We start from the raw sequence: 115,343 nt of genomic DNA, 5'->3' as shown, positions 1-115,343 counted from the left end.
TGCCAAATATGGAAATCCAACTATAAAAAGGATTTATGGTGACTGGACAAAACCACAGTTGAGCAAATGGAAGAATGTTTTATTGGAAAATGCCATCAATCCTATTCAGCAATATGGCTATACGACTGGAAAAAATGCTACAGACTCTGCCATGATTATTGATGCAATGGATATATTATATTCTGAAAAAGTCAATGGATTTTGTCTTGTATCTAGTGATAGTGATTTTACAAAATTGGCAACTAGGCTTCGTGAAGCAGGTATGACAGTGATTGGGTTAGGGGAGAAAAAGACACCAGAACCTTTTATTGTTGCCTGTGATAAATTCATCTATTTGGAAATTTTGCGCAAGGAGCCAGATAATCAAGAAGAACAAAGAGGGGAGAAGCACAATAGACCTCAAGTTGATAAGATCAATCCAAAATTAATCAATTTAATTGCCGCTACAGTCGGAGATTTGGCCGACGATGAAGGATGGGCATTTATGGGAGATGTTGGTAATTTGCTCCAAAAGAAGCAACCAAATTTTGATTCAAGAAACTATGGATATCAAAAGTTGACACCATTGATCTCAGCTATCGAAAGATTCGAAGTAGAGCAAAGAGAAAACCAAAAGGGTAGATTTAAGTTAATCTATGTGAGAGATAAGGTTGGATGAAAGAGATATAATAAGAGTAGATAATAAATATTTAAAGCATAAGAATTACTAATTATTTATTAAAAAAAAGAGGCGGTATCGCACCGCTACGACCGCCTACCCTTGCTTCCTTCCGGACCTGGGGGATTCAGCAGGAGCTGGTCGTACCGCCGACACAAAGGTAAGTCAAAAATTCTCTACTCCAAGCGCTTCTTTGTGATTTAATCATAGAAAAAGCTAATTTCCTTATTCTCAGAATGAAAGTTTATGGCAGTGTATTTGCTCCTAATTAATTATTAATTAAACATATTCATTATGAAAAAGTCATTTGTTTTTATCTTAACCGTTTTATTATTAGGTTCATGTACTGTTTTTGGACCGAGAGCCGAATTTTCAAAAGGAATGTCTGAAAAACAGTTTTTAAGACAAAATAGAGATGCCGTAATCAGCAATATAGAAGGTGATTTTACTACTTATAGAGTCAATAGAGGAGAAACTTTCTACGTTTTGGCGACATTTGAAAATGAAAAGCTTATTAAACTGGAAGAACGAGAACTGGTTCCAGCTTGGATGCCAGTCCAGCCTGAAAATAGTGATGGCAATGAAGAATAATAAATCATTCATTATTCAAAAAAAGGACTAATAGCCTGGAGCTATTAGTCCTTTTTTATTTTTTATTGATATAATAAATTTATTCTTACAGATTTCTAGAAGAAGTTACTTCACACCTTTGAGATAAAGATTAAATTCCATAGCACCAGTTTCTTCAAACTCATCTACTGCAAGGTCTTCCAAAACTTCATCATCAAACTCCATCTCAGTTTTTTCAATTTTCCCATCAGGATGAACGATTAACTCTGTACCTGTCCAATCAGCAGGATTTACTTTTACCAAGACTTTGTAATCTTCAAAAGTTCTTTTGAAATATTTGGGTAGGGTAGGCATAAGCGTGTTTTGACTTAAAAACTTTATTTTTTCACGAAGGTAAATATTATTTTTCTAAATGAATTTCCTTGGCTGGAAAAATGGAAGTGCCAAATAATATAATTTCTTCTTACCCTTAAGCATTAAAATACACCTTTCTAAAAAAAATATTGGTAATTTTTATTGATATATTTTTTGTTCCAAAAGATGCTTATCTATATTTGTTCAATTAAAAATTATGAAAAACATTCAGGCAAAATATTGGTGGTGGCATTTGACTTCTATTCAAGGGGAAGAACCAAACGCTATTGTCTAAAATATAACGCTTGTAAAAGATATTTAGGCTTGCTGGTTTCCCCAGTAAGCCTTTTTTTGTGCTAAAAATAACCACAATAACATTGAAAATGAATAAAATTAGACTCGTTACAAAATATAAGAAGTTGCTGGCAGATACCATTACTCCTGTGAGTATATATCTTCAAATTAGGGATAGGTTTGCCAATCCTATTCTTTTAGAAAGCTCAGATTATCATGGACAGGAAAATAGCTATTCCTACATTTGTTTCAATCCCCTGGCTTCTTTTTCATTTGACGGAAATGTTGTAAAAGAAGAACTTCCTTTAGGCAAAAGTAAAAGCTACTCATTAGGTAAAGAAAATAAATTAATAGACGCTTTGAGATTTTTTTCTTCTCAATTTGAAGAAAAGTCATTGGATCTAAAGTTTATCACTAATGGCCTTTTTGGATACATGCAGTATGATACGGTTTCTCGATTTGAAGATATTAAGTTAAAAAACACTGAAGAATCTAAAATCCCAATGATGCACTACGCAGTGTATCAAAATGTGATAGTTGTGGATCATTTCAAAAATGAAATGCACCTACTCGAACATCAAGTAGAAGGAGATGAAAAGCCCGAAAACATCTCTCAATTGGAGTCCCTTCTTAATAATAAAAATATTCCATCCTATTCATTCCAACTTGTGGGTGAAGAAGCGTCAAATTATACCGATGAAGCTTTTCTTGATATCTTGAAAAAAGGACAAGAACATTGCTTCAGAGGGGATGTTTTTCAAATTGTTATTTCGAGAAATTTCACCACAAAATTCAAAGGTGACGAATTCAATGTATATCGTGCCTTGCGATCTGTAAATCCATCACCATATTTATTTTATTTTGATTATGGATCCTACAAGGTGTTCGGCTCATCACCCGAAGCCCAGATTGTTGTCAAAAATAATGTAGCCACCATTTTCCCTATAGCAGGAACATTTAAGCGAACAGGAAATGATCAGGCTGATGCCGATTTGGCATTGAAACTCTATGATGATCCCAAGGAAAATTCTGAGCATGTGATGTTGGTAGATTTGGCGAGAAATGATCTCAGCAGGTCTTCTGAAAAAGTAAATGTAGATGTGTTCAAAGAAATTCAATATTACTCTCACGTCATTCACCTTGTTTCAAAAGTGACTGGTCAATTGCCAAAAGATGCAAATCCATTACAACTAGTAGCAGATACTTTCCCAGCAGGAACGCTTTCTGGAGCTCCAAAGTATAGAGCAATGGAATTGATTGATGAGTTGGAAAATACTTCGCGAAAATTCTACGGAGGAGCGATTGGCTTCCTAGGTTTTAATGGTGATTTCAATCATGCTATTCTTATTCGATCCTTTGTATCAGAAAACAACCAACTCCGATTCCAAGCTGGAGCAGGTGTAGTAGCTAAATCATCGATAGCATCCGAACTTCAAGAGGTTTCCAACAAATTAGAAGCCCTCCGAGTCGCCCTAAAAGCTGCTGAGGCTATCTAAAAATCTTCCAACCTATTTTATTTATGAAAATTCTTGTCCTTGATAATTACGATTCATTTACTTACAACTTGGTTTATATCATCAGACAGTTGGGTTATGAAATGGATATATATCGAAATGATAAAATCAATTTGTATGATATTGATGTTTATGATAAGATCTTACTTTCTCCTGGTCCAGGGATTCCATCAGAAGCAGGTATAATGCCTGAACTTCTTAAGAATTATGGAGCTAAAAAAGATATATTGGGAATTTGCCTAGGTCACCAAGCTATCGGCGAAGCCTTTGGTGGAGATTTGATAAATTTGTCTGAGGTAGTGCATGGTTTGGCTTCAGAAGTATCTGTAGAGGAGGATGGTTTATTTCAGAAACTTCCTAAGCAATTCAAAATCGGTAGATATCATTCTTGGGTTATCAATGAACAAACACTTAGTCCTGATTTGGAAGTTATTGCCCGTACGCCTGATGGTCAGATTATGGGAGTAAGACACAAGGAGTTTAAAGTCAAAGGGCTTCAATTTCACCCCGAATCAGTCCTTACCGAACATGGAGTTCAGATGATGAAAAACTGGCTAGGCGGATGAATGAGACACAAGAGGTAAGATACAAGATTAAAGATTTGAAGTAAAGTGTAAATAATCAAAATATCTAATAATCAGTCAGTAAACCATCAAGCTGGTACTACGGACACAATTTTAAAATTTTATAAACTTCCAATTCGTATGAAAGAAATACTAAATCACCTGATTGAACACCGGTCGCTGAGCAAGGAGCAGGCTAAGGAAGTATTACTCAAAATCACATCAGGTGAATACAATCAAAGTCAGATTGCGGCTTTTTTGACTGTATATATGATGCGTTCGGTGACTGTAGATGAACTTGGTGGTTTTAGAGAAGCGATGTTGGAACAATGTGTTCCAGTGGATATTGCAGAGTATGATGCTATGGATCTTTGTGGTACAGGTGGAGATGGGAAAGACACTTTCAATATTTCAACTTTAGCCTCTTTTATCGTGGCTGGAGCTGGTCAAAATGTTGCCAAACATGGAAACACAGGTGTATCATCTATCTGTGGTTCATCAAATTTGCTTCAAAGTTTCGGATATGAATTCACCAACGATGTAGATAAGATCAAGAAAAGTCTTGATGAAGCAGGAATATGCTTTCTTCATGCACCGCTTTTTCACCCTGCGATGAAGCATGTAGGCCCCATAAGAAAAGATCTCGGAGTAAAGACTTTTTTTAATATGCTTGGCCCAATGGTAAACCCAAGTTTTCCTAAAAAGCAGTTGGTTGGTGTATTCAGCTTAGAATTGGCAAGGCTTTACGCATATTTGTATCAATATCAGGAAGGCAGTTTTAGTATTCTTCATGCCCTAGATGGTTATGATGAAATATCGCTTACTGGTGACTTCAAGATGATATCTCAAGATGGGGAAAAATTGTATGGTCCAGAAGATATCAATCTTCCTATTCTTGAAGCTTCTAGCATTCAAGGTGGAGAAACGATCGCTGAGTCTGCTGCTATATTTGACAATATCCTAAAAGGAAAAGGAACAGAAGCGCAGAATTCAGTTGTGATTGCAAATGCTGCTGCTGCGCTGCATACAGCCGATAGTTCACTTTCTTTCAATGCTGCTGTCGATAAGGCAAAAGAGGCCTTGCTTTCTGGTAAAGCACTGAAAAAATTCAATGCTTTGGTCAACCCAAAGAAATCTATTTCACTAGCATAAAAGTATAATACATGAATATTTTAGATAAAATTATAGCTTTCAAAAAAACAGAAGTGGCGGAGAAAAGTAGCCTCGTTCCAATAAAATTATTAGAAAAGAGTATTTACTTTGAATCTGACATTGTATCTATGAAGGATTACATTTCTGATCAGGAGAAAACAGGAATCATAGCAGAATTCAAAAGAAAGTCTCCATCAAAAGGTGATATCAATCCAAGTGCTTCAGTAGAGGCAACAAGTATCGGCTACATGCAAGCAGGTGCATCTGCTTTATCTATTTTAACTGATCAGGAGTTCTTTGGAGGGAAAAATGACGATTTGATTTCTGCTAGGAAATTCAATTTCTGTCCGATCTTGAGAAAGGACTTCATCATCAAGGAATATCAAATTATTGAAGCAAAATCGATTGGAGCAGATTGCATCTTATTGATAGCAGCAGCTTTGGAACCAAAGAGGCTGAAGGAATTAGCCAAATTCGCCAAATCGCTTGGTTTGGAAGTTTTGATGGAGGTTCATGATGGAGAAGAATTAGCCTCTTCAGTCAATGAATTCCTTGACCTTGTTGGCGTTAACAATAGAAGTCTCAAAACCTTTGATGTATCTCTACAAACGTCTTATGACTTGGTAGAAAAAATCCCGAATGAATTTGTGAAAATTTCCGAAAGTGGTATTTCAAGACCAGATACTTTGGTGAGCTTAAAACAAGCCGGCTTCGAAGGTTTCTTGATAGGTGAAAATTTTATGAAATCCAGTAGACCACATCAGGCAGCTTACAATTTCATGAATGAATACAGAGAATTATTGGCAGCTGCTGCCGGGTTAACAGTAGAAAAATGAAGCTGAAAGTTTGTGGAATGCGATCTGAGGAGAATATCAAGGGCTTGATTTCTCAAATCAATCCTGATTGGATGGGTTTGATCTTTTATGCCAAATCCCCAAGGTTCGTGTCAAAAGATTTTGCTGATTCTATAAAAGATTTGGATATCTCCAAAGTAGGTGTTTTTGTAAATACCAACCTTGAAGAAATAAAGAAGGCAATTTCTAGGTTCGACCTTCACACTATCCAACTTCATGGAGAAGAATCGGTGGATTTTACAAGATCAGTGAAGCAAGAAACAGGATTAGAAATTTTCAAAGTATTTTCTGTCAAGGAAAATGTGGATTGGAAGGAATTAGAAAGTTATCTGCCTTATGTTGATTATTTCCTTTTCGATACTTTCACAAAAGAATATGGAGGAAGTGGAAAGACCTTCGATTGGCAAATTCTCAAATCTTATCCTTTTGAAAAACCATTCTTGTTAAGTGGAGGCTTGAGTTTAGAAAACATTCAGGATATACAAAAGCTTCAATCTGAAATTCCTCAATTAATAGGAGTAGATATCAATTCAAAATTTGAAGTTGAACCAGGATTCAAAGACATTGATAAGATAGGAGAGTTTTGGGAGAAGGTGAGAGACTAGAAGTTAGACAGAAGTGCCAAAAAAAATAGAGATAAAGATTAAAATGCCTGAGGCATGACCGATATAATAGCTCTGCAATTCATTGCTGGGATATAATATTAGCCAAGTGGATTCAATCTTAGAAAATTAGAAATAGATCATAAATAACATAGAAATGATTAAAGTTGACGAAAAAGGGTTTTATGGAAAATTTGGAGGAGCATATATCCCAGAGATGCTGCATCCAAATATAGAGGAGTTGAGAGATAACTACGAGCAGATTGTGGCTACCGCTGAGTTTCAAGAGGAGTTTCAATCTCTTTTGAGAGATTTTGTGGGAAGACCTACGCCTTTGTATTTCGCGAAGCGGATGTCAGAGAAATATGGAGCTAAGATCTATTTCAAAAGAGAAGATTTGTGTCATACAGGTGCGCACAAAGTCAACAATACAGTTGGACAGATTATACTGGCCAAAAAACTAGGAAAGAAAAGAATTATCGCTGAAACTGGTGCTGGACAACATGGAGTTGCTACGGCCACTGTTTGTGCTTTGATGGGGATGGAATGCACGATTTATATGGGGGCTTTAGATATCCAAAGACAGCGACCTAATGTAGAACGTATGAGGATTCTAGGAGCTAAGGTAGTCCCAGCAACATCAGGAAGCCAAACGCTCAAAGATGCCACAAATGAAGCCATGCGTCAATGGATCAATAATCCTGTGGATACACATTATATTATTGGTTCAGTAGTAGGTCCACATCCTTATCCAGAGATGGTGGCGAGATTTCAGTCAGTTATATCTGAAGAAATCAAAAAGCAGCTTTTGGAAAAAGAAGGCACAGAAAATCCAGATATTTTGATAGCTTGTGTAGGTGGTGGAAGTAATGCGGCAGGTACTTTTTTTCATTATTACAATGTGCCAGAAGTAAGACTGGTAGCAGCAGAAGCGGCAGGTCTGGGGATCAGTTCTGGCAAATCAGCAGCTACAACTGCACTTGGAACCCCTGGGATTCTACATGGAAGTAAAACCCTGCTGATGCAAACAGAAGATGGACAAGTTGTAGAGCCTCATTCTATTTCGGCTGGTTTGGATTATCCAGGAATTGGACCAGTGCATGCGCATTTGTTTGATATTGGAAGAGCGGAATTTGTTGCTGTAGAAGATGAAGATGCGATGAAAGCGGGTATTGAATTGAGCAGAATGGAAGGGATAATCCCTGCTATTGAGACAGCTCATGCTGTTCATGCTTTGAATATGATAGCGTACAAAAAAGATGATATTATTGTGATCAACCTTTCTGGTAGAGGGGATAAAGACCTAGATACATATATCAAGTGGGGAGGGTATTAAAGGATGAAGGTAGAGGGATGAAGGATGAATGAGATAAAGGATCAAGTGTGAATCCCTTTCTTAATTCATTATTCAGAGTTCTAAATTTGAAATTAAAAAATGTCAAATGCTGAATTTAAGCTTAAACTTTAAACCTATTTTCAATTGTTTCAATCTAAAATCTGCTATCTAAAATTTACAATCTAAAATTCCGATGAACCGAATTCATACACTATTTCAAAATAAAAAAGAGCGAGTATTGTCTATCTATTTCACAGCTGGATTTCCTACATTGGAAGATACTTTGCCAACGATGCGAGCGATAGAAGAAGCAGGAGCAGATATCATCGAAATTGGTGTGCCTTATTCTGACCCTATTGCTGATGGACCAACAATTCAAGATAGCAATCAGATTGCATTAGAAAACGGTATGAGCTTAAAAAAGCTCTTCGATCAAATCAAAGATATGCGTCAATCGGTCAATATTCCGGTGGTGCTAATGGGTTATTTGAATCCCATTATTCAATATGGAATGGAGCCATTTTTAAAAAAATGTAAGGAAGTGGGCGTAGATGGATTGATCTTGCCTGATCTACCCATGCAGCAATATTTGGATGAGTTCAAAAGTATATTTGATCAATATGGTTTGAGCAATACGTTTTTGATTTCTCCACAAACTAGTGAAGCTAGAATCCGAGAAATCGATGAAAATTCCAATGGATTTATCTACATGGTTTCTTCTCACAGTATCACGGGAGCAAAATCTGGGATCTCAGGAGAGCAAGTAGAATACTTCAAACGTGTTCAAGCAATGAATCTCAAAAACCCAAGATTGATTGGTTTTGGGATTTCCGATTCAGAAACTTTCACAAAAGCTTCTCTTTACGGAAACGGCGCGATTATCGGAAGTGCATTCATCAAAGTAGTAAAAGACAGTAAAAACTTATCTGCTGATATTAAATCTTATATTCAGTCAGTAATTCAATAATTATGATCATACAATTAAAACAAGATATCACGGACGCGCAAAAAGAAGCTTTAATTGCGGAAGTCAATCAAATAGGATACAAAATCACGGAGGTGAAAACCCAACTTGGAGACTATTTAGTAGGGATAGGAAAAAAGGATTTTGATATCAGACGAATAGGTAAAAAAGAAGGGATAGAAGATATTCACATTGTATCGGATGAATACAAATTGGTTTCCAAAAAATGGAAAGCTAAACCTACTTCTATTGATTTGGGAAATGGCATTTTCATCAAAGACGGTGACATGGCGATTATTGCAGGGCCATGTTCGATAGAATCAGAAGATCAGATTAGAAAGGTAATTACGCATTTGAAGGAAAATAACATCAAAATGATGCGTGGAGGTGTATTTAAACCACGTTCTAGCCCTTATGCATTCAGAGGATTGGGAATTGATGGTTTGAAACTATGGTATGATTTGGCTCAAGAGGCTAATATCAAGATCGTTACCGAAGTAATGCAGGTTTCTCAAATTGAAGAAATGTATCCTTACGTGGATATCTACCAAGTTGGAGCGCGAAATACTCAAAATTTCAATTTACTTGACGAACTTGGTAAAGTTGATAAAGCAGTAATGATCAAAAGAGGAATTTCAGGGACTATTGAAGAGTTGTTGCAATCTGCTGAGTATGTTTTTTCTGGTGGAAATGAAAAACTAATTCTTTGTGAAAGAGGAATCAGAACATACGAGAAAGCGAGTAGAAACACTTTGGACTTGAATGCCGTACCTATTCTCAAAGCAAAATCACACTTGCCTGTCATAGTTGATCCTTCACATGGAATTGGAATTAGGGCTTACGTTCCTCAAATGGCTCTATCAGGAGTAATGTCTGGAGCGGATGGAATTATTTATGAAACACATGAAATTCCAGAAAAAGCGTATTCTGATGGACAACAAACTTTAGATTTTGCACAAAGTGCGCTTTTGACAGATCAAATTAGGAAGACTTTTGCATTGAGAAAAACCTTTGCATTGTTATAATTATCAGCTAGTTATCAGTTGACTGTTGACCGTTGACAAACAATGCTTAGATTTGTAGAATTATTGGAGAAATGAAAGTTACGCGCTGTGAGCTTATAAATATCGAAAAAATATAACCCAAATATAATGACTAACAAACCCAAAGATTGGGTCTTTACCGACCCTAGACTTCAACAGATGAAACAAGATTATGCAGCGTATACAGCTGAGGATTTCAAAGTTTGGAAAATCTTGTTTGAAAGACAAATAGTTAACCTTCCAAAAGCCGCTTCTATCGCCTACCTTGATGGAATTAAAGAGGTGAATTTCACCGCAGATAAAATTGCAGATTTTGAAGATGTAAATAAGAGACTAGCTGAAAGTACAGGTTGGGCAATTCAAGTAGTTCCTGGATTGATCGATGATGATCTTTTCTTTGGACTGATGAACAATAGAAGGTTTTGCTCTTCAACATGGCTTCGCAAAATGGAGCAACTTGATTATTTGGAAGAACCTGATATGTTTCATGATGCATTTGCACACATGCCGATGTTGACCAATCAACCTTATGTTGATTTTTTGGAAAATCTAAGTGGGTTGGCGCTGAAGCACATTGAGAATAAGTGGGCGATTGAAGTGCTTTCTAGAATTTATTGGTTTACTATAGAGTTTGGATTGATTCGCGAAAATGGAGAACTTAGAATCTATGGTGCAGGAATCCTTAGCTCGGCTGGAGAGACAAAGTACAGCCTTTCTGACGAACCAACACATTATGAATATGATGTTCGAAAAATTATGAACACACCCTATTGGAAAGATAAATTTCAGGACAAATACTTCATCATCGAAAGCTACGAACAACTCTATCAATCTCTTCCAGAAATTGAGGCTGTCTTAGAAGAAATGGTTGCAGAAGAAGCGAAGTAAATTGTTAAGACATAAGATACAAGAAACTAGACACAAGACTTAGAAACTTGATTTCTTAATGCAATATTTAAACCGTCCAGAAATTTGATTTTGGGCGGTTTTGCACAAAATCGAATTCTTTTTTGATTGTGAAGTGGAATTTCAAGGGGAAATGTTCAGTCTAATCATTGAAGATTTGGAGCAAGACTATAAACAAAACAACAAACTAACCCTTTTTCCAAGAAGAGTAAATTCACAATGTGAGGTAAATTGTGCTTATATTTTTAAGAGAATAGAGTAAAATATAATTTTTGACAAAGTTCATGGAACATTAAAGTAATGGGTATAGTTGGCTAGTTAGATTATATTTGAAGCAACTTAAGGGATCGATATTTTGAGTCTGATCTGTTAATATTACAAGACTCAATAATCTATCATCAAACCAACACAAATCATTAAACCATGAAAAAAATGCGCATACTTTTCACAGGAGGATCAGGAAAGGCAGGGAAACATGCCATTGCTTACTTGTTAGATCAAGGTCATCGCGTAATGAATGTGGACTTGACTCCTTTGGATCATCCTGGCGTGGATAATCTCATTGCAGATATCACCGATTCTGGGCAGATGTTCAATGCCATGAGCTCTTATGCGGGTTTAGATGAATTAGAAGGTGGAAATGGTATTCCAAAATTTGATGCAGTTGTTCATTTTGCTGCAGTTCCCAGAATTTTGATCAATCCAGATAATGAGACTTTCCGAGTCAATACTATCGGTACTTATAATGTGATAGAAGCAGCGGTCAAACTTGGGATAAAAAAAATCATTATAGCTTCCTCTGAAACCACCTATGGAATTTGTTTTTCGGATGGTCAGACAAATCCGAAATCTTTGCCTTTAGAAGAAGATTATGATGTAGATCCTATGGATTCTTATGGCCTGTCAAAAGTAGTAAATGAACAAACAGCACGAAGTTTTCAACGTCGATCGGGAATTGATATATATGCTCTTCGGATCGGAAATGTGATAGAGCCTCACGAGTATGCTGAACTTTTTCCAAATTACTTTAAAAATCCAGAAGTGAGACGTAGAAATGCTTTTTGTTATATAGACGCAAGAGATTTAGGTCAAATTGTAGATTTATGTTTGCAGAAAGATGGATTAGGTTTCCAAATTTTCAATGCAGGAAATGATCACAACGGCGCCATAATTCCAAGCCTGGAACTAACTGAAAGGTTTTTCCCAGGTGTTCCCATCACACGTGAATTGGATGAACATGAAGCTTTATTTTCCAATCGAAAAATCCGCGAAATGCTTGGTTTCAAAGAGAAGCACAACTGGAGGAAATATGTAAAGTTTGAAGAATAAAAAAATAGCTTTAAACTAGTTTTTTTGAATAAGAAATCAATTTTAGAGTGAAACAGCAGAGATAATTTCTAAATTTGCATTCTGAAATTGAACGATATCAAAGACGAGTTCTGAGGTTTCGAAGTGTCTTATCCTTTCTTAATTCTAATACTCCATTTAAAATTCATCAATGCAAGTAGCAGTAATTAAATATAATGCAGGCAATGTGCAGTCAGTTCTCTATGCACTTGAGAGATTGGGTGTCGAGGCGGTTTTGACTGATGACTTGGAGGTTATTTCTAAAGCTGATCGGGTGATTTTCCCAGGACAAGGAGAAGCAAGTACTGCGATGCGTTATTTGAAAGAAAAGCAATTGGATCAATTGATCCCCAATCTCAAACAACCTTTCTTCGGTGTTTGCCTCGGACAACAGTTACTTTGCGAGCATTCAGAAGAAAATGATAATGCTTGTTTGGGCGTTTTTCCAGTGAAAGTCAAAAAATTCATTCCCGAAAATATTTCTGATTTTAAGGTTCCACACGTGGGGTGGAATAATTTAACAGAGCTTAAAACCCCATTACTAAAGGGGCTCACAGATGAATCTTTTGTGTATTATGTTCACAGCTTTTACTGTGAATTAAGTGATTATACCATAGCTAAGACAAATTATATCTTAGATTTTGCTGGCTTGATGCACAAGGATAATTTCTACGCAATGCAAGCTCATCCAGAAAAAAGTGGTTTGGTAGGAGAGCGAATTTTGAAGAATTTTCTGAGTTTATAAACTGTACCATGTACCAAGTACAATGTACAAAGAGGTAAGAAACGAAGCTTGGTCTTTTGAGAAATTCGAAGAGAAGAAACAAGAGTCAATAAACAAGAAAGAAGACATAAGACATAAGGAGGTTCAATATAGACAACCCCGAAGGGGTTAAACCTTGAGTAGCCCCGTATGAAATGCGGGGAATTTGGAAGGAGTATCCTTCATGGTTTTAACAACCCCGAAGGGGTTGAACTTCTTCAATTTAAAAAGAAAAAGAGTCTAGTGAAATCAGAATGTGACAAGATATAAGACAAAAGACACAAGATATAAGATACAAGACATGAGACACAAGACAGGGAGGTTTTCCAACCTTAAAGCATCTAACTTTCCAACAATCTTATAATCCGCCACGGCAAGTTCTTAAAGTCTTCCATCTTGATAGCGATCGAGACCAATCCACCAATCTAAAATCATCAATCTAAAATCAATGTCGTTTAGTTTAGGGTAACTTTTCCAAAGTTCAGATTTGTAAATAATGTTTGTATTTACTTTTAACCCAACTTTGGAAAAGTATATATTCAACTTATAGTCTTATCTAAACGATATTGAATCTAAAATCTACAATCTAAAATCAAAATGTATATCATCCCTGCAATAGACATCATCGATGGAAAATGTGTTCGGCTTACTCAAGGAGACTATGGTCAGAAAAAAGAATACCACGACAGTCCATTGGAAATGGCCAAGAGATTCGAAGGTGCTGGCATCAAAAGATTGCATTTAGTGGATCTTGATGGTGCAAAAGCCAAGAAAATCATCAACAGTGAAGTGTTGAAATCAGTTGCGTTTGGAACATCCCTACAAGTTGATTTTGGTGGTGGAGTACAGTCGGATGAGGATATTGCTTTGGCTTTCGAATTAGGTGCCCATCAATTAACAGGAGGAAGTATTGCAGTAAAAAATCCTACTCTATTTGAATCTTGGATTGCCAAGTATGGAGGAGAGAAAATCATCCTAGGCGCTGATGCGAAAGATAGAAAAATTGCTATTTCGGGATGGGAAGAAACAACCGAAATGGATTTGATAGATTTTATCAAGGATTATCATTCCAAAGGAATCAGCTATGTAATCTGCACAGATGTTGCCAAAGATGGTTTACTTCAAGGCCCATCAGTTGATTTGTATAAAGAAATTATGCAGGAAATTCCAAACATCAAATTGATTGCCAGTGGTGGTGTTTCTAGTGTTAAAGATCTCGAAGAACTCCAAAAGACAGGTGTTTATGGAGCCATTGTAGGAAAAGCATACTACGAAGGTAGGATTAGTCTTGAAGAGTTAGCGGCTTTTTGAGAAAATAGATACGAGACGACTTGTCCGCGGCGGCAGATGAGATATGAGACGTGAGACTGCTCTAATCTAATTATTGATTCATTATTAGGAGTTAAAAATTCTAAATTAAAAAAATGTCGAATTTCGAAAATCAAACAGCGAATTATTAAATGATTAAGATTAGTTATTCCAGTCTTCTTTTAATTAAAAATCTTCTACTAACGCGCAAGCCAATCCGCCACGGCGGACAAGCTTTTATAACATTAAAACCTTCCAACTTTCAAATAATCTTTTAATTAAAAAATCTTCCAATTCCCCAATCCAAAATGCTAACTAAAAGAATCATCCCTTGTCTAGATATCAAAGATGGCAGAACTGTCAAAGGTGTCAATTTTGTACAGTTGCGTGACGCTGGTGATCCGGTGGAATTGGCTAAGATCTATTCAGATGAAGGAGCAGACGAGCTTGTATTTCTAGATATTACAGCCACAGTGGACAAACGCAAGACACTGGCAGAATTGGTAACCAAAGTAGCCAAAGCGATCAATATTCCTTTTACCGTAGGTGGAGGCATATCGACTGTAGAAGATGTGAAGGTGCTATTAAATGCAGGTGCTGATAAGATTTCTATCAACTCAGCGGCTGTCAAGAATCCTGATGTGATTAATGAAATGGCTTTGGAGTTTGGGAGTCAATGTATTGTTGTTGCCATTGATACACGAAATGTAGATGGGATTGATTTTGTGCATACACATGGAGGAAGGAAACCAACTTTACTCAAAACCCAAGCGTGGGCAAAGGAAGTTTGTGAGCGTGGAGCAGGGGAAATCCTCCTTACCTCCATGGATCACGACGGAACAAAAGCAGGCTTTGCCAATGAAATCACTGCGGAGATTTCATCCATGCTTTCTATTCCTGTGATTGCATCTGGTGGAGCAGGAAATATGGAACATTTCAAAGATGTGTTTACCTTTGGGAAAGCAGATGCTGCTTTGGCTGCAAGCATTTTCCATTTCAAAGAAATTCCAATTCCGGATTTGAAAAGCTATCTTGGTCGGGAAGATATAGCGATTAGAAAGTGATGGGAGAATCGAGAAGCAAGAACAAAGAGACTGTACGAAGTACAAAGCAGTATGTGGTTATATAAAATTTTAGAGACATACAATTGAATTACTGACATTTAGTTGACAGGTTCGAATATATAAGATATGAACAAACTGAACATAGATTTTAAGAAGGTTAATGACTTAGTACCGGCCATCATTCAAGATCCAGATTCCAATGTGGTATTAATGCTAGGCTATATGAATCAGGAAGCCTTGGATATAACTTTGGAGACGAAGAGAGTAACATTCTTCTCTAGAACCAAAAACAGACTTTGGACCAAAGGAGAAACTTCTGGGAATTTTCTCAATGTGGTTTCCTTGACCGTTGACTGTGATAATGATACCATCTTAATAAAAGCGAAGCCTGTTGGACCAGTTTGTCATACAGGTGATGATACTTGTTTTGCTGAAGAGAATAAAAGCAAGACCTTCTTCATCGATGAACTTAGAGCTATCATCAAAGACCGCAAAAACAATCCTACCGACAAATCATATACAGCATCTCTTTTTGCCAAAGGCATCAATAAAGTAGCTCAAAAAGTAGGGGAGGAAGCAGTAGAGATAGTCATCGAAGCAAAGGATGACAATAAAGATCTTTTCATGGGGGAAGCAGCTGATTTACTCTATCACTACTTAGTGCTCTTGGAAGCAAAAGGCTACGAGCTTGATGAAGTGATGGAAGTATTGATCGATAGGCATCAGAAAAAATAGAAAGAAAATATGTTGGCTTTATTGAGGCAACCTTACCCTTGCGAAATTTCCAATTGGAGAGATAGTATTAAGCTAGCCTTTCTGATTGGTTTTTTTTGTGGCTACTTTTTTATTAGTTTTCCAGCCTTTTGCTCTGTATCGTATTCCCAATGAAGACAAGTTAGTGATCATCTCTGGTTATGGTTTGGTGACTTTTTGTTGTATGGTGGCATTTCGTTGGATAGAGATCAATTTGATTTTTCAGACTGAAGATGACCCCGCATGGACTACTGGCAAAGAGATTCTTCAAAATCTCGGAGTATTACTTTTGATTTCATTGGGGAATTTTCTTTACACAATATGGATAAGGGGGATCAATTGGTCGTGGAGTGCTTTGTTGATGTCTATTGGGGTTACTTTTGCTGTAGGTGTTTTTCCAGTGTTTGGGAGTTTTCTGCTTTCAATGGTCTGGGTGGATATCAGAGCCTCTCGAAAGCTAGAGACCATGACCAAGCAATGGTTTCTCAGCATGCACATCAGCAGGATGATGGGTGCATTTATAGCTACCTTTACAGCTTTTCTGGTATTGAACCGGCAAAACAATCCAGTATTCATCGCCTGCTGCTTCCTACTGTTGCCTTTATGCCAGTGACTATTTATTACCAAAGGAAGTTCGTCAAGCGACGAGAAAAAGTAAATGGTGCTTAGCCTGAAGTAAGGGTGGTATATATACCTGATAGAATGATTGGGATTGGATTTTAGATAAAGTGACACGAAGGATAAGATTTTTTGGGATTTTCATTAAAATACTCAAGCGTAGTTATAGAGCCTTTAACTCTAATAGGAAATAAATTAGCAATAACTCTTACCAAATAGCCCCTTAATATTCACAAATTTGGTAATAGGTTTTTTTGCCAGTAATATCAATTCATCGGCTCACTCGGTTGCTAACGGCCTATATAAATCGATATCTAAATATCTATCAATATCAAAGTTAAATTTATTCGATATTTTCTATCGCTACTTTTAAGATTTCAAATTCACATATTCCGATCTCTACATTTTCCCTTTTCCCTCCATCAATACAAGAAGCCAAAAATCCACAAGGGGATTTTGTTGCCTGATCCAATTTTGATGTCGTCTGCTACGATGTAGGCATTGGGGATGCCTTGGATTTGAGTGGCAGTTTTGCCTGCGCCACCGATTTCAAATACATAGGAGTCATCTACCATAAAATCTCCATACTTCGGTAAAGTTACTTCATGGGATTGCCGAACCTGATTGAGAAAGAATGTCTCTCTTAGGTTTCCCTGATTGGAGGCATAAGTAGATAAGGCGAAGGCCAAATTGGTGTTTTGAAGATAGATTTTCTCAGGCTTTTGCAAGAACGAAACACCGCGGGTTGACTGTCTGAGTAGGTTGAGAATCTGAGCTTGCTCGAGTAGATCGAGTGTTTTTAATATGGTGTTTCTTGAGACTTCCAATTTTTCGGCAAGCTTGCTGATATTTGGGATAAATGGGACTGATTCACTGATGATGAAGATGAGCTTTTTCATGTTTCGGATCGTCTTGTGTGTCAAATCTTCCCATGGGCTGAGGTCCATTTCTAGGACTACCTGTGTGGTTTCCAGCAATCTTGACTTATATAAGTTTTCACTTTCAAGGTAAAAGGGGTAGTAGCCAAATTCTAAATATTTTTTGAAAAGCTTTGTAATATCAGCTTGATCTGTGATCGATTCGCTCAAGGCTTGGTGATTAGCTAAAATTTCATTTAGGCTAATGGGTGGAAGGTCTATTTGATTTTCTAGCATCAAGTATTCTCTAAAAGATAGCCCAGCCAAGTGATAGACAGCAGCCCTTCTTGATAAATCTCCTTTACCTTTTTGAATTTCCAATATGGATGAACCTGAAACTATAAAATGTACATCAGGGAAATTATCATATAGGTTTTTGAGGTCTACAGACCAATGAATGTAGCGGTGTACTTCATCCAAATAAAATGACCTGTAACCTAAATCATAGAGCGCTTCAATTACTAAAACTAGCCTGTTACTTTCAAAATGAAAGTCATCCAAGGTAAGATAAATTGCCTTAGCTTGGCGCTTTTGCATTTGTTGGAGGAGTAGTGTAGTCTTGCCCACACCTCTATGTCCTAGAATCAAAATCAACCTCTGATCCCAATCTACCTGATCAATTAAGTAGCGTTTAAAACCTTGATTAAAGCCTTTAATTGTTTTTTCAGAAGTCTTAATTAATCTTTCCATTTTGTTTTTTATGAAAAACAAAAATAAAAAATGTTTTCTATAAAAAACAAAAATTACATATGTTTTTTGTGGAAAACAAAAACCCACCCTGTTTCCAAGGTGGGTTTATTCAATTCAATTAACCAATACTAAAATCTAAAATCTATCCAATATAGTCAGCCCAACCGCCTGCATAGTTCTGAATATTATCAAAACCATTGGCAGTCAAAACGGAGTAAGCGATCGCTGCTCTTGCACCACTTTGACAGTGAATGATTACAGGCTTGTTCTTGGAGATTTTGTCTAAGTTTTTGTCAAGCTTACCTACGAAGTGATTTTCGGCACCTTCGATATGCCCTTTTTTGAATTCAGCTGCTCCTCTTACGTCCACGATTTGGGTGCCACCTTTGGCTCTCGCAGCTTCTACTGCTGCTTTGTCGATGGGTTCAAAAGAAGCAAGGTTCCCCGATTCAAAAGCTTCCAGCTGAGCAGGGGTGATATAGCCAGCTAGATTGTCCAAGCCAATCCTCATCAACTTGCGCGTAAGGTCTTCGATCTGAGCTTCTTCTGCTATCAGGTAGAAGCTCTCGTCATAGTTGATGTACCAACCCATCCATGTGGAGAAAGAGTTATTATTGGTAATGCTGAGTGTTCCTTTTAGGAATCCTTTAGCGTAGTCTTGCCAAGGTCTGGTATCGATTACTTTAGCGCCTGAAGCTATGACTTGATCAAAATCTGCTTTGCTCAAATTATTTATCTGAGGCACTTCAGTCACAAGTTTTCTATCAACCTTGTTAAGCTTTTTCATCATCGCAAAATACTTTGGCGGCTCAGGTTGATCTGCCAATAGTTCTTTACTAAATGCAACTTTATCATTTAAAAGCTGTAAGGCCCAGTTTCTGATTTTTTCGTATCCTACTGTGGTACTTGGTACAGCTCCTAGGGCTTTGCCACAAGCAGAACCTGCACCGTGTCCCGGCCAAACTTGGATGAAGTCACCCAACTTAGCAAATTCATTTAAGGAGTCATACATCTGTGCAGCTCCGATATCTTGTGTGCCTTTAAGACCAGCAGCTTGCTCTAATAAATCTGGTCTACCAACATCACCTACGAACACAAAATCTCCTGTAAATAACATTACTGGCTTACTTGAAGCAGGCTTGTCAGTCAATAGGAAACTTACACTTTCAGGTGTATGACCTGGGGTGTGGATTACTTCAAAATTGAGGTTACCCAACTTCACGACATCACCGCCTTTGATCTTATTGTGAGGAAATTCATATTTCCAGTTTTCATCCCCTTCATCTGAAAGGTACATTTCTGCGCCTGTCAATGCTGCCAATTCTCTGGCACCACTCAAGAAATCTGCATGGATGTGAGTTTCGAAGATATGGGTAATCTTCATGTTGTTAGCTTTTGCGATTTGTAAATAGGTGTCCACATCTCTTTTAGGGTCGATCACAGCTGCTACACCACCTGCTTGACAACCGATTACATAACTGGCTTGCGCCAAACTTTTGTCATAAACTAATTCGAAAAACATAGTCTTTAATTTTATTCGTTGCTGTTATTTTCTATTTAAATCAAAAAGGGAAATTAAGGATCTATTACTTTTTGACAATACAATTTTAGGGAATTTAAGTCTTGGAGTTTGTGATAAAAATTACTTTCAATAATCCTTTTACTAAAACTACAAAGTCTGGACTTTTATAAGGAGTAGCCTCATAGTTCGTAGAGATATCAATAATCAAAAAAACAGCTACCAATTTTTATTTTTCATCATTATATATGCTTGAAATTTTTTTGATTATTCTATATTTGACCATGAACAAAGTTTTACAATTAATCTTCATTTTTATCTCAATCTCGCTCGTATCGTGTGAAAAAGAGCCTGTATTAGAATTAGGGATGGAATATCAAGGTGGGAGAATTTTCTATTTAGATAAAACGGGAAAACATGGGCTCATCGCTGCACCTAAAGACATCTCGGTTTTAGTAAGATGGGGCTGTGCAAATAGAGTTATACCTGGTACCAACTTTACTTTTGTAGGTGCTGGTTTAAGAAATACAGAGAGAATTGTCGAGTTTTGTGACAATGAAGCTACAGCAGCAAGTTTTTGTGCTAATCTAAAAGTCAATGGATATGAAGATTGGTTTCTACCTTCTAAGGATGAACTTCTATTGATGTATGAAAATAGAGATTTTATTGGGAATATGAGAAATGGTGTTTGGGAGCCATATTGGTCTTCATCTCAATTCGAGCCTCAGGGCTTAGCTATTGTTCACAACTTTGGAACTGGGCAAACTACATACGAAAGCAAGACTCTGGGGTATTGGGTAAGAGCGATCAGAAGTTTTTAAAAAAAATATCTTTTTAAAATCGGGGCTACTTCAAAAGATGAAACAGCCCCGATTTTTTTTAATAATCAAAATCACAACTCATATCTTCAGATCCAATAGGCGCACCATCTGGAACGCTGATTGAGCTAGGTGTGCTTATTTCTTCGGGAAGCCTTAAAAATGCAGAGATTTTTTCAGCTAAATACATTCTGTGACTTTCCGAAAGATCCTTATCTTTTTTAGATAACAGAAGCTCTTCACTGCTAATAGTTTTCAGCATAGCTCTTGCCTCACTTTTCACTAAGGAGCTTGCTCGAGGGTCTTTTGAAAGTTTGATCAAATGATCTATCATTTTGTTTTGAACCATCAAATTAATTTGATTTTGATAGCTATCTTTTGTTTTATTATCAAATATTGATGCTTTGATTTCTAATAAAATATCATTGAATGAAGGAAGTTGAGTATCAAATGCATTTTGCTGAGCAATTCGATTAGCTCTTGTAGCATCAAAAAGAAACCCAAATGTCAAGTCAACCACATTTTCAGCTGGAGCAATAGGATCGAAATTTGGACCTGTTCTAGAAGGGAAGGTTTCCCGATTTCTTCCGTATCCCATTGGTCTTGGTGGAATCAAATTGATGATGTGGTCTGGTAATGCAAGGTTTTCTGGACTGATTACATTGATCAGTGCACCAAGAGCCTCCTTTTGTGATTTTGCATCCAATCTACTTTGTTTGCGTTGATTGTCACCTTTGACTTTATAAGTATAATCTACGCCACCGACTAACTTGGCAGTAGCTTCTACTTGATACCGATGCATTAGAAACAAAGGAGCTAAAACTTCTTCCATCAATGCCTCAGGAGAATTTTCTTCTATTGCATTCAAACCAAAAGAATTGAGTTTGGCTTTTCTGATTTCCATCATTCTAATAAGTTCCTCCGGGGCAGAAGCTCCATTGTCCCATAAATGTGCAGTTGGATGACTTCCGCTGGAATTTCTTGAATCTGAATCAGAAATAAAAGTATGACCAGCGGCATAAGTATCTTCTAATAACTTATTTAAGTATAATTTTTCATTTTGTCCTTCAGGAATCACATCATATCCATAACGTATAGCCCATTTGTCCCAATCGCCGATTTTATCATCATAGGCTTTGGAGAAATCTAAATTACCATCTTTATCCATGCTGATGTAAGGATAAGGATAATCCATCACAGAGGCTCTACTTGTAGGTGAAGATGCATAAGCATGTGCCAAACCTATAGTATGTCCAATTTCATGTGCGGAAAGCTGTCTTAACCTAGCCAAAGCCATTTCTAACATCTTTGGATCCTTTGGTTTTCCGTCTTCAAATGGCTGTAATAAGCCTTGTACAATCAAATAATCTTGTCGAACTCTTAATGAACCTAAACTTACATGTCCCTTTAGGATTTCGCCTGTTCTTGGGTCTCTCACAGAAGACCCATAAGACCAGCCTCTAGTAGAGCGATGAACCCATTGGATGACATTGTACCTCACATCCATCGGATCTGCACCTTCTGGCATCAATTCGACTCTAAAGGCATCTTTGAAGCCTGCCGCCTCAAATGCTTGATTCCACCAATTTCCTCCTTCGATCAAAGCTGATCTAACTGGTTCTGGTGTTCCTCTATCTAAATAATAAACAATTGGTTCTTTGGCTTCTGAAATAGCGGCATTTGGATCTTTCTTTTCTAATCGATGTCTAGAGATGAATTTCTTTTCCATTGGCTCACCAATGGGAGCAGTGAAGTCTAGGTAGCTAATATGAAAATAGCCAGCTCTCGTGTCAAACTCTCTAGGCTGATACTGATCATCAGGAAGCTCGATAAAAGAATGTCTTTGTCTTACAGTGACTGCCTCAGGAGATGGAGTGACAGAGCGAATATAACTTCCGGAAGGCGTACCTGTAACAGTTATGGTTGCTTCTACCTCAGTGTTTTTAGGAAAATTCTTGGTCATTGGTTCATGGATTGCACTTCTAGAGTTGTCCACTTTATAAGAGCCTTGTCTCGCTGAACCTAATTTTTCAGCTACTTGGTGGGCGTCTTGCAAATAAAAGCTTGTTGCATCTACAATGATTTTATTATCTTCATTTGAGCTTATTTCAAAGCCCCATAAAATTGATTCTGCAAATGCGTCCGTTACGGATTTTACTTCAGCTGGATTATCACTAAAAGCTCTGAAATCATAGTTTTTATGTACAAGCATTAGCTTGTTTCCTGCTTTTCTGAATTCCACAACTCTCGTTCTACCTAATTGACCTCTGTCTAAGCCGATGTCATTTGACCCTACTCCAGCTGGGAGGGAGTTGACATAAAGAAATTCATGATTGAGCTTTTCGATTTCTAAGTAGATTTTTCCTTTTTCATCATCTAAATAGAAATTGATAAATCCTTCTTTCTTTTCCATTTTTGAGACATCTAGTTTTTGGGAAAAACTACTGGAAATAGAAAGTAGGAACATTAAAGTCAGTAAATATATTTTTTTCATAGCTTATGATTTTTCAAGCTTTAAGTTACAAAATGAAGTAGAGCCACACTTACCGATTATGGAAATTATCGGTTAAATTGATATCTCAATTGAAAAATAGTTTCAGTTTGTCGATTTCCTTGAATAGATTGAAGACCTGATCCAATGACTTCCCGATCGGTGTAAATTGTTCTGGAAAATCTCGCCCACAAGGTCAGTTTTTGATTTATTTGATATTGTGCCAAAGTATAATATCTAAGTCCTTGTCCCTGAAGTGCGGGAATAGAAAATGCCCAAAGTACATTTCTTTCGTAAATGTATTGTCTGTTATCATAATCATCCGTATCGAATAGCACAAATCGCATAGAAACTCTCCATTTTTGAAAGTCAGCATTTAAATCCTGACTGATCGCAAATCCTTTGGTGATTTGGTTGTTGAATTCAAAACGACTACCCATCACTCTAGATTTCAAACTCCAATATTCATTTATTTTAAAATCTAGATTCGCCACATAATTCCATTTTTTACCTTGAGAAATTTGATAGGTAGATTGGAAGTTTTCTGTCTCACTTATGTTTCTAGCTTTAGATTCTTCACGAAATTGAAAAAATAAAAGTACAGCTTTGGAAGGACGATACGTAAATCTAGTCAACCACTCATAGCCTTTTGAAGGTGAGTAAGTTCTGAATTTTATCCAAGGAAATTTGAATTGATCATAATATATTGACCAATTGTATTTAATATTTGGTCGAAAGTTTAACCCAAGATATATTCCTTCTTCGTTGATAGGGCGTGTATTTTCAGAAAATGAATTGCCATAAAAAGTATGGAAATTTCTATCGAATTTTCTCCAGAGAAGTGATAAATCTACTGATCGACTCAAACTACTCATCACTCCCAAGACACTTCCCATGCCGCCACTTTTAGATATGGCAGTTTCTCCAAAGAGAAAGTAATTCTGAATATTGTAAGAAAAGTATCCACTATGAATATGGTTTTCTTGGCCAGAGAATTCAAACTGATTATAAATCTGAGGATTTCGTACAAAGGGTTGATTGAATCTTGTATAAAGAGAATTGAGGCCTATTTGAAATTGCTTGTTTAGACTGTTGAATTGGATATTTCCTCCAAAATTACTTTCTCTTACTTGATCTTTGTAGGCGGTTTCTGTTGGTGTTCTATGCAGTCCCGAAAGTTGCAAAGAAGAGATGAAGATTTCTTCTTGTTCAAGTGTATCTAATGCAACTTGCACATTACCATCTCTAGGAGCATGCGAAGCAATCAAGCTGATGTCAATGTTTTTTTGCTGATAAGTTAACCCCAATCCACGAAAAAAACCAAATTCCATCGCTCCTGTATAGGGACGAAGTCCTATGCTGCTCCTACGGATAGTGGTGATTGTTTCAGCACCTTTTCCTACTGAAAAACCTGCACCATAGACTAATCCTTGACCAAATTGAGCTTGAAAATCTCCTGCAGTGATGGTCTTCCATTTTTTTTGATTGTAAAGCGTAAAGTGATAGGAGAAAAAATTGAACCCATACCTTTTCGTATCTGGATCCCAAATAAATTGCTCTCCAGGATCTTTGTCAATCGTAAAACCCAAACTGTAATCCTTACTATGCTGAATCCTAAATCTGCCATAAAGATTGTTTGGATCGCCCAAATATCTACTTGTAACGCGACCATTACTCAAAGTGTCTGGAGCTGTAAATCCACGTCGTGTTTCCCAAACTCTATTTTGCCTGAAAATGAAATAGGCGTCCCTTTCATTGACTACTCTTTTCCAAAAAGAGCGATTGCCATAGTCAGAGCCATCTTCTAAAGTCACAAAAGGAAGTAGCTTATAGATTGTTTGCAAGTCAAAACCTGGAATTGCCTGCAATTCATAGATGGAAATGAAATTGCCAAAAGCTGCTTTATACTCAAAAAACGAATTGATTTGATAAGGATTTAAAATATAGATTGACTTTAACTCTTCTTGAGTAGCTTTATTAAGGTGAATTGGATTTAGAAAGACCTGCAATAAGCCTTCGTACATATTTTCAAAATCCACATCATCTTGCTGCATGGCAAAAAGTTCTTCAATCAATTTTTCAATATTGATTTCATCCTTTCTGTAGGTTTGGGCAACTAAGGATGTCCAAAAAATGAAGAAAAGATATGTGCAAATCCATTTTTTCATTTCTTTTGAAATAAATAGCCAAAAGAAAAATGATGTGTGTTGCCCAGAAATTGACTTTGAGTCATAGCGTAATCAATGACAAAATTTCTAGGTCGAAAACCTATCCCAAAAAACAAGTTACTCGGATAAGTATTGATACCACTTCTTAGCCAAAGCCTATCTTTCAGATTGTATTCAATACCTAATTTGATCATTGGCGGCAGCAAAATGTCTTTTTCGGCCTCAATATTGACCATTAGTTTTTCAGTTGGTCGATATGAGATACCGGATTTGACTACTGTTGGAATTCTGTCTTCTGAGTTGCCACCGATTTTTGCGTTGGTGAGATTATAAATATGTGCCCCAAAAAATAAATTTGGCCCCAATTCAGCAACTCCACCAAATTCAATTACTGAGGCAGCAGCCCTTCCAAAACCTTCTATATTGGTTTGAAAATAGTTGATTTTTAATCCTAAACTAGCTATCCCTAGTTGATTTGCTATTCCCAATCCAATATTACTCTGATTAAAATGTTCATCTCCATAACTTGATAAACTCAATCCATATTGAAAGCTTTCAGAATGAATAACCGCAGCTGCTGAAATAGTTGTAAGTTCATTAAGGTTGAAGCGATGGTCATATCCTGCCATGATTGATGAGCTCGTCAGTCTGCCTAATGCACCAATGTTGTTAAATATTGACCAAGAATCAGAAAGAGTAAGACTTGCATTTCCGAGTCCCATGCTTCTTGCGCCACGTGGGAGTGTTTCTATACCTCCCTGTGCATATAGACCAAAAATCGGAAGAAGTATAAAAAGAGTAGGTATCCAAAATCTGCTCATTTGAAAAAAGTTAGATTGTAAAAACAATCTTTAATTTAAAATTTTCCTCAAGAAAAGTAAAGTCTGAACCTTAATTTAAACGTTTAAATTAAAAATCTGAAACTATTTTTGAGAGAGGGAGTAGCAAAAATAAAATTTTGATTAAAATGGTGCTTCGAAGTTGATGAAGAAATTCCCTTCATTTTGATTGTTTCTGGAGTATTCGAACCTAAATACTAGATCATAAAAAATAACTAGATCTAAACCTGGTCCATACCCAAAAAGGTACTTATTTGTAAGGCGAAGGTTTTCAGGGATCCTATTTCTATCATTAACATAACCATGATCAAAGTTTGCACTGAAATAGAGCTTTATAGGGAAATTTGTAAATCCACTAATGGGTGAAATATTAGAAATATCATATTCCAAATCTAGTAAGTTGTACCTCACACTATTTTTATGGACAGCAGATTGCTGCCCTTCTATCACATTTAATTCATAGCCTCTTATGAAATTTGGGTTGTATCCAACCCCTCTTACTGATGTAAATGGCTGTCTTTTGCCAGCAAAAGCATTGACATATAAGCTACTAGCAAAATGAACTTTATTATTTATAGGAAAGTACCTGCTAGCAATTCCTGTAAATTCCCAATCTTTGAAATCATCTGATCCAAATAAGCCATATTTTGTTATACCTAAATCCAATAATGCGCCATTAGTCGGGTAGGAGTTGTAGTTTCTTCTATCATGTCGAAAACTATAGCTAGCTAGAAAATAACGTAAATTGGTGTCATTGTGTAGAAAATAATTTTCATTTTGGGTAAGAACATCTTCATTTATTTGAATATTATTAAAGCCCATGGTGATAAAATGAAAATTATAAAAACTTCCTCGATAGCTATATCTTCCAAATAAAGAAAAAAGTCTTCGCAAAACATCTTCGTTCTCGTTGGTAAAGAAAACTTGCTTGTTTTCTGCGGATCGTACAGAGATAGTTTTGTTTGTGAGATAAGAAACTTGAGTTGTGAGTCCATGTTTTTGATTTCTATCAATGTAGGGAAAGCTATATCTTAAATCAAATGCTTGTGTAAAACCAAACTGAGCACTTAGTCTCATTTTTTCATTTCTTCCTCCAACATTATTGTGATAGAATCTTGCTTCATAATTCACTCTTTTTAGACTTCTATTTTGGTTGGTCCACCATTCTGAAAAATTTCTATCGGCTAATTCAAATATAATTGAAGGAATAAAATATCTTCTTTCATCTACAGTAATAAGAATTTCAATCTGTTCTTCCCCAGTTAGAAGTGGAGTAATTTCCACACTATTGAATAGCTGAAGATTAAAAATCTTTTTTTGGTCAGCTGCAAGGATCATAATCAAATCTTCCCAGTCATAGGAAATTCCAGAACTAAAGTTTAACTCTCTCAGAATGATATTCTTTCTGGTTTTTTGATTTCCTATAATAAAAATATTGTTAATCGTTACTGTTTGAGGAACATCAAGAATCGAATCCTCAAAAAATAATGAATCTGTATCTTGAGCTTTTATGGGAGTATTAAGCAATACTCCCTGTCCTAAAAATATCGACGTAATGATGATAAGGAATTGCTTTTTCAATTTACTGTTGGCTTTACTTTCAATCAGAAATATAAGCTATCAATAGGATAAAACCGTTTCATAACTTGATATTTTAAGAATTAATTAGAACTAACATCAATAATGAATTATTTTAAAGCTTATTGATGTTTAACTTTAAATTTGCAATCCAGAAATTTACTTTGAGAACATTTATTAGAAAAATAGCGATTTTCCCCGTATTGATTTATCAATACTTGATTTCACCTCTTTTTCCTGCCACTTGTAGATATACGCCTACTTGCAGTACTTATATGAAAGATGCGATTTTAAAACATGGTGTTTTCAAGGGTGGCTGGCTTGGAATCAAACGAATAGCAAGCTGCCACCCTTGGGGAGGTCATGGACATGACCCTGTTCCATAATTTTTATTCTTTTATTGGTTTCAATCCTTTTTTGGAGGCAAGATAAACTAGTATAATACCACCAATGACAAGTGGGATACTCAGTGATTGTCCCATGTTTAAAGATAAACCTTCTTCAAAATCAACTTGATTCTCTTTGAAGTATTCCCATACGAAACGCATTCCAAATAGAGATATAAGGAATAGCCCTAGTAAAAGACCGTCAGGTAATCTTGATTTGTATTTGATCCACAACATCAACAATACAATGAAAATCACTAAATAAGTTAAAGATTCATAAATTTGGGTTGGATATCTAGCCTTGCCATAAGTCTGAACGATAGCGAGGTAGTGGTCGCCTTTGTCGAGCAGTTCGTATTTTAAATCAGTATTTGGGTCTTCTGCTAAGTATTTTTGAGAACTTCTAAAATTCGTGAAAACATACTTGACATCAGTTTCTATCACTTTTTTCAAATCTTCAACTTCAAATCCTCCCTTCTCGATCTTAATGTCAAAGTTTACAGGCACGATACCATTTCCAATCAATTCGCTTGCTCTTTCATGGGGTTTGTAAGCACTTACGTCGATAATTGGAATCCGTAATGATGTTAAAGCATCTTCAGTATCTCTCGCAAACACAAAACCATTATCAGTTCCTGTTTCTTTACCTCCAATTTCAGAATTCATTAAATTTCCAAGTCTAATCAAAACTGCAGTCATAGCAACTACAATTACAATTCGATCTACTACCCAGAGATAAGATTGTCCAGGCGTCTTTTTGGAGTACATGTAAAGAACGATTAAAATTGCGATGGCAGCTCCGTGACTTGCAAGACCACCTTCCCAGACTTTTAGTATATCAATTGGATTGCTGAGATATTTTTCAGGTTCATAGAAGAGAACGTGCCCAAGTCTAGCACCAATGATTGTGGCTAGTACCATGTAGATAGTTAATTTATCCACCAATTCTTCATTTTGACCTTCTTTTCTGAAGATATAAACCATGATTTGCTGGGAGATGATAAAGCCTAGTGCAAAAAATAAACTGTACCATCTCAATCTCTCAAATCCTGAAAAAACAGCAGGATCTGGACTCCATACTACATAACTTAATAATCCTTCTATCATATTTCTATTTTTACTAATTCAAATATGTCAATATTCATTAACACTCTTGAAAAATATTTAATTAATTTCACTTGATCACCAGAATTGATGGTTTTGTTTTCGTTCTATTCTCCTTCAAGTGACTTTAATTCTTCTTCAAACCCTCCTGATAATATAGGGAATCTACACCATGATTTTGGATCAACGCTAAACTCGTCTAGATGAAAGGCGGGTGCAAGACGCTCTCTTTTCCATTGATTTCTCGCCCAAAGTCGGAAGAATTTTTTTATGTAATTTTTTAAAATATCTGAATCGATACCCAATTCCTCTTTTAATATATAGTAAATATCTAATGGAGATCTTCTATCACGAATTGCGAGCTTTTCGATTTCTACTATTACCGAATAGGGCATCAAGTCTTGTTCATCTGTTTGATGATTTTCATTTGGCCTTAACTCGGCGGTTGGCTGAAGTGCATTTACGTTTTTCAACCCATTGTACCCCAACTCTATTTCAGCCCATTTGAGCCATTGCAAAATAAAATTCTTGTCAACTGATGCTATTGGCGAAATGCTCCCGCTTGTGTCACCATCCATGGTTGTATATCCTACGTCACCTTCACTTCTATTAGAAGTGGTGAGTAGCAATGCGCTTTGGATATTAGCTAGCATCCAAATGATTGGTGACCTTGACCTGGCTTGAATATTTTGTAAAGCAAGATCATCTTTTTCCCAGGTGAGTTTTCTTCCGAGAGCCTTTTCAATTTTTTCAGTATATGACTTTACTTCATCAGAAATCTCCCAATTGTAAAATTTAGCTCCAATACTTTCTGCAAGAGATTTGGCACTTTGGAAAGTAGCGTAAGAGGAGTTATCTGAGGCTTGATATGCTGTTGTAAATATTTCTCTTAAAATTTCCTTTTCAGGATGCTCTGTTTGAGGAATGTACACTAAACCTAATTTTTTTAAAAATGGAGTAACGCCAAGTTCTTTTATGCCTCTCCTGACCATTTCTGCCACAAGAATAGCTATAGAGGAGGAGTCAGCACCACCGCTCAAAGACAGTACAAAGCCTTGGCTTCTACTTTTCCGCATATAGTCAAATAAACCTAAGGATGCCGCTTTGACAAATTCTTCATTTTTGATATGTTGACTTTGTATAACTGGATACCTACCTCGGTTTTTATCATAGTCAAACGTGCGGACTTGAAAATCAGCGAAAGATAGAATTTCATTTTTTAAAAGGAGTTCGCCATTTTTTGCGACGAGAATTTCTCCATCAAAGATCATTTTACCGGTTTCATTCCCGAGAAGATTAATGTAAAAGTATGTTGCATTGAGAAGAGTAGAAGAGTTTCTGACTAAGTCTTCTCTTTGGCTACTTTTTCCCATAGCAAAATGACTTGCACTCGGGTTGAAAATTACATCAATATTTCTTTCCTTTAATCGATATCCTGGTCTCAAGTCACCTCGCCAGGCATCTTCACAGATCTCAAATCCATAACTGACGCTATTTTTTGAAAAGACAATATCTCCAAGAGGAATAGGTTGACCAAAAAAATCAAAGTTGATTACCTCGTTTGCGTTCCATGGAGTAAACCATCTAAATTCATAATGAACACCATCAATAGCCATGAACTGCTTAGCTACAAATGCTTTCAATTCAGCATTTTCGATAATAGCCATGCAATTGTAAACCTTTTCTTGGATTCGCACAGGAAGACCCACGGCAACAGTAATTCCCTTACAAAATGGAATTAATTTCTCAAGTTGTTTGAGTGCTTTTTGTGGATACCAATAGCTTAAATATAAATCTTCACTACCATATCCAGTAATGGCCAATTCTGGGAAACAAAGTAAATCAACTTTAGGTTTCTGAGCATTTTCAATGGCATTGATGATATTTCTAAGATTTCCCGTCCAATCCAAAGGAGTTTGATTGACAGTAGCACAGGCGATTTTTAAACTTGACATAGGGTAAAATTGAATCTTAAAAACATCAAAGTCAAAGATAGTGTTCTAAATAGGGATATTTAGTTTTTCACATGCGTTTTTGGAAGCTTCTTGTTCAGCTTTTTTCTTTGTAGCTCCTTTTCCTTCTGCTATAATTTCTTCTTTGAGTTTAATTTCTACCAAAAACTCTTTGAATCTTTGACTTCCAGAAACGGACACTAAGTTAAAATCAATTTCTTTCCCTTCTTTCTGAGACCATTCTATCAATTTACTTTTAAAGTTATTCGTAGTATTGATAATGTCATCTACATCGAAATGGATGATAATTCTTTTCAGAATAAAAGTTTTAGTAAATGAATAACCTCTGTCCAAATAAACAGCACCAACTAAAGCTTCCAATGTATCTCCATAGATAGATTTGTGGGAACTTACGTTTTTTCCTCGCATTTCATCATTGATTAGCTTACTCAACCCAATTTTCATTGCGATTTGATTGAGAGCTTCCCGATTTACAATTCGAGATCGTGTTTCGGTAAGAAAACCCTCGTCTCTATAAGGGAATTTGAGGAATAAAAATTCTGCTACTATGGTGCCCAATACCGCATCTCCAAGAAATTCTAATCGTTCGTTAGAAATTTTTAATCCGTTGATATATTCGTCTGCAACGGAAACATGCTTGATTGCTAGCTTGTAGAGGGATAAATTAAAAGGCTTGCTACCGACCATATGTTTTACGGCGGCAGCAAGCCTTTTTTCATTTTTATTATAAAGAAGTGCTTGAAATCTGAGTAAACGCGATAGTCTCAATTTACTCTTCGATTTTTTTGAAAATGATAGAACAATTATGTCCACCAAATCCAAAAGTATTACTTAAAGCAGCTCTAACTTCTCTTTTTTGAGCCTTGTTGAAAGTCAAATTCAATTTGCTATCCAAGTTTTCATCATCAGTGAAATGATTGATGGTAGGAGGGACAATATTGTTTTTGACAGAAAGGATGGAAGCAATTGCTTCAATGGCACCTGCTGCTCCCAAAAGATGACCTGTCATAGATTTAGTACTGCTTATATTTAGTTTGTAAGCGTGCTCACCAAATACTTTTTGGATCGCTTTCACTTCACTCACATCCCCAAGAGGGGTAGAAGTACCATGTACATTGACATAATCAATATTTTCTGGATGCAGATTGGCATCTTCAAGAGCAAACTTCATCACGTTAGCAGCACCCTCCCCATCTGGGTGCGGAGCTGTAATATGATAAGCATCTGCTGTCATTCCACCACCTACTAACTCAGCGTAGATTTTTGCACCTCGAGCTTTCGCATGATCATATTCTTCAAGAATAATCGCTCCTGCACCTTCACCCAAGACAAATCCATCTCTATCATTGTCAAAGGGTCTTGATGCTGTTTGCGGATCATCATTTCTTTGAGAAAGTGCTTTCATGGCATTAAAGCCACCGATTCCTGCTTCAGTCACCGCTGCTTCTGAACCTCCAGATATAAATATATCCGCTTTGCCCAATCTGATGTAATTGAATGCATCAATCAGAGCGTTTGTTCCAGAAGCACAAGCTGATACTGTTACGAAGTTTGGACCTTTAAATCCATATTTAATGGAAAGAAAGCCTGCACTAATGTCAGCAATCATCTTAGGGATGAAGAAAGGATTGAATCTAGGTGTTCCATCTCCGTTGGCGAAATCGACAACTTCATCTTGGAAGGTTTTAAGCCCACCAATACCTGAACCCCATATTACACCTGCTCTGTGTAAGTTGATAGTTTCAAGATCAAGTCCTGAATCTTTCATGGCCTCATCTACCGCAATCATTGCATACTGCGTGAAAGGGTCCATTTTTCTAGCTTCTTTACGATCCAAATAGTCTTCTACGTTAAAATCTTTGATTTCACACGCAAATTGAGTTTTGAAAAGAGAAGCATCGAATCTAGTAATAGGCCCAGCACCACTCACACCATTAATCAGACCATCCCAAAATTCTGGGACAGTTTTGCCTATTGGTGTAAGGGCACCCATACCTGTTACTACAACTCTTCTTAAATTCATAAATGAATTTTAAGTGATTATTTTATTTTACGTTTGCTTCCAGATAGCTAACTGCCTGACCAACTGTACCGATTTGTTCGGCTTGGTCATCTGGAATAGAAATGTTGAATTCTTTTTCGAATTCCATGATGAGCTCTACTGTATCAAGAGAGTCAGCACCTAAATCATTTGTGAAGCTAGCCTCAGGAGTTACTTCAGATTCTTCTACGCCTAACTTATCAACGATAATGGCTTTTACTTTTTGTGCAATTTCAGACATTTTGTGATTAGTTTATATTAAAACACTTCGCAAAGAAATATATTTAAAACCTTATTGCCAAAAAAAATAGGCAACTAAATTCAAGATATTCTGTTTCGTCCTTGAGTTTGAAGGAATATTTTTAACTTTGTTTTTCAAAATTCTTCCTGAATGAAGAAATCAAAGTTACTAGTTGATAATCTTTACGAATTCGATCTTTTAGGCTTTGTGGCGCCCATTAAAGACTATAAAATGGCTTGGGTGATCAACAATTGTCTGAATATTAGGCTTGTCAAAACCAAGGATTTTGAGCTTCATTTCCTCGATGATTCTGCTTTGAAAATTTCTCAATTTATTATTGAGAAAGACCATGGTTACATACAACTTCTCAAAAACAGATCTTTTAATGAAAATGGAAATGTTCATTACTTGATACCGGAACTCAAAATCATGGATTACTTCCTGCTGATGCAGGACCTTACATTTGATCTGAATATTTATGCTTATATTGAGCAACTTTCAAAAAGTAATTTTATCCAAAACGTAGTTAGATTAGACGTAAATAAGATAAAATCTAAAGAAAACCTGTTAACCTATTAAAACGAAAATTACCCATGAGTGTACCTATCTTTAATAAAACAAAGATTTTGGCTACAGTAGGCCCAGCCTCTAACAACGAAGAAACATTGCTCAACCTTTCTAAAGCTGGGGCAAATGTATTTCGATTAAATTTTTCACACGGAAATCATGAAGGACATGCCAAGGTCATCAGTATGATCCGAAAAATCAACAAAGAAAATAAATTGTCCATTGGAATTCTTCAAGATCTTCAAGGTCCTAAAATAAGAGTGGGAGAGGTTCAAGACAATGGTGTGGAGATTATTCCAGGAGACCCGATTACTATTACCAACGAACCTGTGATCGGTACTTCCTCACTTGTAAGTACTGTTTATCAAAATCTTCCAAATGATGTTGTTCCAGGAGATAGAATTCTTATTGATGATGGGAATTTAGAACTAGTAGTGAATTCGACAGATGGAAAAAATGTAAATTGTACAGTCATTCATGGAGGAATACTAAAATCTAGAAAGGGAATTAATCTACCAAATACCAACGTTTCTGCTCCTTCGCTCACTGAAAAAGATATAGAGGATCTAGAATTTGGACTAGCTAATGAAGTAGATTGGATAGCGCTTTCTTTTGTGAGGTATGCAGAGGATATTTACGACTTAAGGCGTAGAATAGAAAAAGCTGGAAAAGTCTGTAAAATTGTTGCAAAGATTGAAAAGCCTGAAGCGCTTGAAAATATAGATGAAATTATTGCAGCCACAGATGCAATTATGGTGGCTAGAGGAGATCTCGGAGTAGAAGTCCCTATGCAGATGGTACCACTATGGCAAAAGAAAATGGTAGAGAAATGTAAGCTCGCTTGCAAGCCTGTTATCATCGCTACACAGATGTTGGAGAGCATGATTGTCAATCCAAGACCAACAAGAGCAGAAACTAATGATGTAGCAACTGCGGTGTTGGATGGTGCGGATGCTGTAATGCTTTCTGCAGAAACAGCATCAGGTAATTTTCCGGTTTTTGCAGTCAAAGCAATGACCTCCATTATAGCTCATATTGAACAAAATGCTGATGTATATCACAATTTGTATAAAATCCCTGAAGAGGATGAAACTTTCCTTTCCAATAACTTAATTCTGATGGCTTCTAGACTTTCTAGAAATGTAAAGGCTAAAGCAATTGTTGGGATTACTTCATCAGGCTTTACTGGTTTTAGGATTGCATCGCATAGACCTCTCGCAAATATTTTTGTGTTCACGAGAAATATCCCTTTACTTACTCAATTAAGTCTAGTTTGGGGTGTGAGAGCTTATTATTATGAAAGTAATGTCTCAACTGATGCTACTTTCAATGATATTCAAAGTCAGCTAAAAGCTGATGGACATGTAACTGTTGGAGATGTGATTGTCAATACAGCTAGTATGCCTTTGAAGAAAAAAGGTAAAACCAATATGCTAAAAGTGCATGTGGTTGATTAATTTCAAATCTTTTAAAAAATACGAGCCATCCAATCGGATGGCTTTTTCTATTCTCTTGGTCCTACAGGAGGCACTATTACTACACTTTCTTTGTCCACCATTACAGCACCTGCTGGAGATCCCTTTACTTTTCTGACAAACTTTACAGGCGTGTACATGACTGCTGCCAATGTTTCACTTTTGTTTTTTGAATAGTATGCAGCAAGTTCTGCAGCTCTTTCGATGACAGTTTTTGGAAAGTTTATTCCTGACTTATGCTTGATAATTACATGCGATCCAGAAACATCCTTAGCATGAAGCCATAAGTCTTCTTTCCAAGCGAAATATCTCAGCATTTCATCATTTGATTTTGCTGATTTCCCAACCAAAACCTCAAACCCTTCAACATCAAATCTTTTGAAAGGAATTTGTTCTTGCTTATCTTTTTCTTGAGCAATTAAGTTGTGTTCTTTGACAAATGCTTTTAAAGTTCTGAAGTCGGTAACACCTTTAAGTTGTTCAATTAAAGTTTCTGTTTTAGCAAGAAGATTTTCTTTATCTTCTAAATTTTGATACAATTGATCAATCTCAATCTTTCTATTTTTGGACTTTCGGTAAAGATTTTCAGCAAAAAGCTGAGGACTAACCCCTCTTTTAAGTTTGACGAGTTGATCTTGGTTGGTATAAAAATTAAAAAGTGTTACTTCTTCAGCATTTCTTTCTATCTGATGAAGATTTGCCATTATCACATCAGCTAATTGGGCAGGAGAAATATCTGATTCAAGACTTTGAAGCTTTTCAGCAGTTTTTTGAATGTAGTTACTTGATTTTTTTTTCTGATCTTCGAAAGTCTTAAACCAATGTTGTTTTTCTCTTTGAAAAGCTTGTATAACAACAATATATCTAAAAAGTGTATTGACTGCGATAATAGGATCATCAGTTTGTAAAACTGATTTTTCTTCTGGTAAAAGACTTAAATAATGATCTTTTCCTTTTTCAACAATTGAAAAAAGTGGCGAATCTAACATATCTAAAAGCTCTTCTAACAAGGTCCACTTCTCTTCGATAGTAGTTTCGATATAACCTTTTTCTTTGAGCCATTCCCTAGGTATTTTGCCTAAAGTTGGAAGGAATTTAGATGCATTTCCTTCTAAAGCCAAAAAGTTGCTTTTGCTCAAATCTAAATCTTTTGCTAGCTCTGCCTGACGAATATTCCAATCATCTCTTAGTTCATTTCTGAAAATTTTATATGGTAGTTCCTCACTACCTTTATAAAAAAGTATGTTGCTTCTTGTTCCATGAAGTTTAAATATTATCCTGTCACCACTTTCCAAATAAATGACAAATGCTCTCTCGAAAGAAATTGGTTTTACTTGACTGATCTTTTGACCGATTAAATCTGGGAAAAGGGAAACGGTATTTCTTTTTCCTCTTTTGAAATCATCTGGAAAACTCAAGCATGAGATACTTGGTAGGAGATTAGCTTGAATGTATAGATTTGTTTTATCTAGACTTAAGCCAAATATCAGCTCATCCTTGTTTTGAGAAAAGCATTCAACTATTTCTGCGCCTAGAAAGCGAGTCTCTAAGGCGGGGCAAAGAAATTTTAAGAAATGGTAATTGAAATGCATTATGCAATATCCACTTTTAAGCCATCATAAGCTAACTTAATATGGGCTGGTAAATTCGCTTCAACTTCGCCATGTGCTCCCAATTTGTGACTAATATGCGTAAAAAAAGCTTTTTCAGGTTTAAGAAAATTAACCATTTCTATTGCTTCTTCAAGAGTGAAATGCGAAATATGATGACTGGCTTGAAGTGCATTTAGGACCAGAATTTTGGTTCCTTTAATTTTCTCTAATTCCTCTTTTGCTATTGTTTTGGCATCCGTGATGTAGGTAAAATCTCCTGTTCTAAACCCTAAGACTGGTAATCTGTAATGCATTACCTCAATGGGCGTGATAGGTATGCCTTCAACTTCGAAAGGATTAGCTTTGGAAATTTCATGAGTCAATACCTTTGGGACACCAGGGTACTTTACTTCTTCAAAAATGTAAGCAAACTCTCTTTTGATTTGGCTAAGCACTTTTTTTGTAGCAAAAACAGGCATATCTTTTTTTTGCATAAAATTATATGGCCTGATATCATCCAATCCAGCAGTATGATCTTTATGTTCATGGGTAAAAATAACCGCATCCACATGGTTGATTTTTTCTCGTAGCATCTGCATTCTGAAATCTGGACCAGTATCTATAACTAGACTTTTTCCTTCAATTTCTAAATGAATGGAACTTCTAAGTCTTTTGTCTCTGAAATCTAATGAAGAACAAACTACACAATCACAACCTATCACAGGTACGCCTTGGGATGTTCCGGTTCCTAAAAATGTTACTTTCAAAGTTTTAATTCAATTTGTTGAAGTTCACCTAAGAAGTCTTGGCTTTTTTTATCTTTAAAATTTTTCGGGTTGAATTGAAGCTCTTTTATGATGTCTATCAAAGTATTAATCTTTCCTTCTAGAGTATAATATTTATTGATGATGACCACTCTATTTTCTTTCAAGATACAATATCCAGACTTAAAGCTGCCCTTTTCATATCTTAAGATATATTCGGAAGAAGCAAACAGGTTTTCTAATTTATCAAGAAAGGTTTTTGTGTACTTTAAAACCATAAATCGAAACTATTACTCAGCTCAAATGTTTTTTCACAGTTGCCAAAAGGTGATCATAATCAAGCGGTTTTTGAACATAATCGTTCAAACCTGCTTTTTTGAAATCATCAAGGGTGTAATTTTTGTAATTTCCAGTGATGGCAATAATTGGTACCTGAGATTTCTTTTCATCATCAAGCATCCTAATGGCTTTTGTGCATGCAATACCATCCATGACGGGCATGTTGATATCCATGAGTATCAAGTCGAAATCTTCATGGGTAAGCTTATCAAGGACTTGCTGTCCATTTTTTACTGCAGTAATGTGATATTTTTCAAACATCAACACATTTTTTGTTAAATTGATGATTATTGAGCTATCCTCTGCTACCAACACTTTTTTATTTTCGTTCATGAATTGAAGGCTTGAATGGTTTTTATGTGTTTTTTAAATGATGCTATTAGTTTCACCAAAGTTAAATATTCTTTTAATGTATTATCAAAAATGTTATTTTTTATGTTTTTTTCAAACTGTTTGACGGAATTAAAAATCTTCATTGCTCCAAGTGTTCCTGAATTCCCTTTTATAATATGAAGTTTATCTCCTATTCCTTTGATTTTTTCGGTATGTATCAATGGCTCTATCTCTGAAAGTAAAGATTCTGCTTCTTCGATGAATTCATCATACACCAACTTTATATTTTCAGGTGAATTGTACTTTAAAAGTTGTAGAAGTATTTTAGTATCTAATTCTAAATCTACGATTTCATCTTGTTCTTTGATTAATGGTAGTGCAGCTTTCTTTTCAATTTGATTCGAAATAGTTTCTAAAAAAGTCTTAGGTTTTATAGGTTTAGATATGAAATCATCAAATCCTGTAGAAAGAAAATATTCTCTATCATTTTGATCAGCATATGCAGAAATAGCGATTATAGGACATGATGCGATCTGATCTCTCTTGATTATTTCTAAAGCTGAGATTCCATCCATAACGGGCATTTGAATATCCATTAAAACCAGATCAAATTGATTTGATTTTAATTTTTCTATTGCCGCTTTTCCATTCTCAGCAATATCAAATATGTAAACTTGTCCAATAATGTGCTCGAAAACTCGTCTATTAAGAGCATTATCGTCCACGATTAAAACCTTTTTGCTTTTCATTGACAATTATTGGTAATTTTACTTTTGGTTAAGAATTAATTTACAAAACATATCTGTGAAGCAAAATAAATATCTAATTGTAATAGCTGGACCAACTGGTGTGGGAAAAACTGATTTATGCATAAATTTAGCTAAAATATTTAATACAGAAATAATTTCTTCAGATAGCAGACAATTTTTTAGAGAAACTGATTTAGGAACGGCAAAACCAACAAATTTACAATTGAAAAAGGCTCCTCATCATTTTATAAATTCACTTTCAATTCATGATAATTATGATGTCAAACAATTTGAAAATGATGTTTTGAATCTGCTGGAAGATCGTTTCCAAATTCATGAGCTTATAATTATGACTGGAGGTTCAGGACTTTATATTGATGCAGTTTGTAATGGTTTAGACGAAATTCCAGAAATTGATCCTGCAATTAGAGAAAAAGTCATTGAAGAATATCAACTTAAAGGACTAGGATTTTTACAAGAAGAAGTGAGTAAAATAGATCCGCTGTATTTTGAAAGCGTTGATAAGAACAATCCTCAAAGGTTGATGAGAGCACTTGAAGTTTTTCTTGGTACTGGCAAACCATTCAGCAGTTTTCGTCAGAAGAAAAGGGCGAAAAGAAATTTTCAAATTATAAAAATCGGTCTTGAGCGAGCGCGTGAGGAACTTTACAAAAGAATAGATTTGAGAATGGATTTGATGGTACAAGAGGGACTTTTTGATGAAGCGAAATCCTTGTTTACATTTCGACACCTTAATGCATTACAAACAGTAGGTTACTCTGAAATATTCAGGTATTTAGAAGGCGAATATGATCAAGAAGAAGCTGTCAGGTTGTTGAAAAGGAACTCAAGGAGGTATGCAAAACGACAACTGACTTGGTTTAAGAAGGATCCTGAATGGACATGGTTTCACCCAGAACAACTAGAAGAAATTAAATCTTTTGTTCAAAATCAAATTGCTTGAAAGCCCATTAGTTTTGCTATGAAACTATACGGCTTTTTGGCAATAAATAAATTATGCTGTGATTGTATTATTTTAGCTTGTTGAAAAGGTTTTCTAACTTCAATATCAAATTGGAGTAAGTCTTCGGTATTTAACTTTGACTTTGCTTCCAAGAATTTTTTTCTTAGCTCTTCAAAACCTTTCTTTCCATCTTTTTTTTCAAGGTTGTATTTTTCTAATCCTTTCCAAGTCAGTTGACAGAATTGAGAAAACTGTGATCTTTTGGATTTTATACCTTGACTGACGACTAAGATAAAAAGCAGGACTGAACCACCTAAAGTAATAAATATTGGAATAAAGCCCATTTTTAAATTAAATACTTAAAATTTCAATTAATTTAAGATGATCACTTTTGATTGGTTTAGTTTTACCTATACAATCTTCAAATGAAGTATAGGTTACATCACCATTTACAATTCCAGCCATGCAATTGGATTGACCATTCATCAACCCCTCTACAGCAGCCATACCGCATCGAGAAGCTAAGACGCGATCTCTTGCTGTTGGGTTTCCTCCTCTTTGAATATGACCAAGGGTTGTAACTTTAAATTCTTTATCCTCATCATTGACTTTTTTCTTTACTTGATCCATGATTACTTCAGCATTTCCTTCATCATCTCCCTCAGCTACGACGATGATGCTAGATGATTTTGATTTTCTAAGGTTTTTTAATGATTTCACAACCTTCTTAAGGTCTGTTTCAGTTTCAGGTACCATCACAAACTCTGCGCCGCCACCAATTCCGCATTCAACTGCTATGTATCCGCTATCCCTTCCCATTACTTCTACAAAGAATATTCTGTCATGAGCAGCTGCGGTATCTCTAATTTTATCTATCGCTTCTAAGGCGGTATTTACAGCAGTATCGAAACCAATAGTATAATCTGTACCAAAAATATCATTATCAATAGTCCCTGGACATCCAACAGTAGGGATGCCAAATTCTTCAAAGAATATTTTTGCACCTGTAAAAGTACCGTCTCCACCAATGGCCACAATCCCATCAATTTCTAGAGCTTTTAGTTGTTCATAGGCTTTTTTTCTTCCCTCTTTGGTCATGAATTCCTCACTTCTCGCAGATTTCAAAATAGTGCCCCCCCTTTGGATGATATTACTGACAGAATGTGATTGCATTTTTTTTATATTTCCTGAAATCATACCATCATATCCATATGTGATTCCATAAACTTCTAATCCGTGAAAAATTGCTGTGCGTACTACAGCCCTGATACAAGCATTCATGCCCGGCGCATCGCCTCCGGAAGTAAAAACTGCAATTTTTTTCATTGTTGTTAATAGGTTTTTCGAATTCCAAAAATACTCATATTTATAAGTCTTTGATATCGAAAAATGAAAAAGTTTAAAGAACTTAGAAGAATGTAGATATTTAATGATTAAAAAATCGTGGGAATGTTGAATTTTGAAATTCTACATTCCCATTTTTGATTAAGAGTTTGAAGCGACTTTTTCACCAAGAAGCAAAATTTCATCTGCGATTACCTCAGTAATATATTTTTTGTTGCCTTCCTTATCTTCATAGCTTCTGCTGCTTAATCTACCAACGATTCCGATTTCAGAACCTTTATCGGTGTACTTTTCTAGTATTGTCGCTGCACCATCCCATGCAGTTACATAATGCCAAGTAGTTTCCTCTACTTTTTCCCCTTTAGCATTTCTGTAATTTTCATTAGTGGCTAAGCGAATGTTTGCCTTTACTTTGCCACTATCAAAATGATTGATTTCTGCTTTGGCTCCTAATCTACCGATCAGCTGAACCCTGTTTTTGATTCCACTCATGTCTTTAGAATTTGGTTAGAAATTAAAAAAAACGATTCATTATGAATACAATTAATAAATCAGTACTATTTACTTAATTATTTTTTTTCTCAAGAATTATAAACGTTTATATACGACAGAGAGGATTTTTTTTAATCTTAGTACAACGTAAGTTTCATTTTATTTCGTTGGTTTAAATAATTAATAAGAATTGATAATTTTGGTGATACAATTCTCACTGTAGTATGATACTTTTGATTTTTCCTCGAAATACTATATTTGTTAGCTCATATTAGTTGTTGTTTTGGACAAAGACAATAAAAAAACTTAATCATTTCAATCAATAAAATGTCTCAAAAAAACAGAATCCTTATCATAGATGAAATGCATCCCTCTATAATTCCATTATTAGAAAAGGAAGGGTTTGAGGTGGATTATAGGCCTGAGATTAAGAGGGGTGAAATCTTGGAAATTATTGCAACTTATTCGGGTTTGATCATCCGATCCAAAACACCAATGGATAAGGAACTTTTAGAAAAAGCGAGCGACTTAAAATTTATCGGAAGGGCAGGAGCAGGCTTGGATCAGATTGATTTATCATACTTAGAAGAAAGAAACATCAAGCTTTTCAATGCTCCTGAAGGAAACAGGGATGCAGTAGGAGAGCATGCGATTGGGGGGCTGTTGGCTTTATTTAATCATATTAACAAAGCAGATCAAGAAGTCCGAAATGGTATTTGGGATAGGGAAGGAAACAGAGGAGAGGAATTGGCAGGAAAGACTGTAGGAGTCTTTGGATTTGGAAACATGGGGCAAGCTTTTGCCCGGAAACTCCTTGGATTCGATGTCAAACTCCTTGCTTATGATAAATATAAAAAGGGTTTTGGTTCTGCATTTGTAAAAGAATGTTCTTTTGAAAAAATACAGCAAGAAGCAGATATTCTTAGTATTCATGTACCACTCACTGTAGAGACTAGAAATTATTTCACCTTGGATTTGTTAAAAAGTTTTTCAAAACCCATTTACTTGATCAATACTGCTAGAGGAGAAGTGATTTCCTTTGAAACATTGAATTTGGCTCTTGATCAAGGTATTCTTCGAGGGGCTGTTTTGGATGTTTTGGAAAATGAAAAGTTCAAGAACTTCTCAGCCGTTCAAAAAGGAGAATTTGATAACTTGGCAGCTAGACCAAATGTACTTTTCAGTCCGCATATCGCTGGATGGACATTTCAATCTTACGAAAAAATCAATCAAGTTTTGGTGGAGAAAATTAGAGTAGATATTTAATTCTTAAATTGAAGATATCAGTTACTTTCTAAACTTTTAGCCAATTTAAAGGAGAGTGGATTTTAGTAATGTATTTTGTAGAAGTTTGATGTTTAATCATTTGTATTTTCAAACTAGTTATAAAAAAAAATCAACTAAAAACTTGCTTCTTTCTTTCTTTCTTTCTTGTGAAAGACTTATTTAGTGGCCACTTTTAAGTTTTTAATCAATTATTTAACATTAATTTTAGAATTATGAAAAAGTTATCATTAGTATTCTTATTTACAGTTATAAGTTTAGCTGGCTATCCTTGTAGTGGGATATGGTATTCATGTGGGGATTATGATGATTTAATTGATGATGCAATTGCTAATTGTTGCGCTGAGTCTGGCTTTACTATTATTGATTGTGATAAGGGGAGTATGTTTGTAAGTATCACAGAAGATGGACCTAATGCAAGTTGTATTGCTCCAGAATGATGAAGTTATATTATCTAAGTTATCTTTTGATATTTAATCTAGCCTGTACCAATCAAAAAAATGAAAGAGTACAGGCTGGATATACTATTGATCTAGAGGAAGGTAAAGTCAATTTTTCGAATACTTACTTATCTTCAGACGTTGGATTCATTCATGGTCAATCTATAGATAGCAAAAAACTATTGATTTTTAACCAGTTTAACTGGAAATTGGAAATGATTGACTTTGAATCACTGGTAGTTGAAGAAGTTTTACAACTGGATCAAGATGGGCCTTCAAGTGTTTTTTCTCCTACACATATTGTTGATACAGAAAAGTATTGGCTTTTTTTTGATCAATTTAACTATGCAAGAATCAATAAATTTAATCATCAAGTTGAGAAATGGAGTCTCAAAAAAAGTAAAGATAGAGATTGGGAAATTGCCTTTTCAGATTTAGAGTTTTTAAAAGAAGTATTCACTTTATCTAATAATTCAGAGCTGGATGAAAATGGAACGGAGACTGTTTGGGTATTGTCACAAGATATGCGTAGTGACAAATTGAGATTTTTACATTTTGATTTTGTCGAGGTGGAGTTTCAAGTTTTACCGAGCCCGTGGGAAAGTGATTTGATAGAAGATCATATTATTAAAGTAGACCTTGGAGGGGCTAGTTTACGAAACCAATTTTCACCAATGATACTACCTATTCAAAATAAATTTATAACTACTTACAGCTTTAAAAATCAAATTGATGTTTATGATAAAAACAGTGGAGAATTATTATTTAAAGAATTATTCCAAAGTACTTTATTTAAAAACGAAAAAGAAAGACCAATAAGTAACCTCAATGATCAGCAAAGAGGATTTGATAAAGAAAATATTTTTGATTGGAACTTAGATGTTGAGTTTAGTCAACTTTATTATTTAAAAGAAATTGATAAATATATTCGGTTAATCAGGTCTGAGACAGAGGGAAGCATCAAAAGAGGGTTTAAAGTATTTCTTTCAATTTATGATTCCGAAATGAATTTAGATTATGAACTGTCTTTAAGTGAAATAAATGAAGATTTATCTTTCGAGCATTATTTTGTTAATAATCATCTCTACATCAAAGCTTCAAATAATGAAAGTGAAGATAAATTGAAGTTTTACAAACTTAAAATAGAGCATTAAAGACTTTTAATTCTGGCTTTCTATCAAATTTCATTATTTCGGTAGTCCATATGTCACCATAATGGATGCTCGGGTTGTATTCAGAAAGGTTTTGAATTTGTCCAGAATTAATACAAAGAACTTGAAGAAATTATAGGTACTTGTCCAAAAGATGAAAAGTAGAATATAATTGCTTTGTCAATCCAATATTTATATCTTTGCATCATACATAGCGCAAATGCATAGGAGAAACGGTTTCAACAACGAGACCGTTCTTTTATTTTTCATAGCCATAGTAAAATTTAAGAAAATGGGAACTATACAGTATTACACAGAAGAAGGTCTGAAGAAATTGAAGGATGAACTTCAAGAACTTAAAACCAAAGGAAGACAGGATATAGCCAAGCAAATAGCTGAGGCTAGAGACAAAGGAGACTTAAGCGAAAATGCCGAATATGATGCTGCAAAAGATGCTCAAGGACTTTTGGAATTAAAAATAGCCAAACTTGAAGCTGTAGTAGGTAATGCTAGAGTGATGGATAGCTCAAAAATGGATGCCTCTAAAGTGGGTATTCTTAGCACCGTGAAAATCAAGAATGTTAAAAATGGCATGACTGTAACCTACACTCTAGTTTCTGAAGAAGAGGCTGACCTCAAAGCTGGAAAGATTTCCTTGGCTTCTCCTTTTGGTAAAGGTCTTAATGGAAAAGCTGTTGGAGATATTGCACAAATAAATGCTCCAGCAGGTGTTCTGGAATTCGAAATATTAGATATTTCATATTAATGTTATTTATCCCGATGGTAATCCCTCGGGATTTTTTATTTTTGGACTATGGCATCAATCTTTACAAAAATCATCAATAGAGAAATCCCGGCTGAAATCATTGCTGAGGATGAAAACTTCATAGCTTTCTTAGACATAATGCCTTTGGTCAAAGGACATGTGCTCGTAGTTCCCAAGCAGGAAGTTGATTATATTTTTAATCTCGAAGATGAGGTTTTAACTGGTCTCCATATATTCGCTAAAAAAGTAGCGAAAGCAATAGATAAAACCATCAAGTGTACCCGTGTTGGTGTAGCAGTAATTGGTCTAGAAGTTCCCCACGTTCATATCCACCTAGTTCCGCTCAGGACAATGGATGATATCAATTTTACACGCCCCAAGCTCAAATTAACTTCAGAAGAATTAAAAGAAATAGGGGATAGGATAAGGAAAGGGATACCAGTTCAATAATGATAATCAGCTTCTTTTGTTTTTCAAAAAATTTCTTGCTTGTTCTAGATCCTGAATTGTATCTATAGATATCGCTTGATGAGATGTTTGAACCATTCTGATTTTACTCCCATTTTCAAGAATACGCAACTGCTCAAGCATTTCACTTTTTTCAAGTTGTGACTTTTCCCATTTCGTAAATTGTAAAAGAAAATCTTTCTTGTAACCGTAAATGCCCATATGTTTCCAATACTTCACATTTTGCTTCTTGTCCCTATCATAAGGTATAAGTGACCGGCTAAAGTATAGGGCATTATAGTTATGGTCAAAGACAACCTTTACAGCATTTGGGTTTTTTGCCTCTTCTTCTGATATTTCAAACATTAAAGATGCTACCTGAACGTCATTACTTTTAAATGCTTCAATTAATCTTAGTAACGTTTCTTTATCTAAGAAGGGTTCATCACCTTGAATATTTATAATTAAGTCACAATCTAGATCTACTGCTGCTTCAGCAATTCTATCGGAGCCACTTTCATGATTTTGTGAACTTAAAAACACTTCTCCTCCGAGTTCTACAATTTGGGTTTGTATTGTTTTATGATCAGTTGCTATAATTATTCTATCAAAAATTCCAATTTCTTGAGCACTCAAAAATGTTGTTTGTATAACTGAGAAACCACAAAGGTCTTGAATCAATTTAGCATGTAGTCTTGTCGACGCAAAACGTGCTGGAATTAAAGCAGCAATCTTGATTTTTTTCATGTGTCTACCTTCTAAACGCTTTAAAGATTTTAGTTTTTAGAGCTTTAAGTCCCTTTCTACTTTTTTTGAAAGTTCTTTTTTTCTCTTCAAGATCTTCTCCATAATAATTATACATATACTTATTATTCTGTGAATATAAATAAGTGTTCCCATAGCCATAATTATATCCTTCATAGTAGTAACCTGAATCAGCTATTCCATTAAATACACCATAGACATTATTTACTTGCTTATTGTTGAAGAGGTCATTGATCATTACTAGATGGTCTTTGAGTGTATAATTCTGTCTGACCACATATAAATTAAGATCAAATAAACGCATCAAATCAATAGTCTCAGACACTAATCCAAGAGGAGGTGTGTCAAAAATTACAATGTCAAATTGCTCTTCCAAATATTTAATGAAATCTTTTAATTTTTGTGTTTGAAGTAATTCTGCTGGGTTTGGAGGAATAATGCCAGATGGTACAAAGTATAGATTTTCATGAATTGAAGGAACGATAATTTCGTTTTCTGATGCTTTGCCTATTAGAAAAGTAGAAAGTCCTTTTTTATCTTTGTGATTAAAGTAAGAACCTAATTTTGGTCTTCTTAAATCTGCTCCAACCACAATTGTTTTTTTACCCCCTAAAGCCATCACAGATGCTAAATTTAGTGATGTGAATGTTTTACCTTCACCGGAAACGCTAGATGTAACTAAGATTTTTTTAGATTTTTTATCAGAAGCGATATAGTTTATAGCTGATCGAAGTGATCTAAATGATTCTGAAACAGCTGACTTTGGATGTTCTAGTACAACCATATTCGTGTCTTTTTGACTATATCCAATTATTCCAAGTTGAGGAATCATGAAATTCTTTTTAAGGTCTCTTTGATCTCTTATTCTATTATCAAATACATCTCGTAAAGCAAAGAAACCAAATGGAATGAAAAAACCTAGTGCTATTGCTAAAAGGTAATTGTTTTTCTTTTTTGGAAATACTAAGTAACCAAGTTTGGCATAATCAAGTATTGCGTTGTCAGAAACATTAGACGCTTTAGCTATACCAGCTTCCGCTCTTTTTTCCAGTAAATAAGTGTATAAATTTTCTCGTAATCGATATTCCCTAAAAATACTAGCATACCGAGATTCTGATTCAGGAAGTTCAGCAAATTGATCATCATATGTGTCTATATTTCGAGCCATTAATGCTCGTTTCTTTTCAGTGTTTTCAATCAGATTAACAATATTTTCAAAAAGAGCATCCTGAATTTTAGCCATCTGAACATCTATTTTTTCAATCTCAGGATGAATTTCATTTACTGAAGCCAAGAGTTTTCTTCGATCTTGTGAAAGAGACACGAGATTTTGAATCAACCCATTTAGTAAAGGGTCTGGAATACCTACCACTGATGGTGCAATCACTTGAGTGAAATCCTTACTTTTTTGTTCCATATAAGACTTTATAGAACGATAATAAGATAATTCAAAGTCTAAAGATTGTGCTTCATCATCTAATCTATTTATTCTGCTAAGTATATCTGAAAACTCAGCAGTTACATTAATCATTTTATTTTCTACTTTAAAATTTTGGAGTTCTCGTTCTTTCTTTTTTAAAGAGTCTTCTAAAAATCCTAACTGCTCTTCGATGAATTTTAATGTATTTTCTGTGTTCCTATTTTTTTCTCTCAATTCATAATCGAGATAAGATTCCATCAATGCATTAATGTAGTCTCTTCCTTTTTCAACAACGGTAGTTGTCATTCTAATTTCTAAAACCGTAGCGGCTGAATTAACCAAACTAATTCCCACTGCCTTTGACATGCGCTCTTCAAGAGAATTTGGGCTTTTTAGATTAAATATCACAATGTCTCCAACTCTTCCAGGATTGACTAAATGCACTTTGAATTTGGATCTACTTGTTTCGATTTCTTCACCAAACTTAAAGATTGTATTAAAAAGTTGTTCATCACTCTGCGCTATTGCTGGCGTGAAATCAAAAAAACCAGGAGATTCAGGCATTATCTTAAATGAATTTTCACTTAAGATTTCCAACTGCAAGGGAGTCTCTTGTAGCTGCATATGATCCCAATCAACTTCAATCCTAATTGGGCTGCTGTTGTATAATTCAATTGATTTGATGTTGGTTTTTGCAAAATACTCAACGTCAAAATGTAATTTAGCCAATGCTTCTCTTGCTAAATTTTTTGATGAAATCATCAAAATATCATTATCAAGATTATTTTGACCTGAAAAAATCGCAGATCGATCTAGAATTCTAGTTTCAGGTTTATTATTTCCTCTAATCACAATGGTGCCAGATACAGAATATTGATCAACAGTGTATCTATGAAAAATATATGTGCCAGTTAACAATACTACTATTAATAAAAGATACCATGGCCAAAATTTAATGTACCTAGCAATGACATATTTTATCTCTAATGCTTTTTCTTCATTATCTAACTGGCTTAAATCTAATTTTTCCATTTCTTAAAAATTCCCTCTTAATAAACCAAATATTAATAATCCTGAAGCTAAAAAGGTGCCGAACAACTGAAGCCCCGAGGCTAAGTTATCACTATTTCCAAGTTGTCTGATTTTCATAGGTTCTAAATATAAAATGTCATTATTTTGTATAAAAAAATAGGGAGATGCTAATAGAGCGCGATCATGTAAATTGATTTGATGAATCTTAGTTCCACCGTCATACTGTCGAATAATAAATAGTCGATTCCTTTTAGCTAAAATATTTGACTCACCCGATGCAGCCAATGCATCAAATATTGTCGCACGGTTTCTTAGAATTACTTTGGTCCCAGAAGATCCAAACTCCCCAAGCGTGGTGTATCGAATACCAGCCACTCTCAATTTAACAAATACATCTTCTTTAAAATATTCATTTATAGCTACTTGAACCTTGTCCTTTGCCTCCTCCTCCGTAAGGCTTGCAATCTTTATTTTTCCAAGTTTTGGTAACTCTATAAAACCTTGTTCATCAATTGTGTAACCGGTAAAAAAAAACATGTCGCCTCCGCCACCAGCACCTCCCATTATTCCACCTCCTCGCATATTTCTTGATCCTTGAAACTCAAAAGCTTCTGTTAATTCAGAATCAGAACTTGCAAAATCAATATCAACAATATCGAACGCTTGAAGAATATACTTATAGTCAACATTAGCATAAGGAATAAACTCGTCTAAACCAATCTCTTCATTTCCTGGAAGATTTTGTAAATAAGTGATCCTTTTATTGCTGATACAGGAACTCAATAGAATTAATATTAGAAAGAAGTAAGCCGTACTCTTCATATTTTTTAGTAAACTTAATAACAATCAAATATAAAAAAATAAACGACAGGTTATAAAATTGCTATGTTTATCATAGACGTTTTTAAAATACGTTTTTTTTAATGCTGTTCTTGCTAAGCAATATCCGTATTTGGTTTTTGAATACTTCTTGACATGCATTTATATTTTTTTGCCAAAGGCAGTTCAAGCTAAATGCTTCATGTGACTTTTAATAGAGCTGATGCAGAGTAGGGAATTATTTATAGCAATTATTTAAGAATCTAATTATACAAAATTAAACCTGTGTGTTATTTATCACAAATAATCTTGCGGATAATTGTGAATTGTCGACAGCTAACAGATCATAGAAATTCAAATATAGCATTTTAGATTTTTTAAAGTGGCTACTAGTGTAAAAGTGGATATACATTTCAATTAATATGCTCAAACCTAAATCGCAATGGAAATAATCAATAATATCTTCCAAGGCTGACTCAATAATTTTCTGCTCCAAATAAATCTATTCAAAAATAAAAGGCTGTGGAGTAAAGCAAAGTATAAAAATGATTATAGCTATCCAACCTATGATTTTTCTTTTTCCATTAAGCTTTTTAGTCCCTTTTACTTCAGGGTGTGAAAGCCCCATGACTCTACCTAATAAAAAAGCAAAAAACAACCACTCTGAATATCCTTGAATGTTTGGAAGCAAGAAAACTAATAAATATTGAATTGAAGCAATAAGAAGGACTATCACCCATTTGTTTTGCTCTGATATTTCAGCTTTTCTAAAACAAATATATAGAAAACCTATGTAAAGTGGAATTGTCCACATAAGTGTCTCAATAGGTTCAAAAGGACTGAGTAACCCTAAGCCAGCATAAGATACGAACCCAATATAAGTGGCCAAAGATACCCATTTATGATGCCTTGGGAACAATCCAAATACTACATGACCACCGTCAAGTTGGCTAATTGGTAAAAGATTGAGAGCAGTAAAAAAAAGTGCTAAATACCCTGCAAATAAATACGGATAATGAATGATTTCTGACATATTGGGCATTTTTTCAGGATCCGCTAAGCTCTTTTCAAAGATAAAAAACAGCAAATTATAACCCATTTCTAAGTTTTGATACCCATCATCTTCGCTATGCTTAAAATTTGGGTCTAAATATTCGGGGTGTATTTCATAAATGTAATCTGCCTCTGGAAGGTTGATAAATCCATATACAAGCACAAAAATGGCGATGATAAATCCAGCTATTGGACCAGCAACTCCAATATCAAAGAACTTTTTTCTGCTATTGATATAGCTTTTCATTTGAATAATGGCACCAAAAGTTCCAATCGAAGGAGAACCAAGAAATCCTAACCAGGCTGGGATAAAGTAGGGGAGTGATGATTTTACTTTGTAATGAATAGCAGTCAATAAATGCCCCATTTCATGGAACAATAGGATTCCAATAAAAGGGATAGAGAAATGAAGTGACTTGATAAAATACTCTTTGGTTAGAAAATTATCACTTTCACCTAAGATGCTTTTACCGTAAAGCCATTCTCCTCCAGCCAAAGTAGTGGCTATTAGAGTTAAAATAAAAAGCAATGTATGTATTAGATATTCTTTTTTAGTATACATTTTCAAAAAAGTTAAGAAGTGCATTTGGGTGATCTATAATTTGAGTTTGATATCCAACTTTCTGAGCTCCTGCTATGTTCTCTTGTAAGTCATCAAAAAATAAAATTTTTTCTGGAGATGTATTGAGCCTTTTAGAGACTTCTTCATATACTTCCATATCTGGTTTTGCCATATGAAGTTCGTGGCTGAAGTAAACTTGATCAAAGAGTGGATGTAGGGATGAAATATCATGCTCAAGTTTTAGAATATCATTCAATTTTTTTATGTGAAGTTCATTGGTATTACTTAAAACAGCCAATCCAAAATCCTTTCTCAATTTTCTAATCAGTTGAATTCTTTCTCTTGGAATATCTTTCAAGAGACTATTCCAGATGTTGTCAATTTGGTCATCAGACCATCCTTCATTAAAGTGATTTCTAACAGCAGATCTAAATTCTTTTGTAGAAATATGTCCTCTTTCATATTGTTTGTGAAATTGACTTGGAAAAAAAGAATTGGGGAGCCGATTTTTTTCTTTAGGAAGGATTTTATTTAACTCATTGATTGTAAACTGGTAATCTATATTGATAATTACGTTGCCTAAATCAAACAACAAAAAATCTATATTTTTAATACTTTTCATGAAGGTCTAAGTTGTAAATTTAAGTTCAAATATGTAACATTGCATTCCCATTTGCAAGATGCTTCGATTTAAAAATAATCTTAGTTTTCTTTTGTTTTAGGAGTACTGCACTGTAGTTAGTTAGGGCTTCTATTTCCCCTGATAGCTTTAGGGACAGTAGGATTAAGGATTATAAAATTGAAATATAGTATTTAAATAGGGCCTATAGCTCAGTTGGTTAGAGCTTCTGACTCATAATCAGGAGGTCCCTGGTTCGAGCCCAGGTGGGCCCACAAAGCCGAGGAGTTTTCCTCGGTTTTTTTATTTTAAGAGTAGGAAATCGTACTTGACAAAAATTCAAAAAAAAAGGACACTATAAATTAATGTCCTTTTTTTCTTTTTTGATTAAAATGGAAGGTTTTTAATCTTCAAGTTCCCTATAAGCATTTATTCCGCCTAATACATTTCTTACTTTAGTATATCCTTTTGTTTCTAAAAATTTCTTTGCATTACCACTCCTCGCTCCAGATCTGCAATGGATAATTAGTTCTTGATTTTTATACTGATCAAGCTCCCCCAATTGATGAGGAAGCGTTCCCAATGGAATGTTAAGGGCACCAAGATTATCTTCTTCATATTCCCATTCTTCTCTTACATCTACAAAAGCAAACTTTTCTTGCTTATCAATTCTTTCTTTTAATTCTTCAACTGTTATATCTTCCATTTCTTTATTTAACTAAGATTCTATATGATTTTGGTTTTCCTTGTTTCAATACATTGATTAAATACAAGCCTCGCATTGATCCTGTAAAATTAAGAATTTTACCATTACTGACTTCTTCTATTGGAATTTTTATTGATCTTCCGAAGGGATCAATAAGACTGATCAATTCAAAATCCCCACTTATTTTTAAAATATCAACGGTTGGATTTGGATATAATAAGAGTTCGTTTTTGTCGTCTGCACTAGATTCTTCAATAGGAGGGGTTTCACTTAGGTGAGGTCTAATCATTAACGAACCAGCTACTAATTCATTTTGCTGCCAAGAACCAGCTACATTATAATAGATTTCGGTACCGTTATCTCTTGTTTTATCTAAACCTATATAGATAAATTCATTAGTGAATTGAGTAAATCCAATATAGAACTCATCACCTAAAAGTATATTTTGATCTATTTCAAAATATACAAAATCTTCTAAATTCTCCTTACTTGGTATCAAGGCTTCTTTCACATAAATAGGATTTGAATTTAGGTCGTTCCAAACCATGATATCAATACCCCTTCCGAATTGGTTGAAATTAGTAAAGTTTATACTAATTCCTTTTAGATAGGCATTTTGAGTTTTTTCATATCGAACGGCTAACATTCCAGATCTTTGGTTGATCCCTGCGGAATAATCAATGTTACCATCATCATATGCAAAAAAATCTCTCAGTGGAATTGTTGTCCTAGCAGTATCATTTTTTCTTAGATCAATTTCTGGAAAAAAGATGCTATCACCTTCTATTATTTGAAATAAAGAGCCATCGCCTGAGCTAAGGTATGTTACCAATTCCCAATCAATCTCTTCTTCAGGTAGCTGCAAATCATTAATTACAGCACTTTCAAAAGTTCTTCTTTCTAATGCCAAAGGTACAGGGTTAAAAGGAGTATTGTTATTGACTTTGAATATGATTTCTTGACTTTCTTTTTCTCTAAATTCAATGGTAAATTCCATTGCTCTGAATCTATTCTCAAGATTATTGAACTCGTTATTAGTTGATGTAAAGTATAGCTCAGGAGATGATTTTAATTCAAACAATGGGATTGCAGAATATTTTAAAAATGCTGGTGCATTTAGCCGAGTAAGTGTTCTGTCAAAGAAATTTTGACTGCCTTCAACCCTATTTTTATTTAAGTAAACATAATCTATCAACCAACTGTCAAATGGACCGGATGCTCTTCCTCTAATTTGGAATCTAAATTGAAAGGAATCATGATGAAACATTTCATCAACTTTGATATTTTCTTGTGTGAAAGAAAACTGTTCTGCTTCTAATTCACCAAACTGATTCCAAACATCAACCCAATCTCCAGTTTCATTCAAAAACTGAAGAGCTATTTGGTCATTTACATCAGGTATTTCAGCTTTTCCTCCTGCTTGCCAGTAAAAACTAAGGAATACAGTTTCTTTTTCTAAATCATTTAATGTAGATAAGTCTATTGGTTTAGATGTGAGTTGATCTGTAATTCCTTGTGCAGTTGGTGTATTTTCATAAGGCCTTCCATTAGAAGCTACTCCGTCAAAAACAATCACCCCAAGGCTAGGAGGGAAGTTGCCCATTGAGAAAGAATGAGTAATCCCATCGGGTATCCAAAGTGCTGTATCTATACCATCTTTACTAAAATCATCCCAGAATGGGAGTGACAATATTTGATCTTCTAGTATTCTTCCTTGAAAAAGTCTGTTTGAAGTTTCGCTGATAGGAGTAGGAAGCTGTTGGAATTGGGCAAAAGACTCACTGATGCACAGCAAGAACATGCTGACAAAAAGTAAACCTATTGCCCAATTATTTTTCATTAAAAATCTCTTTGTTTTGCTATTTCTGAAATCCAAAGATCTATTGGCTCTCCTGTTTTGACCTCTGCACCAGCAGGAGGCAAATGTTGTACGATTGTGCCTTGAGGTACTGTATCGGTTGTTACATAATTGATTCTCCCCATTCGAAGACCTGATCCAATAATTAGAAACTCTGCATCAATCTCATCCATTCCAATTAAATTTGGAACATCTAGAATCTGATTTCCTAATCCATCACCCACAACCAAATCAATTTGAGATCCTTTTGGGATTTCAAATCCTTCAGGAATATTTCTACCTCTATACTTTTGTTCTAAAACTACATTAATTCCGATGTCTGGAACATATTTGATTTCTCCTCTAACCAAACCTATATTAGAAAGAATTTCCTGAACGTTTTTTAAAGGACTATTAACAAGATTTGGCATTTTAAGTAAAGGAGCATTTTTGGAATTTAAAGTTAAATAGATTTTTCTCCCAGACTTTACTTTATTTCCTGGTTTTGGATTTTGCTTTAGTACTGTAAAGGGCTTCAAGTCAGAATTGAACCCACTATCTATGTTGATCTCATATTTCAAATCTCGTGTACTTAAAAAGCTCTCTACTTCTTCAAAATCAAAACCTGTTACATCCGGAACGGATACAGTCTCGCCATGATTCGTGTAAGAGGGTAAAAATATCTTAAGAAAAGTAAAAGAAAGTAGGATTATTATTCCCAAAATTATCCCAATGTGAATCCCAACTTTTTTAATTGAATCTTTTATTTGGCTCATGCAGCGACTTTTTTAATAACTAACGGATAAAGGTAAAATTATATTCAAAATTATACCAATAAATGTGCCTAATGAATAATCAACTTTCTGGTCTCTGTAATAGAGTTGCTCGTAATCTTCACAATGAAGACTCCTTTCGAAAATAGATCGGTTGAGAAACTGTATGTTTGATTCAATGTGTTTGGATAATCAATATCTTGAACCACTGCGCCTGCTGAAGAAATAATTTGAATATTTACAGATTCATAGGTAGCAAAATTGAAAGCTATATTGAAGACTTCTCTGGCAGGGTTAGGGAATATGACCGTGTTTCCTAACCCTGGATCAATAGGCTCTGGGTTAGAGGAAAGATACAGCTCAATGTCATCAATGTAAACAGGATCATTCGAGGAATCTCCATTTTCCACAACAAAAGCAATTCTGATTTTATCTTTTCCTTGTCCTGAAAATTCATTTAAATTGATAAACTCTCTTCTAAATTCAGTTCTGTTGTTTGGATTGATTACTCCTGATCCTGTAGTATTGATTTCATTACCAACCATTCTCTCTAATTCAGAATAAGTTACACCCCCATCCTCACTTGCCATAACTTTGAATATTGTGCTTTGGGATTGGTTGCTTGCAGCAATGCTGTAAAAAACACTTGCTTGTCTGCTAATAGAAAGGTCGAAAACTGGAGAACCAAGCCAATTCATTTGATTAGAATTGTTACCCTCCAAAACAACTACATTATTTTGATTTTCGCTTTGAATTGGAATTGCCGTCCAACTGTTGCTATTAGAAATTGTATTGATACTTGACCAAGGTTGTAGATTAATAGAAAGGTTGAAATTTTGTCTCCAAGGTGCTCTGATTTCATTTTCATTTTTCTCAGTAAATCGAATTAACTCTGATTCATTTCCAGGATTTTGATCAAAGTTTGGAAAAAGTAAATTGTACTGAGACCTAGATACTCCTGTGGCCACAAGTGAGTTTGGAATTTCTACAGTAGTGGATTCACCTTCGGCTAACTGTTCTCCACGAGCGACAAAGCTCTGTAAACCACCATTATTTGTTCTTCTTTGCAATACAAAACTCTCAATCGGAAGATTTCCGGTATTCGTGATTTGTACAATTTCCGTAGTTTGAGAACCATCATGAATTGGTCCTGGACTAACTAGTTCATTTAAATCAATTCGATAATTGAAAATTTCTTCAGGAAGAATTTCTATGTCTTTGATGAAAATATTATTTCCATAGCCATTTTGAGTGATGAACGCTATTCTAATATTATCAAATTCAGAAAACTGAGATAGATTCAATATTTCTCTTCGGAATTGATTATTAGAGGTTGGAATAAATTCATTCTGCTGCGGTGAAGTTGTTTGCAAAAGATTGCTATCCTTATTATATGGAGCATTGATTATGTCAAATGTATTTCCACAGTCTGTAGAGACAGCTACATATAGAAAGTCCGAAATTCCTACCGCATCATATGGACTATGAGCCATATTAAAAGTCAATTGAGCATTTGGAAAATTATTTAGGTTTATTGATGGAGAGATAAAAAAGTCCTGTTGCCCCAATGCATCATATTCATAATGTCTTATCCATAAGACGTTTTGATTCTGACCAGAAATTGGAAGTGAGATATTTTCCCATGTGAAGCTATTGTCCGGATTCCTAACTAACCAATCATTATTTGCTTCACTAAGATTTAAAGAATAAGGAAGCGAAATTTCTGGTTGTAATACCGGTCTGCTCGTCAGGGCGTTATTTTCTAAATTGTCATCTACTGTTCCATTTACTTCAAGTATTCTGGCTTCAAATAAAGTTTGTCCATTACCCGGTATATTGATTGGGTTGAATGAGAGGATTGTAGATTCTCCTAAGGATAAATTCAGGTTGAAATTTCTAGTTTCAAGAATACTACCTCCAAATATTAATTGAATCCTAGTTGTGTTTATAATTTCCGATCCCCTGTTAATTACTTCCACTTGAGGAACACTAGTATTGCTACAAATCAAATCTTGAGGATTAATAATTTCATCAATTGATAAGTCTAAATTTGGAACGACAGGATCAACAGTTGCGAAATTATTAATCAAAGAACCTCTTCTTGGGCTAAACTCTAAAACTACATTCATTCTTCCAACTTGACCTTGTGTGAATAAATTCATACACGCATCAGGTGTGAAATCCATGTAGTTTTCAGTCATATCCCTGGATTCACAACTAAATCTTGGGTTATTAATACGACAATTATTGTTTGGAGTATCTTGATTTGGAGTGTCTTGTACAAAATCATCAACAGAACATCCATCTTGAGAAGCATTAGGATCGCCCCAGATATGCCTTAAACCTAAAAAATGCCCTACTTCGTGGGTGGCTGTTCTCCCTCTTGATCCAGATACAGCACTACCTCCACTTCCAAAATACCTATAATCAATAGTCACTCCATCAAGTTCTCTTGGACTCGGGGAAAAGTTCAAGCCTGGTAAGTCAGAAACTGGAAAAGTAGCATAGCCAATAAATGGCTGATTGATTGGGACAACCCAAATATTTAAATAATCTTCTGGTGGCCATGCTGAAATAGAAGAGATTAAAGCAGCATCATTTGGACTATATGTACTTTTTGATCCTTGAACTCTTACAATACCACTAGTTGGCAGTCCATTCGGATCTACTTTAGCAAGGACGAATTCAATATTTGCATCTGCCGCTACCGTCGAAAATTCAACTGGAGTAAGGTTTTGATCAGGATTTTGCCTTCTGAAATCTTCATTCAAGGAATTAATTTGTGAGGTTATTTGAGAAAGTGGAATATTTGCACCTTCTCCAATATTGGTTCCATTGTGTATGACATGAACAACAACTGGAATTACTCTTCTTTCATTTTGAATTCGACTTTGAATAGATGGTTTTTTTGATATTTCCTCAATCTTTCCAGACATCCATGATTCAAAGTAATCTTTACTACCATAAATGCCTAATGCTTCTTCCTGCATCTGTTCTAGATGTGATGAAGCACACTTTTCATCATGAATATGCTGAAAAGGTTTCCCGAAAAAGTTTTGTGAATATATGCTCGTACTAAAAAGTAAAAGGAAAATGGATAAGAAAATTCTTATCCATGATGTTTGAAATATCCTAACCATACTGTTCAAAGCTAATTTATGCTACTGCAACATTAATAGCTTCAACCCTAATGATTTCAGGAATAGCTCTTTTAATGGCTTCTTCAACTCCCGCCTTCAAAGTCATTGTTGACATTGGGCAAGAACTACAAGCACCTGTAAGTTCCAACCTTAAGACCATTTCATCGGTCAATTCAACTACCCTCACATTGCCCCCGTCAGCTTCTAAATAAGGTCTGATATTATCTAGTGCTTGTTCAATTTTATCATTCATCTCCATCTGTATAATCTATATTTTAATGCTTGGCATAATTATTAGTTATTTCATTTTAACTTCTAGAAATTAGATTTAAGTAAATCTTATTCCCTCAAGGAAGTATCTTAACTTTCAATTTTTCAACAGTTTATAGTAATTTTTAGACTATTGAATTTAACTATTGATATGTACTACTTCAGTTTTACTTTTTTCAGCATTCCTGATAGCCACTTGTCTTGCTACAGATTCAGCAAGTTCAGAAAACGCTTTCTGAGTAAGTCCTTCTTTAAATACGGCAGGATAACCGGTATCTCCACTTTCTCTTATACTTTGTATTATAGGAACCTCACCAAGAAATGGAACATTAAATTTTTCAGCCAATTTCCGACCTCCCTCTTTTCCAAAGATGTAATATTTGTTGTCAGGTAGCTCCACAGGCGTAAAATAAGCCATATTTTCGATAACACCTAAGATCGGTACATTAATCTGAGGTTGTTTAAACATTGTCAAACCTTTTGTAGCATCTGCCAAAGCAACCTTTTGTGGCGTTGTGACAATTACGGCGCCAGTCACCGGTATGGTTTGCACCATTGTCAAATGAATATCAGAAGTTCCTGGAGGTAAGTCTATTAATAAGTAATCTAATTCACCCCATTCTACATCTCCAATGAATTGCTTCAATGCTGAACTTGCCATTGGGCCTCTCCAAACCACAGCTGAGTCAGAAGGGGTTAGAAAACCTATAGACATCAATTTTACTCCATATTGCTCAATAGGTATGATGATGTTTTTTCCATCAATTTGCTTCACAGAAGGTTGCTCGCTTTCTACATTGAACATCGTAGGGACTGAAGGTCCAGAAATATCAGCATCGATTAAGCCAACCTTTGCACCTGATTTAGCTAGCGCCACGGCTAGATTACAAGCTGTAGTTGATTTTCCTACTCCACCTTTACCCGAAGCAATTGCGATTATATTTTTTACTTGAGGCAAAAGAGGAGTATTATCCCTTGTAGTTGTTACGCTAGAAGTCATAAAAATATCTAGATCTAAATCTTTTCCTAAAGCATTTTCTAAGGCATCGATACAATTGTTTTTGATAACTTCCTTTAAAGGACAAGCAGGAGTGGTTAAAACCACTTTAAAGCTTAGTTTATTTCCTTCAATTTCTATATTTTGGATCATCCCAAGTGTTACCAGATCCTTTTTTAGATCTGGATCTTCTACGGTAGAAAGCGCTTGGAGGACTTTTTCTTTAGTAAAGCTCATGAATTAAGTAGTCTGAATTTTGGTGCAAGTTAACTTATAATTGTTCTAAATAAAACCCGAACTTTTACTCTAATCAGAATTTTATTTGTCAAAGTTTTAACTTTTCAAACCTGCAAATAGTTTCTTCAAGCCACTTTATGTTTTGCAGGAATACTTTTTATCTTTGACTCTTCGATTTTGAGTTTATGGGAATAAGTAGAGCCACCACAGAAAAAGTTAGAGAAAGGGCAGACATTGAGGATGTGGTAAATGATTATGTCCCTTTGAAAAAGAAAGGTCAGAACCTATGGGCTTGTTGTCCTTTTCACAATGAAAAATCCCCCTCCTTTTCGGTTTCTCCAGCCAAACAGATTTACAAATGTTTTGGATGTGGCAAAGCAGGGGATCCTATCCAATTTGTGATGGACATTGAAGGAATAGGTTTTGGTGAGGCTATCAAGCACCTCGCACAGAAATATGGCATTGAAATCGAAGAAGATAAGGCATCCACTCCTGAAGATATTCAGGCTTACAATGAGAGAGAAAGTCTTTACATCGCATTGAATTTTGCCAAAGATTTTTTTGTAAACAATCTCAAGTCAGAAGAGGGCCGCGCTATTGGATTAAGTTACTTTAAAGAGAGAGGTTTTAGTCAAGCGATCATTGAAAAGTTTGATTTGGGATATACTCTAGAGGGATGGGATCATTTGCTCAAAGCAGCGAAAGCTGCTGGACATTCAGAAGAAATTCTCCTCAAAGCTGGATTGATCTTACAGAAAGAAGGTGATCCTTCTAGGTTGTATGACAGATTTAGGGGGCGAGTGACGTTCACTATTCATAATCTAGGCGGAAAACCAATTGGTTTTGGTGCGAGGATTCTCACGCAAGACAAAAAGCAACCAAAATACATCAATTCACCTGAGACAGAAGTCTATCACAAAAGTGATGTGCTGTACGGCATGTTTCAGGCAAAGAAATCTATTAGAGAAAAGGACAATTGTTATTTGGTAGAAGGCTATACGGATGTGGTTTCTCTGCATTTGTCAGGTATCGAAAATGTGGTAGCATCTTCTGGGACTTCCTTGACGGAAAATCAAATCAAGCTGATCAAGAGATTTACAGATAATGTGACTGTCCTTTTTGATGGAGATGCGGCAGGGATCAAAGCCTCACTTCGTGGAATTGATATGCTACTCGAAGGGGGGTTGAATGTCAAGGCTGTGGTTTTTCCTGACGGGGATGATCCTGATAGTTATTCAAGAAAAGTAGGCTCAGAGGTATTTAATGCTTACTTGACTTCCCACGCTCAGGATTTTATCGCATTCAAAATTGGATTACATGCTGAGGAAGCTTCAAATGACCCAGTCAAAAGAGCAGATCTAATCAAGCAGGTGGTTTTGAGTTTGTCGAAAATTCCTGACCCGATCATCAGGACAGTTTACATTCGTCAATCTGCAAACCTACTTGAAATAGACGAGGAGATCATTCAAGTAGAATTGAATAAGATAATCCTTAAGGTACAAAAGGATCAATATTTTAGAGATCAGCGAGATCAAGAGACACAAGAAACACCATTTGAGGAGTTCTTGCCAACTCAGGAAGAGCATGTTTCCTACACCACACAGCTAGAAGCTCAAGAAAGAGAAATGATGCGGATGTTGGTGAACTATGGTTTTGAGATGGTGTCAGAAGAATTGAGTGTTTGTGCTTATTTATTGCAAGAAACTGAAGACTTGAAATTTGAGACTCCTGTTTTCAACAAGATTTTGAATTTGTATAAAGATGCATTGGCAAATGATATCTTACCTCAGCCTGAGTATTTCTTAAATTCTCCTGATGCAGAAGTCAAAAGGGAGATCATCAATATGATAACTAGAAAACATGAAATCTCTAAACTTTGGGAAGAGAGGCATAAAATATTTACAATAACAGAAGCCGATGATTTAGCTAAGTCTGTCTATGACAACATTCTGAGATTAAAACAGAAAGTGATAAAAAAAATGCTAGAAGAAGCTAGAATCAAAATAAAGGAAGCACAAGATTCCAAAGGTTCCAACGATTCCATGGATGATCTTTTGAAAGTGTATATGGAACTGAAAGGCTTTCAGATCGAAATAGACAAGCAACTCGGAATAGTAATCAGCAGCTAGACCAAACATTAATTGGTTTTACTCGGTTTTAATCCCATAAAACTTGTAATTTTACAAACCCTAATCAATAGCACTCAAAATAAAATTATGTCTCAAGAAAATCAACTGCATTCCATCGAGGAAGCCATAGAAGCAATTAAAAATGGAGAAGTGATCATTGTCGTAGATGATGAGGATAGAGAAAATGAAGGTGACTTTGTTTGTGCTGCAGAAAAAGTAACTCCAGAAATTATCAACTTTATGGCTACACATGGGCGTGGTTTAATTTGTGCGCCTTTGATAGAAGATAGATGCGAAAAATTAGGCCTTCAGTTAATGGTAGGTAGCAATACAGCAGCTTTTGAAACTCCATTTACTGTTTCAGTAGATTTGGTAGGTCATGGTTGTACCACGGGGATTTCCGCTAGTGATCGTGCAAAAACTATCAGAGCACTTGTTGATGATTCTATTCATCCAGATGAACTAGGTAAACCTGGACATATTTTTCCATTAAAAGCCAAAAGAGGAGGCGTACTTAGAAGAGCAGGTCATACAGAAGCAGCTATTGATTTTTCAAGGTTGGCAGGGCTTCAACCCGCTGGAGTTTTGGTAGAAATCATGAATGAAGATGGTACAATGGCCAGACTTTCCGATTTATTTGAGGTTGCCAAACGTTTTGACTTGAAGTTAGTATCTATCAAAGATTTAATTGCTTACAGATTGAAAAATGAATCTTTGATCAAAAGAGAAATTGGTGTTGAAATGCCAACAGAATTCGGTGATTTTGATCTAATTGCTTATAGGCAAACTAATACTGATGAGGTTCACATGGCTCTTATCAAAGGAGAATGGGAAGAGGATGAACCTGTGATGGTTAGAGTTCATTCTTCATGTGTAACGGGTGATATTTTTGGTTCTTGCAGATGTGATTGTGGACCGCAGTTGCACAAAGCAATGGAAATGGTCGAAAAAGAAGGAAAAGGGGTAGTACTTTATATGAATCAAGAAGGTAGGGGAATTGGGCTAATCAATAAGTTAAAAGCCTACAAACTTCAAGAGCAAGGAATGGATACTATTCAAGCGAACCTAGCTTTGGGATTCCCAATGGATAAAAGGGATTATGGTGTTGGTGCCCAAATTTTGAGAGATTTGGGTATAAGCAAAATCAGATTGATTACCAATAATCCAACAAAGCGTGTTGGCCTTCTTGGATATGGTTTGGAAATAATAGATCAGTTACCGATTGAAATTAATGCTAACCCCCATAATGAAAAATATCTTGAAACTAAAAGAGATAAAATGGGTCATAGTATAATGAAGAATAAATGATTTCTTACTGAAAGAGTTATAGGTTAATTGAGTGAATGGTTGATTAAATGTTTTATATATTGAGTTTAATATATTGATCAACAATCAACTATTCTCTAATAACTTAATCAACTATGGTATCAACCAATCTTTATTTTTATTCGTTACTATGATATCATCAAAACCAAAAGACTTAATAAATGAAAAAGATACTTATATTTCTTTTTTTCATGTCGTTCCTATTGACGCAATCGTGGGCTCAAAATAAGTTTCCATCTCAAATTTGGCATAAAGGCAAAGTGGTAGCGACTGATGGTCAGATTTATTCAGGTTTGATCATGTATGATTTAGAAAATAATATTGTACAGCTTCAAAGAGAAAGTGTTGAAACTTTTGGTGCCTCTAACGTTTCTCAGTTTGAGATTTTCGATGAAATTTATGGTGGGATACGGACGTTTTATTCTCTTCCCTATGCTTTAGCCACAGATTACCAAACTCCTGTTTTCTTTGAAGTCTTAACTCAAGGAGATGAAGTAGCTCTTTTGTGTCGAGAATATGTGGCTACTGACAATAGAGGTATGGGGATGAATGGTCCAATGATGATGAATCCAATGTGGGGAGGCCCAATGATGGGAATGGGCTACAGACTAGCTTTTAATTATTTTTTCTTCAAAGATGGAGAGATTCAAAAATATTCTCAAAAGAAAAAGGATTTGATGGTATTTTTCGATGATCGGGAAGATGAGGTGAAGCTTTACATGAGGAAAAATAGACTTTCGCATGATAAGAGAGGAGATCTATTAAGAATTACTGCTTATTATAACCAAATAAAATAAAACTTTATGTCTAAAAGACCCTTGATTCTAGTTTCTAATGATGATGGTATCACTTCAAAAGGAATTAGAGTTCTAGTCAACGTAATGAAGAAATTGGGAGAGGTTGTTGTTGTCGCTCCTGACAGTCCACAATCAGGAATGGGACATGCGATTACTATTGGTGAAACGCTTAGATTGTCAGAGGAGGATATTTTCGATGAGACACAAGCATACAAATCGAGTGGTACTCCAGCCGACTGTGTCAAATTAGCCAAACACTATGTTTTGAAAGACCGCAAAGTCGATTTAGTTGTCAGTGGGATCAATCATGGTAGCAATACATCTATTTCTGTTTTATATTCTGGTACGATGTCAGCGGCTATTGAAGGTGCTTTAGAAGGCTATCCTTCTATTGGTTTTAGCCTTTGTGATTATTCTTCCAAAGCTGACTTTTCTCATGTGGAAGAATACGTCTACAAAATAGCAAAGCAAGTGCTTGACCATGGTATGTCCAAGGGTGTCGCTTTGAATGTGAATTTCCCGCCAAAGAGGAATGAACCCATCAAAGGTGTCAAAGTATGTAGACAAGCACATGCCAAATGGCAGGAAGAATTTTCAGAAAGATTTGACCCGAATGGTAGAAAGTACTTTTGGATGGCTGGAAACTTTGTGAATTTTGACAAAGGTGAGGATAACGATGAATGGGCTATTGCAAATAATTATGTATCGATAGTCCCATGTCAGTATGATTTGACAGCTCATTATGCTATCAATCAAATGAATGAAGACTGGGATTGGGATAATTTATAATATAAGTCTAGAAAGGGTTTTTTTTACCCGTTTTTTTAGGTTAGACTTTTAAGAAATAGATGAAATTAAAATCATTGCTTAGGATATTATTTGTTTGTTTTTGTCCTCTAATTTCAAATGCACAATATATTGAAAGCGCGAGTATAGAGCATTTTGAGGGTACTTGGGTGGCTTATGTTAATGATAGAGATAGCATCGTTTTAGAAATGAAATACGAAGAAAAATTCCCGTTTAAGTTTAGAGACAAGGATACTGGTATTTCAGCTGACGTATTGCTTTTGAGTTTTAAATATTACGAATCTGGAAAAATTTATTTAAATTCTGATAACTACTGGCCAAAATTAGGTTCAAATTTTGCCTTGTTGGAAGAATACAATGGTGATAAGAATGGGAAACTAATTTTTACTTATTATGAATTAAGTCAAGGAGATGATAGTCATATAGGGAAAGGTATCTTGAACATTAAAGATGATGTAATGAAAATGGAGATAGATACTACTCGAGAGGGAATAGTCATAATACTGCCTAAAAATGATCCAAGTAAAGAAAGGAAAGTAAAAGCAAAAATGATAATGCCAAAGAATTTAACTTTTGTTAGAAGAGAGTTATAGAATTATTTCCTTGTGAACATTAGATAACAAGCCCTGATTTTATGAAATCAGGGCTTGATTATTTATTAGGTCAAATGATTTTAGAAAATCAATTTAATAATGATTTAAGTTTCTATGAAATACATTTTTGTTTATATATTTGATAGAAAATAGAGATTTATGAAAATAAACTTTTATAGATGTATTGCTTTTGCTGCAATCGTATTGGTTGGCATGACGTCTTGTGCTGAGGATAATCAAGAAGCTGTGGAAGTGACAGATGCTCAGGAAAATATGACTTTTCCTAATTACAGCACCACGCCTATCGATGGACAATACTTTGTAATTCTGCATGACAACCAAATCAATTTCAGAATTGATCCAGATGATTACGAAGGTGCACAAGCAGCCATGCGTAAAGAAGCCATTTCATTTTTAGCGCAGTATAAGTTGAGTGAAGAGGATCTCGATCGAACTTATACCATGGCATTGACTGGTTTTACAGCTAGAATATCCAAGGAAAAAATTCATGAAATTAGTGCAGACCCCAGGGTAAAGTATGTAGAGCAGGATAGGATGGGCATGCTGGGAAGACCCATTGATCATCCAAGAAATCAACCAGAAGAGCCTGTAGTCAATACACAATCTATTCCTTGGGGCATTAAGAGAGTCGGAGGACCCTTTCAGTATTCAGGTAGGCACAGTGTATTTATTTTAGATACGGGTATCGATTTGAATCATCCTGATTTGAATGTAAATACTCAAAAAGGATTTGATGCTTACACTAGATTTAGAAAAGATTGGAACTTCAATGACGAGCATGGACATGGTACCCATGTAGCGGGTACAGTGGGAGCATTAGATAATCATTTTGGTGTAGTAGGTGTAGCAGCAGGTGTGCCAGTAGTACCTATTAAGATATTTTTTGGTCCATGGGCAGCTTACACTTATTCAGGAATGGTAGCTGGTATTGAGCACTTAGGTGTTCGAGGTATTCCAGGAGATGTCGCAAATCTGAGTTTCGGTGGTTTCGATGAGAGCAGAGTTCTAGATGATGCCTTGCTGAATGTATCCGAAAAAAGAAGAATTTGGATGGTCATAGCTTCTGGTAATTCTGCCTTGCCGGCCACAGCATTTAGTCCAGCTCGTGTGGTTGGTAACTATACCATTACCGTGTCAGCTATAGACTCTAGAGATCGGAGAGCTTGGTTTTCTCACTATGGTGAACCTATCAAATATGCAGCTCCGGGTGTTAACGTGGTATCAACCTGGAGAGGAGGTGGTTATAGTAATCAGACAGGAACTTCCATGTCAGCACCCCATGTGTCTGGCTTGAGGGTACTAGGAGATATCGATTCAGATGGATATTCTCTCAATTGGGTAGGAAAGGCTGATCCGATTGCTTTTAGAGGCAAATAGAAACTGAAACAAATTGTGAAATTTCTTTAATATTAACCTTTGGTTTTTTTATTTAATTTCGATGATTCTATCATCTATCAAATCTAAGAATGTTACTTCAGCTTTAATTAGATTAAGGCCTCTAAGAATTTTGATTGTATTTACTAAGTTTTCTGCTTCAATAATATTTTTTGTTTCCCACCTAGTTTGTTTTAACCAAGCTTTTATATCTTCTTCCTTGATTCCATAAGTTTTGGAAATTGTAGCAGGAAAATCCTTGTCCTGAGTCATCTTAGCAGCAAAGGCATAGACCATATCTCGTAATCGGACGAGTACTTCAGTATGGGTTTCTAAGATTTGCTCCGTAACCACTATCACAAAACAAGGCCAAGGGGTCGGGATCTCACCTACACGTTTGAATTGACCTGCATCCACAAGTGGCTTGGTGGTGTACTTTTCCCAAAGGAACATTTTTGGTTCAGGATTTTCGAATGCTTTTTTTGCCCCATCAAGATTATCGATAACTTCAAATTTCAATTTGTCAGAAGCCCATCCTTCTCGCTGCGCCAATAGGAATGCCATCAAGTGTGATCCAGAGCCATATCGACTGATCAAAAATGGAATATCTTCAAGTTCAGTTAAAGAGCTTTGAGGTGATCTAGCTGATATATGAATCCCCCAAATCAAAGGGGAAGCAATATGGAATCCTATGATTCTTGATGGATTTCCTTCTATGCGATCTTTGATAAAGCTTTCTGTTAGGACTAGGGCAATATCTGTACTGCCGTCTCTCAAGGCTCTGTTCATCGCTCCAGACCCCCTTGATTCTTCTTGCCAAACTAACTCAATTCCCTCGTCTAAAAATGGCTGCTGTTCAATCACCTGCAACCAAGGATAATTGAAATGCTCTGGTACACCCGTAATTCTAATTTTTTGCATGGTCAAAATTAATCCAATTGCATTGATACACCAGCTAAAAAAAGAAAATCCGACAAACAAAAATTATCGGATTTCAAATTTATTAAACTTAAAAGGCTAAAATATTTTATCCATCATGGGTAGCATTCCTATCTGTGATCAAGAGATTGGCAAATCCTGCCAAGATTAGAGAAGTGCCAGCTAAGACCATTGTGTAGATCACCTCGTCACCAAAAAGGAATTTATATGTTGTGGTAATGCCACCAACAGAGGCAATGATCTGAGGAATCACGATAAACATGTTGAAAATCCCCATGTATATCCCCATTTTATTTGGATCTACAGAACTAGAAAGCATGGCATAAGGCATAGAGAGAATGCTCGCCCATGCTATTCCAACCAAGGCAAAACAAAGGTGAAGCATCCAAGGCTCGGTTATATAGAATATGGAAATAAATCCAATACCTCCCGAAATCAAACTGAGCATGTGTACTAGTTTTCTATTGATTTTGACCTTACTAGTGACGAAAGCCAATATCAAGGCAAAAAACATAGAGATTAGTCCATAAGTACCCAAATAATTCCCAACACTATCTGCTGCATTATTGTAAGCCAATGATGCGGTATCTGTTGCCTTGAAAATATGCTCAGTGATAGCTGGTGTTGCATAAGTCCACATGGTAAAAAATGCAAACCAAGAGAAAAACTGCACAACACCAAGCTTGAGCATTACTTTTGGCATGTCCAGAATATTTTCAAATATTTCTTTTATTCCTTTGAGGAAACCTTTGCTTGCAGCCTTCTCTTTCTCAAATTTCTTTAAGTTGTCTGGTGGATATTCTTTCGTGGTGAGAATCGTGTAGAGGATTGAAGTGAATAACACGATTGCTCCGATTCCAAAAGCAAATTTTACCGAATCTGGTACTACACCCGCTGCTGCTGTATTTGGAACTCCAATCTTTGTCATGAACCATGGTAAATTACTGGCAATCCAAGTTCCAATTCCAATAATCAATGTCTGTACTACAAATCCATAAGAACGCTGACTGTCAGGAAGTTTGTCTGCAACTAAGGCTCTGAATGGCTCCATGCTGATATTGATCGAAGCATCTAAAATCCATAAAGAAGAAGCCGCCATCCACAAGGCGCTAGAGTAGGGGGCAAAGAATAAGGCTATGGTGCTAAAAACTGCTCCAATAAAGAAAAAAGGTCTTCTTCTACCTAAGATAGGATGCCATGTTCTGTCACTCAAATACCCTACAATCGGCTGTATGATCAGACCTGTAAGCGGAGCTGCAAGCCATAGTATAGGAATATCATCCTTTTCCGCACCGAGAGTTTGAAAAATTCGAGACATAAATCCTCCTTGCAAAGCAAAGGCAAATTGGATTCCGAGAAATCCAAAACTCATATTCCAAATTTGCCAAAAGCTCAATCTTGGCTTTATTTCTTCTATTTGCATTAGCTTGGGTTTATTGATTAAGCCTTATAAATTAGATTTTGACTTTGAATTCATCGGATTGATGGGTGAATCTAAAGGAATTTATATTCTCCACTTCATAATAGGGTTGAGAATAATCAGGTAAAGGATCGAATTCTGTCAAACGTCCCAAAAATGCTAGATTTTCTTTTTCACCTTTTATTTCCTGATCACCCAATGAAATTGAATCCTTGTCAATGCCATGAAAGTAAAGCTGAACTTCCTTAAATGCTGATTCGTAATTCCCTTCGACAGGTCCAAATTGGAGTTCTTGTTTATCTGAATTCCAAGTTATTTCCCTTTTGAAGAATTCAGCTTTTTGATAATTCTTACTGAATCCATCATCTTCATAATGAAGGTAGGTCGATGACCCTTTTCCCTTATAAATATGAAGTTTTAAAACTCCTTCATGTGTAGCATCAGTATGTGATATGGCACTTTGCATAGCGATGATTGATCCCGCTTTAGCAAAAACAGGTAAATAGCTCAATGGTGTATCTACATAAATTATCTGATTGCCTGAGTACTTTTGATCATTGAAGAAATAATACCAGTCGCCTTCCGGAAGATAAACCTTAGTGATTTCCTTGGTACTTTCTATGGGGGCAATAAGTAAGGATTCGCAAAAAATGTATTGATTTTGGAATGCTTCTTCGTAAACTTTAGCTTCATGTGGAAAGTCAAGCACCAAGCTTTTTGCTACAGGAAGACCTGATTCTGTGCTTTTATAAAAGTGGCTGTACAAAGTAGGAAGCATTTGATATCTCAATTTCATATAGTTCCTTGAGATTTCTTCTACTTCTTCTCCAAAAGACCAAGGCTCTGAATCACAGCTATTGATCATTGAGTGTGCTCTGTAGAATGGAGAGAAAGTGGCGATACTAATCCACCTTGCAAACAAAGATTTAGAGGCTTCTCCTGCAAATCCCCCAATGTCATATCCAGAAAACGATACTCCACTCAACCCAAGACTGTTAACCAATCTGACACCGGCCAACATATGCTCTTCACTAGAGACATTATCACCAGTCCAAGCAGCTGCGTATCGTTGAATTCCTGAAAATCCTGAGCGAGTTAATACAAACGGCCGTTGATTTGGAGCTTGCATTTCACTCCCTTCTTTTGCTGCCTTAGCCATTTGCATTCCGTAAATATTCCTAGCTTTTCGATGACTCACTATTTCGCCTTCATAATGAAAATCAATCAAATTAGGTGTATGCTGTCCCCAAGAAGCTGGTTCGTTCATATCGGTCCAGTATCCATCTACTCCTGCATCTTTGTAGAATTTCATTTTTTCACCCCACCAAGTTCTTGTTTCTTCTTTAGTGAAATCAGGAAAAGCGCACCATCCAGGCCAAACTTGGCCTTCATAAATTTCTCCGTCGGGATATTTCACAAATAAGTCTTTTCCTAATCCTTCAACATAAGGAGCATAATGCGCTTCAGTCTTGATTCCTGGGTCCATAATGACCACCACTTTGAAGCCTTTTTCTTTTAGCTTCGTGATCATAGCTTTTGGATTGGTAAATTTTTCATTGTCAAATGTGAAAACCTTGTACTTTTCCATGTGATGGATATCAAGGTAAATCACATCGGCAGGCATATCCTTTTCTCTGAAAGTTTGAGCAAGATTCAGGACTTCTGATTCAGGATAGTAAGAATAGCGACATTGCTGAAACCCTAAAGACCACATTGGTGGCATTTCCATTCGACCCGTAAGTTTTGTGTAGGCACTTAAGATTTTACTAACATGGTCATCATGCATGAAATAATAATCGATTTCACCATCTTCTGCTGAAAAATACATGAATCGATTATTCGAGGCTCCAAAGTTAAAAACAGATTTATGTGTATTATCAAAAAAGATTCCGTAGGCAACTTCATCATGAATTCCTATATAAAATGGAATAGACATATATAAAGGGTCATCGCCAATTCCGTATGCAAAATAATCTGTATTCCAATTTGTATATGCTTTTCCAGCACGATTAAGATTACCAGTTTTTTCACCAAGACCAACAAACTTTTCTTGAGGTTGTAATTTCTTGTAATTCGTTACTTCTGTTCCAAGCCAAGAGATAGAAAATGAAGGGTCGTCTTCATTCAATAACTTTCCATTTTTATCATAAAACTTTAGGTGAAATGGATTAAGAAAGAGTTTAAGCTCAACGGTCTTAGTCTTGATAACAAGTAATTGATCTAATTCTTCAATTGAGAAACCTTCATGTCTTGGTTGAGAAACTACACTGTAAGGATTTGAGAAGAATGTATCTTCTTGACTGGCTTGAATTCTTATTGTGTCATGTTCAAAAACCGTAATCTTAAAAAATCCATTACTTGTTTTCCCAGAAATACCAAAATCTGTTTTTTCCCAATGCTCCACATTTCCTAAGTGTAGATTTCGTTTTGAATTTCTTGTTTTTGAGGCTAATGTCATTGAATCAAAGTTGTTTTTGGAATGCTTGAATTAGCATTCGGCTTTTTTGTCCTAAAGCTAAATTAGAAAGTAAAATTAAAGTAAAAAATTGCTTGATATGGTCTGATAGCACAATAATCTTCTAAAAGAGTGGAAAAATCTTTGTTTTTTTTGAACCAAGACCTATTCAAACGTTTGCATAAATACCTTTAAAAATGCTTCAAATTTTATTGAATTATTTTTTTGAAGATTTCCTTACGAGTAGTTCAGTCTCTAAAACAATTGTTTTAGGTTCCCAGTTGGCTTCTTTTTTCTTTTCGATTATTTCTAAAAGTATTTCAGTCGCTTTTTCTCCCATTTCAAAACCAGGTTGTGCTACACTAGATAAAGGGGGGTCAATCATAGAAGAAAATTGCCAATTCGAAAAACCAACAATGCCTACATCTTCGGGTACTTTCAAGCCTAGTTCTTTTACAGCCATCATGGCGCCTGCTGCTGCGATGTCATTACTTGCAAAAATACCATCAGGAAGTTCTTTATTATTTTTAAAAATTGATTTTGTAATTTCGTAACTCTCTTGCTGTGTTCCAATAGGACAGGGAATTATCCAATCAGGTTTTTGTTTTAAATGATGGTCTTGAAGTGCTGCTTTGTATCCATCAATTCTTTTCTTACTGATAGTAAGCGTTTTTGGCCCAGCTAAGTGGATGATTTTTTTGTATCCTTGATCAACAAGGTGCTTAGTTGCTTCGTAAGCTCCATTAAAATCATTTACAGTTACATTCACTGTATTTTCAATATCAGGAACTCGATCAAAAAATACAATAGGGAAGTTTTGATTCATCAATCTGGTGAAATGATCAAAATTTTCAGTTTCTTTTGAGAAACTTACCAAAAGACCGTCAATCTGATTATCAAGCATTGTTTCAATGCTGCTCAACTCTCTTTGTAATTTTTCATTTGTTTGGCAAAGAATAACATTATATCCATTTGCATATGCTACTTCTTCAATACCACTGATTACTGTGGAGAAAAAAAAGTGTACCACCTCAGGAATAATCACCCCAATCGTAAACGATTTGCTTTTCCTTAAACTTAGAGCAACAGCATTTGGTCTGTAATTAAGTTTTTCGGCTAAGTCTTTTACCTTTTTTTTGGTGTCATCACTGATACCTGGGTAGTCTTTGAGAGCTCTAGAAACAGTTGAAGTTGATACGTTTAGCTCACGAGCGATGTCTTTTATTGTTACTTGTCCTAATTTCATAAAAATTATATTATTCTAAGAATTTAAAGATAAGAGAATTTCCTTCAAAAAGGTTTTTTGATACAGATATAAAATTTGAATTTTTTCAAATTGAAGAGTTTTAAGCATTGATAACTTCTTGATTTTTATTTTATGCAAACGATTGCGGCGACGTTTGCACAATATTTTTTAATTATTTTATTCATTAAAGACTTGCTTAGGTAAGCATGATTATTTAATATAGATATATATCTATCATGACTTATTTTTAGTTTAAGTTGAAATCTAATTCATGGTATTAATAAAATAAGTAAAAATATTAAAAAAACATTATTATCGAATTAACAATCTATACCAAAATTTATCATTATGAAAGTATTTAGTAAACTTCTATTTGTAGTCTTTGCACTACCACTTATTTGGTCATGTGAGCCTCTTGAGCAACCTAGAATTATTGAGCAAACTGGAGCTACATTATCAGGTGTGCCTTCGAATTTAGTCTTGAGCATTGATGATGCAGATGATTTTATTGTATTTAATTTGAATTCAGCTGATTTTGGTGTGAGTGTGTCTGAAACCACCTATGAGATTCAAGTAGATGCTGTTGGAAATAACTTTGCTGCACCTGTTGGGATAGGTTCTTCTACAACCACTACTGTAGAAGTAAAAGTTGATGATCTAAATAGAAGAGCGATTGCAAAAGGCTTAGTGGCTGGTGAGCCAGGTAATTTAGAATTTAGAGTAAACGCTACGCCATCAAGAACAGGATTACCAGCGATTACTGGGGAAGGGGTTTCCATCTCAGTTACTCCATATTCGACAGAAGTTGAATTACCATTTTTAAGAGTTCCGGGTGAATATCAAGGCTGGAACCCAGATAATGATAATACTATCATCTATTCGGAAAGCTCTGACGATGTTTATGAAGGTTTTGTTCATATACTTTCAGGATCTGGTGCATTTAAGTTTATTACTGGTCCAGCTTGGGATGAGTTCCCAGATTTTGGTAGAGGTGATGCAGCTGGAACTTTAGTAGAAAAAGGTGCTGATTTATTAATTCCTCAAAATCAGTATGGGACATACAGTGTTAAAGTGGACCTAAATGATTTGACTTATGAATTGGAAAGAGTAGGTATTTGGGGGATCATCGGTGATGCTACTCCAGGTGGATGGGATACAGAGACACCTATGACTTTCGATAGAGATGAGAATATATTAAAAATAACAATCGATTTAGTTCCTGGAGCGTTTAAATTTAGAACTCAAACATGGGATATGAATTATGGGATGAGTTCGGAGGAAGGTGTTGCTGGGTTTAATAATGACGGCGCTGATATTCCAATTGCTGAGGCTGGTAATTATACTATAACGTTTGACTTGAAAACTCCTTGGGAAATTAGATACTCTGTTACTAAAAACTAATACATATTAATTTTTAAGAAAAGTATCGGTTTTAGCCGGTACTTTTCTTCTTTTAATTAAATCAGGCGTCCAAAGTCCTGACACAAATATTATCTACTTTCAAGATGAAATCCAGAATTACCATATCCATTTATTTACTCGTACTTTTATTTTTTTCTAGTTCGGCAATCGCGCAAGTTACTACCCAACCCGGTTTTCCTAGAGCAGATCAAAAAGTAAAAATTATCTATGATGCAACTCAGGGATCATCAGGTTTAGTCGGAGAAGACCCTGTGTATATTCATATAGGAGCCGTCACTCAAGGTCCAACTTCTACAACTTGGTCAATTGTCCCATTTGAATGGGGTACTGCCAATCCAGATGCAAGAATGTCTAAGGTAGAAGGGGAGTCTGATTTATGGGAATGGGAACTGACCCCCAATGAACTTTTTGAAATTTCTGGAGACCAGACTGTCTTCCGTTTAGGGATGGTTTTTAGAAATGCTACAGGGAATAGAGAGGGTAAAACTGCTACCAATGGTGATTTTTTTGTAAATCTTAGTCAGGGATTTGATGTAAGCTTTACGAATCCCTTGACTTCTTCCATGTTGTTAGAAATTGGAGAGAGTCAAGAAATTTCAATTGTAGCTTCTGAAGCTTCGAATTTGAGTATAACAATCAACAACTCCGAGGTAGCTTCTTCTTTGGAATCTGAAACTTTGGATTACACTTTTAATGCAACTACGGAAGGAGTTTTTGAGATTCAAGCTAAAGCAATTTCTGGTGACCAAGAAGCAACAGCCGATATATCTATAAATGTAGTAGGACAAAGTCCACAAGCGGAGTTACCTGAAGGAGTAAGAAAAGGAATCAATTACATTTCGGATACAGAGGTGATTTTGGTGCTTGAAGCTCCTAAGAAGAAGAATGTTTTTGTAATTGGGGACTTCAATGACTGGCAAATTCTACCTAGCTATCAAATGTTTCAAACAACAAACAAAGAAATGTTTTGGCTTAGAATTACCGATCTTAATCCAGGAGAAGAGTATATTTTTCAATATCTAGTAGATGGGAGTATTAGAATTGGAGACCCTTATGCTGATAAGACTTCTGATCCATTTAATGATCAGGAAATAATCGATCAGAATAGATATCCAGAATTAAAACCTTACCCTCAAGGAAAGACTGAATTTCAGGCTTCTTATCTACAAACAGCACAGCAGCCTTATGAATGGAAGTACTTAGATTACAATAAACCCAAACCAGAGGAGTTGGTCGTTTATGAACTTTTGGTTAGAGATTTTGATGATAGGAGGACTTACAAGGCAGTAACAGAGCGTCTTGATTATTTGAAAGATTTAGGGATCAATGCGATTGAATTGATGCCCATCAAGGAGTTTGAAGGAAACTTATCTTGGGGTTATAATCCATCATTTTTCTTTGCCGCAGACAAGGTTTATGGTCCCAAAAATGACCTTAAAGAACTAATAGATGAGGCGCATAAAAGAGATATGGTAGTGATCCTTGACATGGTTCTCAACCATGCTTTTGGTCAAAATCCTATGGTAAGATTATACAATGATGGAGATTATGGAGCTCCGACTGAGGATAACCCTTGGTTCAATAGAGTAGCAAGACACCCATTTAATGTGGGCTATGATTTCAATCATGAAAGTGAGTATACCAAGGCTTTTGTAGATACAGTGAATCACTATTGGTTGTCAGAATATAAATTTGATGGTTATCGATTTGATTTGAGTAAAGGTTTCACGCAGGTCAACTCAGGAGACAATGTGAGTTTTTGGAGTCAGCGAGATGAATCTAGAATTGCCATCTGGAAGAACATCTATGACAATATCAAAAAGGATTTTCCAGATGCCTATGTGATTTTAGAACATTTTGCAGATAATTCGGAAGAAACTGAGCTGGCTAATTATGGGTTGATGTTTTGGGGCAATATGAATGGTGATTTCCGTGCTATGGCCAAAGGTGAAAATAGAAATTTCGATTGGGGTTATTATAAAACCAGAGGCTGGGAGCAAAGTAACCTGGTCACTTATATGGAAAGTCAAGATGAAGAACGAACCATGTGGGAATCTATAAATTATGGTCAAAGGTCACCTATAGATATTAGAGAGTTGAATCATGCTACAAATAGAAATCAATTAATGGCTACTTTCTTTTTTGCAATTCCAGGTCCAAAAATGCTTTGGCAATTTGAAGAATTTGGCTATGATTTAGAATTGAATAATGATCGTCTCGGTGTGAAACCTACACGATGGAATTACCTTGATAATCCAGAAAGACAAAGGCTGTTCAATCTTTATCGAGCTATGATTCAATTGAAAAATGATTACAATTTTTTCAATGAACCAGATGAAGCAACTTTATCCTTAACCCAAGTAGTAAAATCTATAAAAGTTGAAGAAGGAGATCTGAGTGTTGTTCTTTATGGAAATTTTGGGTTGACGGATGTAAATAATGCATCACTAACTTTCCCTAGCACTGGTACTTGGTACAACTATTTTACTGGAGAAGAAATTAATTTAACTTCTAATTCTATCACACAACGATTGAGAGGAAATCAATTTGTTTTATATACAAATCAAAAGCTTCCTATGCCAGAAGGACAGATTTTAGAAGATATTATAACCTCTGTTGAGGAAGAAAATATTGATGATTTAGCCTTTAAAATTTATCCCAACCCAAGCAGTGATATGCTGAATATTTCTATGCCTAATGGATTCAATCAATTCAATTATAGGGTTTTAGATCTAACAGGGAGAGTGTTATTGGAAGGGGAAGAATCTGGAGTAAGTAATAATTTAGAGTTAGAAATAAAGGATTTTAAGGCAGGTCTTTATATCTTTGAGCTAAATGACAACCGTCAATTAGTAAGAAAACGGTTTATAAAGAAATAATCAAACCATTAAATCAACAACATGAAATTCAAACCAGGAGTAAAGTACGGTGAAGAACTAAAGGATCTTTTAGAATATGCCAAGGAAAGTGAATTTGCACTTCCTGCAGTCAACGTAATCAATACGAGTACGATCAATGGTGTTTTGGAAACAGCTAAAAAAGTTAATTCCCCTGTAATTATTCAATTTTCTAATGGAGGTGCACAGTTTTATGCAGGTAAATCTCTTCCTAATGATAAACAACAAGCAAGCGTAGTAGGAGCCATTTCTGGTGCCTTGCATGTTCATAAAATGGCTGAAGCTTACGGTGTGCCGGTAATTTTACATACAGACCATGCAGCCAAAAAATTATTACCATGGATTGATGGTATGTTGGCTGAGGGAAAAGCATATTATGATGCTTTTAAAAGACCGCTTTACAGTTCTCACATGCTCGATCTTTCAGAAGAAACTCTAGAAGAGAATGTTGAAACTTCTGTGAAATACTTTAGAGAGTTCAATAAACTTCAGATGGCTATAGAAATAGAACTTGGTGTTACAGGAGGAGAAGAAGATGGTGTAGATAATACAGATATTGATAGTTCAAAATTATATACGCAACCTGAAGAAGTAGCTTACGCTTATGAAAATCTAAAGCAAGTAGGAGACTTATTTACAGTGGCTGCTGCTTTTGGGAATGTTCACGGTGTCTATAAGCCAGGAAATGTAAGTTTGAAACCTGTAATTTTGAAAAACTCTCAAGATTATATCAATCAAAAATATGGAACTTCAGGTAAGCCATTATTTTTTGTATTCCATGGAGGATCTGGTTCTACAGTAGAAGAAATAAGAGAGGCAAATAGCTATGGTTCCATTAAAATGAATATTGATACAGATATGCAGTGGGCATTCTGGGAAGGTGTTCTAAAGTACTACCAAAGCAATGAAGGCTTCTTACAGACTCAACTAGGAAACCCAAATGGCCCTGATAGTCCGAACAAGAAATTCTATGACCCTAGAGCTTGGATGAGAAAGGGAGAAGAAAATTTTGTGAAAAGATTAGAAGTTGCTTTTGATATGCTTAATGCTGTCAATAGAAATTAAGAAAAATTACTTGCCTCAATGAGAAAAGGTCACTTACAGGTGACTTTTTCTTTTTTATTTGATCACCCATGAAAAAACATTTACTAGCTCCCATTTTATCTGTCTTGACAATATTAACCTCTTGTGATACAACTTCAAATAGTAAAGTGGAGAATCACTGGCCTCATGCAGGAATAACTTATGAAATATTTATTCAATCCTTTTACGATTCCAATGGGGATGGTATAGGTGATATAAATGGCGTGACTAAAAAATTAGACCATGTTAAAGAGCTAGGAGCGAATGCAATTTGGTTTATGCCAATCATGCCATCACCTAGTTATCACAAATATGATGTCACAGATTATAATGGTATTCATCCTGACTATGGAACTATGGATGACTTCAAAAATATGTTAAAGTCAGCACATGAGAAAAATATCAAAGTAGTCATTGATTTGATTATTAATCATACCAGTAGTGAGCATCCTTGGTTTATAGAGTCAAAAAAAGGAAGAGATAATCCTTACAGAGATTATTATGTTTGGGCTCAAAAAGATACTATAGCCGACTTTATCAATAAGAAAACGATAACATTAGATAGTGATAATATCAGACAGTGGCACGACCCTGGAAATGGAGAGGATTTTTATTATGGCTTTTTTATTGGAGGAATGCCAGATTTGAATTTTGATAATCCGAAAGTAAGAGAAGAAATCTATGAAATAGGAAGGTTTTGGCTAGAGGAAGTTGGTGTAGATGGGTTTCGATTGGATGCTGCAAAGCATATTTATACAGATGATCGGCCAAAAGATAATCATGCGTTTTGGAAAGAGTTTAGAAGTGAGATGACTAAGATTAAGCCAGATGTTTACTTAGTAGGTGAAGTTTACGATATGAAAGAAGTGGTGGCTCCTTATTTACCTGGACTACCAGCTTTATTTAATTTTGATTTTCATTACACCCTCTTAGAATCTTATAAGAAAGAGGATGGGATGCTATTGGTCAGGAAGCAAAAAGAAATTTTAGATTTTTATAAAGATATTACTGATGAATTTATAGATGCTACTTTTTCATCTAATCATGATCAGCCAAGATTACTAAATTCTTTGGATGAAAATCCAAAGAAATTGAAGCAGGCCGTTACTATTCTAATGTCTATGCCGGGTGCACCTTACCTATATTATGGTGAAGAAATTGGAATGATGGGAAAGAAACCTGATGAAAATATTCGAGAACCATTTCTTTGGGATATTCGTGCAAATGATTCTGGTAGGGCAACATGGATAGATGCAGAATATTCTAAAGATGATGTGGTGACTCCTCTTGCAATTCAAAAATCAATGAGTACCAGTTATTTTAATCATTATAGGGAAATTATAAAATTAAGAAATACAAATAGGGCATTAGCACTTGGTGATTTAGAATTTTATAGTGAAGATTTATCAAAGCCTGTAATGGCGTTTCTTAGAAAGTATGAAGGACAAGAATTGTTTGTAATTCATAATTTAGGTCAAGAAGAACAAAGTATAAATGTACCTGAATCCTTTCAAGCTGTTTTATTTTCTCTTGGTAATGGATCTTTAGAAAATAATATTGTAAGACTGCCTGGATATGCCTCCATAATTCTTGAAAAATAAAGTTCTAATATAGATTTTCTAAAAAAATAAGGAGGCTAATCTGTGCCTCCTTTTTTTAGGTTGAAAGTATTTTTGCAATTCGAAAATCATCTTCATCTACTTCTTTGTCATCGACTATAGCTTTGGTAATAGGAGTAAAGACAATCTTATTGTTAATTACTCCTGCCATCACATCATATTTACCTTGCATTAGACCCTCTACGGCTGCTACTCCAAGTTTGCTTGCAAGGACTCTGTCAAATGAGCTTGGTGAACCACCGCGTTGCAAATGCCCTAAAATTGTGACCTTGATATCGTAATAAGGAAGTAGCTTTTTGATTTTTGTAGCTATTTCAGCTGCTCCACCACTTTTACCTCCTTCAGCTACAATCACGATATTAGATTGTTTTAATGCTTTTGTCCTAGCTTTTAGCCTTTCTACTAGCCTTTCAATGGGCATTTTCTTCTCTGGAATCAAAGTTGCTGCCGCCGCACTTCCAATTCCGGCATTGATAGCAATAAAGCCTGCATCTCTTCCCATTACTTCTACAAAGAAAAGTCTATCATGAGAAGTAGCAGTATCTCTAATTTTATCAATTGCTTGAATGGCTGTATTACAAGCTGTATCAAAGCCAATTGTACTGTCTGTACCTGACAAATCATTGTCTATAGTACCCGGAAGTCCGATTGCAGGAATTCCAAATTCTTGAAAAAACAAATGAGCTCCTGTCAAAGAGCCATCTCCTCCTATAACCACCAAAGCATCGATGCCATGTTTTTGAAGGTTTTCATAGGCTTTTTTTCTTCCTTCAGAAGTTCTGAATTCTGCACTTCTTGCTGATTTGAGAAATGTACCGCCACGTTCCAAAATGTGAGCAATATTTTTACTTTCAAGTTTTTTGATCTCATTATTAATCATTCCTTCATAACCTCTGTATATTCCGTACATTTCTAAGTTATAAAAGAATCCTGCTCTCACGGTAGCTCTTATGGCTGCATTCATCCCAGGAGCATCTCCTCCTGAAGTTAATACACCTATTTTTTTTATTGTTTTTGGTTCCATTAGTGTCTTAGCGAAATAACATGTTTAAAAATCATATTTGCTGCAGCTGGATTTGTAGCCAAGGGAATATTGTGCACGTCACATATTCGCATCAACATCTGCACATCAGGCTCGTGTGGGTGTTTATCTAGTGGGTCTCTAAAAAAAATAACCAAATCCAACTCTTTTTGTGCTGCCATGGCAGCTATTTGAGCATCTCCACCAAGAGGTCCCGAGAGTAATTTATTTACTTTAAATCCAGCCTTTTCTATGTGGGAACCCGTTGTGCCTGTTGCGACTAAGCTTATGTCTTTTTGTAATAATTCATCTTTGAATCCAGATAGAAAATGTACCAGATCGGCTTTTTTTCCATCATGTGCAATTAATGCAATTTTCATATTTTAGTTTAATAGGTTATGGCTCAAAGTTAGAAAAAATTATAAATTTCAAGTCATTATACCCCCAATTAATCTTTAAATGAATCTATTAGTTAAGACATGATTAGTTGGTAAGTATCGAGGTTCTTTATTTTCCAAGAGAAGAATTATATTTTATAATTGTAGATTTGTTTGTATTTTACATCGTTTTATAAAACCATTTTAAAAATAAACTCACACATCTATGGGAATGTTAAAAGAATTTAAAGAATTCGCAGTCAAAGGTAATGTAGTTGATTTAGCAGTTGCGGTCATTATCGGAGGAGCCTTTGGTAAAATAGTTACCTCTTTTGTAAATGATATCATAATGCCACCTTTGGGAGTCCTTCTTGGAGGTGTAGATTTTAAAGATTTAGCTCTTACTTTGAAAGAAGCATATACTGAAGAGGGAGTAGATTTTCCTGCTGTAGTGTTAAGTTATGGTAATTTTATTCAGAATGTCGTAGATTTTGTAATTATTGCATTTGTAATTTTCTTAGCAATTAAAGCGATCAACTCTAGAAAGAAAAAAGTAGAAGCAGCACCTGCACCACCAGCAGCTCCACCAAAGTCAGAACTTTTATTGGAAGAGATTCGGGATTTATTGAAAAAATAATCTTTGACTATATAAGATGTAAAAAAGGAGTCAATTTGACTCCTTTTTTAGTTATTTCCTCTTTGCCCACCACGCTGATTCATCCTGTAGATTTGTCTTACAAAATCACGGTTAACGCCACCAAGCTTGAGCGCTTGAGTATGGCTCAAGACTGAAGTGACATCATTCATGAATTTTTTTTCTAAATCAAGGATTTCTTCTTGAATATCAAAGCGTCTTGCGATCAATTCTTTTGCTTTGGCTTCTGTTACATCTCCTTCAGATTCTTTATTGATGGCAGACATATTACGAATCATTTTTTCCTTTTCTTCATTATACTTATTGAAAATAGGCCAGAATTTTTCTGCTTGATTAGTTTTCAAGTCTAGTCTATTTGTAATGAAAGCAACTCTTGCTGATTCGTATTTTTCTCTATCAAATTGTTTTTGTTCTCTTTGTGAAAAGACACTAAAACTCAAAACAGCAAGAAGGAAGGTAAGTAAATATTTTATGTTTTTCATTTTCTAATAATTAATACCAAATATCTTCTTCATATTCCAATTCATTGACATTGTAATTTCCCCACTCTTCTGTAATAATCTGATCTAAAATCAAGTTGGGATCATCTGCCAAATAAAGCATTTCTTCAGCTCCCCAATATCCAGCATTGATATATAAATTGATGTCCTCAGATATGCTTGTCTGAATATTTTCATTAGGATTTACTTCTTGTCTAAAGACAAATAAAGCTACACTTAGCAATACGACAGCGGCTGCAGCCATATTCCTAAGAATTATCATTTTACTCTTCTTACTGGAGTTTTTTTCAAGAATCTGATCTGAAAGATTTTCAAAGTAGTTTTCTGGAACTTTGAAGATATTCTTTTTGGGTAGATTTTTCATAACTTGTTTATTAGACAGAATTTAAAGGCTGAGGTTTATTCTGATTTCAATTCATTTTCTATTTTTTTCACAGCATGGTGATAACTCGCCTTGAGGGCTCCAACAGATGTGTCGGTTATCTTACTGATATCTTCGTAACTTAAATCTTCAAAATACTTTAAGTTAAATACAAGTCTTTGTTTATCAGGTAGATGAAGTAATGACTTTTGTAACCTTCTATCAATCTCTTCTCCATCAATGTAGTAAGAATCATCAATATAATTCTTCATTACCTCTTCGTGGTCCTCTATAGGAAAGAAGAATCTGCGTTTTTTCTTTTCAAGAAAATTCAAACTTTCATTAATAGCAATTCTATAAAGCCAAGTAAATAAGGAAGAATTGCTGTTAAAGTTGCCTAGGTTTTTGAATGCTTTGATAAAAGTGTTTTGGGTGATGTCATCAGCATCTTCGTGTATGATTACCATTTTTCTGATGACGTGGTAAACTCGTTTTTGATAAGCACTTAACAAAAGTCTATATCCTTTGTCCCGAGTTTGGGGTTCTTGAATTAATTTTAAAATATCAAGATCGCTGAGTGACATCATTGTTTGATTAGACAAACAAGATATCGATTAGTTTAATTGAATGCCCAAAAAACTTTTGAACGATGAATTTGATAGGATAAAAGAGAAAGTATAAAGAAACAATGTTTATGATATAAAAGTTAGAGTTACTAGATTCAATTCAGTTGTTAATCTTAGTAGCATGTTTAAAAAAAATGAATAAGCTTTAATTCATCATTTGAAATGATAGACTCTTTAACTACAAAAAGGAACTAGCTTAAAGCATAGCTCCTTTTTTTTCTAACAATAAATGATTTGAGATATTGCTTATCCTAAATCTCCAAAATATAATCTAAAATTCCTGCGTTCTTACCTTTAGGTCTTGTGACTAGGAGAGGGATTTTGTGATTCATTTGAATCAATCTCTCAGCCATACTTCCGATGAAAAGTGCTGTAGCAGCTGTCCTTCCTTTTGCACCAATGATGATTCCATCTGCATTGATTTCTTCTGCTTTAGCTAAAATATCTTCAACAGGATCATCATCTTCGTCTTTCGTATACAGAGGTGTGATTTTTATGTCTTTAGTATCGATCTTTCGAATGAATTTTTTAAAATTTATCTCTGCGTGCATTTGCATAATCGAAGAGAATTCTTCGTAAGTTTTTCCAGTAAAATGATAACCTGATGGGATAGAAAATACATTTTGACAAAAAATCTCAGCTTTACCTCCATACTTTTCGACAATCATTACTGCTTCTTCCATAGCATCCTTGGAGTAATCGGAAAAATCACTTGGTACCAAAAGCTTATCAATTTTTGGAACTGAATTTTCTGGTACAATCAGTAGGGAGCAACTAGCTCTTCTTGCCAAACGCTGAGAAAGTACTCCAGTACCTGTAAGATCAACTTTTCTGCCTAAAATGATCATATCTGCGGATTTTTCATGAGCAAGTTTCAAAATCTTTTTTGATAGTTGTCCTTCCTTGACTATGTATGAAATTTCTAAATCTTTTATTTTCCCCAAAGTTTGGGTAACCAAATCTCTCATCTTGGTTTTTCTTTCCTCAACAATATTATCAATCAAATTGGGGAACTCTTCAAGAACCTCCTTTGGGATATTGAGGTTTCTAATCACATTGGTAAAGTAAATTTTCTTAGTCTGATTTACCCTTGCCACAAAAGAAGCGAATTTGACCAAGGTTTCATCCAATTCACTTTGATCAAGACAAACAATGAGTTTTTTGATTTGATACATTTTTTATAGTGCTTTTATAGCTGCAAAATTATTGATAATTAAATTGATATTTTCAATTCAAGGAAATATTATTTCGTGTAAACAGAATAATATTTGGCTGTCAAAATGACTTTTTAAAGGCATTTTGACATATCGTTTCAAATATTTTAAAATCAAATGATAATTTATTTATTCTGATTTAAGTCTTTATAAAATTACTTATTATTACTATTTGAGAAAATCCACATTGTTTTTTTTTATTAGTGGTCAATAGCTTAAAGATTCTTTGGTTTCCTTGGTTTGAGAAAAGTAAGATTGATTGGACTAGGTAAAACAAGTCACTATTTTATCCGTATATTTGAGCATTGAACCGGGTCGCCGACATGTTCAAACTTCACAATTAACATAAATTACCGAGTGAAGCCCTTTTCAAAAACAGGCCTCATCCTGAGCAATCAGGACCTCGTCTCGCAAGAGTCAGGATAACAGTGGAAGTTTGCGATTTCAAGGCAGCTCAAATCTTGTCTATAAAGAGGTTTGTAACACTCTAAGATCCGGTTCTTTTTAATTTTTTGAATAGTCTATCTCTGCTGTCTTTAGCAATATTTAAGAGAAAAGCCCCACCCACATAAATAATAATCACTGTTAGTGATCTCAAAGATATATTCAGGATTCCTAATTCCCAATTTTGGAATATATAGAACTGAATAGCAAAAGTCATTAAGCCTAAAAATATGATTTTGAATATATCGGCTGAGAAAGGATCAAAATTCAACCTTCCCTTAACAAAAATATACTTTATAAAGTTGAATAAAAACATAGCTAAAAATGATGCTAAAGCTGCACCTTCAATGCCCATAATGGGAATTAAGAATAAATTCAAGAAAATCACTGCAATGCTCATAATCAAAGTTGCAGTAATGTTGAATAAATAATATTTGGAGAATACGATAATTTCTCCATTGATTGAAAAAATCACATCTGATAATTTTCCCAAACCAATCCAAAAAACCACCCATTTTCCAACTTCATAAATCTCACTATTTGGCACAAAGTGATAAAGACTGTCAATACTCGACCAAATCCCTAGAAATAGCAGTAAACAAATCAAAAGTTGATGCACCGCAACTTGCTTATAAAGCTTATTGATTTCTTTCAATTCACCTTTTTCAAAATGTTCTGCGACTACAGGCATGATCACTTGAGAAATGGCTCTTCTAGGCATTTCAATCACCACAGCAATAGAAAATGCTATGGTGTAAATGGCATTGGCGTCCAATCCAATCATGGAACTGACCATTAAGCTGTCAATTTTCATGATCAAAATTGCGCCTGTAGTTCCCAAAAGTGTAATCAAATTGTACTTGATAAATTCTTTTAAAAAGCCTTTTGGAAAGTCAGTGAATTTGAAATTCAACTTAAAAAGTTTGATATTCAACATATAAATAATCATCCCGAAAAGTGCAATAAAGTAGGTCAGCGCTAATCCCCACATGAACATGTCAAAACTTAACCAGCTTAATAAATAGGAGCTGATTAAGATCGCAACCAATAATCTTAAAACCACTTCTCTGAAAAATGCAGGAACAGCAACTTTCAGAAATGACCTACAAAATGCGTCCAAAATAGTATTGAGAACAGAAAATAAGGTGATGAATAAAACGACGCCAAAGAAATCTATCACCTCGGGTGAGTTGGTGGCAAAAGCTGAAACTAGTGTTTCTTTGAAGAAGAAAAATAGACCCGCAACAATCACAAATCCAATCAGAGCCATCATGAGGCTTAGCGTGAAAAACGAAAATTGGGAAGATTTGACTTTTGGATAAAATCTCGTTATTCCATTTCCAACGCCCAATTGGGCAAAAGGAACGAAAAGTAAAGCCATGTCTTGAATCGTCCGAAAGATACCAATTTGCTCGGGATCAAGGGCATATGGTAAAAGCCAAAGTACATTGAAATACCCAATCACCACTCCTAAATAGGAAGATAAGGTGGTTAAGATGCTTTGACGTGCGATGGGCTTCATGGATTGATTATACTAAAATTTAAAAATATTTAAGATTGAAATAAAGATAGCAGAGCATTTCGCCTTTTCTCAAAAGAGAAGTTTAAAATTATCCTTTTTCTTGCCATTTCACTTTTCAAATCAAACAGGCTCTGATCGAGAGAAGAAATGATATTTTTTAAATTTTTGATATCTCTACTTTCCAAAATAACACCTGTATCTGCAATGATATTTGGAATATCTCCAACAGCGGACCCAATGGGCACGCATCCACAAAGCATGGCCTCTGCTAAAGCATTTGGAAAGCCTTCGGAAGTTGAAAGTTGAAGATAGTATTGATGTTCATTCAAAATAGCTACTATTTCCGTTTGGTTTAATGAACCGACAACCTTTATGTTCTTTCTTTTCGGTAAGTATGAAGCGTCACCAATCAAGGTGAAATGGAAATCAGGAAATTCTTTGGCTAGATTTTCAATTAAGTCGATTCCTTTAACTTTAGCTCTCTGTATTTTTGAAATTCCTTTAGCGACTGTGATAAAAGAGTAGGGGGTTCTTTTCTTTCCTAAATCCTTCCAGAGTTCAGCATCAAATCCATTGTAAATGACTTCTATTGGTGTTTTTAGATTTGGGATTAGATTTTTTAACCCCTGCTTCTTTGGAATACTTGAATCATAAGAATAATCATAAGCAACAAGACTTTCTGCTACAGGAAGTATTTTGGTGCAATTCAGAAAACTATAGGTTGTGGCTTTTTTCAACCATTTTTTTCTATAATTCCCATAATTGATGCTTGGCATATTGACAGCGTCAGTACCACCTGCTTGTATAAAAGTTGGAATGGAAAATAGCTTTCCAAGAAACACTGGGATCACACTATGATATCCACCAAAAAAGCACATGTAATGTGTAGTAAAAGGAAGTAAGAGCAGCAATTGAAAGAATTGTAAGATAAAAAAAAGTGGAAGCAGTATGGGAGATTGTGTAAATGGGAGCGGTTTTACCCTGTGTTCAGATCTCAACATGAGTATATCACGTTCAGTAAATGCCGTCTTTACCGGATAGATATAAACAATCATGCGAAAGCCAAAATTGAAGAATTGTACATTTACTTACCGAATATTTAATTTTATACTTATTCTTTCTTTCAAAATCACCCACTTATCTCTTGGAGTCGTTTTTTCTATCGCTTTGTTTTTCCTGAAGACGAAATATTGGTAATCCTTCTCTTCATAAAAAACCGAATAGGTTTTCATTTCTTCAAGATAAAAACCAAACTGTTGCAAGACTCCGATCAGCTTTGAAGTATCCAAGGGTTGGTCAATAATCTGGAGCTTTTCAGGTTCATTTCGAATCATCCATTCCAAAAACCGAGGAGAAGGAATATGAACAAATACCACCGAGTTTTCATGGGAATGCTTTGTAATATTCGCAAATAAGTTAGGATGTTGCTCAACAGGAATATGCTCCAATACATCCGGGAAAACAAAATAATCAAAAGTTTTTCCGGATTTATTAAAGTCACTCATGTCGGAAACCTCAAATGTTAGATTTGCATGTTTTTGCCAGATTTCACTTGCTTTTTGGATGCTTTTTTCGCTAATATCTACAGCAAGCACATTTCCTTTACTGACTACTTTTGCGATAAGTTGACTAACTGTGCCGATTCCACACCCGACTTCAAGAACTTGATGCGTTGACTTCAGACCAGATGAAACAAGCTTGTTAATAATATTTAAATGTCTGGAATTGACACCTGTTTTTACCTGTTTCTCCGAAAACTCATCATAAAACCCCTGAATTTTATTTTTTTCAGTGCTCATGATTTTTCTGATTTAAAGGTGAAGAATAGACTGACTAAAAATAAGGCTAGCCATAAATATTGAGAAATAACATTGATACCTTTTGTATTGAAATAACTCTTTGGTTCGAATTTCATTTCGATCGTACTTTGACCTGATGGAACTTCGATTCCTCTCAAGAGATAATTGGTTCTTATGATTTCTGCTTCTTGACCATTAATCGTCGCTTTCCAACCAAGTGGGTAATAGATTTCGGAGAACACAACAAGACCTGCCGCTTCAGCATTGACTTCATAAGTAAATTGGTTTGGGCTTTGTTGCTCAAGTCTAATGGTACCAGAACCTGTTTTTATATTTTGAAATTCTTGTACGTTGACTGTCGCTTCTTGTCGTGTATTGATTTCAGCAATGAGTTTGATTTCCTCATCATTGCTCTTGGTTTCTATAATTCTGGAAGGAAACCATGCAGGTCCATTTGCCAATGGATTTTCAAAAACAGCATTTTCAGCCTCGCCTGCCATGATGTATTTAGTGTTGAGCATGTTGAGTGCATTGAGGCTTTCGAAGTCAAAATTTCCTTCCTGCGCTTTTTGAATGAATTGATTCATTTCTGGACTGATGACGTTTTCTATCAATTCCTGATATCTCCTCATTTTAGCCCCATGATATCCTCCAACACTATTGAAGAAATAGGAGGTTCTCGCATCATTAAAAGGATTGGCTAAATTCAATACTCTAAAATAGCCAGGATCTTGAAGGATCATCTTGTCTGCTGGAGTGGCAGCAAAGAATTGCTGAGAAGGATTAATTTGGAAAGAATCATCGTTCAGGTAACGCTTGTTGATCATCCAAAGATCAATGGTCAATAGAATTACAACCCCCAAACCTGCCAGTTGAATAGAAATTTTATTTTTCAAAGCAAAAAAGATCAATGCTCCTGAAAGAGCAATGAAAATAAAGCTCTTGAAAGCACTCGATCTTAGGAATGCTTTTCGATCCTCTTGAACTGCTGATACCAACCAATCTGGTAAATTCAAATCAACTGCTCCGCGAAAACCAAATGTACCTGCAAATACTGCCAAAAGCAAAGCGATACCAGCTGTACTTCCCAAAGCAATGGCAAGATTTTTAAGGGTCTTTTTATCAAACTTTTCAGCAAATAAGCCTTCTAAACCTAAGGCTCCTAATACAGGAATAGAAAACAAAGCAAGACACAAAGCCATAGAGACTGCTCTGAATTTGTTGTACCCAGGCAAATAATCGAAGACTGCATAATTAAACCATTCTAGATTTTTTCCCCAAGCTAAAAGTAAAGATAAAATTGTGATGGAAAGGAATGCATATCTGTAAGATTTTTGGGCATAAAGTAAGCCGAGTACAAACAAAAAGATCATAATTGCACCGCCATAAATTGGTCCACCTGTACCTGGCTGATCTCCCCAATATGTTGGGGCAGCCTGGATAAAACCCCTTATCTGAGCATTATCAACACCATTTGCACGAAGCGCTGCTTCTGTATTTGAATTTTCGGGAAGAGCTTCACCACTCCCGCCACCATAAAAAAATGGAACGAGCAAGGTGAGTGTTTCCGCTTTTCCTTGGGACCAATTGAAAGCATAATCTTTATCCAATCCTGCTTGAGAATTTGTTCCAGTTTCCAGATTCGGTGCTCCTCTTGTTGAGTATTTCCCATATTCATATACGCTCAAAAATCTACTGATATTCCCTCCAACAGCGATTAGGGTCCCAAGAACTAGAATCAAAGCGACTTTACCAAATTCGGGCAGCTGTCTGGATTTGTAATTTTCATAAATCACCGCAATCAAATAAATGAAGACAATGATGACTGTGTAATAGGTAATTTGAAGGTGATTGAATTTGAGCTGCAGCATCAATCCCAAAGTGAAAAGTGCCAATCCAAGCAGCTTTTTCTGATTGAATGCCAAATGAATCCCAGCAAGAATTAATGGAATTAAACAAATAGCCCAAATTTTGGCATTATGTCCTGCATCAATGGAAATAATATGAAAAGTGTTGAATGCAAAAGCAATTGATCCAATGACCGAGAATTCAGGGCGAACTTTGAAACTTAACAAAAGAATGTACATCGCCACCATTCCGAAGAAAATCGCATTGATAGGGTGTGGTAAACCAAGTGTCAAGACCTTGGTAATATGATTCGTAATGTCTCCTGCGATTTCAAAGCTTACCAAATAAGCTGGCATACCTCCAAACATACTATTCGTCCAAAGTGCTTCCTCACCAGTTTCAGCCCTATGGTCGATTATTTCTTTTGCGCCTCCTTCCCACTGAAGGATGTCATTTTGAAATATAATTTTACCATCAAAAACAGCAGGTGAAAAGTAAAACAGAACGATCAAATAGAAAATAATCACACTGATAACATGTGGTAAAATATCTTTCTTTAGATTGATATGCATTTGATTTCGGATTTCATTTTTTAAGAATGTTCGCAAATTAAAAAAATAAAAAGAATGTGGAGGGAAATGAACAGAATTAACTTTCCTCAAAGTAAAATCAAGAGAAGTCAAAACCTTTGCAATAAGCAATCCCTTTTCCCAAATAAATTTCTATTTTTGCATCAAATAGAATAAAAAAGGCATGTTTGATAATCTGAATTTAAAATTAGATAAAGCTTTTAAGACCCTCAAAGGGACTGGTAAAATCACTGAAATCAACGTAGCTACTACGGTAAAGGAAATTAGAAGAGCCTTGATCGATGCTGACGTTAACTATAAAGTAGCCAAGGAAGTAACTGACACAATCAAAGAAGAGGCTTTAGGTAGAGATGTACTTATTGCAGTTTCTCCAGGTCAATTGTTGATCAAAATCACACAAGAAGAATTGACAAAATTGATGGGTGAAACCAAGGTGGACGTCAATATCAAAGGTGATCCAGCTGTGGTGTTGATCTCAGGTCTTCAGGGTTCTGGTAAGACTACTTTTTCTGGTAAATTCGCCAGTTATCTTAAAAAACAAGGAAGACAAGTGCTTTTGGTGGCTTGTGATATCTATAGGCCTGCTGCGATTGATCAGTTGAAAGTATTGGGTGAGCAAATTGGCGTTGAAGTTTATTCTGAACCTGAAAATAAGAATGCCTTAGAAATTGCGAACAATGCAATTGCTTATGCAAAGAAAACTGGCAAAAAGACGGTAATCGTCGATACTGCAGGTCGTCTCGCTGTTGATGAACAAATGATGAAAGAAATCGAAGCTTTGAAAAAAGCTTTGAATCCATCAGAGACTTTGTTTGTCGTGGATGCGATGACGGGTCAGGATGCAGTCAACACAGCTAAGACTTTTGACGAGCGATTGAATTTTGATGGTGTTGTATTGACCAAACTCGATGGTGATACCAGAGGTGGTGCAGCCATTTCGATCAGGCACGTAGTCAACAAGCCAATCAAATTCATCTCCACGGGTGAAAAAATGGAAAATCTGGATGTCTTCCATCCAGATAGAATGGCACAAAGAATACTTGGAATGGGTGATGTGATCTCTTTGGTAGAAAGAGCACAGCAAACTTTCGACGAAGATGAAGCCAAGAGAATCAACGCTAAAATCAGGAAGAACCAATTCAATTTTGATGATTTCCTTTCTCAATTGGAACAAATCAAAAAGATGGGTAATATCAAAGACCTGATGGGCATGATTCCGGGAATGGGCAAAGCTATGAAAGGATTGGATATTGATGATGATTCATTCAGACCTATTGAAGCCATTATCAGAAGCATGACGCCATTGGAACGTGAGAATCCAGATGTCATCGATGGTAGCAGAAGAAAAAGAATCGCAACAGGTAGCGGAAGAACTATCACTGAGGTCAACAACCTGATGAAGCAATTTGGAGATATGAGAAAGTTAATGAAGCAAATGAATAAAATGGGAGGAGCTCAAAAAGCTCTTGGCAATATCATGCCTAATATGGGTAGAAGGTAATCCCTTGAATTATATATTCACAATAAAAACAGCTCTTGATTTATTGATCAAGAGCTGTTTTTTTTAAAAAAGATTAAAATACCAAAGCATATCGTTTGCCAGGCTTGGACTTAATCAAACCTTCAAATTCTAGATTGAGAAGCTTTGAAGAAAGTGATGTATTTGAAAGATTGGTGAGCATTGCCAGTTGATCAATTTCAATTTCGCCCTTGTCTTTAATCAATTTCAGAATATCCTGTTCTTCCTTCGGAAAGTTTATCCAGCTTTTTTCTTTTGTGAATTTACTCTCTTGTGGGTTTTCCTTGGACCAAGAAAGAGCTTCTTCAATGTTTTTTACTCCTGTGTAAATAGAAGCTTTCATTTTACTAATCAAATTATTACAACCCTCACTTAAGGGAGATTGCAAGTTGCCTGGAATAGCAAATACTTCTTTATTATAACCATAAGCAATTTCTGCTGTAATTAAAGCACCACCTTTGATGGCAGCTTCTACCACAACTAAGGCATCAGAAAGTCCCGCTATAATTCGATTTCTTTGAGGGAAGTTGCTTGGATGCATTTGAGAACCTGGAAGGTATTCGCTAATCAATCCTCCATTTTCAAGCATTTCTTTTGCAGTATTTTTATGAACTGAAGGGTAAACTGAATCTACCGAAGAACCCAAAACTCCGATGGTTGGTAGATCAAATTGGAGAGCTGCTCGATGGGCTTCTATATCAATTCCGTATGCTAGGCCACTGATGATAGTGGGTTTGTAGGGTATAAGGTCTTCGATAACTTTTCTAGTGACACTTCTTCCATATTCTGTGCAGTTTCTAGTACCTACGATTCCAATTGCTCGGGATGGATTGAGATCAGCATTTCCCTTTACAAAAAGTACAAGAGGGAAATCTTCTATGTTTTTTAGCCTCTCAGGAAAAGATTCACTAGAAAAAGTAGCCACTTGAATCCCCTTTTTCAAGCAGTCATTGATGATATCATCTGCTATTTTTAATTTGGACTCAAATTCATTTCTAATTGAAATGATTTGTTTGCTGATTCGAGGGATTTTCTCAGCTTTACCTTTAGGGATTTTAAGGAAATTTTTGGCATCGCCAGCGTATGCAAGGATACCTCTAAAAATGGCAGGTCCAATCTTTGGAACCAAGCTCAATGCTAATTCATGATGTATAGTTTCATTCAGATTTGACATGAATATTTTCCCTTATTTCTGCTAAAAATTTTTTAATTTGATGGAGTTTGTTGATTGTCGCCACTTTGTCAAAAACATGATTTTGTTCCTTCTTAATTACTTCTTGTGCTCCTTGAAGTGTGAAGCCTTTCACCTTAACCAATTGATAGATATATCGAATTTTCTCAATATCTTCCTTCGTGAATCTTCTATTACCTTTCTTATCTTTTTTTGGATTTATGATATCAAATTCCCCTTCCCAATATCGAATCAAAGAGGGAGCTACCTTAAACATAGTTGCAACTTCACCAATTGAAAAGTATTTTTTCTCTATTTCACGTTCTTTGTATGGCACGACAATAATAATTTTAAGAATACTAAATCAAATTTAACAAAAAATCCCAAAACCTTGAAAGTAAACTTTTGTCCAGAAGTAAATTCTATTTTTTTAGAAATAAAAAGTCATATTGAATAATTTTTTTTAGAATAGCTTTATATTGAATGCTGATTTCTAATTAATTACAATTCAATGAAGCACCTTTATTCTAAAGGATTAATTTTAACGATCTCCCTATTTCTTTCCTTTGCAATTTTAAATAATATTTCGGCTCAAGTAACCACTGTAGGAAAAGAGTTTTGGGTAGGTTTTATGGAGAATAATAGAGTTCCGCCTAGCCCGAATTCTGACGGAGCACCTGATATTGGAATTATAGTAATAACCGCAAGTGAAGCAGCGGAGGGAATTATTGAGTATCCCGGAAGTACTCAGATTTTCAACCTTCAAGCAGGTCAACAATTTGTACAGAGAATTGAGAATTTTGATATACTTCATAGAACTTCTGGCATTGTTGAAAATAAAGGAGTCTATATACTTTCCTCAGGCAATATTTCTGTCTATGCATTTAATGAAAGATTTAGAAGTGCTGATGGGACAGTAGTTCTTCCTACCACTACTTTAGGTAAAGATCATTATATCACTTCGCATTTTGAGGAAGTAACGGCACAAGTGAATTTTGATCCAAACTCCAATAATGAAAGTACGCTTCTAGTAGTAGCAGTAGAGGATAATACAGAAATAGAAATTACTCCAAAAGTAAATACAATATCTGGCCAAACTACAGGTGTTCCTTATTCAATAAATTTAAATACAGGTCAATCTTATCAGTTAAAAGCAAGAGGGGATTTGACTGGATCAAGAGTTCGGGTGATTGGAGCTGATGCTCAAAACTGTAAAAATATAGCTGTTTTTGGAGGGAATAAATGGACAGGTGTTGGTAATTGTGGTCAAGCCAATGATCATCTATTTCAACAAGCCTATCCTGTAAACACTTGGGGGAATGATTTTTTGCATGTTCCCTTGGCTGGTAGGAATTCGGGAGAATTAGTGAAAATATTAGCTTCAGAAGATGATAGCGAAATATTCATCAATGGAACTAGCGTTGGCACTATAGGGTCTGGAGCATTTCTGTCTAGAGATTTTTCAAGTACGGAAGCAGTTTCAATATCAAGTGATAAGCCAATTTCTGTTACTGGATTTGCGAAAAGCATGGACTGTAATCTACCGGGGCCGGGAAGCAACATAGGTGATCCATTTATGATCACATATAGTCCAAATCAACAGCTTCTCAGTCAAATTACTTTCAATGCATTACAATTGCCTTCAATTAGTTTCCATTATGTCAACATCATCACGGCGACAGTTTCGGTACAGAACACACGTTTGGATGTGAAATTGTTTTGGAAAATATCAATATTGTGGAGCCTCCGTTGCTAGAAGTAGAAGCTATAAATACCATAGCGACATCTTGTTTTGGTAGGGCTGATGGAGAAGCTTTCATTGAGCTAACTGGTGGAACAGCTCCTTACTCCATCAATCTCCCAACAAATCAAATCAATGGAAATCAAATCAATCTGTTTGATTTGGAAGGCCGACTATATGAACTTGAGATAACTGATGCTAATGGCTGTGTTTTACCCATCAATTTTATGATCGACTCACCCTTGCCACTGGAAGTAGATGTGAGAATTGAAAAATTTGCTTGCCCTGGAGAAGCAAATGGGGACCTTCTTGCAGAACCAAAAGGGGGAGATGGTCCTTTTACTTATCTATGGGATTTTGATAACTCTACCCAGTTTTTGCTTCAGGGAGTGCCAAGAGGAATACATGAAGTAACAGTAGTCGATAGTAGAGGATGTGTAAGCTTCGGTACTGGAGAGATGGTTGAAGCTGACCCAATTGCAAGAATGCCTACAGGTTTTGATCCTCGAGAAGGTCTCTTTGAAGCGGTTGCAAATTGTACTTTGATTTATGAACTTATGGTGTATAATCTTTGGGGAGAATTAATTTATTTTGGAAATACTGGATGGGATGGGAAAGTCAATAACGAAGATGCTCCAGCTGGCAATTACACTTACGTTTTCAGCTATGAATATTTACTCAATGGAATACCAAAAAGTGATCAGATCAAAGGAGGGTTTGTTTTGGTAAAATAGATTTATCTTTATTCCTTGACGAGATCTGCTTATACTTGTATTTAATTAAACCTATTGAAACAAATGAAGAATATTTTGATTACGGGAGGAGCAGGTTATATCGGTTCCCACACTGCTGTTGCCTTAGTTGAATCAGGTTATAATCCAATTATCTTGGATGACTTTTCAAATTCCGAAAAAGGAGTTTTGAAGGGATTAAAGAAGATTCTTTCTAAAGATGTGAAGTCCTATGAAGGGGATTGTAATAACAAAGCTTTAGTAGATAAGATTTTTAAGGAAAACGAAATTTCTGGAATTATTCATTTTGCAGCTAGTAAAGCAGTAGGGGAGAGTACTCAAATACCTTTAAAATATTATTCCAATAATATTAATTCTCTATTGGTAATATTAGAGGTTATGAAAAAATATGGGGTTAAAAACATTGTTTTTTCTTCCTCTTGCACAGTTTATGGTCAACCTGATCATCTTCCAGTTTTAGAGTCTACTCCTAGAAAGGAAGCTGAAAGTCCTTATGGAAATACAAAGAAGATTTGTGAAGATATTTTGCATGATCATATCAAAAGCAAGCCAAATACAAAAGCAATAGGATTAAGGTATTTCAATCCAATAGGAGCACATCCAAGTGCCGAGATAGGAGAGTTGCCACTTGGTGTGCCTGCTAACCTAATCCCATTTGTAACACAGACTGCTGCAGGAATTAGGGAGAAAATCACTGTATTTGGAAATGACTATAATACAAAAGATGGAACATGTGTACGTGATTATATACATGTATTAGATCTTGCTGACGCTCATGTCAAGGCATTGGAATATTTAGAAAAGCAAGAAGATAATTTTATAGATATTTTCAATGTAGGAACTGGTAATGGTAATACAGTATTGGAGGTTGTTCAAGCATTTGAAAAGGTATCAAATCAAAAATTGAATTATGAAATTGGTCCAAGAAGACCAGGGGATATTGAAAAAGTATGGGCAAATACAGATAAAGTAAATAATCTCTTGGGTTGGACTGCTAAATATACACTTGAAGACAGTCTGAGAGATTCTTGGAACTGGCAGAAAAAGCTTTCAGGAATATAAATTGTCAAAAATTAACTTTACGACAACTGAAAGATTGTAAATTTAAAATAGCCCTTTGTATTAGAAGGGCTATTTTTGTTTTTAAAAAATTAGACATAAAAAAAGTCTCAAATTTCTTTGAGACTTTGCGGAATGGACGGGACTCGAACCCGCGACCTCCTGCGTGACAGGCAGGCATTCTAACCAGCTGAACTACCACTCCATTGTTGTGCTTTTTAAATTAAGAACTTTACTTGAAACACTAAACAAGTTAAGTTTATGCGGAATGGACGGGACTCGAACCCGCGACCTCCTGCGTGACAGGCAGGCATTCTAACCAGCTGAACTACCACTCCTTTTTCTCCTTCTCGTTTGAAGTGATGCAAAGGTAATGTTTTGAAGGTGCATTGCAAATATTCAAATAAAAAAAAACTTACTTCTATCGATATCCTTCTAATTTTCAAATAGATAATTTTGACATCGCTAAATTGATTACTTTCATTTCGGTTTTTCGAATTTTCTTATAGTTAAACATCCTATATCAAGATAGACTTTTAAATTCCACCCTCAGAAAAAAAGTTTCTATTAGAGAATATATTTTTATCTTTGCCTAAGTCAAAAACGCTTACTATGGTATTAGAATTCGAAAAACCAATTGCTGATTTGGAGCTTAAGTTACAAGAAATGAAAGACTTGGCTAAGGGGAGAAATATTGATTTAACCTCAGATATTCAGTCTTTGGAAGAAAAGATACAAACTTTGAAAAAGGAGACATTCCAAAATTTGACTAGATGGCAGAGGGTTCAGCTTTCTAGACATGCAGATCGACCTTATGCGTTGGATTATATTTACGAAATGACCAACGATTTTATAGAGTTGCATGGTGATCGCTCAGTAAAAGATGATAAGGCTATGATTGGTGGTCTTGGAGATATTGATGGCAGATCGGTAATGTTTATAGGACAGCAGAAAGGGAGGAATACCAAACAACGCCAAGAACGAAATTTTGGAATGGCAAATCCCGAAGGTTACAGAAAAGCACTCCGACTCATGAAAATGGCTGAAAAATTCGGAAAGCCAATAGTAACTTTAATAGATACTCCGGGTGCTTTTCCAGGTTTAGAAGCTGAAGAGCGAGGTCAAGGAGAGGCAATAGCCAGAAACCTCAAAGAAATGTTTATGCTAAAAGTACCAGTGATTTGCATTATCATTGGTGAAGGGGCATCAGGAGGAGCATTAGGAATAGCAATAGGAGATCGAGTAATGATGTTAGAAAATACTTGGTATTCTGTAATTTCACCTGAATCTTGCTCGTCTATACTATGGAGAAGTTGGGATTATAAAGAGCAGGCAGCCGAAGCGCTGAAACTAACTGCTATTGATATGAAAGCCAATGGCTTGATAGATGGGATTATTGAAGAACCGCTTGGTGGTGCTCATAAAGATATGAGAAAAATGTCAAAGACAATTAAGGCTGCAATTTTAGATGCTTTAAAAGAACTTGATAAAATCAAACCGGAAAAAAGAATTGATCAAAGAATAGATAAATTCTGCTCTATGGGTGTAGTCGTAGAATAATCAAAAAATTGCAGATCCTATGATTTGAAATATTAAAACGGTTTTAAGTTATGATATTTCAAATTATAGGATTTTTTGTTTTCTCTTATTAAAAAAAGAAAATTATGAACTTACATGTTGTCAATACTGGGTTTTTTAAACTTGATGGGGGGGCGATGTTTGGAGTAGTACCGAAATCTCTTTGGTCAAGAACCAATCCGGCTGACGAAAATAATCTTTGTACTTGGGCGATGAGATGCTTATTGGTGGAAGATAATAGTAGATTAGTTTTGATTGACAACGGAATAGGGGACAAGCAAGATGCTAAGTTTTTCTCTCACTATTACCTGCATGGAAATGATTCGCTGAAATCATCTCTAAATAAAATTGGGCTTGACTTTAAGGATATCACAGATAATTTTTTGACACACCTTCATTTTGATCACTGTGGTGGAGGAGTTGCTTACAAAAATGATGACAAGAACAAATACCAAATGGTCTTTGAAAATGCGAAATATTGGACAAATGCTGAGCATTGGCAATGGGCCACAGTTCCAAACGCAAGAGAGAAAGCGTCTTTCCTGAAAGAAAATATCCTTCCTATGCAAGATAGTGGTCAGTTACAGTTTTTGGACTTAAATGAAGGAAAACTTTTTGATGGGTTTGAATTTTTCACAGCTGATGGGCATACAGACAAGCAGATGATTCCTAAAATCAATTATAAAGGTAAAACAATTGTTTTTGCAGCAGACCTTTTGCCTTCAGTTGGACATATTCCTTTACCATATGTGATGGGATATGATACAAGACCCTTGATTACATTGACAGAAAAAAAGAAGTTTTTGGAAGAAGCGGCCGAAAATGAGTATATCATCTTTTTGGAACATGATTCTGAAAACGAATGTTGTACCGTCAAAATGACGGACAAAGGCGTACGTCTTGATCAAACATTTTCATTGGATGAAATCTGATAAAAAAATAGGGATAGCTTTTTCAGGTGGAGGAGTTAGGGGAATCTCTCATTTGGGTGTTTTAAAAGCACTCAATGAAAATAATATTTATCCAACTCAAGTGAGTGGGACAAGCGCAGGAGCTATTGTTGGATCCATGTATTGCAGCGGATATGACCCAGAGGAGATCATGGATATCATCGTAAAGACCAACTATTTCAAATTTATGAGACCAGCAATCAGCTGGACTGGTATTCTTAAAATGGATAGTGTACTTCAGCTTTATGAGAAGTATTTACCAGAAAATGATTTTTCATCATTAAAGATTCCATTAGTTGTGGCTGCCACTGATATCAAAAGAGGAAAAGTGGTGTATTTTTCTGAAGGAAATTTAATCAAACCAATCATGGCATCTTCTTGCATTCCTGGGATGTTTGACCCAATCGAAATTGGGGACAACTTCTATGTTGATGGTGGTGTTTTGAATAATTTACCCGTTGAACCGCATGAAGGAATTTGTGATGTTGTCATTGGAGTGAATTGCAATCATCTTCCTGAAGAACATAATATCAAGAATATAAAAAATTTGATCGAGCGCACTGTAATCATGTCTATGAATTATAATGTGTATAGTAGAAAAAGTAAATGTGATTTTTTTATTGAACCAAAAGGATTAGCAAGGTATGGTGTGTTTGATATTAAAAAAGCGAATGAAATTTTCGAAGCAGGATATCAGGCTACACTTGAGTTTATCAATACACATCCAGAATTTAAGGAATTAGGACAAAATACGGTCAAGTTATAAGTGATATGATGAAATTCTTATCAAAAATTGTTTTTTGGTTGACAGGATGGAAATTTGTTTCAGTCTGGCCAAAAGAACTCAAAAAGGCAGTGTTGATTGCTATACCTCACACTAGCAATTGGGACTTACTTTATGCAAGAGCTGCATTCTATTTGATGGATATTCCAGTAAAGTTTACTATAAAAAAGGAAGTCATGGTAGGACCTTTGGGCTGGTTAATCAAATCCTTAGGAGGAATAGCAATTGATAGAAAGCGAGTGTCTGGAAAAAGAAAGCAAACCTACACTGAACTCATGGTGAATCTCCTGAAAGAAACCGATGAACTCGTAATCATGGTTACACCTGAAGGAACAAGAAGCTATGCGCCTAGATGGAAATCAGGATTTTATCATATTGCTCTTGGTGCAGATGTTCCAATAGTTATTGGATATTTAGATTATAAGAAAAAAGAAGCTGGACTAGGAACCATCCTCCAACCTGATGGAAATATGGATGCTCAAATCGAAGAATTGAAAGCATTTGGGAGAACAGTTACAGCTAAATATCCAGAGAAAGGTATCAAATAAAAAAGGCTTGGTTAGAAAACCAAGCCTTTTTTTTCTGCATTTTTATCTATAGATCTTCCTACGACAAAACCAATAATGATGCCTATAGGAATCCAAAGAGCAAGATTGCCGGTGCTTGCTCCAATAGCCACACCGATCGAACTCATAAAAACAGGAAGCATAATTGCTGTCCATTGTCCTTTTCTTTGGATTTTGTATTTTTTGTTTAAATCTCTAAAGAGTTCATTTTTAGCTTTCACATAAGGTGTTCCTTTTTCTGTAGAAGAGGGTAGTTTTTGAATCACTTTTTCAAATTTTTCCATCCAGATTTCCACCTCTTTTTCTGGAATAACCGTTCCAAATTTTTGCGGTAACCTTTTCATTGCTTCAATTTCATATTGTTGAATTTGTTTTCTTCTATATTCTTGAGCTTTTTGATTGATCAAGCTTATCAAGTTATCAACTCTCTGATTTAAAGATGAATGTTCCATGGCTGTGCTTTTTTTGAACTCTTATGAATTAATTTCCATATAGTTTTTTTCCAACTTCCTCATATTTATCCCCAGCTTTCCATACTGGCTGTTCTGCAGTGTTAGCAATATATAAAGCTGATAGAATATAAGACTTCCAATATTTCACCGCATAGTCCAAGTCAAAATTATCAACTTGATCGGCGGGTTGGTGATAATATTTGTTGATTTCATCATCAAATGCTCGGAAACCTAAGCTGAAAGTAGGAGATGGAATTCCTTTTCTAGCGAAATTCACATTGTCTGAGCGGTCATACAATCCTTGTTCTGGTGATGGATCAGCAATTGCCTCCAATCCAAATTCTTGCGTAGCTTTCGCAATTAATGGATCAGCAGATGTTCTGCCCAAACCAATCACAGTGATGATAGAAGTATCATTGTAACCACCATTATCAATATTGAAATTATAGATGATTTTGTCCAAAGGAATCAGTGGATTATCTGCAAAATAGCGACTTCCTAAAAGTCCTTTTTCTTCAGCTGTCCAAGCACACAAAAGGATGGAGCGCTTTGGTGGGTTTTCTGCAAAATAGCGTGCAGCATTCATAACAGCAACAGTTCCTACTGCATTGTCTCTTGCACCATTGTAGATCGAATCTCCATTAGCATCTGGTCTTCCAACGCCCACATGGTCATAGTGCGCAGATAGCATCACATACTGATCTTTCAAAAGTGGATCGGTTCCTTCAATCACTGCTACTACATTTTTTCCAACGATTTCACGATTGATTTTTCCTGCAACTTCCACTTTAGCAGATTTGATCTCTCCTTTTCCAATAGCATTGATAGATTCATTTTTGGTATCACTCAACCAAATGTATGGTATACTGGCTTTTCCTCCAGTATTGTCAACTGTCAATTGGGTTCGATTGAGTGTTCTCGCTGCGAAATTCCAAGGAGAAGGTATGTTATACATCTCTATTAGGGCTACCGCGCCTTTTGATTGAGCCAATGAAACTTTCTCTCTTCCCGCTGCAAAAAGATCACTTGGAGTCAATCGATCAGGAGCACCCACATTGGTGATGACAATTTTGCCTTTTACATCTTTTCCTACATAGTCGGCTTCCATTCCGAACCCAAGAACTATCATTTCATAATCACCATTGATTGAAGGACCATCGAGGACCAGCAGATCGTCACCTTGCGTGAAAGTTTTCTTGCCTAAGACAACTTCACCTTTGGTAGGTGGAGCAGAAAGTCGGAAAGGGATGTGCTGATAATATCCATTGGCGCCATCAATTTCTTTAGCACCATATTTCCAGAACTGTTCTGCAATATACCTTGCCGCTGCATCGATTTCAGGGCGAATAGGATCTCGTCCCATCAGTTCATCAGATGCTAGGTACCTGAAATGTGAAATAGATTCTCTTTCGTTGAAATTTGCTTCAATGGCTTCTTTAGAGCTTTGAGCGTTCAGACTAAGAGAACCTAAAAAAAGAAGTCCAATTAGTGATAAGTGGGTTTTTTTCATTTGATCTATAAATAAAATTTGTTCAATATATAAAGAATAATGAGGGAGGACAAAGGGTTTTAAACAGGTAACAAAAGATTGTCCATATTTGGATATATTTTTTCAACCGAACAATGTAAATTGGATTATTAATTTGATTAAAGTATACACGAATAGGAATAAATATTTCGTGTAATGTTCTATAAATCTAGATAAATATCAAGAAGAATTTTTTGAAAATAATCTGGAATAGGAGCAGAGATTGTAATTTCAGCTTTGCACACTGGATGAATGAAAATTAATTTAGATGCATGAAGAAGCATATTGTTTGAGTCAAATTGTTCTCTAAAAAATCTATTTTGCTTATTTTCTCCGTGAGAACTATCCCCAATAATATAATGCCTTGCATGTGCAAGATGCCTTCTGATTTGATGCATCCTTCCGGTGTGCGGATAAGCTTTTAAGAGGGAATACCGACTAGTTGGATATTTGGGAGTAGAGGCAAAAGGGATTTCGGTTTCTGACAATTTCCAGAATTCTGTTTTACAATCCTGTAATGCACCATCCAGATCTTTCTTCAAAGGATGATCTATGATAAAATGATCTTCGGCCGGAATACCTCTAACTACTGTGAGATAGTACTTTTTAATATTGGTGGTGGCAAATTCAGGTTGTAACAAGGCTGCTGCTTCAGGTGATTTTGCAAATAACAAAACTCCGGAAGTAGGTCTATCGATTCTATGTAATGGATAGACCCACTGTCCAATCTGATCACGCAGCAATTGCATCGCAAAAACTGGAACCTCGTCCTTTGCCAACTTGGTTTTGTGGACCAAAAGTCCCGCAGGTTTATTGATAGCGATATAATAATCGTCTTCAAAAAGAATCTCTAAAACCATAAAATCAAAATATGGTTCCTGAACCTATACTTTCTTCACCATCATACCAAGCTACAAACTGCCCTGAGGCAACACCTTTTTGAGGGGTGTCAAAAATCACATATAGCCCATTCTCTTTCATCAATAAAGTGGCAGAACTCAATGGTTGTCTGTATCTGATTCTAGCTTGATACTTTGCAGTTTCACCAATTTGAAGCTTTAAATCTTCCCTGATCCAATGGATATCTTCATGCTTGACAAAAAGTCCATTTCTCAATAATCCTGGATGATCCTCCCCAAGTCCTGTATAGATGACGTTCGAACTCGTATCCGTTGCGATCACAAACAAAGGTTTTCCTGTCCCACCAACTTGTAAGCCTTTTCTTTGTCCAACGGTAAAGTAATGGGCACCATTGTGTTCGGCGATTTTCTTTCCCTGACTTACATCGTAAATTTCGGGCATACAAATCCCATCCAAAGTTTCCAAATCCAAATCCTCAAAAGACATCCCTGCTGGAATTTTCTTCTTATCAAAAATGGAAAGTTCCTCTGAAACTACCAGGATATCTCCTTTTTTGGGTTTGAGTTGTTGTTGAAGAAAATCGGGTAATCTGACTTTTCCGATAAAGCACAAACCTTGACTATCTTTTTTGTCAGCCGTAATCAAATCCTGTTCTTTGGCAATTTTTCTTACCTCTGATTTTTGTAGATGTCCTATCGGAAATAGCGCTTTAGCAAGTTGTTCTTGATTGAGTTGGCAAAGGAAATAGCTTTGATCCTTGTTTGGATCTGCTCCCGCTAGTAATTGAAATACAGGATTTCCATTTACATTAATTTCCCCCTTTTGACAATAGTGACCTGTTGCTACAAAATCAGCTTTAAGCTTTTGAGCTGCTTTTAGAAAAATATCAAACTTGATCTCCCTATTACAAAGAATATCTGGGTTGGGAGTTCTACCTGCTTTGTATTCAGCAAACATATAATCCACAATTCTTTCGCGGTATTCTTCGCTTAGATCAAGGGCTTGAAATGGAATGCCTAATTTTTCTGCCACGAGCATTGCATCTGTGCTGTCTTCCATCCATGGACATTCATTGGAAATGGTCACTGACTCATCATGCCAGTTTTTCATAAACATCCCAATGACTTCGTAACCTTGCTCTTTTAATAAATATGCGGCAACGGAACTGTCCACTCCGCCGGATAGACCGACGACAACTCTTTTTCTTTGATTCATCTGTATTAAATTTTCATGGATTCAAGGTCCATGAGGTTTAATGATACCTACAAACAATTGCTTTTGTTTGAAAGGTTCACAAAGTTACTAGAAATAAGAGCAGTCATGACAACCAAAAGCGAAATGATTTTTTTAAAATATGATAATTCTAAAATCCAGTTTTATACCACACTTCGTAAATGAGAATTATGTAACCAACAAATTAACTATTATGAAAAAGAACAATTGGATGAAAGGACTTAGAGTTTTTTCGATTTTGACCATCTCAGCAGCAATTTTCAGCTGCAACGAAGAAGATCCACTTCCTACAATGGATGTGCCTGGACAAGCGCCAGAAGTAGAGTTTACTGCTTTGGTTTCTGGAAATAGAATTGCAAAGTACGATGCAAGAGAACTAAATGCATCGATGGAGGTAATGAGTATTACCGGGCTAAGCTCCGGTGATAAAATTGTAAGTATAGATTATAGACCGGCTACAGGGCAACTTTATGCACTTGGTGCTTCTAGCAGACTTTATATCATCAATGAAAATAATGGTGAAGCAACTGCTCTAGGTGAAACTTCATTTTCTCCAGCAATTAGTGGGGACAATGCTTCTATAGATTTTAATCCTACAGTGGATAGAATCAGATTGGTAACTGCTACAGGACAAAATTTAAGATTACATCCTGAGCTCGGTACAGTTGTAGCAACTGATGGAAGCATCAATGGTGGAATGAATCCAATGATCGGTGCAGTTGCCTATACGAATAGTACAGCTGATGCAAGTTCTACACAATTGTATGACATAGATTTTTCTCAAGACAAATTATACCTACAAAACCCACCAAATGATGGAGGGCTTGAAGAAGTTGGAGATTTGGGAATCGACTTTATGGGAACAGGTAACTTTGACATTATAGCCGACAATAGCATTGCATTGGCGGTGACTAGTCATGAAAATGAATCCAAACTTTACACCATCAACTTATCCTCTGGTAGAGCAATATGGGTAGGAACTTTTGATATGCCGGTAATCGGAATTGCTTTCAAGACTAACCCAGTAGCTTATGCAGCTTCTGAGGACAATATGCTTTACAGATTTGACCCTACTGATCCAGAAATGAATTCAGTTGCATTCCAAGGTTTAGTTACTGGAGAATCAGTTGTTGGGCTTGATTTTAGACCAGCAAATGGACAGCTTTATGCAATTACAAGTACAAGCAGAATTATGACGGTGAATACAGCAAACGGGCAGCTAACCGCAGTTGGTAACCCCCTGAATCCACTTTTATTGGGAACTAGTTTCGGTTTTGACTTTAATCCAACAGTCGATAGAATCAGGTTGGTAAGTAATTTAGGTCAAAATCTCAGGTTACACCCAGATTTGGGAACTGTAGTTGCGATTGATGGGAATTTAAATCCTGGTTCACCACTGGTAAATGGAGCAGCATATACAAACAGTGTCGCAAATGCCACTACTACTGTATTATTTGTTTTGGATAGTGAGACAAATATGCTTTACAGACAGGATCCTCCAAATGATGGTGGTTTGGTCGCAATAGGAAGTTTGGGAGTTGATTTCACATCTGATAATGGATTTGATATCGGTGGAGATTCAAATATGGCTTTCGCTCTGCTAGATGTTGCAGGATCAACAGGAGTGTATTCAATTAACTTGACTTCTGGAGCAGCTACAAAAGTTTCAGATTTCAACATCAATGCGACTGCAATGGCAGTAGGGTTAGGGTTCTAATTTTTAATTCAATTAAGCATAAAAAAGACCTGTCATTTTGGACCGGTCTTTTTTTATTTCCTAAAACTTCAGAGTTATAATTTGCAAATGTGGTCAAATCAGTTCCTATAAAAATTGACGAAGTCTAAGTGATTGTTTTCTTCACTTAGGGATCTTGATTGTCTTAATAATCACTAAAGACATATTTGGTAAGTTGAAAAAAAGAAGGAGTGATGTTAAAATAAAAAAAGACTCCTTCAATCAAGAAGAAGTCTTTTGGTCGGGGTGGCAGGATTTTCCACCACTCCTCTAATTCGTTGATTTTGTTATTGTTAGCAAGTAAACTATCAAGATAGGTAACCGAATAGGTCTCATTTAATGTATCCTACTTTGTCGGGCTTTGAGGCCTCTTGATAACACCAGTTCCAATCAGTCAATGTACTTTGTTGCCATAAAGATAAAAAAGCTCCCCGATAACTAAAATCCTTTTTTCATAGAATTTAGTCGCCAAACCAATCCCGTAAATGCCCAAAGCGAGAACAGCGCAGGCCAAGAGCGGTGGGGTTTCGCAAGCCACTAATGAGCGGAGGAAAACAACAAACAGAAAGGAGGGATTGCGAATAAATGCTGGCTATTTACTTTATAAACAACTCATAATGAAAGAAAAATACTTGTATTTATTGAAATAGTTGGTTAGATTAGCAACAGGAGTTTATCAAGGATTAAGTAAACATAATGATTTAGAGCACTAATTAAAACTTTACTATTATGGAGACTCAAAATTTAAACAATTTGGCACCAAGAAAACTTGTTAGTTTTCTAAGCAGTCTATTGACAGATGATTCTTTCAAGAAAGAATTAGAAGAAAATACCAAGAAAACGCTTTCTAATTACGGTATTCACATTGAAGATTCAGCCATTGATGAACTAATAAAACTTCCAGAAACGGAGAAATTTAGAGAGGCGGTTGCAGAATTCATGGAAAGAGAGAAATTTGCATTTCCTGCCCAATCTAACGTTCAGATGGGGCTTCCGCTAGCATTCGCTATCACTGTTGTATTTGTTTTTTTACCCATGACATCCAGTGCAAAGATGAAAAATGTAGCTTAATCGCCAACTTGATAAACTCCTATATTAATCATTTTTAGAACAGGTTATGAAGTCAAAAAAAATTAAAAGAAGTGAGTTTGTGTTTTTCTATCATAAAAACGGAAAAACACTTGATATCCAAGAGTTATTGAAAGGAAAAATTCAACAAATTGAATCGCGGAAAATGTTGGCTTTTCCTGTTTTAAATGGGGAAGAGATTGTTGTGTCAGACGAAGAATTCGAAATATTAAAATCTATTTCGATAACTGAATGGGTAGAATTCAATGAAAATCTAGGTTTTACTCTTGAGTTTCTTGAAAAATTTGCTTCAGTAGGAATATTACTATTTGATAATGGGCAGGAGGAATTTGCACAATATATTCGAAAAGAAGATATTTTAAACAAGTCCAAATGGAACATATATGCAGCTTTCTTCCACTACTTAACAAAATGGAGTAAAGTGGATGTTGAGATGGTTACCGAAGATTACGAGGGTGATGATAATATGGATCTATATGAGCAAGGAATGGATAACATAATTAAAAAAAATGGCGTTCCACCAACTCATTTTCACAAAATAAATTTCGAAAATAGAACTATGTTACCCCTTGAAGATTTGTCTGATGATACTTATTATCAGACTATCCTAAAAAGAAAGACCAGTCGAATCTTCAACAAGAACATTTCTGTAAAATTGGAGACTTTATCAACCGTGCTACTTTATACGTTCGGATGTCATGGAAAGTATGACATGCACAAGCAGTTAACGTTATTACATAAAACAGTTCCCTCAGGAGGGTCACTACACCCAACGGAAGCGTACATTCTATGATTAAACGTTGAATCGTTAGAACCTGGAATTTATCATTATAATGTTGAAATGCATAGTTTAGATTTGGTTAAAATATACAATGCAGAGGAAGCGAAGGATTTTGCTAACAAATTTGTGGCTGGACAACATTATGTCAAAGATGCTGGTTTTCTTGTTCTTATGACTACTCGATACTTTAGAAACTTTTGGAAATATCAACAACATACTTTAGCATATAAAGTCACTTTATTGGACACAGGGCACCTAAGCCAAATGTTTTATTTAAATGCAGCTAAAGAAAATCTGGGAAGTTTCGTAACAGGAGCTATAAACACATCGCTGATTGAACAGGAACTGTCTCTAGACGGCTTTACTGAAGGAGCTACTCTCGTTGTTGGTTGTGGAATTCCATTAGCCAATGAAAGTGTTAATCTATTAGAACCTGATTTCTTAAAACATGAAATTGTAAGATAGGATGTTTGAGTATTTTACTTTTAGATTTAAACAACTGTTTCGATACCTATCAGCAGCGGGTGGCAACCTTTTTATACTGGTTCCTTTTGCACTAATATTGCTATTCTATTTAAACAAAGTATTGACCAATGTGGGAGTAGAGGGAACGCAGATAATGATCGCCATAATTTTGTTGTCTTTAGGATTAAAACGCAAAGATACCGAGTTTTTAAGTTCCGTATTTAAAAACAGGACCTTGCTTATTTTTTTGATAGAATATTTGACGCTTTATCTATTCTTAGAACTTTTTGCACTATCCGTGCATAGCATTGATTTTTTGATGACACTCCCTCTTTTGTTAATTTTCGCTATGGCAGTATATCAATCAATATTCAAAAGAAAAATTAAAAAGTTCTACTTTATCAGAAAATTAACTCGTGCTTTACCATTGCATGCGTTTGAATGGAGATCGGGAATCAGACAAAGTCCACTACTTTTTTTGTCCAGCTATATAGTTGGGATAATCTTGTTGTTTTTCTTCCCCATAACTCCTATTATGATGCTCTACTGGATGACATTTTCAGGAGAGTTTTACGCGTATTTAGAAGCCCGGGAGATAGTACAATCGTATAGGACGCATAAATATTTTTACGAACAGAAGATAAAGAGTATTTTATTGGCATGCAACCTATTATTTCTGCCACATTATATTCTGTTTGTCTTTCTATATACTACCCCTCAAATCCTAATACTGGTAGGATGTGCCATATTGTTTAATATGGTGCTTATATACGCCTTCCTGTTAAAGTATACGCTAAAAACAATAAGCACCAAGGTTCAGAATACTATACCGATTACGCTTTATTTTATCTTAACGCCAGTCCTTCCTGTATCATTATATTTACTTTACAAAGTATGGAGAAAGAACCGAGAAAATCTGAGAGCATTATTAAATTAGAACAATTCACATTTGCTTATGGGAGGAAACCAATATTTGACAATGTGAGTCTGGGTATCGAAAACGGTCAAATATACGGCATTGTGGGTGACAATGGGGCAGGCAAAACAACCCTATTTAATATTATTAGCGGGAATATTGATGTTGACAAAGAAAATCAAACATTGCCTCTTCCTAAAGATATAGCTTTTCTACAGGCAACCCCTTATTTCTATCCATATATGACAGGTTTAGAATATCTCAAAATTGTGGGTCAATATTCATACGAAAAAGTAAACGTATGGAATTCCATCTTTCAGCTACCTTTAAAGGAATATATTCATAACTATTCTACTGGAATGCAAAAGAAGCTATCGATCATGGGCATTCTATTACTGGATAAGAAAATAATTATTATGGATGAACCGTTTAACGGTTTAGATCTAAAAACGAGTGAAATAGTCAATATTATCATTGAACGGCTAAAAGAAACAGGGAGTACTATATTATTATCTTCGCATATTTTAGAAACAATTCTCCACCATGCAGACAAAGTGATTTTAGTAAAGGACAAGCAGCTTTCACAAAGCTTTGATAAGTCTCGATTTGGAGATTTGACAAAAATAATAAAAGGAGAATTCGTTGGTGACGTAAAGGGAAAAGTAGATAAATTAATTTTATAAAAAGCATAATTAGCTCAATGTACTTTGTTATCATAAAGAGACAAAGTTCTCGGTTTTCTAATTGGGTATGATACTATGAATATTTATTATTCTTCCGCTGTTAAACGCGTTTCTTATGTCTATTCGAATTCGATAATCTAATTAACGCTTGGGTCTCCATCGTTTATTTACCTTTTGATCGGTGCTCTTTCTGTTTTCATCATAAGAAGAGAGGTCGTTAATCCGTTGGATAGCTATTTCAAGCAATCTATCATCAAATTGGGAATTAAACCAGCCGATATTGGAGTTCAACACCGCATGCTTTCCATTTTCTTTCAGATAGTAGGCTATCAGGGGGGCTACTCCCCTTATGCCTGTGTCCACAAATTTCACGCGGTCATAGCGGTGCATATTTTCGCGTACCCGTTGTATACCCTCCTCATAATTGAAAATAATCTCGTCCGTGTCTATAAAATGTCCTCCCAACGCAACACGGGTATCCACACGTAACGAAGCTGTTTCCACGTCGTCCAACCCGAAATAGATAAGGTTGATTTGGTACCCTGCATTTTTGAATATATCGGTTATCTCGATGGCAAGGTCGTTGGAGTAGTTGCTTTCAAAGGCAAAATCCCTGTGCTGTAAGATGGCCTCGTCCCTTTCCTTTTCCAAGCGGGCAGGTACTCCACCTTTTAGCTTTTCGGGGTCGTAGTCGGGATACTTTTGCAACAATTCTGCATAAACCAAGTCACCATTGAAGATAATTGTGTCTTTCGGAACGTGTTCGTGCCCATAGGTTGACTTGCCCGCCCCGTTCGGACCGGCAAGGATAAAAAACTGCGGTCTCATGGCCGGTTATTTAGCGATGGATAGCTTCGACCAATACCCCTTGCCTGCTGGCAATAGTGATTTCAATACCGAATAGCTCCGTGTAGCCAGATCGTAGCTGACCAAATCTTCCGAGCCGTCGGGGTTCGCCCGGATAAACTCCTTTGGTGCTTTAGCCCGCTCGTCGCGGTAGAACATGGGGACACCCATTGAAAAAGCTTTCCTGTGGATTTTTTCGGTGAGCTCTGCTGTTTTCTCGTTTGTCCCGGCAACCGTCAACCCATTGGGCATCAACTGGTCAAGGTTTCTTTTTTCGTTCTCCCTATCGGATTGCAGGCTATCGAAGTAGTCAAAGAATTTCGAACCTGTTTTCAGACTTTCCTTTAATTCCCGGATATCGTCGGCAGGGATAAGCACCCCTGACAATGTACCTTTTTCGTCCCTTATTTCCTTTAGTTTCATAACGTCTGTATTCATGCCTGTTACAAATTTAATCATTTTATGGTTCATTTTGAATTCTTGTTTTTTTGCTTTTTCAATCGGTTTAATCTTTCGGTTGCCCGCTCTGCCTTTTCCTTGGATTGCCTTGCCGCTTCTTCTGCTTTGATAATGGCAAATAATCTTGCTTCTTCCTGTTCCACCCATGCTGCCAATTTCTTCGGGCTCTCATGGTAAAAAGTATCCACGTCCAAGAACACTTTCGGGTATATCAATTTGACTGTCCGGATTTTAATATCGCTGCTTTGTAAAGCTAAGTTATTCCTCCAAAGCTGTACGCTGGCTAAAAGAGAGGAAATCGTAATAAAAACCAGGGCAATACCGGTAATTATATAGGGTTGCTGCCTGCCCGTAAACCGATGTACTATTTCGGTCTTCATCTTTTGTGGAAATTCCTTTATCAGTGTCTCCTGCATGATCTGTTGCTCGCTGATAGCTGTAACGAGGTTACTGCTGGCGGTAGCCAGCTTACTCATGGATGCTTTCAGTCCGGCAAGCGTTTCATCCTTTACGATATGCTCCAATTTTCCATTGATGCTTGCCAATTCCGCCGAATAGTCCTTGGCTTCGGATTGCTGTTTTTCGATCTGTTGCATACGTCCGTCCATACTCACCATTACGTCCTGTATGTCTTTTAGGGTGACCTGTAATTCCTGTTCGTTCATTTCTTTAATGTTTTATCTGCTGATTCCTCTTGATTGTTCTTGCTCCGGTTTCTTCTTTTTCCTGCGCCATATCGGGTCGGGATCGGGTTCTATCGAAGCGGGCATGTCCAACAGGTCACCAAGCAGACCCAATCCCGTTTCGTATGCCTCCGACCGCTGTTCCTGTTGTTCGAGTACCTCCCTTATCTGGTCGGCAAGTGTAGGGTTCTCCGTGATGGAGTGCGTTATTCCCATTGCCCGGTTTTCGCTTAGCTGTTTCTCCATCCCTGCAAAGCTGAATTTTCGGTCGATTGCCGAGCCTTTGAACTTCACGCCGTCCTTTTCAAAGGAAATGCCCTGCACTTCATTTGTACCGCTACGGTACTTGTAATGCATCCCGATGCCCTGCCTTGCAAGCATCGTTTCCACCTGCTTCCATGTGGTGGCTTTCGCCATCACGGATTTAAGCGAATCGTGTATGGCATAACGAAGTTTGTCGTTGCCCCGAAGTGCCTGCCTGTTAACCTTTGCCTTGCCCTTGCCAAGATGGTAGCCGTATCGCTCCGTTATTTCCCTGCATATCTTTCGGCTTTTGTGCCAATGGTTATAATTGCCAATGGTCTTCCCCTCATTATCTACACGGTTGTACACGATATGCAAGTGCGGGTGCTTCTTGTCTGAATGAAGTACGGTAACGTATTGGGTATTCTTGATGCCCATCTTCTCCATGTATTCCCGTGCGTGCTGTGCCATTTTCTCTAAGGTAAGTTTATCCCCGTCCTCGTTGCTCCAACTTAGCACGGTATGCCCCACGGCATTGCCAAGCTGTGGGCGCATCTTGCGCTGTGTGTTGAGGTCGGCAATAATCGCCTTGATACTGTAATCCCTAACACCTGCCGAATCCAGAACAAAAGACTTTTCACGTTCCAACAGGTAACGCACGCAACCGCCGAAACTCTTGCCCGTGATTACCTTAGCTATCATCCCTGCCCATCCTTTCCATTAACCGCTCCACTTCGTTGAGTAACCCGCGCAGATTCGTCATGATTGACACAAGCCCTCCCTTGTGCGCAAGCTTGGTCAACTGGTTGAGGTTGTTCGCCATGCCCGATAATGTGCGCAGGTGTCCTGTTTCTTTTTCTGACAGCCTCGGTCGTATCACGGCAACCTTTGCGGACTGCCGAAACCAATCGCTTATCCGCATGCCCGCATTTCTTGCTTTCCCTGCAATCGCCAAACGTTCGGTCGGGGTCAAGCGGACAACGAGCGAAACGCTTCGGGTTATCGCCTTTTTCGGACGGCCACGCTTGCGTGTTTTTCCGTCCGTTTTCTTTTCATTCGCCAATTTTTTCATTGGCGAGCCTCCCCAAGTTTACGGCCTGCGACCATCGGGAGCATCCGCCGTTTCCCACACCGCGGAGCGTGGGGGAACGGTTTTTTGCATTGCAAAAAAATAAACTTGCTCCCTACAGGGCGACAAAGGTTTACCTTTGGAGTACTGACGACGGACTGTATGTCTTTCCGGTGGTCTTTCCGGCAATCTTTCGGAAAGAAACAGCTACTTATCTGCTTATACAGATAGATAGCTAACAGTATAGCTGGATATATCACTATATCATTGTTTCGATATATCATTATTTCATCCCCTCTCTGCTTTTTGCATATACTATTCTCCATCGTCACCTCCCTCCATCAGCTTTTGGATATCTTCGTATTTGTAGTACATGAGTCCGCCGATTTTCTTGAACGGCAGCGTGCCGTTCACCCGTAGGTTTTGAAGTGTGCCTGCGGATATGCCGAGCAGTTTGCGCACCTCAAAACTTTTAAGCCATGCCCTCGGTTCGTGTTCCTGTCGTCTTGGGTGAGGATGGTGCTTTCTGATTTCCTCGAACAGTTCCTTTTTGAATTTTTCGAGGTCATCCCTCGTGATAAGCTCTACATTCATCTTTCCTCCTTTTTGTTATCGTTAAAAACTCTGTTATCCTGCGGACGGAAACACATGGTACATTTCCGACCGCTTTCGATACAAAAAAATAGAATAGGGCAATACGGTCATGACCATTGCTTCCCGAATGGTCATT

107 protein-coding genes, 3 tRNA genes, 1 other RNA gene and 1 pseudogene (1 of these 112 only partly in view) are annotated in these 115,343 nt (G+C 35.9%); 52 read left to right on the top strand and 60 right to left on the bottom strand.

What is annotated here, in order from left to right; translation table 11 throughout:
• A protein-coding gene (locus tag BELBA_RS16700; RefSeq protein ID WP_014773853.1) for an NYN domain-containing protein crosses the window boundary here: on the top strand, nucleotides 1-658 show its 3' portion. Its footprint begins 83 nt before the window's first position; 658 of the gene's 741 nt are visible here — the last part of the coding sequence; its start codon lies off the left edge, out of view; it ends in the stop codon at nucleotides 656-658.
• A gap of 65 nt (nucleotides 659-723) precedes the next feature.
• Here BELBA_RS16700 and ffs read toward each other — a convergent pair.
• Nucleotides 724-812: signal recognition particle sRNA small type (ffs, locus tag BELBA_RS19190), an RNA gene on the bottom strand.
• Between the two features lie 140 nt (nucleotides 813-952).
• Between ffs and BELBA_RS16695 the strand changes: the two genes are divergently transcribed.
• Nucleotides 953-1,249 carry a hypothetical protein gene (locus BELBA_RS16695; RefSeq protein ID WP_014773852.1) on the top strand — a complete coding sequence of 99 codons (297 nt, stop codon included), beginning with the start codon at nucleotides 953-955 and terminating at the stop codon, nucleotides 1,247-1,249.
• Between the two features lie 105 nt (nucleotides 1,250-1,354).
• On the opposite strand, the gene BELBA_RS16690 is transcribed toward BELBA_RS16695, so the two are convergent.
• A complete protein-coding gene (locus BELBA_RS16690; RefSeq protein WP_014773851.1) occupies nucleotides 1,355-1,582 on the bottom strand; it encodes a hypothetical protein in 228 nt (75 codons plus the stop codon).
• A 383-nt stretch (nucleotides 1,583-1,965) separates the two neighbouring features.
• Here BELBA_RS16690 and BELBA_RS16685 point away from each other — a divergent pair, with 383 nt between their 5' ends.
• The 15 genes from BELBA_RS16685 (at nucleotide 1,966) to BELBA_RS20015 (ending at nucleotide 16,658) form a co-directional block, all read left to right on the top strand.
• Nucleotides 1,966-3,372 carry an anthranilate synthase component I family protein gene (locus BELBA_RS16685; RefSeq protein WP_014773850.1) on the top strand — a complete coding sequence of 469 codons (1,407 nt, stop codon included), beginning with the start codon at nucleotides 1,966-1,968 and terminating at the stop codon, nucleotides 3,370-3,372.
• Nucleotides 3,373-3,395: 23 nt separating this feature from the next.
• Nucleotides 3,396-3,956 carry an anthranilate synthase component II gene (locus BELBA_RS16680; protein WP_014773849.1) on the top strand — a complete coding sequence of 187 codons (561 nt, stop codon included), beginning with the start codon at nucleotides 3,396-3,398 and terminating at the stop codon, nucleotides 3,954-3,956.
• Nucleotides 3,957-4,094: 138 nt separating this feature from the next.
• A complete protein-coding gene (trpD, locus tag BELBA_RS16675) occupies nucleotides 4,095-5,105 on the top strand; it encodes an anthranilate phosphoribosyltransferase (protein ID WP_014773848.1) in 1,011 nt (336 codons plus the stop codon).
• 11 nt (nucleotides 5,106-5,116) lie between these two features.
• On the top strand, nucleotides 5,117-5,941 hold the full coding sequence (gene trpC, locus BELBA_RS16670) for an indole-3-glycerol phosphate synthase TrpC (RefSeq protein ID WP_014773847.1): 825 nt from the start codon (nucleotides 5,117-5,119) through the stop codon (nucleotides 5,939-5,941).
• The gene (locus BELBA_RS16665) at nucleotides 5,938-6,564 is read left to right on the top strand and encodes a phosphoribosylanthranilate isomerase (RefSeq protein WP_014773846.1); all 627 of its coding nucleotides are present in this window, start codon (nucleotides 5,938-5,940) and stop codon (nucleotides 6,562-6,564) included. The genes trpC and BELBA_RS16665 overlap by 4 nt, the downstream gene beginning before the upstream one ends.
• A gap of 154 nt (nucleotides 6,565-6,718) precedes the next feature.
• The gene (gene trpB / locus BELBA_RS16660) at nucleotides 6,719-7,897 is read left to right on the top strand and encodes a tryptophan synthase subunit beta (RefSeq protein WP_014773845.1); all 1,179 of its coding nucleotides are present in this window, start codon (nucleotides 6,719-6,721) and stop codon (nucleotides 7,895-7,897) included.
• A gap of 193 nt (nucleotides 7,898-8,090) precedes the next feature.
• The gene (gene trpA / locus BELBA_RS16655) at nucleotides 8,091-8,864 is read left to right on the top strand and encodes a tryptophan synthase subunit alpha (RefSeq protein WP_014773844.1); all 774 of its coding nucleotides are present in this window, start codon (nucleotides 8,091-8,093) and stop codon (nucleotides 8,862-8,864) included.
• A gap of 2 nt (nucleotides 8,865-8,866) precedes the next feature.
• On the top strand, nucleotides 8,867-9,886 hold the full coding sequence (gene aroF, locus BELBA_RS16650; protein ID WP_014773843.1) for a 3-deoxy-7-phosphoheptulonate synthase: 1,020 nt from the start codon (nucleotides 8,867-8,869) through the stop codon (nucleotides 9,884-9,886).
• Between the two features lie 126 nt (nucleotides 9,887-10,012).
• Nucleotides 10,013-10,792, top strand: coding sequence for a phenylalanine 4-monooxygenase (locus tag BELBA_RS16645; protein ID WP_014773842.1), 780 nt, complete (start codon nucleotides 10,013-10,015; stop codon nucleotides 10,790-10,792).
• A 441-nt stretch (nucleotides 10,793-11,233) separates the two neighbouring features.
• Nucleotides 11,234-12,139 carry an NAD-dependent epimerase/dehydratase family protein gene (locus tag BELBA_RS16635; protein WP_041779422.1) on the top strand — a complete coding sequence of 302 codons (906 nt, stop codon included), beginning with the start codon at nucleotides 11,234-11,236 and terminating at the stop codon, nucleotides 12,137-12,139.
• A 169-nt stretch (nucleotides 12,140-12,308) separates the two neighbouring features.
• Complete coding sequence (hisH, locus tag BELBA_RS16630; protein WP_014773840.1) at nucleotides 12,309-12,902, top strand: imidazole glycerol phosphate synthase subunit HisH; 594 nt, start codon at nucleotides 12,309-12,311, stop codon at nucleotides 12,900-12,902.
• Between the two features lie 615 nt (nucleotides 12,903-13,517).
• Nucleotides 13,518-14,231, top strand: coding sequence for a 1-(5-phosphoribosyl)-5-[(5-phosphoribosylamino)methylideneamino]imidazole-4-carboxamide isomerase (gene hisA, locus BELBA_RS16625; protein ID WP_014773839.1), 714 nt, complete (start codon nucleotides 13,518-13,520; stop codon nucleotides 14,229-14,231).
• Nucleotides 14,232-14,536: 305 nt separating this feature from the next.
• Entirely contained in the window at nucleotides 14,537-15,292 is a 756-nt protein-coding gene (gene hisF, locus BELBA_RS16620; protein WP_014773838.1) for an imidazole glycerol phosphate synthase subunit HisF, read from the top strand.
• A 126-nt stretch (nucleotides 15,293-15,418) separates the two neighbouring features.
• Nucleotides 15,419-16,027 (top strand): bifunctional phosphoribosyl-AMP cyclohydrolase/phosphoribosyl-ATP diphosphatase HisIE, encoded by a 609-nt coding sequence (hisIE, locus tag BELBA_RS16615; RefSeq protein WP_014773837.1) that lies wholly within the window; start codon nucleotides 15,419-15,421, stop codon nucleotides 16,025-16,027.
• A gap of 97 nt (nucleotides 16,028-16,124) precedes the next feature.
• Complete coding sequence (locus BELBA_RS20015) at nucleotides 16,125-16,658, top strand: hypothetical protein (protein ID WP_211208398.1); 534 nt, start codon at nucleotides 16,125-16,127, stop codon at nucleotides 16,656-16,658.
• 427 nt (nucleotides 16,659-17,085) lie between these two features.
• On the opposite strand, the gene BELBA_RS16605 is transcribed toward BELBA_RS20015, so the two are convergent.
• Both BELBA_RS16605 and BELBA_RS16600 read right to left on the bottom strand, forming a co-directional pair.
• Nucleotides 17,086-18,270 (bottom strand): ATP-binding protein, encoded by a 1,185-nt coding sequence (locus BELBA_RS16605; protein WP_014773835.1) that lies wholly within the window; start codon nucleotides 18,268-18,270, stop codon nucleotides 17,086-17,088.
• A gap of 142 nt (nucleotides 18,271-18,412) precedes the next feature.
• Entirely contained in the window at nucleotides 18,413-19,792 is a 1,380-nt protein-coding gene (locus BELBA_RS16600) for an MBL fold metallo-hydrolase (protein WP_014773834.1), read from the bottom strand.
• Nucleotides 19,793-20,073: 281 nt separating this feature from the next.
• On the opposite strand from BELBA_RS16600, the gene BELBA_RS16595 reads away from it, so the two are divergent.
• Nucleotides 20,074-20,610, top strand: a complete 537-nt coding sequence (locus tag BELBA_RS16595; protein WP_157466115.1) for an Lcl domain-containing protein — start codon at nucleotides 20,074-20,076, stop codon at nucleotides 20,608-20,610.
• Between the two features lie 58 nt (nucleotides 20,611-20,668).
• Here BELBA_RS16595 and BELBA_RS16590 read toward each other — a convergent pair whose 3' ends face one another.
• From BELBA_RS16590 to BELBA_RS16575, 4 genes are all read right to left on the bottom strand, one after another.
• On the bottom strand, nucleotides 20,669-23,101 hold the full coding sequence (locus BELBA_RS16590) for a zinc-dependent metalloprotease (protein WP_014773832.1): 2,433 nt from the start codon (nucleotides 23,099-23,101) through the stop codon (nucleotides 20,669-20,671).
• A gap of 65 nt (nucleotides 23,102-23,166) precedes the next feature.
• Complete coding sequence (locus BELBA_RS16585) at nucleotides 23,167-25,266, bottom strand: ComEA family DNA-binding protein (RefSeq protein WP_014773831.1); 2,100 nt, start codon at nucleotides 25,264-25,266, stop codon at nucleotides 23,167-23,169.
• Nucleotides 25,263-26,087, bottom strand: a complete 825-nt coding sequence (locus tag BELBA_RS16580) for a PorV/PorQ family protein (protein WP_014773830.1) — start codon at nucleotides 26,085-26,087, stop codon at nucleotides 25,263-25,265. The genes BELBA_RS16585 and BELBA_RS16580 overlap by 4 nt, the downstream gene beginning before the upstream one ends.
• Nucleotides 26,088-26,228: 141 nt before the next feature.
• Nucleotides 26,229-27,686 carry a BamA/TamA family outer membrane protein gene (locus BELBA_RS16575; protein WP_014773829.1) on the bottom strand — a complete coding sequence of 486 codons (1,458 nt, stop codon included), beginning with the start codon at nucleotides 27,684-27,686 and terminating at the stop codon, nucleotides 26,229-26,231.
• Nucleotides 27,687-27,811: 125 nt separating this feature from the next.
• Here BELBA_RS16575 and yidD point away from each other — a divergent pair, with 125 nt between their 5' ends.
• Nucleotides 27,812-28,069 (top strand): membrane protein insertion efficiency factor YidD, encoded by a 258-nt coding sequence (gene yidD, locus BELBA_RS16570; RefSeq protein ID WP_014773828.1) that lies wholly within the window; start codon nucleotides 27,812-27,814, stop codon nucleotides 28,067-28,069.
• Between the two features lie 3 nt (nucleotides 28,070-28,072).
• On the opposite strand, the gene BELBA_RS16565 is transcribed toward yidD, so the two are convergent.
• The 5 genes from BELBA_RS16565 to BELBA_RS16545 all read right to left on the bottom strand — a co-directional run bounded on the left by BELBA_RS16565 (nucleotide 28,073) and on the right by BELBA_RS16545 (nucleotide 33,428).
• On the bottom strand, nucleotides 28,073-29,176 hold the full coding sequence (locus tag BELBA_RS16565; RefSeq protein WP_014773827.1) for a prolipoprotein diacylglyceryl transferase: 1,104 nt from the start codon (nucleotides 29,174-29,176) through the stop codon (nucleotides 28,073-28,075).
• Nucleotides 29,177-29,280: 104 nt separating this feature from the next.
• Entirely contained in the window at nucleotides 29,281-31,128 is a 1,848-nt protein-coding gene (gene nadE, locus BELBA_RS16560; protein ID WP_014773826.1) for an NAD(+) synthase, read from the bottom strand.
• 45 nt (nucleotides 31,129-31,173) lie between these two features.
• A complete protein-coding gene (rnc, locus tag BELBA_RS16555) occupies nucleotides 31,174-31,914 on the bottom strand; it encodes a ribonuclease III (RefSeq protein ID WP_014773825.1) in 741 nt (246 codons plus the stop codon).
• Between the two features lies 1 nt (nucleotide 31,915).
• Nucleotides 31,916-33,169: a beta-ketoacyl-ACP synthase II gene (fabF, locus tag BELBA_RS16550; protein ID WP_014773824.1), complete on the bottom strand. Its 1,254-nt coding sequence runs from the start codon at nucleotides 33,167-33,169 to the stop codon at nucleotides 31,916-31,918.
• A 22-nt stretch (nucleotides 33,170-33,191) separates the two neighbouring features.
• On the bottom strand, nucleotides 33,192-33,428 hold the full coding sequence (locus tag BELBA_RS16545) for an acyl carrier protein (protein WP_010855324.1): 237 nt from the start codon (nucleotides 33,426-33,428) through the stop codon (nucleotides 33,192-33,194).
• Nucleotides 33,429-33,578: 150 nt separating this feature from the next.
• Here BELBA_RS16545 and BELBA_RS16540 point away from each other — a divergent pair, with 150 nt between their 5' ends.
• Together BELBA_RS16540 and pyk are read left to right on the top strand one after the other, a co-directional pair.
• Complete coding sequence (locus BELBA_RS16540; protein WP_014773823.1) at nucleotides 33,579-34,007, top strand: IPExxxVDY family protein; 429 nt, start codon at nucleotides 33,579-33,581, stop codon at nucleotides 34,005-34,007.
• A 14-nt stretch (nucleotides 34,008-34,021) separates the two neighbouring features.
• On the top strand, nucleotides 34,022-35,452 hold the full coding sequence (pyk, locus tag BELBA_RS16535; protein ID WP_014773822.1) for a pyruvate kinase: 1,431 nt from the start codon (nucleotides 34,022-34,024) through the stop codon (nucleotides 35,450-35,452).
• 47 nt (nucleotides 35,453-35,499) lie between these two features.
• Here pyk and BELBA_RS16530 read toward each other — a convergent pair whose 3' ends face one another.
• The 5 genes from BELBA_RS16530 to BELBA_RS16510 form a co-directional block, all read right to left on the bottom strand.
• Nucleotides 35,500-36,888 carry an NFACT RNA binding domain-containing protein gene (locus BELBA_RS16530; protein ID WP_245531090.1) on the bottom strand — a complete coding sequence of 463 codons (1,389 nt, stop codon included), beginning with the start codon at nucleotides 36,886-36,888 and terminating at the stop codon, nucleotides 35,500-35,502.
• A gap of 173 nt (nucleotides 36,889-37,061) precedes the next feature.
• Nucleotides 37,062-37,829: an MBL fold metallo-hydrolase gene (locus BELBA_RS16525; protein ID WP_014773820.1), complete on the bottom strand. Its 768-nt coding sequence runs from the start codon at nucleotides 37,827-37,829 to the stop codon at nucleotides 37,062-37,064.
• Nucleotides 37,826-38,104, bottom strand: a complete 279-nt coding sequence (locus tag BELBA_RS16520; RefSeq protein ID WP_014773819.1) for a hypothetical protein — start codon at nucleotides 38,102-38,104, stop codon at nucleotides 37,826-37,828. The genes BELBA_RS16525 and BELBA_RS16520 overlap by 4 nt, the downstream gene beginning before the upstream one ends.
• Before the next feature lie 16 nt (nucleotides 38,105-38,120).
• Nucleotides 38,121-38,498 (bottom strand): response regulator, encoded by a 378-nt coding sequence (locus BELBA_RS16515; RefSeq protein ID WP_014773818.1) that lies wholly within the window; start codon nucleotides 38,496-38,498, stop codon nucleotides 38,121-38,123.
• The gene (locus tag BELBA_RS16510; protein ID WP_014773817.1) at nucleotides 38,495-39,247 is read right to left on the bottom strand and encodes a response regulator; all 753 of its coding nucleotides are present in this window, start codon (nucleotides 39,245-39,247) and stop codon (nucleotides 38,495-38,497) included. The genes BELBA_RS16515 and BELBA_RS16510 overlap by 4 nt, the downstream gene beginning before the upstream one ends.
• A 55-nt stretch (nucleotides 39,248-39,302) precedes the next feature.
• Between BELBA_RS16510 and miaA the strand changes: the two genes are divergently transcribed.
• Nucleotides 39,303-40,211, top strand: coding sequence for a tRNA (adenosine(37)-N6)-dimethylallyltransferase MiaA (miaA, locus tag BELBA_RS16505; RefSeq protein WP_014773816.1), 909 nt, complete (start codon nucleotides 39,303-39,305; stop codon nucleotides 40,209-40,211).
• Here miaA and BELBA_RS16500 read toward each other — a convergent pair.
• The 3 genes from BELBA_RS16500 to BELBA_RS16490 all read right to left on the bottom strand — a co-directional run bounded on the left by BELBA_RS16500 (nucleotide 40,199) and on the right by BELBA_RS16490 (nucleotide 42,047).
• Nucleotides 40,199-40,555, bottom strand: coding sequence for a hypothetical protein (locus BELBA_RS16500; protein ID WP_014773815.1), 357 nt, complete (start codon nucleotides 40,553-40,555; stop codon nucleotides 40,199-40,201). The two genes, miaA and BELBA_RS16500, sit on opposite strands and share 13 nt — an antisense overlap.
• Before the next feature lie 7 nt (nucleotides 40,556-40,562).
• Nucleotides 40,563-41,537 carry a 6-phosphofructokinase gene (pfkA, locus tag BELBA_RS16495; protein WP_014773814.1) on the bottom strand — a complete coding sequence of 325 codons (975 nt, stop codon included), beginning with the start codon at nucleotides 41,535-41,537 and terminating at the stop codon, nucleotides 40,563-40,565.
• A 159-nt stretch (nucleotides 41,538-41,696) separates the two neighbouring features.
• Nucleotides 41,697-42,047, bottom strand: coding sequence for a single-stranded DNA-binding protein (locus BELBA_RS16490; RefSeq protein ID WP_014773813.1), 351 nt, complete (start codon nucleotides 42,045-42,047; stop codon nucleotides 41,697-41,699).
• Between the two features lie 327 nt (nucleotides 42,048-42,374).
• Between BELBA_RS16490 and BELBA_RS16485 the strand changes: the two genes are divergently transcribed.
• The 5 genes from BELBA_RS16485 (at nucleotide 42,375) to BELBA_RS16465 (ending at nucleotide 46,138) form a co-directional block, all read left to right on the top strand.
• Nucleotides 42,375-43,313, top strand: a complete 939-nt coding sequence (locus BELBA_RS16485) for a 2-hydroxyacid dehydrogenase (protein ID WP_014773812.1) — start codon at nucleotides 42,375-42,377, stop codon at nucleotides 43,311-43,313.
• 233 nt (nucleotides 43,314-43,546) lie between these two features.
• Complete coding sequence (locus tag BELBA_RS16480; RefSeq protein WP_014773811.1) at nucleotides 43,547-43,771, top strand: hypothetical protein; 225 nt, start codon at nucleotides 43,547-43,549, stop codon at nucleotides 43,769-43,771.
• A 215-nt stretch (nucleotides 43,772-43,986) separates the two neighbouring features.
• Nucleotides 43,987-44,925, top strand: coding sequence for a hypothetical protein (locus tag BELBA_RS16475; protein ID WP_157466114.1), 939 nt, complete (start codon nucleotides 43,987-43,989; stop codon nucleotides 44,923-44,925).
• Between the two features lie 289 nt (nucleotides 44,926-45,214).
• A complete protein-coding gene (gene greA / locus BELBA_RS16470; protein WP_014773809.1) occupies nucleotides 45,215-45,688 on the top strand; it encodes a transcription elongation factor GreA in 474 nt (157 codons plus the stop codon).
• A 48-nt stretch (nucleotides 45,689-45,736) separates the two neighbouring features.
• Entirely contained in the window at nucleotides 45,737-46,138 is a 402-nt protein-coding gene (locus tag BELBA_RS16465; RefSeq protein WP_014773808.1) for an HIT family protein, read from the top strand.
• A 6-nt stretch (nucleotides 46,139-46,144) separates the two neighbouring features.
• Here the strand turns inward: BELBA_RS16465 and kdsB are convergent, their stop codons facing one another.
• The 5 genes from kdsB to BELBA_RS16440 all read right to left on the bottom strand — a co-directional run bounded on the left by kdsB (nucleotide 46,145) and on the right by BELBA_RS16440 (nucleotide 52,408).
• Nucleotides 46,145-46,882 carry a 3-deoxy-manno-octulosonate cytidylyltransferase gene (gene kdsB, locus BELBA_RS16460; RefSeq protein WP_014773807.1) on the bottom strand — a complete coding sequence of 246 codons (738 nt, stop codon included), beginning with the start codon at nucleotides 46,880-46,882 and terminating at the stop codon, nucleotides 46,145-46,147.
• Between the two features lie 4 nt (nucleotides 46,883-46,886).
• A complete protein-coding gene (locus BELBA_RS16455; protein WP_014773806.1) occupies nucleotides 46,887-49,352 on the bottom strand; it encodes a GumC family protein in 2,466 nt (821 codons plus the stop codon).
• 3 nt (nucleotides 49,353-49,355) lie between these two features.
• A complete protein-coding gene (locus BELBA_RS16450; RefSeq protein ID WP_014773805.1) occupies nucleotides 49,356-50,174 on the bottom strand; it encodes a polysaccharide biosynthesis/export family protein in 819 nt (272 codons plus the stop codon).
• Between the two features lie 499 nt (nucleotides 50,175-50,673).
• Nucleotides 50,674-51,786, bottom strand: a complete 1,113-nt coding sequence (locus tag BELBA_RS16445; protein WP_014773804.1) for a site-2 protease family protein — start codon at nucleotides 51,784-51,786, stop codon at nucleotides 50,674-50,676.
• A complete protein-coding gene (locus tag BELBA_RS16440) occupies nucleotides 51,776-52,408 on the bottom strand; it encodes an HAD family hydrolase (protein WP_014773803.1) in 633 nt (210 codons plus the stop codon). The genes BELBA_RS16445 and BELBA_RS16440 overlap by 11 nt, the downstream gene beginning before the upstream one ends.
• Before the next feature lie 198 nt (nucleotides 52,409-52,606).
• Between BELBA_RS16440 and BELBA_RS16435 the strand changes: the two genes are divergently transcribed.
• Nucleotides 52,607-52,680: transfer RNA gene (locus tag BELBA_RS16435), tRNA-Ile, on the top strand.
• 128 nt (nucleotides 52,681-52,808) lie between these two features.
• Here the strand turns inward: BELBA_RS16435 and BELBA_RS16430 are convergent.
• The 6 genes from BELBA_RS16430 to BELBA_RS16405 form a co-directional block, all read right to left on the bottom strand.
• Nucleotides 52,809-53,111, bottom strand: coding sequence for a rhodanese-like domain-containing protein (locus BELBA_RS16430; RefSeq protein WP_014773802.1), 303 nt, complete (start codon nucleotides 53,109-53,111; stop codon nucleotides 52,809-52,811).
• Nucleotides 53,112-53,115: 4 nt separating this feature from the next.
• Nucleotides 53,116-54,951 (bottom strand): T9SS type A sorting domain-containing protein, encoded by a 1,836-nt coding sequence (locus BELBA_RS16425; RefSeq protein WP_014773801.1) that lies wholly within the window; start codon nucleotides 54,949-54,951, stop codon nucleotides 53,116-53,118.
• Nucleotides 54,951-55,724: a PASTA domain-containing protein gene (locus BELBA_RS16420; protein WP_014773800.1), complete on the bottom strand. Its 774-nt coding sequence runs from the start codon at nucleotides 55,722-55,724 to the stop codon at nucleotides 54,951-54,953. Before BELBA_RS16420 ends, BELBA_RS16425 begins: the two co-directional genes overlap by 1 nt.
• Before the next feature lie 68 nt (nucleotides 55,725-55,792).
• Nucleotides 55,793-58,711, bottom strand: a complete 2,919-nt coding sequence (locus BELBA_RS16415; protein ID WP_245531089.1) for a T9SS-dependent choice-of-anchor J family protein — start codon at nucleotides 58,709-58,711, stop codon at nucleotides 55,793-55,795.
• A 166-nt stretch (nucleotides 58,712-58,877) separates the two neighbouring features.
• On the bottom strand, nucleotides 58,878-59,120 hold the full coding sequence (locus tag BELBA_RS16410; RefSeq protein WP_014773798.1) for a NifU family protein: 243 nt from the start codon (nucleotides 59,118-59,120) through the stop codon (nucleotides 58,878-58,880).
• A gap of 150 nt (nucleotides 59,121-59,270) precedes the next feature.
• The gene (locus BELBA_RS16405) at nucleotides 59,271-60,365 is read right to left on the bottom strand and encodes an Mrp/NBP35 family ATP-binding protein (protein WP_014773797.1); all 1,095 of its coding nucleotides are present in this window, start codon (nucleotides 60,363-60,365) and stop codon (nucleotides 59,271-59,273) included.
• Nucleotides 60,366-60,550: 185 nt separating this feature from the next.
• On the opposite strand from BELBA_RS16405, the gene dnaG reads away from it, so the two are divergent.
• From dnaG to BELBA_RS16375, 6 genes are all read left to right on the top strand, one after another.
• Complete coding sequence (gene dnaG, locus BELBA_RS16400; RefSeq protein WP_014773796.1) at nucleotides 60,551-62,494, top strand: DNA primase; 1,944 nt, start codon at nucleotides 60,551-60,553, stop codon at nucleotides 62,492-62,494.
• An 87-nt stretch (nucleotides 62,495-62,581) separates the two neighbouring features.
• Entirely contained in the window at nucleotides 62,582-63,802 is a 1,221-nt protein-coding gene (locus tag BELBA_RS16395) for a bifunctional 3,4-dihydroxy-2-butanone-4-phosphate synthase/GTP cyclohydrolase II (RefSeq protein WP_014773795.1), read from the top strand.
• A gap of 179 nt (nucleotides 63,803-63,981) precedes the next feature.
• Nucleotides 63,982-64,617, top strand: a complete 636-nt coding sequence (locus BELBA_RS16390; protein WP_014773794.1) for a hypothetical protein — start codon at nucleotides 63,982-63,984, stop codon at nucleotides 64,615-64,617.
• A 6-nt stretch (nucleotides 64,618-64,623) separates the two neighbouring features.
• Complete coding sequence (gene surE / locus BELBA_RS16385; RefSeq protein ID WP_014773793.1) at nucleotides 64,624-65,406, top strand: 5'/3'-nucleotidase SurE; 783 nt, start codon at nucleotides 64,624-64,626, stop codon at nucleotides 65,404-65,406.
• A gap of 59 nt (nucleotides 65,407-65,465) precedes the next feature.
• Nucleotides 65,466-66,017, top strand: a complete 552-nt coding sequence (locus BELBA_RS16380) for a hypothetical protein (protein ID WP_014773792.1) — start codon at nucleotides 65,466-65,468, stop codon at nucleotides 66,015-66,017.
• A 159-nt stretch (nucleotides 66,018-66,176) separates the two neighbouring features.
• Nucleotides 66,177-67,415, top strand: a complete 1,239-nt coding sequence (locus tag BELBA_RS16375) for a S8 family peptidase (protein WP_014773790.1) — start codon at nucleotides 66,177-66,179, stop codon at nucleotides 67,413-67,415.
• A gap of 48 nt (nucleotides 67,416-67,463) precedes the next feature.
• Here BELBA_RS16375 and BELBA_RS16370 read toward each other — a convergent pair whose 3' ends face one another.
• The 4 genes from BELBA_RS16370 to BELBA_RS16355 all read right to left on the bottom strand — a co-directional run bounded on the left by BELBA_RS16370 (nucleotide 67,464) and on the right by BELBA_RS16355 (nucleotide 73,472).
• Nucleotides 67,464-68,333, bottom strand: a complete 870-nt coding sequence (locus BELBA_RS16370) for a substrate-binding domain-containing protein (RefSeq protein WP_014773789.1) — start codon at nucleotides 68,331-68,333, stop codon at nucleotides 67,464-67,466.
• A gap of 106 nt (nucleotides 68,334-68,439) precedes the next feature.
• On the bottom strand, nucleotides 68,440-69,774 hold the full coding sequence (locus tag BELBA_RS16365; RefSeq protein ID WP_014773788.1) for an MFS transporter: 1,335 nt from the start codon (nucleotides 69,772-69,774) through the stop codon (nucleotides 68,440-68,442).
• Nucleotides 69,775-69,805: 31 nt separating this feature from the next.
• Nucleotides 69,806-72,229, bottom strand: a complete 2,424-nt coding sequence (locus tag BELBA_RS16360) for a glycoside hydrolase family 31 protein (RefSeq protein WP_014773787.1) — start codon at nucleotides 72,227-72,229, stop codon at nucleotides 69,806-69,808.
• Nucleotides 72,230-72,443: 214 nt separating this feature from the next.
• On the bottom strand, nucleotides 72,444-73,472 hold the full coding sequence (locus tag BELBA_RS16355; protein WP_014773786.1) for a LacI family DNA-binding transcriptional regulator: 1,029 nt from the start codon (nucleotides 73,470-73,472) through the stop codon (nucleotides 72,444-72,446).
• A gap of 348 nt (nucleotides 73,473-73,820) precedes the next feature.
• Between BELBA_RS16355 and BELBA_RS16350 the strand changes: the two genes are divergently transcribed.
• The 4 genes from BELBA_RS16350 to BELBA_RS16335 all read left to right on the top strand — a co-directional run bounded on the left by BELBA_RS16350 (nucleotide 73,821) and on the right by BELBA_RS16335 (nucleotide 80,475).
• On the top strand, nucleotides 73,821-74,873 hold the full coding sequence (locus tag BELBA_RS16350) for a SusE domain-containing protein (protein WP_014773785.1): 1,053 nt from the start codon (nucleotides 73,821-73,823) through the stop codon (nucleotides 74,871-74,873).
• Nucleotides 74,874-74,977: 104 nt separating this feature from the next.
• A complete protein-coding gene (locus tag BELBA_RS16345; RefSeq protein WP_014773784.1) occupies nucleotides 74,978-77,773 on the top strand; it encodes an alpha-amylase family glycosyl hydrolase in 2,796 nt (931 codons plus the stop codon).
• Between the two features lie 21 nt (nucleotides 77,774-77,794).
• Nucleotides 77,795-78,856, top strand: coding sequence for a class II fructose-bisphosphate aldolase (gene fbaA, locus BELBA_RS16340; protein ID WP_014773783.1), 1,062 nt, complete (start codon nucleotides 77,795-77,797; stop codon nucleotides 78,854-78,856).
• A 68-nt stretch (nucleotides 78,857-78,924) separates the two neighbouring features.
• Nucleotides 78,925-80,475: an alpha-amylase family glycosyl hydrolase gene (locus BELBA_RS16335; RefSeq protein WP_014773782.1), complete on the top strand. Its 1,551-nt coding sequence runs from the start codon at nucleotides 78,925-78,927 to the stop codon at nucleotides 80,473-80,475.
• Between the two features lie 55 nt (nucleotides 80,476-80,530).
• On the opposite strand, the gene pfkA (BELBA_RS16330) is transcribed toward BELBA_RS16335, so the two are convergent.
• Together pfkA (BELBA_RS16330) and BELBA_RS16325 are read right to left on the bottom strand one after the other, a co-directional pair.
• Complete coding sequence (pfkA, locus tag BELBA_RS16330) at nucleotides 80,531-81,517, bottom strand: 6-phosphofructokinase (protein WP_014773781.1); 987 nt, start codon at nucleotides 81,515-81,517, stop codon at nucleotides 80,531-80,533.
• Nucleotides 81,517-81,894 carry a methylglyoxal synthase gene (locus tag BELBA_RS16325; RefSeq protein WP_014773780.1) on the bottom strand — a complete coding sequence of 126 codons (378 nt, stop codon included), beginning with the start codon at nucleotides 81,892-81,894 and terminating at the stop codon, nucleotides 81,517-81,519. Before BELBA_RS16325 ends, pfkA (BELBA_RS16330) begins: the two co-directional genes overlap by 1 nt.
• Nucleotides 81,895-82,117: 223 nt before the next feature.
• On the opposite strand from BELBA_RS16325, the gene mscL reads away from it, so the two are divergent.
• Nucleotides 82,118-82,528, top strand: coding sequence for a large-conductance mechanosensitive channel protein MscL (gene mscL, locus BELBA_RS16320; RefSeq protein ID WP_014773779.1), 411 nt, complete (start codon nucleotides 82,118-82,120; stop codon nucleotides 82,526-82,528).
• Nucleotides 82,529-82,575: 47 nt separating this feature from the next.
• On the opposite strand, the gene BELBA_RS16315 is transcribed toward mscL, so the two are convergent.
• From BELBA_RS16315 to BELBA_RS16280, 8 genes are all read right to left on the bottom strand, one after another.
• The gene (locus tag BELBA_RS16315; RefSeq protein ID WP_014773778.1) at nucleotides 82,576-83,028 is read right to left on the bottom strand and encodes a Spy/CpxP family protein refolding chaperone; all 453 of its coding nucleotides are present in this window, start codon (nucleotides 83,026-83,028) and stop codon (nucleotides 82,576-82,578) included.
• 10 nt (nucleotides 83,029-83,038) lie between these two features.
• A complete protein-coding gene (locus tag BELBA_RS16310) occupies nucleotides 83,039-83,410 on the bottom strand; it encodes a hypothetical protein (protein ID WP_014773777.1) in 372 nt (123 codons plus the stop codon).
• A gap of 35 nt (nucleotides 83,411-83,445) precedes the next feature.
• Nucleotides 83,446-83,994 carry an RNA polymerase sigma factor gene (locus tag BELBA_RS16305; RefSeq protein ID WP_014773776.1) on the bottom strand — a complete coding sequence of 183 codons (549 nt, stop codon included), beginning with the start codon at nucleotides 83,992-83,994 and terminating at the stop codon, nucleotides 83,446-83,448.
• A 290-nt stretch (nucleotides 83,995-84,284) separates the two neighbouring features.
• A complete protein-coding gene (locus tag BELBA_RS16300; RefSeq protein ID WP_014773775.1) occupies nucleotides 84,285-85,208 on the bottom strand; it encodes a universal stress protein in 924 nt (307 codons plus the stop codon).
• Between the two features lie 526 nt (nucleotides 85,209-85,734).
• Nucleotides 85,735-87,213, bottom strand: a complete 1,479-nt coding sequence (locus BELBA_RS16295) for an oligosaccharide flippase family protein (RefSeq protein ID WP_014773774.1) — start codon at nucleotides 87,211-87,213, stop codon at nucleotides 85,735-85,737.
• 29 nt (nucleotides 87,214-87,242) lie between these two features.
• The gene (locus tag BELBA_RS16290; protein ID WP_014773773.1) at nucleotides 87,243-88,268 is read right to left on the bottom strand and encodes a glycosyltransferase family 4 protein; all 1,026 of its coding nucleotides are present in this window, start codon (nucleotides 88,266-88,268) and stop codon (nucleotides 87,243-87,245) included.
• 33 nt (nucleotides 88,269-88,301) lie between these two features.
• Complete coding sequence (locus tag BELBA_RS16285; RefSeq protein ID WP_014773772.1) at nucleotides 88,302-89,012, bottom strand: class I SAM-dependent methyltransferase; 711 nt, start codon at nucleotides 89,010-89,012, stop codon at nucleotides 88,302-88,304.
• Nucleotides 89,009-91,432, bottom strand: coding sequence for a YfhO family protein (locus tag BELBA_RS16280; RefSeq protein ID WP_014773771.1), 2,424 nt, complete (start codon nucleotides 91,430-91,432; stop codon nucleotides 89,009-89,011). Before BELBA_RS16280 ends, BELBA_RS16285 begins: the two co-directional genes overlap by 4 nt.
• A 181-nt stretch (nucleotides 91,433-91,613) precedes the next feature.
• On the opposite strand from BELBA_RS16280, the gene ffh reads away from it, so the two are divergent.
• Nucleotides 91,614-92,951 (top strand): signal recognition particle protein, encoded by a 1,338-nt coding sequence (gene ffh, locus BELBA_RS16275; protein WP_014773770.1) that lies wholly within the window; start codon nucleotides 91,614-91,616, stop codon nucleotides 92,949-92,951.
• 73 nt (nucleotides 92,952-93,024) lie between these two features.
• Here ffh and dprA read toward each other — a convergent pair whose 3' ends face one another.
• Together dprA and BELBA_RS16265 are read right to left on the bottom strand one after the other, a co-directional pair.
• Nucleotides 93,025-94,143, bottom strand: coding sequence for a DNA-processing protein DprA (gene dprA / locus BELBA_RS16270; protein ID WP_014773769.1), 1,119 nt, complete (start codon nucleotides 94,141-94,143; stop codon nucleotides 93,025-93,027).
• Nucleotides 94,127-94,477, bottom strand: coding sequence for a MerR family transcriptional regulator (locus BELBA_RS16265; protein ID WP_014773768.1), 351 nt, complete (start codon nucleotides 94,475-94,477; stop codon nucleotides 94,127-94,129). Before BELBA_RS16265 ends, dprA begins: the two co-directional genes overlap by 17 nt.
• Nucleotides 94,478-94,651: 174 nt before the next feature.
• Here BELBA_RS16265 and BELBA_RS20010 point away from each other — a divergent pair, with 174 nt between their 5' ends.
• The 3 genes from BELBA_RS20010 to galE all read left to right on the top strand — a co-directional run bounded on the left by BELBA_RS20010 (nucleotide 94,652) and on the right by galE (nucleotide 97,695).
• Nucleotides 94,652-95,896, top strand: coding sequence for an IgGFc-binding protein (locus tag BELBA_RS20010; RefSeq protein WP_014773767.1), 1,245 nt, complete (start codon nucleotides 94,652-94,654; stop codon nucleotides 95,894-95,896).
• Nucleotides 95,860-96,615, top strand: a complete 756-nt coding sequence (locus BELBA_RS20005; protein ID WP_014773766.1) for a gliding motility-associated C-terminal domain-containing protein — start codon at nucleotides 95,860-95,862, stop codon at nucleotides 96,613-96,615. Before BELBA_RS20010 ends, BELBA_RS20005 begins: the two co-directional genes overlap by 37 nt.
• Before the next feature lie 63 nt (nucleotides 96,616-96,678).
• The gene (galE, locus tag BELBA_RS16250) at nucleotides 96,679-97,695 is read left to right on the top strand and encodes a UDP-glucose 4-epimerase GalE (protein WP_014773765.1); all 1,017 of its coding nucleotides are present in this window, start codon (nucleotides 96,679-96,681) and stop codon (nucleotides 97,693-97,695) included.
• Nucleotides 97,696-97,823: 128 nt separating this feature from the next.
• On the opposite strand, the gene BELBA_RS16245 is transcribed toward galE, so the two are convergent.
• A tRNA-Asp gene (locus BELBA_RS16245) sits at nucleotides 97,824-97,897 on the bottom strand.
• 59 nt (nucleotides 97,898-97,956) lie between these two features.
• Nucleotides 97,957-98,030 (bottom strand) — tRNA-Asp (locus BELBA_RS16240).
• 274 nt (nucleotides 98,031-98,304) lie between these two features.
• Here BELBA_RS16240 and BELBA_RS16235 point away from each other — a divergent pair.
• The 4 genes from BELBA_RS16235 (at nucleotide 98,305) to BELBA_RS16220 (ending at nucleotide 101,552) form a co-directional block, all read left to right on the top strand.
• On the top strand, nucleotides 98,305-99,252 hold the full coding sequence (locus BELBA_RS16235) for an acetyl-CoA carboxylase carboxyltransferase subunit alpha (protein WP_014773764.1): 948 nt from the start codon (nucleotides 98,305-98,307) through the stop codon (nucleotides 99,250-99,252).
• Nucleotides 99,253-99,356: 104 nt separating this feature from the next.
• The gene (locus BELBA_RS16230; RefSeq protein ID WP_014773763.1) at nucleotides 99,357-100,202 is read left to right on the top strand and encodes an MBL fold metallo-hydrolase; all 846 of its coding nucleotides are present in this window, start codon (nucleotides 99,357-99,359) and stop codon (nucleotides 100,200-100,202) included.
• Nucleotides 100,192-100,986: a patatin-like phospholipase family protein gene (locus BELBA_RS16225; RefSeq protein ID WP_014773762.1), complete on the top strand. Its 795-nt coding sequence runs from the start codon at nucleotides 100,192-100,194 to the stop codon at nucleotides 100,984-100,986. Before BELBA_RS16230 ends, BELBA_RS16225 begins: the two co-directional genes overlap by 11 nt.
• A 5-nt stretch (nucleotides 100,987-100,991) precedes the next feature.
• Nucleotides 100,992-101,552 carry a 1-acyl-sn-glycerol-3-phosphate acyltransferase gene (locus tag BELBA_RS16220; RefSeq protein ID WP_014773761.1) on the top strand — a complete coding sequence of 187 codons (561 nt, stop codon included), beginning with the start codon at nucleotides 100,992-100,994 and terminating at the stop codon, nucleotides 101,550-101,552.
• An 11-nt stretch (nucleotides 101,553-101,563) separates the two neighbouring features.
• Here BELBA_RS16220 and BELBA_RS16215 read toward each other — a convergent pair whose 3' ends face one another.
• The 4 genes from BELBA_RS16215 to mnmA form a co-directional block, all read right to left on the bottom strand.
• Nucleotides 101,564-102,022 (bottom strand): hypothetical protein, encoded by a 459-nt coding sequence (locus tag BELBA_RS16215; RefSeq protein WP_014773760.1) that lies wholly within the window; start codon nucleotides 102,020-102,022, stop codon nucleotides 101,564-101,566.
• A 28-nt stretch (nucleotides 102,023-102,050) separates the two neighbouring features.
• Nucleotides 102,051-103,532: a M28 family peptidase gene (locus BELBA_RS16210; protein WP_014773759.1), complete on the bottom strand. Its 1,482-nt coding sequence runs from the start codon at nucleotides 103,530-103,532 to the stop codon at nucleotides 102,051-102,053.
• A gap of 179 nt (nucleotides 103,533-103,711) precedes the next feature.
• The gene (locus tag BELBA_RS16205; protein ID WP_014773758.1) at nucleotides 103,712-104,410 is read right to left on the bottom strand and encodes a pseudouridine synthase; all 699 of its coding nucleotides are present in this window, start codon (nucleotides 104,408-104,410) and stop codon (nucleotides 103,712-103,714) included.
• Nucleotides 104,411-104,414: 4 nt separating this feature from the next.
• Nucleotides 104,415-105,626: a tRNA 2-thiouridine(34) synthase MnmA gene (gene mnmA, locus BELBA_RS16200; RefSeq protein WP_014773757.1), complete on the bottom strand. Its 1,212-nt coding sequence runs from the start codon at nucleotides 105,624-105,626 to the stop codon at nucleotides 104,415-104,417.
• A gap of 211 nt (nucleotides 105,627-105,837) precedes the next feature.
• Here mnmA and BELBA_RS16195 point away from each other — a divergent pair, with 211 nt between their 5' ends.
• From BELBA_RS16195 to BELBA_RS16170, 5 genes and pseudogenes are all read left to right on the top strand, one after another.
• On the top strand, nucleotides 105,838-107,361 hold the full coding sequence (locus BELBA_RS16195) for a DUF4394 domain-containing protein (RefSeq protein WP_041779420.1): 1,524 nt from the start codon (nucleotides 105,838-105,840) through the stop codon (nucleotides 107,359-107,361).
• Between the two features lie 747 nt (nucleotides 107,362-108,108).
• Nucleotides 108,109-108,450, top strand: a complete 342-nt coding sequence (locus BELBA_RS16190; RefSeq protein ID WP_014773753.1) for a hypothetical protein — start codon at nucleotides 108,109-108,111, stop codon at nucleotides 108,448-108,450.
• A 46-nt stretch (nucleotides 108,451-108,496) separates the two neighbouring features.
• Nucleotides 108,497-109,261, top strand: a complete 765-nt coding sequence (locus BELBA_RS16185; RefSeq protein WP_041779419.1) for a hypothetical protein — start codon at nucleotides 108,497-108,499, stop codon at nucleotides 109,259-109,261.
• Between the two features lie 15 nt (nucleotides 109,262-109,276).
• Nucleotides 109,277-109,714: pseudogene (locus BELBA_RS16180) on the top strand (nitroreductase family protein); the annotation flags it as partial.
• A gap of 894 nt (nucleotides 109,715-110,608) precedes the next feature.
• Nucleotides 110,609-111,313 (top strand): ATP-binding cassette domain-containing protein, encoded by a 705-nt coding sequence (locus BELBA_RS16170; protein ID WP_014773751.1) that lies wholly within the window; start codon nucleotides 110,609-110,611, stop codon nucleotides 111,311-111,313.
• Nucleotides 111,314-111,454: 141 nt separating this feature from the next.
• On the opposite strand, the gene BELBA_RS16165 is transcribed toward BELBA_RS16170, so the two are convergent.
• From BELBA_RS16165 to BELBA_RS16135, 6 genes are all read right to left on the bottom strand, one after another.
• A complete protein-coding gene (locus BELBA_RS16165) occupies nucleotides 111,455-112,141 on the bottom strand; it encodes an ATPase (protein WP_014773750.1) in 687 nt (228 codons plus the stop codon).
• 6 nt (nucleotides 112,142-112,147) lie between these two features.
• Entirely contained in the window at nucleotides 112,148-112,597 is a 450-nt protein-coding gene (locus BELBA_RS16160; protein ID WP_157466112.1) for a hypothetical protein, read from the bottom strand.
• 29 nt (nucleotides 112,598-112,626) lie between these two features.
• On the bottom strand, nucleotides 112,627-113,283 hold the full coding sequence (locus tag BELBA_RS16155) for a hypothetical protein (protein ID WP_014773748.1): 657 nt from the start codon (nucleotides 113,281-113,283) through the stop codon (nucleotides 112,627-112,629).
• 12 nt (nucleotides 113,284-113,295) lie between these two features.
• Nucleotides 113,296-114,246, bottom strand: coding sequence for a relaxase/mobilization nuclease domain-containing protein (locus BELBA_RS16150; protein WP_014773747.1), 951 nt, complete (start codon nucleotides 114,244-114,246; stop codon nucleotides 113,296-113,298).
• Nucleotides 114,236-114,616: a plasmid mobilization protein gene (locus tag BELBA_RS16145; protein WP_014773746.1), complete on the bottom strand. Its 381-nt coding sequence runs from the start codon at nucleotides 114,614-114,616 to the stop codon at nucleotides 114,236-114,238. Before BELBA_RS16145 ends, BELBA_RS16150 begins: the two co-directional genes overlap by 11 nt.
• 312 nt (nucleotides 114,617-114,928) lie before the next feature.
• Nucleotides 114,929-115,207: a helix-turn-helix domain-containing protein gene (locus BELBA_RS16135; RefSeq protein WP_014773745.1), complete on the bottom strand. Its 279-nt coding sequence runs from the start codon at nucleotides 115,205-115,207 to the stop codon at nucleotides 114,929-114,931.
• Nucleotides 115,208-115,343: the final 136 nt, after the last annotated feature.

The sequence above is a fragment of the Belliella baltica DSM 15883 genome, assembly GCF_000265405.1.
GTDB classification, from domain to species: domain Bacteria; phylum Bacteroidota; class Bacteroidia; order Cytophagales; family Cyclobacteriaceae; genus Belliella; species Belliella baltica.
Note: the sequence above shows the minus strand (reverse complement) of the source record. Positions and strands in the feature narration are given on the sequence as shown.

Bases quoted from the DNA above. Each gene is read 5' to 3' on its own strand.
- BELBA_RS16205 (WP_014773758.1), bottom strand. From the start codon at position 104,410: ATGGTTTTAGAGATTCTTTTTGAAGACGATTATTATATCGCTATCAAT.
- BELBA_RS16395 (WP_014773795.1), top strand. From the start codon at position 62,582: ATGTCTCAAGAAAATCAACTGCATTCCATCGAGGAAGCCATAGAAGCA.
- hisF (WP_014773838.1), top strand. From the start codon at position 14,537: ATGCTAACTAAAAGAATCATCCCTTGTCTAGATATCAAAGATGGCAGA.
- BELBA_RS16375 (WP_014773790.1), top strand. From the start codon at position 66,177: ATGAAAATAAACTTTTATAGATGTATTGCTTTTGCTGCAATCGTATTG.
- BELBA_RS16685 (WP_014773850.1), top strand. From the start codon at position 1,966: ATGAATAAAATTAGACTCGTTACAAAATATAAGAAGTTGCTGGCAGAT.
- BELBA_RS16680 (WP_014773849.1), top strand. From the start codon at position 3,396: ATGAAAATTCTTGTCCTTGATAATTACGATTCATTTACTTACAACTTG.
- BELBA_RS16355 (WP_014773786.1), bottom strand. From the start codon at position 73,472: ATGAAATTAGGACAAGTAACAATAAAAGACATCGCTCGTGAGCTAAAC.
- BELBA_RS16605 (WP_014773835.1), bottom strand. From the start codon at position 18,270: ATGGAAAGATTAATTAAGACTTCTGAAAAAACAATTAAAGGCTTTAAT.
- BELBA_RS16390 (WP_014773794.1), top strand. From the start codon at position 63,982: ATGAAAAAGATACTTATATTTCTTTTTTTCATGTCGTTCCTATTGACG.
- BELBA_RS16345 (WP_014773784.1), top strand. From the start codon at position 74,978: ATGAAATCCAGAATTACCATATCCATTTATTTACTCGTACTTTTATTT.
- dprA (WP_014773769.1), bottom strand. From the start codon at position 94,143: ATGTCAAATCTGAATGAAACTATACATCATGAATTAGCATTGAGCTTG.
- BELBA_RS16500 (WP_014773815.1), bottom strand. From the start codon at position 40,555: ATGGGCTTTATTCCAATATTTATTACTTTAGGTGGTTCAGTCCTGCTT.
- aroF (WP_014773843.1), top strand. From the start codon at position 8,867: ATGATCATACAATTAAAACAAGATATCACGGACGCGCAAAAAGAAGCT.
- dnaG (WP_014773796.1), top strand. From the start codon at position 60,551: ATGGGAATAAGTAGAGCCACCACAGAAAAAGTTAGAGAAAGGGCAGAC.
- kdsB (WP_014773807.1), bottom strand. From the start codon at position 46,882: ATGAAAAAAATCAAGATTGCTGCTTTAATTCCAGCACGTTTTGCGTCG.
- BELBA_RS16515 (WP_014773818.1), bottom strand. From the start codon at position 38,498: ATGAACGAAAATAAAAAAGTGTTGGTAGCAGAGGATAGCTCAATAATC.
- BELBA_RS16455 (WP_014773806.1), bottom strand. From the start codon at position 49,352: ATGGAAAAATTAGATTTAAGCCAGTTAGATAATGAAGAAAAAGCATTA.
- BELBA_RS16580 (WP_014773830.1), bottom strand. From the start codon at position 26,087: ATGAGCAGATTTTGGATACCTACTCTTTTTATACTTCTTCCGATTTTT.
- BELBA_RS16150 (WP_014773747.1), bottom strand. From the start codon at position 114,246: ATGATAGCTAAGGTAATCACGGGCAAGAGTTTCGGCGGTTGCGTGCGT.
- BELBA_RS16325 (WP_014773780.1), bottom strand. From the start codon at position 81,894: ATGAAAATTGCATTAATTGCACATGATGGAAAAAAAGCCGATCTGGTA.
- BELBA_RS16215 (WP_014773760.1), bottom strand. From the start codon at position 102,022: ATGGAACATTCATCTTTAAATCAGAGAGTTGATAACTTGATAAGCTTG.
- BELBA_RS16490 (WP_014773813.1), bottom strand. From the start codon at position 42,047: ATGAGTGGAATCAAAAACAGGGTTCAGCTGATCGGTAGATTAGGAGCC.
- BELBA_RS16690 (WP_014773851.1), bottom strand. From the start codon at position 1,582: ATGCCTACCCTACCCAAATATTTCAAAAGAACTTTTGAAGATTACAAA.
- ffh (WP_014773770.1), top strand. From the start codon at position 91,614: ATGTTTGATAATCTGAATTTAAAATTAGATAAAGCTTTTAAGACCCTC.
- BELBA_RS16520 (WP_014773819.1), bottom strand. From the start codon at position 38,104: ATGGTTTTAAAGTACACAAAAACCTTTCTTGATAAATTAGAAAACCTG.
- BELBA_RS16380 (WP_014773792.1), top strand. From the start codon at position 65,466: ATGAAATTAAAATCATTGCTTAGGATATTATTTGTTTGTTTTTGTCCT.
- BELBA_RS16365 (WP_014773788.1), bottom strand. From the start codon at position 69,774: ATGCAAATAGAAGAAATAAAGCCAAGATTGAGCTTTTGGCAAATTTGG.
- BELBA_RS16665 (WP_014773846.1), top strand. From the start codon at position 5,938: ATGAAGCTGAAAGTTTGTGGAATGCGATCTGAGGAGAATATCAAGGGC.
- BELBA_RS16595 (WP_157466115.1), top strand. From the start codon at position 20,074: ATGAACAAAGTTTTACAATTAATCTTCATTTTTATCTCAATCTCGCTC.
- BELBA_RS16645 (WP_014773842.1), top strand. From the start codon at position 10,013: ATGACTAACAAACCCAAAGATTGGGTCTTTACCGACCCTAGACTTCAA.
- BELBA_RS16545 (WP_010855324.1), bottom strand. From the start codon at position 33,428: ATGTCTGAAATTGCACAAAAAGTAAAAGCCATTATCGTTGATAAGTTA.
- BELBA_RS16220 (WP_014773761.1), top strand. From the start codon at position 100,992: ATGATGAAATTCTTATCAAAAATTGTTTTTTGGTTGACAGGATGGAAA.
- BELBA_RS16310 (WP_014773777.1), bottom strand. From the start codon at position 83,410: ATGAAAAATCTACCCAAAAAGAATATCTTCAAAGTTCCAGAAAACTAC.
- mnmA (WP_014773757.1), bottom strand. From the start codon at position 105,626: ATGAATCAAAGAAAAAGAGTTGTCGTCGGTCTATCCGGCGGAGTGGAC.
- BELBA_RS16540 (WP_014773823.1), top strand. From the start codon at position 33,579: ATGAAGAAATCAAAGTTACTAGTTGATAATCTTTACGAATTCGATCTT.
- pfkA (WP_014773781.1), bottom strand. From the start codon at position 81,517: ATGGAACCAAAAACAATAAAAAAAATAGGTGTATTAACTTCAGGAGGA.
- galE (WP_014773765.1), top strand. From the start codon at position 96,679: ATGAAGAATATTTTGATTACGGGAGGAGCAGGTTATATCGGTTCCCAC.
- BELBA_RS16210 (WP_014773759.1), bottom strand. From the start codon at position 103,532: ATGAAAAAAACCCACTTATCACTAATTGGACTTCTTTTTTTAGGTTCT.
- BELBA_RS16335 (WP_014773782.1), top strand. From the start codon at position 78,925: ATGAAAAAACATTTACTAGCTCCCATTTTATCTGTCTTGACAATATTA.
- BELBA_RS16465 (WP_014773808.1), top strand. From the start codon at position 45,737: ATGGCATCAATCTTTACAAAAATCATCAATAGAGAAATCCCGGCTGAA.
- BELBA_RS16290 (WP_014773773.1), bottom strand. From the start codon at position 88,268: ATGATTGTTTATATCTATCCGGTAAAGACGGCATTTACTGAACGTGAT.
- hisIE (WP_014773837.1), top strand. From the start codon at position 15,419: ATGAACAAACTGAACATAGATTTTAAGAAGGTTAATGACTTAGTACCG.
- surE (WP_014773793.1), top strand. From the start codon at position 64,624: ATGTCTAAAAGACCCTTGATTCTAGTTTCTAATGATGATGGTATCACT.
- BELBA_RS16315 (WP_014773778.1), bottom strand. From the start codon at position 83,028: ATGAAAAACATAAAATATTTACTTACCTTCCTTCTTGCTGTTTTGAGT.
- BELBA_RS16370 (WP_014773789.1), bottom strand. From the start codon at position 68,333: ATGCAAAAAATTAGAATTACGGGTGTACCAGAGCATTTCAATTATCCT.
- BELBA_RS16165 (WP_014773750.1), bottom strand. From the start codon at position 112,141: ATGAGACCGCAGTTTTTTATCCTTGCCGGTCCGAACGGGGCGGGCAAG.
- BELBA_RS16185 (WP_041779419.1), top strand. From the start codon at position 108,497: ATGAAGTCAAAAAAAATTAAAAGAAGTGAGTTTGTGTTTTTCTATCAT.
- BELBA_RS20010 (WP_014773767.1), top strand. From the start codon at position 94,652: ATGAAGCACCTTTATTCTAAAGGATTAATTTTAACGATCTCCCTATTT.
- BELBA_RS16590 (WP_014773832.1), bottom strand. From the start codon at position 23,101: ATGAAAAAAATATATTTACTGACTTTAATGTTCCTACTTTCTATTTCC.
- BELBA_RS16405 (WP_014773797.1), bottom strand. From the start codon at position 60,365: ATGAGCTTTACTAAAGAAAAAGTCCTCCAAGCGCTTTCTACCGTAGAA.
- BELBA_RS16195 (WP_041779420.1), top strand. From the start codon at position 105,838: ATGAAAAAGAACAATTGGATGAAAGGACTTAGAGTTTTTTCGATTTTG.
- BELBA_RS16450 (WP_014773805.1), bottom strand. From the start codon at position 50,174: ATGAAGAGTACGGCTTACTTCTTTCTAATATTAATTCTATTGAGTTCC.
- hisH (WP_014773840.1), top strand. From the start codon at position 12,309: ATGCAAGTAGCAGTAATTAAATATAATGCAGGCAATGTGCAGTCAGTT.
- BELBA_RS16510 (WP_014773817.1), bottom strand. From the start codon at position 39,247: ATGAAAAGCAAAAAGGTTTTAATCGTGGACGATAATGCTCTTAATAGA.
- greA (WP_014773809.1), top strand. From the start codon at position 45,215: ATGGGAACTATACAGTATTACACAGAAGAAGGTCTGAAGAAATTGAAG.
- BELBA_RS16480 (WP_014773811.1), top strand. From the start codon at position 43,547: ATGAAAAAGTTATCATTAGTATTCTTATTTACAGTTATAAGTTTAGCT.
- BELBA_RS16430 (WP_014773802.1), bottom strand. From the start codon at position 53,111: ATGGAAGATATAACAGTTGAAGAATTAAAAGAAAGAATTGATAAGCAA.
- trpA (WP_014773844.1), top strand. From the start codon at position 8,091: ATGAACCGAATTCATACACTATTTCAAAATAAAAAAGAGCGAGTATTG.
- nadE (WP_014773826.1), bottom strand. From the start codon at position 31,128: ATGTCAAGTTTAAAAATCGCCTGTGCTACTGTCAATCAAACTCCTTTG.
- BELBA_RS16475 (WP_157466114.1), top strand. From the start codon at position 43,987: ATGATTGACTTTGAATCACTGGTAGTTGAAGAAGTTTTACAACTGGAT.
- BELBA_RS16280 (WP_014773771.1), bottom strand. From the start codon at position 91,432: ATGCATATCAATCTAAAGAAAGATATTTTACCACATGTTATCAGTGTG.
- BELBA_RS16420 (WP_014773800.1), bottom strand. From the start codon at position 55,724: ATGAGCCAAATAAAAGATTCAATTAAAAAAGTTGGGATTCACATTGGG.
- BELBA_RS16230 (WP_014773763.1), top strand. From the start codon at position 99,357: ATGAACTTACATGTTGTCAATACTGGGTTTTTTAAACTTGATGGGGGG.
- pfkA (WP_014773814.1), bottom strand. From the start codon at position 41,537: ATGAAAAAAATTGCAGTTTTTACTTCCGGAGGCGATGCGCCGGGCATG.
- BELBA_RS16635 (WP_041779422.1), top strand. From the start codon at position 11,234: ATGAAAAAAATGCGCATACTTTTCACAGGAGGATCAGGAAAGGCAGGG.
- BELBA_RS16295 (WP_014773774.1), bottom strand. From the start codon at position 87,213: ATGAAGCCCATCGCACGTCAAAGCATCTTAACCACCTTATCTTCCTAT.
- BELBA_RS16145 (WP_014773746.1), bottom strand. From the start codon at position 114,616: ATGAAAAAATTGGCGAATGAAAAGAAAACGGACGGAAAAACACGCAAG.
- BELBA_RS16695 (WP_014773852.1), top strand. From the start codon at position 953: ATGAAAAAGTCATTTGTTTTTATCTTAACCGTTTTATTATTAGGTTCA.
- BELBA_RS16425 (WP_014773801.1), bottom strand. From the start codon at position 54,951: ATGAAAAATAATTGGGCAATAGGTTTACTTTTTGTCAGCATGTTCTTG.
- BELBA_RS16305 (WP_014773776.1), bottom strand. From the start codon at position 83,994: ATGATGTCACTCAGCGATCTTGATATTTTAAAATTAATTCAAGAACCC.
- BELBA_RS16285 (WP_014773772.1), bottom strand. From the start codon at position 89,012: ATGAGCACTGAAAAAAATAAAATTCAGGGGTTTTATGATGAGTTTTCG.
- BELBA_RS16170 (WP_014773751.1), top strand. From the start codon at position 110,609: ATGGAGAAAGAACCGAGAAAATCTGAGAGCATTATTAAATTAGAACAA.
- fbaA (WP_014773783.1), top strand. From the start codon at position 77,795: ATGAAATTCAAACCAGGAGTAAAGTACGGTGAAGAACTAAAGGATCTT.
- BELBA_RS16415 (WP_245531089.1), bottom strand. From the start codon at position 58,711: ATGCAGGAAGAAGCATTAGGCATTTATGGTAGTAAAGATTACTTTGAA.
- hisA (WP_014773839.1), top strand. From the start codon at position 13,518: ATGTATATCATCCCTGCAATAGACATCATCGATGGAAAATGTGTTCGG.
- BELBA_RS16135 (WP_014773745.1), bottom strand. From the start codon at position 115,207: ATGAATGTAGAGCTTATCACGAGGGATGACCTCGAAAAATTCAAAAAG.
- pyk (WP_014773822.1), top strand. From the start codon at position 34,022: ATGAGTGTACCTATCTTTAATAAAACAAAGATTTTGGCTACAGTAGGC.
- BELBA_RS16445 (WP_014773804.1), bottom strand. From the start codon at position 51,786: ATGTATACTAAAAAAGAATATCTAATACATACATTGCTTTTTATTTTA.
- BELBA_RS16485 (WP_014773812.1), top strand. From the start codon at position 42,375: ATGTCTCAAAAAAACAGAATCCTTATCATAGATGAAATGCATCCCTCT.
- BELBA_RS16235 (WP_014773764.1), top strand. From the start codon at position 98,305: ATGGTATTAGAATTCGAAAAACCAATTGCTGATTTGGAGCTTAAGTTA.
- trpB (WP_014773845.1), top strand. From the start codon at position 6,719: ATGATTAAAGTTGACGAAAAAGGGTTTTATGGAAAATTTGGAGGAGCA.
- BELBA_RS16440 (WP_014773803.1), bottom strand. From the start codon at position 52,408: ATGAAAAGTATTAAAAATATAGATTTTTTGTTGTTTGATTTAGGCAAC.
- BELBA_RS16155 (WP_014773748.1), bottom strand. From the start codon at position 113,283: ATGAACGAACAGGAATTACAGGTCACCCTAAAAGACATACAGGACGTA.
- mscL (WP_014773779.1), top strand. From the start codon at position 82,118: ATGGGAATGTTAAAAGAATTTAAAGAATTCGCAGTCAAAGGTAATGTA.
- BELBA_RS16190 (WP_014773753.1), top strand. From the start codon at position 108,109: ATGGAGACTCAAAATTTAAACAATTTGGCACCAAGAAAACTTGTTAGT.
- BELBA_RS16225 (WP_014773762.1), top strand. From the start codon at position 100,192: ATGAAATCTGATAAAAAAATAGGGATAGCTTTTTCAGGTGGAGGAGTT.
- BELBA_RS16565 (WP_014773827.1), bottom strand. From the start codon at position 29,176: ATGATAGAAGGATTATTAAGTTATGTAGTATGGAGTCCAGATCCTGCT.
- trpC (WP_014773847.1), top strand. From the start codon at position 5,117: ATGAATATTTTAGATAAAATTATAGCTTTCAAAAAAACAGAAGTGGCG.
- yidD (WP_014773828.1), top strand. From the start codon at position 27,812: ATGTTTAACTTTAAATTTGCAATCCAGAAATTTACTTTGAGAACATTT.
- BELBA_RS16300 (WP_014773775.1), bottom strand. From the start codon at position 85,208: ATGTATCAAATCAAAAAACTCATTGTTTGTCTTGATCAAAGTGAATTG.
- BELBA_RS16160 (WP_157466112.1), bottom strand. From the start codon at position 112,597: ATGAATACAGACGTTATGAAACTAAAGGAAATAAGGGACGAAAAAGGT.
- fabF (WP_014773824.1), bottom strand. From the start codon at position 33,169: ATGAATTTAAGAAGAGTTGTAGTAACAGGTATGGGTGCCCTTACACCA.
- BELBA_RS16585 (WP_014773831.1), bottom strand. From the start codon at position 25,266: ATGAAAAAATGGATTTGCACATATCTTTTCTTCATTTTTTGGACATCC.
- BELBA_RS16410 (WP_014773798.1), bottom strand. From the start codon at position 59,120: ATGGAGATGAATGATAAAATTGAACAAGCACTAGATAATATCAGACCT.
- BELBA_RS16600 (WP_014773834.1), bottom strand. From the start codon at position 19,792: ATGTTTTTCGAATTAGTTTATGACAAAAGTTTGGCGCAAGCCAGTTAT.
- BELBA_RS16360 (WP_014773787.1), bottom strand. From the start codon at position 72,229: ATGACATTAGCCTCAAAAACAAGAAATTCAAAACGAAATCTACACTTA.
- trpD (WP_014773848.1), top strand. From the start codon at position 4,095: ATGAAAGAAATACTAAATCACCTGATTGAACACCGGTCGCTGAGCAAG.
- BELBA_RS16350 (WP_014773785.1), top strand. From the start codon at position 73,821: ATGAAAGTATTTAGTAAACTTCTATTTGTAGTCTTTGCACTACCACTT.